An 88973-nucleotide genomic window follows, 5' to 3' on the forward strand; every position below is an offset into this window, starting at 1 on the left:
TATATTTTTGTAACAGCCTTATTTTTTTATGATATTTCTTAGACCTTCTCCTACTATTGGAATTACTGAAATATTGAAAGGATGATCAATGTTAGAAAAAGAATTTTTTAAAAAAGATACTATAAGTCTTGCCAAAGATTTACTTGGAAAAATTATAGTTAGAAAAATCGATAAGGGAGTGATGAAGGCAAAAATTGTTGAAACAGAGGCATATCTTGGAATCAGTGATAGGGCTTGTCATACCTTTAATAACAATAAAACTGAAAGAAACAAAATTTTATATATGGATTGTGGGACTTTGTATGTTTATCAAACATATGGGATTCATTTTTTATTAAATATTTCTAGTGTTGGGGAAAATGTTCCTGAGGGAGTTTTGATAAGAGCGGTTGAGCCGATTACAGATTTAGATATTTTTAGTATTAATAGGTTTGATAAACCTTACAAAAATTTGTCAACATATCAAAAAAACAACCTAACAAATGGACCTGCAAAACTAACCAAGGCTTTACAAATTGACAAGTCCTTTAACGGGAAAAATATTTTTGGTAAAAATCTTTATATTGAAGATTCAAATTATAATTTTGAAATAAATATCGACAGGAGAGTAGGAATCGATTATGCTAAAGAAGCAAGAGACTTCCCCTATAGATTTTTTATAAAAAACAATCCATTTGTTTCAAAAAATATCCAAGAATAAAATTAATCATATAATTGACTAAATTTGGTATCATTAAGGATTTTTGATACGAACTTTAAAATAATAATATATTCAATAGGTTTTGTTTATGATTATTAAATTATAAAAGGCATAACCACCGAAATGCCCGTGACTTTTTTTTCATGACTTTTTGGGAGATTACTTTATGATTTTACTTATGAAAGTAAAAGGGGGCCTTATGTTAGAAAATAACTTTAAAAATAATAAGGGAGTATTAGAAATAGGAGGAGTGAGTGTAGAAAAACTTGCTCAAAAATACAAAACCCCACTTTATATTTATGATCAAAAACTTATAAAAGATAGGGCAAAATGTTTTGTAGAAAATTTTAAGTCGGAAAAATTTGAAACAGAAATAATTTATGCAACCAAGGCCTTTTCAAATCTTTATGTTTTGGGACTTTTAAATGAATATAAAATTTCTTCTTTTGATTGTGTATCAAAAGAAATTTTTGTGGCATTAGAAGCTGGAGTCAAATCAAAAAAGATCCACTTTCACGGGAATAATAAAACAAAAGAAGAATTGATTTATGCAATTGACAAGAATATAAGTCTAATAATTATAGACTCTGAAGATGAATATTTTTTATTAAGAGAAATTTTGCAAGAAAAAAACAAAAAAATAGATTGTTTAATAAGAATTAATCCAGATGTAAAAGCCGAAACCCATAAATATATCCAGACCTCAAATGCTGATTCAAAATTTGGCTTAAATATTAGAGATGGGAATACTGAAAAAATCATTGGAAAAATTGTTGAAGATGAAAATATCAATTTTGTAGGCTTTCACGCCCATATTGGAAGTCAGGTAAAAAATTTGGAATTTTTCAAGGAAGAGGCAAAAATCATGACAGCTTTTACAAAAAATATCCAAGAAAAGTTCAAGGTAAACTTTTCTCATCTAAATTTTGGAGGAGGATTTGGCTGCAAAGAAAATTTCGATGACCAAGACCTTGATTTGGTAAATTTCCTCAAAGATTTGATTATTTTTATGGAAAATTTGTTTGAAAAAAATAAACTAGAGGTTAAAAATCTTTCAATAGAACCAGGAAGATCTTTGATTTCAAAAGAAGGCTCAATTCTTTATAGGATTGGGTCACAGAAAAAAACTTTGGAAAGCTATCCTTTAATTTTTGTTGATGGAGGAATGACAGATAATATAAGACCAGGTCTATATGGGGCAAAATATTCTGCCATTCTTGCAAATAAACTTGATTGTGAAAAAAATCAAACCTATAGGGTAGGTGGAAAACTTTGCGAGTCTGGAGATATTTTGACAGAAAAAGTAAAGCTTCCCAATGCAGATAGAGATGATTTATTATTAGTTCCTTATTCTGGTGCATATACATTTTCCATGAGTTCAAATTATAATAAATTGCCCTAACCAGCCGTTGTTTTTGTTGGAGGCGGAAAAGACTATTGTGCAGTAAAAAGACAATGTCTAGAAGATTTGATACAAAGAGATTTAAAATATAGAAAATGAGAAAAATCCCTCTTTACAAATAAATTTAAAGAGGGATTTTTACTTCATAAAAATATAAGGTTGTAATATTTTATTAATAATTGAAAAATGAATATTGTTAAAAAAAACAGTCAAAACCTATGATTTAAATTTTATTATGGTATAATGTGATAAAATGCGAAAAGAATTAAAAATAAAATAAAGAGAGGAAAAAATGAACAAAAAAAAGGATATTATAGCTTTAGCCTTATCTGTTTCATTTGTAATTGGAGGCGCAAGTCTTTCCCACGCTGATGAAATAAATCCAGATACTACAAGCTATATAAGTGAAAAACAACCTACAGAAAATGAAAATAAATCTTCAAATCAAATTGAAGACAAAGAAAATGAAGATGTCACAGAAGTAGTAAATAATTCTAACACAGATGAAATTCAAAATCTTGAATTATCCGAAGAAAAAACACCAGAATCTCAAAAAGCACCTCAAGAAGTAACTGATCCAAACTATGCAGAAGATGAAAAGAATGTAGGTAACTACAAAGAAACCCAATTGGAGAGAGGGAACGGCCCAGCTGCCACATATACTCCACCTACCGAAATGGATAGGTTTATAGATGGATTTCGCTATAAGACTCTTGAACCATCTGCAGCCAGTCCTGACAAAACTCTCTGGGGTTTTGAGATAGAATTTGACAGAGACCAAGGTCAAAGAACCTATACTGACTTTAGCTTTACGAACACTGGTAACTTAGGAACGGTGCTTAATACTGGTACTATTTCTTCAAAAGATTTAGGAGAAAAAATTGATGACAGCTTTAAGGAAGTAAATTATAAATCTAAATCTGAAATTGATATTACTGCATCTGGTCGTGCTCTAAGGAATTTAAATCTTTATGCTGATAAAAAAGACTTTGAGCATATCAATAATGTAGATAACAAGAATACAGTCATGGCATGGGAAGGTCATTATAAAAAAGGTAATCCTAATGGACTCAAGGCTACTGAGGGAGGTTCTGCTGCATTTAATTTCACAGTCAACCCATGGCCAAATGAAAATGATCAACTTGATTTAATATATTTAAATGGAGATTATGACAAAAAAGAATTTGTCAAAGGCCAAACTATTAATACCGGCATAAAGGTAGAAAACCTTGATGACAATGCTAGAGAAAGACTAGTAGGCCAAGTCTACCATCCGGTTTCAGGTGATGTTGTTCCGGGAGCTGAAGCCTATATCGATGAAAATGATATGGTTGTAGTTAAAATGCCAGAAGGAGCCCTAAAGAAAGATGACAATGGCAAGACTGTAATCAATGAAGATTCTATCTTTAGCAAAGCCGGATATAAAAACATCCAAAGCCTGGATGTAAAATTCTTTGCTCGTCCAAGAACAGAAGAGGAATTTAGAAAAATTGCTGTTGCGGCACAGTATGAAGGTTTAGATTATTACACACCAACAGGTGCTGGTACTGAAACCATCAACCACAAGGGAAATAATGTCACAATCGACAAGCAAGGTATTGCCCGATATGACCACTACAACAAAGTCGGTGAATTTAAGATTAACCTTGATGACACCATGTACTATGACCAAAGGTTTGAAGATGGAAACGATGATGATACTACAAAGGTAACTTCATCAGCTGTAAAACCAGAAGAGCCTTTTGAAGTTAAAATTGTTCCACCAGCTAACCCTGGTGAAACTGACAAGTCAGCTGCAGATATGAATGGTGCAGAAAGCAGGGGAGAAGCTGCTGGAGAGTTAATACTAGATTTTATTGAAAAAGAAAACAAGGGTAAGGCAGAGAAAGATAAGTGGAAAGTAGATATTAAAGACAATGATATTTCTAAATTTACTATAACTCCCCCAGCATCAGCCAAGGCAGGGGACTTTGTAGCTGTAGCTATAAAATATACCTATACAAACGGATCTACAGATACTCATTGGTTCCACTTTGTTGTCCAAGAGTCAACCTACATCAAACCAGAATATGAAACCCAAGTTAACTACCCAACTAGACAACAAACTTCACCTGCCACAGTTAAAGATGATCATAAGAGGATAAAACCAGACCACTATACTCTTCCAGACAACTTAGAAACTGATGGAGAAGGAAACAAACTTATAAAAGACGATATTGGTCATGAATGGACTGTATCCATTGATGGAAAAACAGGAGAGGTCACTGCAAAACCTGTAAAACCTGAAGACTTTGTTGGTGGAGAAAAGCTAACAGTACCAGTTATCGCCCACTATGTCGATAAACAAAAACCAGGCGAAGATATTACTGAAAATGTAGATGCTTACTTTGTTATCAAAGAAAAAGCTAACATGACTGCTCGTTATAATGCAAAAGCAGGTAAGTCTGGCGATGAGTTATCTTCTGATGTTATCTTAAATACAGAAGATACCTATAACAGAAGACCAACTAAGTTTACCCTAGATTCTGATACCTTTACAGATGACAAGGGCAATACTTGGAATGTCACAATCGACGAAAAAACAGGTAAAGTAACTGCTACAGTACCAAATGCACAAGAAGGTCAGTCAATTGATGGCGCCCTTCTAAACGTTCCTGTAACAGCTCACTACTTCGAAATGGAAGATGGAAAAGAAGTTTCAATGGGCACTAGACAAACAGAAGTCCAATTTGTAGCGTCAGGTACAGAAGAAAAAGTTGAAAAAATACTAGATGTTCCTTTTGAAACCAAGGTAGAAAAAGACCCTGAGCTTAAAAAAGGTGAAATCAAGGTAGTTCAAGAAGGTGAAGTAGGATCTAAGAAAGTAACTTATACTATAAAAGATTCAAAAATCACAGATACACAAGAAGAGGAATTAAAAGAAGCAAAACCTCGCATTATCCACGTTGGTGAAGGAACTGAAGATGGGAATCATGAAATCAAAGAAACAGTTGAAGTTCCATTTGAAGTTGAAATCCAGTTTGACGACACTCTAAAACCTGGTGAACAAAAAGTAACTCAAGAAGGTATTCCTGGAGAAAAGACTAGAACAACAACTATCACAATCCAAGATGGTAATGTTACAAATACTCAAGTAGGAGAATTTACCGAAACCAAAGCACCACAAAAGAAAATTATTAAAGTAGGCGCAAACACTGAAGGTAAGGTAGAGCACAAAGAAGAAATACCATTTGGCTATAAAGTAGAATTTGATCCAAAATTCCACGAAAATTACCCAGATGCAACAGACAACTACAAGGTAGTAACTGAAGGTGTAGCTGGAGAAAAAACAACTACTTGGACTATCAAGAATTCTCAAATTGTAGAAGGACCAGATCAAACTGTAACAAAAAAACCAGTTGATGCAGTAATCAAGGTTGGTCAAAAGAACTACACAGGTACAATCACTCACACAGAAAAAATTGAAACACCATTTAAAGTGGAATACAGATATAATCCTGACCTTGAAGCAGGACAAACAAAGAAGGTTCAAGAAGGTAAGGACGGATCATATACCTTAAACTTCTCACAAAACATTAAAAATGGTCAAGCTGATGGAGCCCCTACTACAAGCAAAACTGACGAAGTAGCAGCTCAAAATGAAATCATAGAAATTGGTACAAAACCAGTAACAAAAGTTGTAGAAAAACCATTTAACACAGAATATATATTTGATGAAAACCTTGAAGCTGGTAAGACTGAAGAAGCAACTCCAGGTAAAAATGGCAAGGTTACTATCACAACAACTTATGACAAGGACCAAAAGAAGGTCGTAACTTCTGAAAAAGAAGAAGGCGGTCAAAACAGAGTTGTAAAAATCGGTGGTAAAACTAACGGAACTGAAAAAGTTAAGGAAGAAATTCCATTTGAAGTAGAAGTTAGAAAAGACCCATCACTTAAGAAGGGCGAATGGAAATACGCCAAAGATGATGAAGGCAATGAATTAAAGGGAGAAAAGGGAGAGCAAGAAAGAACCCTTACTATAGAAAACTCTAAGGTAACAAAGACTTCTGAGCCAACAGTAACTAAGAAAGCTAAAAATGCGGTAATCTTAGTTGGAGAAGGTACAAATGACGGTACTCACAAAATAGTTGAAAAGAAAGAACTTCCTTTCGAAACTAGATACGAATACGATGACTCATTAGAACCAGGCGAGGAAAAGATAGTGACTCCAGGTTCTCCAGGAAAGCAAGAAAGAACAAACACTCTTGTAATTAAAGATGGAAAAGTTGTAGAAACTAAAGAAGGCGAATTTAAGACAACTAAAGAGCCTCAAGAAAGATTAATCAAGATTGGTAGAAAGCCAAGTGAAGGTGAAACTACTGAAACTCATAGAAATAAAATACCTTTTGATACTAAGGTTATCTATGATGAAAATCTAGAGGCAGGATCTCAAATAATTGAAAAAGAGGGTAGAGTTGGAGAAGAGGAAGTCACAACTACTCAAAAGATTAAGGATTCTAAACCTATTGGAGATCCAGAAATTTCTAAGAAAACTATCACAGAAAAAGAAGATAGGATAGTTAGAATTGGTGTGAAACCAGTTGTTAAGGAAACTGAACTTGGTAACAACACTGAGTATAGACACAACCCAGAGCTAAAGGCTGGTGAAGAAAAAGTTATCGAAGAAGGTTCTAAGGGTTCTGTAAAATATACAACTACTTTCAATAAGGAAACAGGTAAGCTTGAAGTAAAAGAAGAAAGAACTGAACCAACAAACAAAGTTGTAGAGTATGGTTCTAAGACTGATGGTGAGTTTACTTATGAAAGTGAAAAAGCTTACGATATTATCATAAGAGAAAACCCAGACCTTGAAGCTGGAAAAACTAATGTAATTCAAGAAGGTAAGCCAGGCAAGACTGAAACTACTGTTAAGATAGAAAACAGCAAGGAAGTTTCTAGGGATACTAAGACAATCACAGAAAAACAAGATAAGATTATAGAAATCGGAACAAAGAATGTCTGCGAAATCCCACCTGTAAACCCAGGTGAAGAAGATCCAAAAGATCCAGAAAAACCAGGTGAAGAGAATCCAAAAGATCCAGAAAAACCAGGTGAAGAAGATCCAAAAGATCCAAATAAACCAGGTGAAGAAGATCCAGAAGATCCAGAAAAACCAGGTGAAAAGGACCCAGAAGATCCAAACAAACCAGGTAAAGAAGATCCGAAAGATCCATCAAACCCAGGTGAAGAAGATCCAAAAAATCCAGAAAAACCAGGCGAAGAAAAACCAAATGAACCGGGTACACCAGGCGAACCAGGTAAGCCAAATAAACCAGGAAAACCAGGCGAAGACGATCCAAAAGATCCAGAAACCCCAGGTGAAGAAAAACCAAACGATTCAGGAAAACCTGATGAAAAAGATCCAACTAAACCAGGACAAACATCTGAAACTCCTCAAAAACCTAAAGATAAAAAAGATAAGAAAATAAACCCATCAAGAAAATTGGAGAAAACAAAGATAGTAAGTAATAAAGAAAATGCTAATAAAAATCCAAGCACAGGGGTTTCAAGTTTATCCACAGTTTTATCAAGTCTAGGACTTTCATTGGGAGCTTTAGGCTTTTCAAAGAAAAAAAGAAAAAATAAATAAGACCAATAAAAAAATGTTAGACTAAAAATCTAACATTTTTTTATTTTCTATCAAAATAAGTCCGGGTGAGGGAATTTTCTAAAATTTCAAAATGTATTTCCTTGCTTTTGAAAATTTCCCCATCAATATTTGCTAAAATATTTTCTTTTGATTTTATTTTTCCTTTTTTCACTTTGATTTCATCTAAATATTTTGAATTTTCTAACAAACCAAATTTGTACCTTATAATTAATGAGGGTAATAATAGACTTGGTAATTTTTTTGCGTAAACTAAATTTAGAATTCCATCATCTATTTTTGCACTTGGGGCTGGATTAAATCCTGAACCGTAAAATCCACCATTACAAATAGCAGCCAATAAAAATTTATCTTCAAATTTTATCTTTTTATTATCTTTATCTAAAATTTCAAAGGATAAATCCTTGTATGATAAATATTTCATCGCCTTAAAAACTCCAAGTATATAGGCTTTTTTTCCTAAATTTGGTTTTTTATTCAAATATTCGTAGGCTTTTTCTAAAACGACAGTATCAAATCCAAGGGACAAGACATTTATTCCCACCTTATCATTGACTTTGATTAGGTCTATTTTTTCATCTCTTAAATTTAATAAAGATTCGACTTTAAAGTTTTTATAAGAGAAGTTTTTTGAAAAATCGTTGCCTGTTCCCATTGGTATTAGGCCTAGACTTGTATTTTTAAGATCTTTTTGGTAGATAACATTACAGATTTCATTTAATGAACCATCTCCACCTCCGACTATTATTGTCTTTTTTAAATCTTTATATTTTTCAATAAAATTATTTGCCGCGTCTATTGCGTGATTTTTGTAGGATGTTTTTATTATTTTTATATTTTCTTCTAAATCTTTTTTCTTATATATTTTTTCTATATCTTTTTTGCTAATATCGAACTCGGTTTTTCCTGCCTTGGACGATAATATAAATAACATTTTTCTCATAATTTTTTCCTTGTAAATTATTATAACACGATTAAAGTATTTATTGAAAAAATGTTATAATTACTTTATAAATAGAAAGGATTTTTTATGAATTTTGTTGATTATTTGGAAATTGAATATATAGAAGATGATGATGGGGAAATCATTTCAAGAATTCCTATTAGGGAGTATTGTTTAAATATTAATAAAATTATTCACGGCGGGGTAACAATGACTTTGATTGATACTGCTTGTGGCAAGAAGGCTTCGGAATTTTTTGATGGGGAATTTGTTACAAGTGATGGATATGTAAATTTTGTGAGAGCGGGCAAGGACACTAAATTTTTGTATGCAAAATGTAATGCAAAAAAAGTTGGTAGAAAAGTTATTAATATTGATTGTGATGTGTTTGATGATAGGAAAAAATTGATTGCAATTGGAAGATTTACTTTTATGAAATTATGATTTATTTTTATATTTAAATTCTTTTAAAAATTTGTTTTACAAATATTAGATTTATGATATAATGAAACAAGTTCAATAGGACACCAACACCTTGGTGTGCTAAAGTAAAAAGGAGTTAAATATGGACAAAGAAAAAAAATTTTCATCGAGGTTAGGTTTTATCCTGACTGCTGTTGGTAGTGCTGTAGGCATGGCGAATGTGTGGGGATTTCCTTACAAATTCCAAGATGGTGGAATGTTTTTCTTATTATTTTATTTAGTTTTTGTAGCTCTTTTTGCTTATGTAGGTTTATCAAGTGAATTTGCAATAGGTAGAAGAGCTGAAACTGGAACTTTGGGCTCTTATGAATATGCCTTGAATTCAAAAAATAATAAAAAAACTCATTCGTTTTTTACTAAAAATATAGGGGTTTTACCTTTGGTTGGATCTTTATTTATTGCTATTGGCTATGCTGTTATAGTTTCTTATGTTTTAAAAGCCTTAGTTGATTCTATTACGGGAGAGCTTATGGTTGTAAATACTAAAGATTGGTTTGAATCTTTTGCTAATAAGGATTATTCAGTAGTTTTTTACCATTTTATAATTATTTTGGCTACTCTTTTAACTTGTTTAAATGGAGCAAATACTATTGAAAAATCTAATAAAATTATGATGCCAGCATTTTTTATTTTATTTTTAATTATTGCAATTTTTATTTTAACCTTACCAAATGCTCTTGAAGGTTATAAATTTATGTTTAGATTTGATTTTGATAAATTATCATTAAATACTATTGTTAATGCAATGGGCCAAGCTTTCTTTTCTCTTTCTGTAACGGGAAGTGGTATGATTGTTTGTGGATCATATCTTGACAAGAAGGAAGATATTTTATCAGCAGCAAAATCTACTGCTTTTTTTGATACCTTGGCTGCCCTTTTATCATCTTGTGTAATTGTTCCATCTATTTTAGTTTTTGGACTTTCTCAAGCTGGTGGACCTGGACTTTTATTTGAAGTTTTGCCAACAATTCTTCAAAATATTAAGGGAGGTAGGATTTTTGCTATAATTCTTTATACTGCCGTTGTTTTTGCAGGAATATCTTCTTTACAAAATATGTTTGAGGTAATTGTAGAATCAATAATTCACAGATATAAAAAAATTAAAAGGGCACACGCTTTGATAATTATTGGTCTTATTACATTTTTAGTTGGTATGAACATGGAATCAATTGGAAAGTGGGGTCCATGGATGGATCTTGTTTCTATATATATTATTCCAATAGGAGCGTCAATCGGTGCTATAACTTGGTTTTATTTTTGGAAAAAAGAAGAACAATTGGAAGAAGTTAATAGGGGAGCAAAGAAAAAAGTTGGAGAAAGATGGCACAGGCTTGGAAAATATGTATATGTTCCAATTGCCATTGTCTTATCAATTTTAGCCTTAGTATTTAAGGTGACATTTTAATTTGATTGGAGAAAATAATGGAAAACAATTCGAAATTTACTAACAAATGGGGATTTATTATGGCTTGCGTTGGAAGTGCGGTTGGACTTGCCAACGTTTGGGCTTTTCCCTATAAAATAGGAATGAACGGGGGACTATCTTTCTTAATTCCTTATTTGTTCTTTGTATTTTTATTTGGACGAGTAGGACTTTCTGCTGAAAGTGCAGTTGGAAGAAAATATAAATCGGGTCCTATGGGAGTTTTTAGGGAAGTATGGAAATCAAGAAACAAAGAAGGAGTTGGAAGAGTTTTAAGATGGATTCCTCTAGTTGGAGTAGTTTTGCTTGCTATTGGATATACGGTTGTAATAACTTATGTACTTAAAGCCCTACTTGATTCAATAACAGGAACTTTGTTGACACAAGACCCAAATCTTTGGTTTGAATCAATTTCTACAAATGATTTTGCCCTTGCAAAAGAACATTTTTTATTAATTATAATTGTATTTTTGACTCTTGCTTATGGAACAAAGGGGATTGAAAAAACAAATTCATTTATGATGCCCTTATTTTTTGTTTTATTTATAATCCTTGCGATAAGAATTGCCTTTTTGGACAAGGCTTTTGAAGGTTATAAATTTATTTTTAGTCTTGATCCTGAAAAATTAATGGATATAAGATTATGGATTGCTGCCATGGGTCAAGCATTTTTCTCATTATCAATTGTTTCAACAGTTATGGTTGTATATGGTTCATACCTTCCAGAAAGTGAAGATATAGTTCACTCATCAACAATAACTTCTGGCCTTGATACTGTTGCAGCTATGCTATCAACTTTTGTAATGCTTCCAGCGACTTTTGCCTTTGGATTTTCTCAGTCAGAAGGACCAAAACTAATATTTGTTGTATTACCAAAAGTTTTACAAGAAATTTCTGGTGGAAGAGTTTTTGCAATTATTTTATACATTGCAATTGTATTTGCAGGAGTTTTGTCAGTTCAATCTATGATTGAAACAGTTGTAGAAGCAATAACATCAAAATTTGAAAATTTAAAGAGAATCCATGTTTTGATGGCTTTAATGGCAATAGTATTTATTTGTGGATTGTTTTTACATCCAATAGCAAAATGGGGAGTTTGGATGAACTTTGTAACAATCTATATCCTACCAATTTCTGCAATTATGGGAGCAATCTCATGGTTTTGGGTTATGAAAAAAGAAGATTTGCTTGATGAAATAAATAAAAGTGCAAAAAAGAAACACGGAGATGGCTGGTACAATTTGGGAAGATATTTATATGTTCCACTTGCAGTAATTCTTTGTATAATTGCAATAAGATATCAAATTTCATTCTAATGTGACTTTATTTATAAAAAATATATAATTAAAATATATAATTTTATAAGGAGTAGGAATGAAAAGATTTAAAAAAATATTATCAGTTGTTTTAATTTTTATTTTATCAGTAAGCTTAACTTCATGTATAGATTTTAAAAATAATTCTGATAATAAAATTTTTTCAAATGAAATTAGTCAAAATGTTTCAAGTGAAGAAAAATCAGAAAAATTAGCTGATGAAAATATAATTGCAATTGATAAGAAAAGACCTAAAAAATTCGATAAAAAAACAAAAGATGAGATAATTAATATTAAGGCTTTTGGGGATTTGATGGCCCATATGGACCAAAACGATTATGCCAAAAATTATGGAAATGGTGAGTATGATTATTCAAACCAATTTGAATATATAAAAGACTTTGTCAAAGACTCAGATCTAAGTATTGGAAATTTTGAAACTAGTGTTAGTAAAACTCGTGCGCCTTCAGGATATCCTCAATTTACAACACCAAAAGAATATATTAGGGATATAAAAAACGCAGGTTTTGATGTTTTGTCAACTGCAAATAACCATTCAGTAGATTCTTTTGAAGAAGGTATTTTTGATACAATTGAGGCCATGGATGAATACGGGATGGCACACGCTGGAACACATAAGGCTGGAGAAGATAGGTTTATTTATCTAGATGTTAAGGGATTAAAAGTTGCTTTTATGTCCTACACTTATGGGGTAAATGGGCTTGATGGATTGATTGAAAAAAATAAGCCTGAAGAGATAATAAATTATTTGGATTCTGAAAAAATAAAAGCAGATATTGAAGAGGCAAAGAAAAACGATGCTGATTTAATAATTGTGTATCCTCATTGGGGAGTTGAATACCAATCTTATCCTACTGATGAACATATTAAACTTGGAAGAGATATGATTGATTGGGGAGCGGATTTAGTAATTGGAAATCACCCTCACGTAAGTCAACCTGCTGAAAGATATAAAGCGAAAGACGGTAGAGAGGGATATATTGCTTATTCTTGTGGAAATTTTGTTTCGTGTCAATCTTATGAAGTTTTGGGAGATATTAGAACTGAACAATCAGTTGCTTTTGATATTGATATTTTAAAAGATAAAAAAACTGGAAAGGCAAGACTCGGTCAGGTAGATTTTTATCCAATTTGGAATGGTCATTGGAATGATGAATATGGATATTTGGCAAAAGTTTTTAGAACAAAAGATTTTCTTAAAGGTGGAAAATATTATAACAAGGTAGATGAAAGTCAAAGAGAAAGAATAAAAACTTGTGATGATATGATTACAAAAACTATAAATACTAAAGTAGAATAAGGCTGCTATGAGCAGTCCAGAGCGTAGATAAAGTATTAATTTAGATAATATTTTATTTAGAAATAAAAATTAAGCTAAGTACCATCTCGACTAGATAAATATGCCTTGATTTGGCATATTTAAAGTGCGAAAGCACGAGAAAGTATGCGAAGCAAACGTGTTTTAGAGTGAGTGAAACGAACGCATGGAGAGATCTCATGAGATTTCTCCGCTCGTTGCACACGATAAATCGGGATAAACAACAGAAACCTGTGGTGACCCCATAAAGTTGTACCTAATACCAGAACTAGTAAACTACCTGTTCTGGTATTATTTTATTACTTTCCACCCCTAGGGGTGGAATTTTTATGCTGCATTTAACTTTCTATATTCTATTGGACTTAAATATCCTAATTTTTCTTTTATCCTATCTTTATTGTAATATTTGATATATTCTTCTATTGTTTCTTTTAATTGTTCATATGAATAAAATTTTTTGTCATAGTACATTTCTTGTTTTAGTATCCCGAAGAAGTTCTCCATTGGGGAGTTATCTAGGCAATTGCCCTTTCTTGACATTGATTGGCTTATCCCTTCTTTTTCTAGTCTTGATGTATATTGTTTTATTTGATAAGCCCATCCTTGGTCTGAATGAAATATCCTATTATCATTGTTTGTGCTTGTTATTTCTATTGCTTTGTCTAAGGCTTTTAGTATTGGTTCTAGCCTTGGTTGTTTTGATATTTCATAACTTATGATTTCACTGTTATACATGTCTAGATATGAGTTTAGATAAAGCTTTTTTACTTGGTAGTTTCCTGATTTATCTCTTTCTAGATACTTAAATTCTGTTGTATCTGTTGTTATATATGTGTAGGGTTTATCTACTTTAAATTTTCTATTTATTTTGTTATCTACTACTTTTCCTATTGTCCTTTGTATGATGAGTATTTTCTTGTTTTTCTTGAGAAACTTGTTACTTGAAGTTTTAGTTTTTGTACTAGTCTTTGAACTTTCTTTTTGTTTATCAATAGTCCTTGTTGTCTTAGCGTTGCTGTTATTCTTCTATATCCATAGTTTGGATTGTCTTTTCTAGTTTCTAGTATCTTTTTCTCTACTTGCTCATCTGTGTTTGGTCTGTCTAAACGTTGTTGCCAATACATGTATGTTGATTTTGCTAGATTGAAATATTCCAACAAGTCCTTCAGTTTGAATTTATCTCTTAGTAATCTAATGACTTCAGATATCTGTCTATTTCTTCCTATGTCATTTGAGAGAATTGAATCTTTTTTTTAGAATTTCTACTTCCATTTGAAGATAGTAGTTTTCTTTTCTTAGTTTTTCTATTTCACTTATTTCTTTTTTTGTTTTATTACTTTTGTTTTTTAGATCTTTATTTTTATCTGTATTTGACATAATTGAAGGCATACCTTTCTTTTTTGATTTTAGTCCTTCAATTCCTTCTTTCCTAAATTCTTTTACCCATCTAGCTATCATGGATGGATTGTTGATTTTAAATTCATTTGCTAGGCTTTGATAGGACATTTCTCCTGTTAAATACAAGTCTACTACATTTAGTTTCAAATCTAAAGAGTAACTATTACTCTTTCTTGATAATTTTAATCCTTCATAACCTCTAGATTCATAAGCATTAACCCAAGTTCTAACAGTCGAATGATCTGGGATAGAGTATTTTTTTGCTAATCCTTTGTAGCCTATATTTCCTTCTAGATATTCTTTTACTACTTTAATCTTAAATTCTGTTTTGTATTTTGTCATTAAAAAACTGACCTCCTTAAGTTGGTTTTTAAGTCCAACTTTTGGGGGTCAGTTCAACCGACGGTTGTTTATCTGCTCGAAATGGATGAAAATATAGTTTGTCAACAGTCTGGGCTGCAATGTGCAGTCTTTTTTATTTTTCTCCTATATGGTATTATAATCCTAAGAAAAAGGAGAAAGTATGAATTTTATTACAAAGATAGATATTGCAATTTTAAATCTAATACAAAATTTGAAAAGTCCTCTTATGGATAAAACCATGACTACTATAACTGCTCTTGGGAATATGGGGATATTTTGGATTTTATTGATTTTGATTTTTTTGACAAGTAAGGAATACAAAAAATTAGGAAAACTAATGCTTATTTGTCTTTTGGTAAATACTATAATTGTAAATTTAATTTTAAAACCTGCTGTTGGAAGAGATAGGCCTTTTGAAATTGTTGATGGAATAAAATTATTAGTTTTAAAACCACAAGATCCATCCTTTCCTTCTGGTCATTCTGCAATTTCTTTTTGTATGCTTACAGTTATTTTGTTATTTTCGAAATCTAATCCTTTAAAAATAATTACAAGTGTACTTGCTGTTTTAATTGCATTTTCAAGGCTATATTTATACGTACATTTTCCATCGGATGTTTTTTGTGGAATAATTATTGGAGTTCTTACTTCGATTTTTACTTTAAAATTTTATTTTTCAAAAACAGGATTTAAATTTAGAGAAAATCTAGAAAAATTAAATTTTGATTTCAAAGATTTAAGAAAAATGTAAAAAAATTTGCATATGATGATTAATGGTGTTATAATATGAAGGTAATGTTAATGCTGGTGTGTCGGAATTGGCAGACGAGACAGACTCAAACTCTGTTGTTCTCCGGAACGTGTGGGTTCAAGTCCCACCACCAGCACCATTAATTTTTTTATTTTTTTCATATTTGAGCTATACCAAGGGGTATGGCTTTTTTTAATGTTTTTTTGTGGGTAAGCATAAATTTAAAATAAAATTTTAAAATATTTTTTAAGTAAGTAGATTTTTCTACTTATTTTTTTGTGCAAAATAAAATATGTTATACTAATAGAAAGGAGATTTATATGAGTAAAAAAGTAATGCTAATTGATGGATCTAGTTTGATTTTTAGAGCTTTTTTTGCCCTTCCTAATCTTACTAACGCTGATGGGGTTATGACCAATGGCGTTTATGGATTTTTGATCATGTATTTTAGGGCTGTTGAAGAGTATAAGCCTGATTACATTTTGGTTGCCTTTGATAAAAAAACAAAAACTTTTAGGCATAAGGAATTTGAAGATTATAAGGCAAATAGGGACAAGGCTCCAAACGAATTAAATTATCAATTTGGAATTTTAAAAGATATTTTAGATTCATTAAATGTAAAATATTTGGATATAGATGGTTATGAGGCTGACGATATTGTTGGTACTTTTTCAAAAATTGCAAAAGATGAGGGACTTGAAACTGTAATTATTACAGGAGATAAGGATTATTTTCAACTTGTAAATGATGATGTAATTGTTTATCTTACAAGAAAGGGAATTTCTCAAATGGAAGAAATAACCGAGGAAAAAATTAAAGAAGATTATGGCCTTAGTCCAAAGCAATTAATTGATGTTAAAGGTCTGATGGGAGATAAGTCTGATAATATTCCTGGAGTAGATGGAATTGGTGAGAAAACTGCCATTAAATTTATAAAACAATATGGATCTATGGAAGATTTGTATGACAATTTAGATGATATAAGAGGTAAAAAAACCAAGGAAAACCTAGAAAATTCAAGACAAATTGCCTTTTTGTCCAAAAAAATAGGAACTATTGTAACAAATGCTCCTGTTGGTATAAAAATTTCAGATTTAAAGGTTAAAGAGCCAGACTTGGAATCTTTGAGAGAAAAATTCTCAAAATATAATTTCAATAAATTTATGGAAAAGTTTGAAGATACAAGTGAAGAAAAAAAAGATGATTTAGATTTTTCATTTGTCTATGATGATTTTTCTTTAACCAGTGATATAGAAAAAGAGAAAATATTTTATTTTAAAAGTCTTTATGAAGGAGAAAATTATATCCATTCAAAAGCTTTTAAAATTGGAATAAAAACCCCTTCATCAAGAACCCATATTTATGATGCAAATGATGAATTTGTTGAAAATTTCAAAAAATATTTTGAAGATGAAAAGATTAAAAAAGTTTCTTTTGATATAAAAGAAGATATTGTTTTATTTGATAAGCTTGGGATAAATTTATCCCTTCCTTATGATGATACCATGCTTATGCACTATCTTATAGATCCTTCCAGGTCGTCCTATGATTTGAAAACCTTTAGTCAGGCTTTTTTGAAATATGAAGTTTCAAATGAAGAAGATTTGCTTGGTAAGGGAAAAAGTAAAAAATCATACAAGGATTTAGAAACGGAAAATCTTGGAAAATATTTGGCTTCAATTGTAAATGCTATTGAGGATAGTTTGGATATATTAATCCAAAAATTAAAAGATCTTTCTATGTATGATCTTTACAAGGATTGTGAAATAAAATTATCCAAAGTTTTGGCAGATATGGAAATAACAGGATTTGTCTGTGATAAAAATGAGCTTGAAAAAATTAAAGATGAAGTTTCTCTTGAACTTGAAGATTTGGAAAATATAATCTATGAGCTTGCTGGTAGTGAGTTTAATATAAATTCACCAAAACAGCTTTCAAAAATTTTGTTTGAAGATTTAGAACTTCCAGTTATAAAAAAGACAAAAACTGGATATTCTACAAACGCCCAAGTTTTGGAAAAGCTTAGGGACAAACACCCAATAATCAAAAAAATCGAAAGATACAGGGAGATGTATAAATTAAAATCTACCTATCTTGAAAGTTTGGAAGAATGTATTGATGAAGATGGAAGAATAAGGTCAACTTTTAAGCAAAATGTTACATCAACAGGCAGACTTTCATCAACCGAACCAAACCTACAAAACCTACCAATTAGAACCGAAGAAGGCAGAAAAATCAGAAAAGCCTTCAAGGCAGATGAAGGAAGAGTTTTAATTGATGCAGATTATTCACAAATCGAATTAAGAGTCCTAGCCCATCTTGCAAATGACAAAAAAATGCAAGAAGCATTTTCAAATAGTATTGATATTCACACAAAAACAGCCTCAGAAGTCTTTGATACCCCAATAGATGATGTCACAAAATTACAAAGAAGTGAAGCCAAGGCTGTAAATTTTGGGATAATTTATGGAATAAGCGATTATGGCCTAAGCCAAAATTTAAATATTTCAAGAAAGAGAGCTAAGGAATATATAGACAATTATCTTAATACCTATCCTGAAATTAAAAAATATATGAAAGATATAGTAAAAAAGGCCAAAGAAGATGGATATGTAAACACCATATTTAATAGAAGAAGATATGTTCCAGAAATAAATTCTAAAAACTTTAATGTAAGAAGTTTTGGAGAAAGAGTTGCTTTAAATACTCCAATCCAAGGATCAGCAGCAGATATAATCAAATTTGCCATGATAAATTCATACGAAAATCTAAAAAAATCAAAGATTGATGCAAAAATAGTCTTGCAAATCCACGATGAAATAATCATTGAAGCAAGCAAAAAAGATTTAGAAAAAGCAAAGGAAATTTTAAAATCATCCATGCAAGAAGCAGTAAAACTAAGAGTACCACTCTTGGTTGACATAGATAGCGGAGATAGCATGTATGAATCAAAATAAAATCGTAATAACTGGAACTATAGCAAGTGGAAAATCTTCCCTTTCGGAAATTTTGAGAAAAAAAGGATACAAGGTAATAGATAGTGACCAAATAAATAGGAAATTATTAGAAAAAGATCAAGTAAATTACAAGGAAATTCTATCATCAAAGGCCTTTGACGAGGCTTTTGATGGGGATAAACTTGATAAGAAAAAACTTGCAAAGATTATTTTTAATGATCCTAAAAAAAGAGAATTAATAAATAAAATTACCCACAAAAATATAATATCCTATATAAATTCTTTAATAGAAAAAAGCAAGGATAAAAATATTTTTGTAGAAATTCCCTTATATTTTCAGATGAAAGAAAAATTTCCTTGCGACTATGTGCGGCTAGTTTGTGCAAAAAGAGAAGTGCAAATTCAAAGACTTATGAAAAGAGATAAAATTGATATAGAATTTGCAATAAAAAAAATAGAAAGTCAAGATTATTTGTCAATGAAAGAAAAATCAGATCTTATTTTCGATAATAGCACAAGTTTAGAAGATTTAGAAAAAAAAGTAGAAATAGCTTTAAAAAATTTGGAGAAAAAATGAAAGCTTTAAAAAATATTTTTAAAATAATAGGAATAATAGTTTTGGCAATGGTAATGGTTGTAATAATAAGTTTTTCAATCGTAGCCTACCAAACATCAAGGCAAAAAATTGCCTACCAAGATGAAATAAAAAAATATTCAGAAAAATACAATGTTGATCCGCTTTTAGTTGCATCAATAATAAAAGTAGAAAGTGATTATGATAACGAAGCACATTCAAATCAAAATGCAAAGGGTCTAATGCAACTTTTAGATTCATCAGCAAAACACAGTGCAGAAATAATTGGAGAAGAATATTATCCTGATAAATTAAAAGATGTTGATTATAATTTAAATTTGGGAGTAGGCTATTTTAATTATTTGAATAAATATTATAACAATACTGATTTGGCCCTTGCAGCCTATAATGGTGGGATAGGAAATGTAGATAAGTGGTTGGCTGATAAAAAAATAGACAGGCACAATCCAGATCCTACAAAAATTCCAACAGAAGAAACAAGACAATATGTAATAAAAATAAATTCAAATTATGATTTAATGAAAGTTTTTTATGATGAAGGCCTTCCAAGTAAAAATGATTTAAAGGATAGAAAAAAACTTGCTATAAAAAATTATAAGAAATTTGTTAAAAAAATATTATTTGATGTCCTCTAAACATTGAATAATATTTTCAAATAATTTATAATGCTTATATACGTATTAAATGAAAGGAGAGATTATGGCTCTAGAAAATTTGTCATTTGACAATGGAGTTAAAATTCCAGAGTATAAGGAATTAAGTGAAAATAAAGACTTAATTGTTGCAAAAATTCCAAAAACTGTAACAATTCCTCTTACTCAACATATTGGAGCTCCAAGCAAATGTTTAGTTAAGAAAAACGATGAAGTAAAAATAGGAGAGCTTATCGGTGAAGCCGTAGGTAATTTTTCTGCTAATATTCACTCATCAGTTAACGGTAAAGTCACAAGTGTAATCGATATCCAAACAGCATCTGGAAAAAACAGTAAGGCTGTTGTAATCGATACTGAAGGCTATGACCAAGAAATTAACTACGAAAGAAAAGATGTTACAAACCTTACTAAAGAAAAAATAGTTGAGGTAATTAAAGAAAACGGTCTTGTAGGTATGGGAGGGGCAGCTTTTCCTGCACATATTAAATATTCACCAAATAAACCAGTTGATACAGTTATTATAAACGGTGCAGAGTGTGAACCTTATGTTACTTGCGATGATTTACTTTTAAAAACAAAAGCAGAGGTTATTGTTGATGCTTTAGAACTTCTTGTAAAAGCAGTAGATGCTAAAAAAGGAATTATAGCAATCGAAGATAATAAAGCAGAAGCAATCGAAAAAGTTAAAAAAGCAGTGGCAAAGAAAAATTCATCAAAACTTGAAGTAGCAACTATGGTTACCAAATATCCTCAAGGAGATGAAAAAAGAATTATTAATGCTGTATTACATAGAGAAGTACCATCAGGTGGACTTCCAATGGATGTTGGAGTAATAGTATCAAACGTTTCAAGTGCTAACGCAGTTTATGAAGCAGTATATTATGGAAAACCATTAATAGAAAGATATATGACAGTAACAGGTCATGGTGTCAAAAATCCATCTAATTTTCTTGTAAGAATTGGAACAAGCTTTGAACATATGATAGAAGAAGCTGGTGGACTAACAGAAGATGCTGGAAAAGTTATAAATGGTGGACCAATGATGGGAATTGCCCAACCAAATATAAACCAACCAGTAGAGAAAGCTAGCAACTGTATATTAGTTTTAAACCAAGAAGAATCAAAAGCACCAATTACAAATCCTTGTATAAGATGTGCTAAGTGTGTAAATGTTTGTCCAGTTGGACTTATGCCTTTGTTAATACATAAATTTTCATTAAAAGAAAAATTTGATAAGGCTCAAGATCTTCATATACTTGATTGTATAGAATGTGGATCATGTTCATATATTTGTCCATCAAAAAGACCTTTAGTTGAAGCTATTAGGTTTGGAAAAAGACAAATTCGTCAAGCAGGAAAGTAGAGGAGAAATAAATGGAAGCAAAAAAATTATTAGTATCATCCTCTCCTCATATGAGAAGCGAGAGAACTGTTACTAAAGAAATGTTAGATGTAATTATTGCCCTCATTCCAACAGGTCTTGTAGGAATCTATTTCTTTGGAATGAAAGCTTTAATCTTGATGATAGCATCAGTTTTAAGTTGTGTGATAGCAGAATTTATATCTAACAAAGTAATGAAAAGACAATCATCAATAAGTGATTTATCAGCTGTAGTTACAGGTTTACTTTTAGCCTACAATATTCCAGTTACAATGCCAATTTGGCAAACAGTAATAGGTGCAGTTTTTGCTATAGTTATTTGTAAGCAATTTTTTGGTGGAATAGGACAAAATATTGTAAACCCAGCTTTGGGAGCAAGAGCATTTTTACTTGCATCTTGGTCAAAAAATATGTCAAATTATGTAGCACCTGGAAAAGTCTCAGCAGTTTCTGCTGCAACAGTTTTATCAGGAGGAGAAAAACCTGCTTTACTAGATATGTTTATAGGAAATATGGGAGGTTGTATTGGAGAAGTTTCAACAATCGCCATATTAATTGGAGCAGCATACCTAGTATTTAGAAAAGTTATCTCATTAAGAATACCTGCAGTATACATATTAACAACAGCCATCTTATTGATGGTATTTAATAAATCTGTAGATGGAATACTTGAACAATTATTGTCAGGTGGTCTAATGCTTGGAGCATTTTTCATGGCAACAGATTATACAACAAGTCCAGTTACCAAAAAAGGTGAAATAATCTTTGCATTTGGTTGTGGTCTTATCACCTCACTTATAAGAGTTTTTGGTGGATATCCAGAAGGTGTTTCTTATTCAATTTTACTAATGAACTTGTTAGTTCCTCTCATAGATAGTAAGACAATGCCTAAGGTATTTGGTGTAGCTAATAAAGGGGCAAAAGATGAATAAAGCATTAAAATTAGGAATAAAATTATTAATAATTACAGCTGTATCAGCTTTGGTATTGGCCTTTACAAATTCAGTTACAGAACCAATTATTAAAAAAGCTGAACAAGAAAAATTAAATGAATCATTAAAGATTGCCTATCCAGATGGAAAAGACTTTGAAGAAGTAAAAGGAAAATTTCCTGAATCTGTAAAAGGAGTCTACAAAGCTGACGGAGGTAAAGGATATGTGTTTGATGTAAACTCTAAAGGTGGATACGGTGGTGACATCGAATTTATAGTTGGAGTTGACAGTGAAAATAAATTAACAGGTTTCAGCCCTCTAAAACATTCTGAATCAGCAGGATTTGGTCTTCAAATGGAAGAAGATTGGTTTAAAGAAGGAGTTAAGGGTGTAAGCATGGACAAAAAAGTTGGTGCATCTGAAGCTGGATCTGAAAATGAAATTGTAGGAATTTCAGGAGCTACATATTCAACCAATGCTATCCTTAATGGTATAAATACTGCTCGTGAAGTATTGAAAGATATTAAGTAGGGGGATAAATATGGAAAGACAAACCGGAAAACCTATAGATGTTCAACAAGAAAAAGAAAAAAGAAAGAAAAAATCTGTAAACTTGGGAAAAGTTTTTAAAGATGGAATATTTTCAAATAACCCTGTATTCGTACAAATGGTTGGAATGTGTTCTGTACTTGCTATTTCTTCATCACTTTCAAACGCAATTGGAATGGGAGCTGCAGTAATTTTTGTACTTACACTTTCAAACTTAGTAATTTCTTTACTAAGAAATTTCATACCAGATGAAGTAAGAATTCCAGCTTTTATAGTTGTAATTGCAAGTTTCGTAACTATGGTTCAAATGATTATCAAGGCATATTTGCCAGCACTTGACCAATCACTTGGAATTTTTATCCCACTTATAGTTGTAAACTGTATAATTCTTGCAAGAGCAGAAGGATTTGCTTCTCAACAAGGTCCTATAGCATCAATTGTTGATGGTATAGGTCAAGGGTTAGGTTATACTATTGCTATTTCAATTCTAGCAGCTATAAGAGAATTATTTGGAAATGGTACTTTACTAGATAATAGAATAATTCCTGAAGATTATACAATTGGATTTTTAATTCAACCAGCATCTTCATTTATTATCCTAGGAATCATGTTTGCAGTAGCAGCAGCTATTTCAAACAAGAAGAAAAATAATAAGTAGGAGGAATTATGTCAGAATTATTTTCAATTATTATTGCATCAATTTTTGTAAATAACTATGTATTGGGACAATTTTTAGGAATTTGTCCTACACTTGGTGTAACAAGTAAGGTAGAAACAGCAAAGGGAATGGGAGCTGCAGTAATTTTTGTAGTTACCTTATCTTCTATAATTACTTGGATAATCCAATACTACATACTTGATCCATTAAATATTGGATATTTACAAACTGTTGTATTTATTTTGGTAATAGCATCTCTTGTACAAACAGTAGAAATGATTATGAAAAAATCAATGCCAAATCTTTATGAAGCTCTTGGTGTTTATTTACCACTAATTACAACAAACTGTATAGTACTTGGTGTTGCAATCAAAAATATAAATGAAAGCTATAATTTATTAGAAACAACTGTAAACTCAGCAGCAGCTGCAGTAGGTTTTCTAATTGCATTAGTAATACTTGCTTCTATAAGAGAAAAAATCGAAGATAACGACTTGCCAGAAGCTTTCAAGGGTGGACCTATAACATTAATTACTCTAGGTCTAATGTCAATTGCCTTTATGGGCTTTGCAGGATTAGCATAGAGGAGAAATTTCATGAATAATATTTTAATACCAACACTTGTTTTAGCTGTTCTAGGATTTATTCTAGCTGGCTTATTAGGTGTTATTAGTAAAAAATTTGAAGTAGAAACAGACCCAATTGTAGAAAGAGTAAGAGACGCTCTTCCTGGAGCAAACTGTGGTGCTTGTGGATATCCTGGTTGTGATGGATGTGCAAATGCAATAGCAAAAGGTGAAGCACCAGTTTCAGCTTGCGTTATTGGTGGACAATCTGTTACAGATGCAGTTGCAAGTGCTATGGGAGTAGAATCTAGTGGAGCTGGAGAAAAAAATGTTGCTGTAGTTAAATGTAATGGAACTTGCGAAAATGCAAAAGATTTATATGATTATGCAGGACTTGAAGATTGTAGAGCACAAATTGCTTTATTTGGAGGAAAAAAAGCATGTAACTATGGTTGTTTAGGTTGTGGTTCATGTGTAAAGGCTTGTGAATTTGATGCTATACATATGGCCAATGGAGTAAGCGTGGTTGACAAGGAAAAATGCGTAGCATGTGGTGCTTGTGTTAAAACTTGTCCTAAAAATATAATTGAGCTTGTTCCTTATTCACAAAAAGCAATTGTAAAATGTTCTTCACACGATAAAGGAAAAGATGTTAGAGGAAATTGTAAAGTTGGATGTATTGGTTGTTCAATTTGTGCAAGAACTTATCCTGAAGGATTTACAATGGATAATTTCTTATCAAAAGAAACAATTTCTGATAATTTAGATCTAAATCTTTTAAAAGAAGCAGCTGAAAAATGTCCAGCAAAATGTATTGATGTTGAATAAAAAATAAGATAAATATATGACCATCGAAATAATCGGTGGTCATTTTTTATCGGATTTTTTAAATTGACATCAATCTATTTTAAATGATAAACTCTTATAAGAGGTAGATATGAAATTAAAAAAAAGAGATATATTGGTTGTTATATTACTTTTATTTTTAAGTATTGGCATGGCTTTTTTTGTGCAAAAAATTAAGTCAAATGAAAATGGAAATTATTTGAGAGTTGAACTTAATGGAAAAGAATATGGCACATACCCTTTAAATAAAGATAAAACTTTTAAAATTAAGATAGACGAAGATGAGTATAATATTGTTGAGATAAAAAATGGAAAGGTAAAGATGAGAGAGGCAAATTGTAGGGATTTGATTTGCACTCATATGCCAAGTATTGAAAAGATTGGTGAAACTATAGTTTGTCTACCACACAGGCTGATTTTGGAAATTATTTCAAGTGATGATGGGAAAGATGATCAAGAAATTGATAAGGTGGTTGGATGAAAAATAATAGATTAAAAGTTTATATAAATTTAGCACTTTTACTTGCCTTATCTTTGGCGATTTCTTTGATTGAATCTGCTATTCCTATGCCTGTACCAATTCCAGGTGCAAGGCTTGGATTTTCTAATATAATTATTTTAGTAAGTATTTATTTGTATGATTTTAAAAAAGCTCTTTGTGTAAGTATATTGAAATCTTTTTTATTGGTTTTAATAACTGGATCTGTGATGAGTTTTTTTTATTCTTTTGTAGGTGCTATTTTTTCTACAACTGCCATGTATTTTTCGCTTAAAAAGATTAATGATGATTTTTCACTAATTGGTGTAAGTGAAATTGGAGCTTTTTTTCATAATCTTGGTCAAATTCTTGTGGCTATATTTTTTATGCAAAATATTAAAATGTTTTATTATTTTCCAGTTTTAGTTTTTATAGGAATTTTTACTGGATTTTTTGTTGGTTTAAGTTCAAATTTTATTGTTGAACATTTAAAGAAAATTGGTGTTTTGAATGAATAAAAAGATTAAAGATTTAGATATTAGTCAAAGACCTAGGGAAAAATTAAAATATTATGGTTATGAAACCTTAAGTGATGAGGATCTACTTGCTATATTAATTGAAACAGGCTCTAAAAAGAAAAATGCAATAGAAATTTCTAGAGAAATTTTAAATAAATTTTCTGCTGAAGAACTTTTGTCTATTAGTATTGAGGAATTATGTGAAATAGATGGTATTAAACTTGCAAAGGCAAGTAAAATTATTGCAGCTATACAACTTGGTAAAAGACTTAGTGAAAAAATTATAAACAAAGAAATCAAGTGCATTAATTCTTGTGATGATGTTTTTCATTTGGTGAAAAATATGTTTTTAGACACAAAAAAAGAACATTTCTATGCTATATTATTAAATACTAAAAATGTAATTATTAGTAAGGAATTAATTTCTACGGGAGACCTTAATTCTTCTATTGTTAATCCTAGGGAATGTTTTACAAGGGCGGTTAGAAAAAGTGCAAATTCTGTGATTTTTGTTCACAATCACCCAAGCGGAAATCCTAAACCTTCAAGTAATGATAAAATAATTACTGAAAGGCTAGTTAAAGCTGGTGAAATTTTGAATATAAGTGTTTTGGATCATATTATTATTGGAAATAATGAATATTTTAGTTTTAGAAAAGAAAATTTTATATAGGAGATAAAGATGAATTTTAGGATTATGGCAGAAGACCTGGCAATTGACTTAGGTACTAGCGATATTAAAGTTTTTAAGAAAAACGAGGGAGTGGCAATATCAGAGCCATCAGTTTTGGTCCTTGATCACCAAAGTAAATCTATTAAGGCGATTGGTCATGAGGCAAAAGAGATGGTTGGTAAAACTCCTGATGAAATTATAGTACAAAGACCTATTGAAAATGGAGTTATATCGGATTTTAATTTGACTGAGGCAATGTTGAATTATTTTTTCCAAAAAATAAATCCTGGTTTTTCAGTTATTCAACCAAGGGTTGTTGTTTGTGTTCCAAGTGGAATTACTGATATTGAACAAAGGGCAGTTGAAGATGCTTCTTTACATGCTGGAAGTAGGGATGTAATTATGGTTGACGAATCTCTTGCAGCATGCTTTGGTGTTGGGCTTAGTCCTGAAGATCCAAGGGGGATTTTGGTTTTAAATCTTGGAGCAGGTACCAGTGAGGTTTGTGTAATTAGCCTTAATGGGATTGTTTCTAGCAAAACTTTAAAAATGGGTGGAGATGATATTGATAAAAATATCCAAGCATTTTTAAGAGAAAATAAAAAAATTGAAATTGGTCTTAATAGTGCAGAGATAATAAAAAAAGAATTATTGTCTCTTAGATTAAAGGATAAAGAAATTGCTATGGAAATTGAGGGAAAAGATTTAAAAGATGGTCAACCTAAAAGTATCAAGATAAAAAGTGAAGAAATAGCTACATGTATCAGTGAATATGCTGATTTGCTTGTTGATATGATTTATTTGGTTTTGGAAAAGACTCCACCAGAATTGTCTAGTGATATAAAAAATGATGGATTCTTAATGACAGGTGGAATGGCAAATGTCAAAGGGCTTCGAGAATATATTGAAAAAATAACAAATTTGAAGGCAAAAGTTTCTGAAAAACCAGAATTTGATGCCATCAAGGGTGCAGGTTTAATAATGGAAAATCCTGAAAGATTTTTGAAATTTCAAAGTAGGTAAATATGGCTTATAGAAGAAAGAAAAAAAATAATAAATATTTTTTTATAACAGTTTTTTTGTTGGTCTTATTGATATTTATTTCAAGTTTAACTGATGGTTTGGCTGAGGCTGGAAATAATATTACGAATACAGTTTTTAGGCCTATAAATAAAATATCATATTCTGTATCATCTGAAGTTATCAAGGCTATTGAAGATACAGTTGGGTCAAAACAAACAAGATCTGAAGTAGAAAAATTGAAAATTGAAAATAAAAATCTTTTGAAGGAAAATGCTAATTTAATGGAAATTATTAATAGGAAAGATTTCTTGAAAGCTGAAAATGATGCTTTGAAAGATGAAAAGTACCAATATTTGAAAGCTCAAGTTATAAATTCAGATGTAAAAAGCATGCAAGAATCATTTTTTATCGACAAGGGGAAAAAAGATGGAATCAAAGTTAATGATGTAGTATTGCAAGCAATTGGAAATAGCGAATATTCATCTGCAGTTATTGGTAAAGTTGTTAAAGTAAACAAAAATACAAGTAAGATTGAAACTATAAAAAATTCATCAAATGACGTATCATTTATAAACTCAAGAAGCGGGGACTATGGCGTTATTGATGATTATAAAAACAAAACTATAAGTGGGTACATGCTTGAAGTTTCAAGTGATGTTAAAAACTCTGATATTCTTATTACAAGTGGTATTGGAGGAGTCTATCCAAAAGGATTATATTTGGGAGAAATTTCAAATGTTAATATGAGTAAGGACTCATTGAGAAAGAATGTTACAGTAGATTCCCCAGCAGATTTCACCCACTTATACAGGGTTTTAATTCTTAGAAAGTAAGGTGGATATATGAATAAATTTAAAACTTTTATAATAGCTTTTATATCTTTTATTCTACAAATTAGTGTATTTTCTAAAATAGATATATTTGGAGCTAATATAAATATTATAATCGCCTTTATCATCTGTTTATCACTTACACTTGGGTCAAAAAGTGGGGCATATGCTGGGCTTGTAATCGGACTTTTCGAAGACTTGATGTTTTCAAATATTATAGGCGTTAGAGCCTTATCATATTTTTTAATTGGACATTTTGTTGGAGATAAAAAGTTTAGATTTAACAACGATAAAAATACAGGTTTTATTTTAACTTTTGTATGTACAATAATAAATTTTGCTTTTGTAAGTTTGATAACATATATTTTTAAAACAGACCTCGTTGTAATAAAAAATTACTTATTTATACCACTTTTAGTAGAGGCTTTATTAAACACATTAATTTATTTTATTTATCATTTTATAATTAAAAAAATTATGTATATTCCAACATATAGGATATAGGGGTGTAAGATTTGAGAAAACAAAAAGAAAATAGATTAACTATCTTGCAAATAATCTTTGGCATAATGTTTCTTGCGATTTTTATTAAATTATTTATTCTTATGATAAATCAAGGGGAGCATTATAGGGACCTATCTGATAATAGAAAAGTTCAAGAGGTTGATGAAATTGCAAGCAGGGGTGATATTTTAGATAGAAATGGAAATGTCCTAGCTACAACCGTTCCATCTTTTGCTGTTCAATTATACAAAGATCAACTTACAAGTTTGGAGGATGAAGATAGGATAAAGGCTGTAAATTCTTTAGTTAATATTTTGGAAGAGGCTGGAGTGAATTATCAAAATGATTTTGACATTAGGTTAAACTCTTTCCAATATAAAAGAACAAAAGATTATTTTAAGGAAGAAAAATCTCCAGAAGATAAAATTATAGACATAATAGTTGAAAATGATTTGTTGGGTGAAATTGTAAAAACTACTAGCAATAAGGATGGGATTAAGTATGAAACTTTAAAGACCGCCCTTCTTGCCTTGAAAAAAAGAGGAATTGATATTCCTGTTCTAGTTAGTCAAAAAGACAATAACCTTAATGTTGTTTACAAAGACAATGCTAAAGACAAGCTAAAATCAATAGGCCATAATACAAATGAAGATCCTATTGATGTAGTTGTTAGTTCTGTAAATGAAGATAAGTCTGTTATTAAAAATATATTAGAAAACAATCAAGCAAGGCTTTTAACATACAAGGTAATTAAAGAAAAAAATCTAGAATCCAATATAATTTTAAAAGATTATAGCTTGACTGCTGATGAGAAATTTATTCAAAAAAAAGCTAGTTTAAATAATGGATATCCAGAAATAAAGTTAGAAACAAAAGCAAGCGATGACTTTTATCAAATAGTAAAAAAATCTTCAATAAAGGAATTTTTGAAATCAGCAAATTTAAACGAAGATGATGGATCATATTTAATTCCTGCTGATATTTTGATAGAAAAATTAGAAAATAAAGGGATTTATGCAAATTTTACAACTGAAGTAAAAACTGAAAGTAAAAATAAAAAAAATATTTATTCAGTAAATGTTAATTTTAAAAATCCTCAAGCAGGGGATCCAGCTGAAGAACTGGCTAATCTTGCTGATAAACATAATCTATTAAAGGGTGTAATTTTAGATAAAAAATTAAAATATTTGGCACAAAACGCTAATGTTACAAATAATGTATATCCTTCAATAGATATTTCTGAAGATAAGCCTAGTAAATGGGATTATACTTTTAATGTAGGCAAAAAGGACTTTTTTGAATATTATGCAAGCAGGGATAGAAGTCAAAATAGGGATAAAATTGTTAAGAATTTAAAAAAGAAAAATGCTAAAGAAATTCTTGATTATATTAAATCAATTTCAAATATCAAAAATAATAATGATTACGAAGCTTGTGGGATTTTAACGATTGATAATTTAATCAATAGACAAGGATCTTTTGGATTTAGACCTATTAATTTGGTTTATAATTTGGACGAGGCAACGGTTTTAAGAATTGAAGAAAATATAGAAAAATCTAAGGGAATAAGTGTAGCAACAATTCCTATTAGATCATATCCAAATAGAAACCTAGCAAGTCATGTCTTAGGATATATGGGTCCAATTGCAACAGATGAAGAAGTAGAAAAGTATGTAAATAAGGATTCTTATTTAAGAGATGAAATTGTTGGAAAAACTGGTATCGAAGAATCTTATCAAGATACGCTCAGGGGAAAAAATGGAAAGAGTATAGTTACAGTTGATTCATCAGGAAATAGAATTGAAACCTTATCAAAAACTCCTTCTGAGCCTGGTAATGATGTACATTTGACAATTGACGCTAATTTACAAAAAGAAGCAGAGAGATCTTTAGTAGCTATGCTTGAAGCTATTAGAACTGGAACAGTTCATGAATCTAAATATGGAAACTATTATCCTCCTATTGCATGCAAATATGCCGCTAGTGGAGCTGTTGTAGTAAGTAATGTTAAAACTGGTGAAGTGCTAGCATCAGCTTCATATCCAAATTATGATCCCAATTTATTTTCAACTGGAATTTCTGAAACTGACTGGGATAGTTTACAAGCTGATGACAAAGCTAGTGTATTAACCCCTAGACCAATGCTAAACATGGCAAGTCAAACAGCCGTTATGCCAGGATCTACTTTTAAGTTGGTATCATCATTGGCAGCGTTGGAAAAAGGATTAGATCCTCAAAGATTAAATTATTGTAATGGTTTTATGGATATAGGAAATAGAAGATTTTCATGTCTGGCTTGGACTGAATATGGAATAAAACACGGTGAAGAAACTTTATATGATGCATTGAAAGTTTCATGTAACTACTATTTCTTTACTCTTGCTTTGGGTGAAAATCCATCTAACGGAAAGAGTATCGGAGTTAAATTAGAGCTTAATGATATAAGAAAAACAGCTGAATTATTAGGCCTTGACAAAACTACAGGAATTGAAATTAATATTCCAAGTGAGTCTAGTGGAAATATTCCATCTACTGAGAAAAAATTAGAAGTTACAAAAGCTTTATTAAAAAAATATCTTGAAGAAAATTTGGATAAGTATTTAAAAGATAAAACAAAAAAGTCAAAAACAGATTTTAATAAGGATATAGAACAAATTGTTAAATTAGCAGATAGGCCTAAATCCATTGATAGAAAAGATCTTACTAAAATATTGGATAAAATGGGCTATAAGCCTGAAGAAATTCTTGAAGGAGAAAGAGCTGGTCTTTCTGACAATATAAAATATACATTTTTAAATCAAGCAGAATGGGATATTACAGATATGTTAAATATCGTAATTGGTCAAGGACAAAACTCCTATACACCACTTCAAATGAATAGGGTTATTTCTACGCTTTCAAATGGAGGATATTTAAATAAATACACTTTAATTGATAAGGTGACAAATCATAATTCAAAAGATGTTTTATTTAAAAATCAAGTTCAAAGGTCAAAAATAAATGTAAAAGATCCAAAAAATTTTGAAGATATTAAATATGGAGCTTTACAAGCAGCCCAAGCCTTTAAATTTTTTAAAGATTTACCAATAGAAGTAGGTGAAAAAACAGGTACTGCTGAGGTTGAAGGAAAAAATCCTGATGGTTCAGATTTTGATTCATACGCTTGGATGCTTGGATTTGCACCGTATGATGATCCAGAAATTGCAGTAACAGTTTTTATGGTACAAGCTGGAACATCTATAAATTGTGGTCCCGTAGTTAGAGATATAATATGTAAATATTTTGATATAAAAATAAACCCAGAAAATCAAAGCTTAGTTACTGGTACAAATACAGAAAATAATAATCAAGAAAATACAGGGGGAGAGTAAAATGGAAGTATTTTTAATAAATTCAAATAATAATCTAGGTTTTATAGATGAATTTTCAAAAAAATTATCAGAAAATAAATCTGTCTTACTCTTATCTTTTACTAGGGATAAAAATGAAAATATAGAAGATTTATATGAAAGGGGAGGAATGATTACATATGATATATGTGATTATTTCCTTGACCTTATTGACCTTGATAAAATTATTGTAAAAGCTTGTGAAAATATAGATTTTATAATTCCACCCCTTCTTAATTCAAAATATCAAATAAAAAAAGAAGATATTTCTAGATTATTAGAAAAAATAAATACTTACGATTATTTAATCATTAATGGACTAGATGAATCTTTAATTGATGAGAAAAAAGAAATTCAAATTATTAGTGAAAATCAAATAAAAGAAGAGATAAAATCTGACTATTTTTTCATTAATTCTTATGATAAATATTTTGATATTAGAGAATATAGGGATGAAATTTTGGGAAAATCTTCTAAATTTTTAGGTTTAAAAGAAAAAGATTCTTCTTATGATAAAATAATATCAAATATTTTAGAAGATAAGAATGAAGATATTCAAAAAATCGGTTTTTTTGAAAAAATAAAGAAGAAATTAGCCCAATGAAATCATTTATATTTGTAGATAAGAAAGAAAAAGCCTTTGGAAAAATTATCGACGATAAGCTTTTTGAATTGAAATTTTATTCACCCTACTTGTTCAATATTTATAGGGCAAAAGTTGTTGGAAAAATTGATTCAATTAATGCATATTTTTTATTGTACGATGATGATAAGAAGGCTTTTTTAAAAACTAATAAAAAATTTAAAATTGGGGATAGTATAATTTGTCAAATAATAAAAGAAGAATTTGATGATAAATTGGCTAGTGCCAGTGCGAATTTTAGGATAGAAAATGAAGATTATTATCTTTTTAGGTTTAAAAATAAGGGTTTTCCAAAATTAAAAAAGGGAAGAAAAAAGAATAGGGAAAATTATGATAAATTGATTAAACTTAAAAATTCATTGATCAATGAAGAAAATTTTACCCCATCACCTAAATTACTCAAATCGTATAATCAATTAGACTTATATCTTGAAGAAAATAGTGGATTAGAAGTTAAGGAACTTGACATTAGAAATAATAAAATAATTTCAGATGCTTTTAAATCAATTAGTGAGAATAAAATTTATAAGGATGATTTATCAATTATTATTAATGATCTGGAAACTTTATGCCTTGTAGATGTGAATTCATCAAAGAAAAAATCAACTATGGATAAGGATGATTTTTATTATAAGGTTAATAAAGATCTGATTGACTTTATATTTTATAATTTGAATTAAAGAAATATTGGCGGCATGGTAATTATTGATTTTTTAAAATCTACGAAAAATGAAAAATTATTAGAAGAAATTGACCTTAGTTTAAAAAAATATTTTAAAACTTATACGATTTATGGTTTTACAAAAATGGGCCTATTTGAACTTTCGATTAAAAGAAGGGGAGAAAGTCTCAGAAAAAAACTAAAAGAAAAAGAGCTTATCAATTGATAAGCTCTAATTTTTTTCTATCAAAATTACTTACTATATTTTCTTTGTACTTTTTCTTTAATTTTTTTATTCTATATTCAATTTGCATTGCTCTTTTTTTACTTGAAACTTGGATAAAAAAAACTATATTGCATGGTCTTCTTGATCTTGTGTATTTTGCTCCAAGTCCCTTGTTATGTTTTTCTAGTCTGTTTTTTAAATTATTTGTCCAACCAGTGTAAAGAGTGCCATCAGAACATCTTAATATATAAACAAAGGCTTTTTTCATTTGAACAAATCACCCAAAACATCTCTTATAATATCGTAAGAAAATCCTCTGGAAGCCAAAAATCTGTATACCTTGTTTTTATCATCAACACTTTCTTTTTTATGAAGACCTGCTTCATAGGCTTTTTCATATTCCTCTTCGTCTGAAATTTCATTTAAATAAGTTTCAATTAAACTGTCATCAATGTGTTTAGCTTTTAATTTATACCTAATCTTACCCTTGGACCAATTATTAATTTTCGATTTATCATTAACAAAAGATTTTACATAAAGCTCATCATCAATTAAGTTATAATCTTCTAAAAATTGGATTACCTTATCAATAGTATCTTGGTCATATTTTTTTTCTTTTAATTTATTTTTTAAATCAAAAGAAGTATGAGCTCTATAAGATATTTGCTTTAAGGCTTCGTTTTTACACCTATTAAAGTCATTTTCCTTTAAAATTTTTTTGTAAGATTCAAAATCCAAATCCTCATCACAAGATAAGTTCAAATCAACAAAAAAATCGTAAGAAATATAAAAAATTTCCCTTGATATAGTTAATTTTACTAAATTATATTTGTCAGAATATTCTATTTTTTCAACAATCATAAGGACTCAACAGCATTCATAATTATAGGAATAATCATTGAAAGAGCTACAACAACAGCAAAAACTTTTAAAATTATTTTGCTTTTTGATTTCTTTTTCATTAAATCACCTCTAAATCTATCTTTCTTACCTGTATTTTACTATAAGAAGAAATTTTTGTAAAACTAAGCGAATTTAAAAAAATATTTGCAAAAAAATAATATTCGTGGTAATATATTTAAGTCGAAAGTAGTAGGCCACTATAAATGTAAAAATTATTTTGAATAATTTAAAGTTTATTTGACAAGTGATTCGATTGGATGTATACTTATATAGTAAGTTATTTATTCGGTGGGTATGGTCCAGTTGGTTAAGACACCTGGTTGTGGCCCAGGAGATCGAGAGTTCGAATCTCTCTACTCACCCCATATGCGGGATTGGCGGAATTGGCAGACGCGCTAGACTTAGGATCTAGTGAGATTTTCTCGTGAAGGTTCAACTCCTTTATCCCGCACCAAATATTTTAGACGTTGGAAACAACGTCTTTTTTTGTGCTCAATTTTACAAATTCTTTACTTTTCTATAATATTTTTCTTACTTAATCTATGCTAGAATTAGTAAAAGGAGAAGATTATGGTTGATAAAGTTATTGAAGTTAGGTCTTTGGTTAAAAGATATAAAAATTTTCTTGCTGTTGATAATTTAGATTTAGATTTGTATGAGGGAGAAATTTTGGGGCTTTTGGGTCCTAATGGATCTGGAAAATCTACTACAATTTCTTGTATTCTTTCTTTGCTTAATAATAATGGGGGCTCTATTAAAATTTTTGGTGAGGAAATGACTCCAGATTCTTTTAAAATTAAAGAAAAAATTGGCGTAGTTTTTCAAGATGTTGGTGTTTATGATGAGCTTAATGTTTATGAAAATATTGATTATTTTTGCGCTTTGTACATAAAAGATAAAAATAAAAGAAAAAGTCTCGTAAAAAAAACAATAGATCTTGTTGGTCTTAGTGATTTTGTTAAATTTAAGCCCAAACAACTTTCAGGAGGTTTATTAAGAAGGCTAAATATAGCTTGTGGAATTTCTCATAAGCCTGATTTGATTATTTTTGATGAGCCTACTGTTGCAGTTGATCCCCAATCTAGAAATAATATTTTGGAAGGAATAAAAAAATTAAACAAAGAAGGAGCAAGCATCATCTACACCTCTCATTATATGGATGAGGTTGAAAGTCTTTGTGATTATATTGTTATTCTTGATAAGGGAAAAATAATTGCTAAAGGCGATGCCGAAAGTTTAAAAGATACCATTAATTTAAAGGAAAAAATTTCTTTTGAATCTGATGAATTGTCAAATGTTTTAATAGAAAAAATAAAAGCTATGGACTCTTTGATTGATTTTTCTATAAAGGGAAGAAATTGCAAATTAAGTTTTTCAAAAGATTCAAATATCCTAGATCTTGTCGATATCTTAAATTCATCTGAAACAAAATACGACCACCTAAGCTCTAGTAGGCCTAGTTTAAATGATGTATTTCTCGAACTAACAGGAAAAGAATTGAGGGATTAGTATGTTTTTACACAGTTTTAAAAATACTTTTAAAGTTTTAATTAGAGATAGGACTCTTATTTTTTGGTCTTTAATCTTTCCTCTTATCTTGGGATTTTTCTTTAATATTGCTCTTGGAAATATAAAAAATTCAATGAAATTTGAGCCTATTAATGTTAGTGTAAAAGATGATTTGAGAGATGATAAATATTTTGATGATTTTTTAAAAACACTGGAAAAAGAAAAAATATTTAAGACATTTGATGAAAATAAGATGGAAGATGAAAATATCATTGCTTACATAAAAGATTATGATAAAGTAGAGTTTAAAAAATCCGGTCTATATGAATCAATTGTGGAAAGCATAATGAATGCTTATTTAAGAAAAGGGATGATGGCAGAAAAAATTTTTAGAAAAAATCCTACTTTTAATTCAAAGATTTTGACTGAAAGTTCAAACCATATAAAAGATAATTCAAAGAAAAACCTTAATATTGTTAATACATTTTTCTACGCTCTTATAGGTATGCAGGCTTTGTATGGTTTTAGTTTTGGGCTTTTAATTATTTATAGGTATGAAGCAAACCTGTCAACTCTTGCAAAAAGAAATGCAATATCTCCTATAAAAAAATCTATAAGCCTTTCAGCTTCAATCTTAGCAGGTTTTATTATAAATTTTTCTATAGTTTTATTCACAATTTTATTTTTCAATAAAATTTATAAAATAGATTTTTCCAATAAGCTTGTTTCATTAATTTTTCTTATTGGACTTGCTAGTTTGTTTGGAGTTTTATTTGGAAGTTTAATTGCCTTATCAAATAAATCAAGCATAGAAGTAAAAAATGGCATAGGGATAGCTATAAGCATGGTATTTTCATATTTTGCTGGAATGATGAATTCTGATATAAAGATAATGATTCAAGAAAATTATCCTATAATAAACAAATTAAATCCAGCAAGTTTAATTAATGATGGGATTTACAGCCTTTATTATTATGATACTTTGGACAGGTATTGGGAAAATATTAAATATTTATTATTTTTAACTTTGCTATTTGGATTGATTTCATATTTGTTAACAAGGGGTAGGCAATATGACAGTATTTAAAAATTATTTCAAAATAATAAGAGGTCATACTAAGGCTATAGCCTTATATACTATAATCTTTATGTCATTACTTATTTTTTCAAATTCTACTAATAGCAACACTAATGTTTATAAAAAAGAAAAAGCAAAAATTTATATAGAAGACTTATCTCAAAGTGATTTATCAAAATCCTTTATTACATATATGGGAAAAGAAAATAAGATTGTTGATCTTAAAGGAAAAAATATTGACGATAATTTATTTTATGAAATAGTAACAGCTTATATAAAAATTCCAAAAAATTTTGATAAAAAAAGAAAAGTTGAAATTAAAAAGAGTCAAAATTCTAAATATTATCAATATGTAAAAGAATCCATAAATTTATACTTAGATCAAATTTCAGTATATGAAAAATCAGGTTTTGATACAAAAGATGCAATAAAGAATACGAAAAAAGATTTTCAAAAGAAAGCAAAAATTTCCTTAAGAAAAAATAAGGGACCAGTATTAGAAGAAAGGATTTTATTTTTCTTTAATTTTTTATCCTATGTGTTTTTAAGTCAAATAATTTTGGTGGTTTCTTTAGTAAGCCTAACATATAAAAATAAGAATATTAAACAAAGAAATTTAATTTCTCCTATGAGCAAAACGAAAATAAATTTTCAAATATTTTTGGCAAATATTTCTTTTGCATTTTTCTCATGGCTACTTTATATGCTAGTTTTTTTCATTTTAAATAGAAAAATAGACTTATCAAATAGAATCATTTATTTAATGATAAATTCTTTAGTCTTTTCCTTATCTACAGTTAGTCTTGCTCTTTTTATATCTAAATTAATAAATAATAGCAATATTATGATGGCTGTGATGAATATTTTTTCTCTTGGCTCATCATTTTTAACAGGAGTTTTTGTGCCTCAAGATATATTAAGTAAAAATGCTCTTTTATTAGGACGAATATTTCCAAGTTTTTATTACGTATTAAATAACAATATGATAGCAAATAATTTCACAAAAGAAATATTTTTCAAAAATATTTTTGTACTTTTAGGATTTGCTGTGATTTTTTTGTTGATAAGTTTTATATTAGATAAATTTTTATTTTTCGATAAATCAACTAAAAATTAAGAAAATGTAATTTTTAAATAGGATATATTTGCCTAGATTTGGGTATCTATATTTATAGTAAACTATTTAACAAATTTTAATTAGCTATAACTTTATCAATACTAAAAAATAGTATATAATTTTACTAATAGGAGGAAAAGTTTTGCGAGATATAAAAAGAGTAGTTTTAAAATTAAGTGGAGAAGCACTTGCAAAAGATAAGGGATTTGGTTTTGATGATGATACCATTGATCTTATTTGCGAAAATATAAAAAAAGCAAGAGATAAGGGACTTGAAATTGCCATAGTTGTTGGTGGTGGAAATTTCTGGAGAGGCAGAAGCGGTCAACATATTGAACGAGCAACAAGTGATACAATTGGAATGCTTGGAACTGTTATGAATGGTCTTAGAGTTCAAGATACTCTTGAAAAAATGGGACTTGAAACAAGGCTAATGACTGCAATTAATATGCAAGAAGTTGCAGAACCTTATATTAGAAGAAGGGCTGTAAGACATCTTGAAAAAGGAAGGATTGTAATTTTTGCAGCAGGAACTGGTCTTCCATATTTCTCAACTGACACAACAGCATCTCTTAGGGCTTTAGAAATTGATGCGGACATGATTTTGTTAGGTAAAAAAGGAACTGATGGAATTTATGACAAAGATCCTAACCAATTTGATGATGCCGTAAAATATGAAAAATTAACCTATAGTGAAATTTTACAAAAAAGATTAAAGATTATGGATTCTACTGCAACAAGTTTGTGTATGGATAATGATATGCCAATACTTGCTTTTGGAATAGATAATCCTGAAAATTTAGTTAAAATAGTTGAAGGAAAAGAAATAGGAACAATTGTAAAGGAGAATTTTGATGTACGATAATATTATTAAAGATACAGAAGCTTTGATGAAAAAGGCTTGTGAATCATTTGAAATTAGAATTTCTAAAATAAGAGCAGGAAGAGCAAATGATTCAATATTAGATGGACTTACATTTTCATATTATGGAAGTCAAACACCAATTAACCAAGCTGCAACCATATCTACACCAGAACCAAGACTTTTGGTAATAAAACCTTGGGATAAATCAAATATAAAAGAAATCGAAAAAGCAATAAATAAATCAGATATTGGAATTAATCCACAAAATGATGGCGAAGTTATAAGACTTCCTTTCCCGGCATTGACAGAAGAAAGAAGAAAACAATTAACAAAACAAGTTTCTGAATATTCTGAAGATAGCAAAATTCAAATTAGAAATATAAGAAGAGAAGCCTTGGATAAGGCAAAAAAAGCTGAAAAAGCAGCAGATTTAACAGAAGACGATTTATTTTCAATTGAAGATGATATTCAAAAAATCACAAAAAAATATATAGATCAAATTGAAAAAACTGTTGAAAATAAAAATAAAGAATTACTTGAAGTTTAATTGAATAAAATAAAATTTGATAAGCTAAAAGCTATTTTAAATAAGGATATAGGAAAAGTTAGGATAAATTCAAATATTTTATCCTTGTTTTTAAAGCAACTAAGCTTACTTACCGACTCATCTGTATCCTTATATGATAGTTTAAAAATTATAATTGACCAAAGACTTGATAAAAAACTAAACAAGGCTTTGGTCAATGTATCTTTGAGCTTAAAAAATGGGGATGAGGCTTACGAGGCTTTTTATAAAGAAGAGAAATCTTTTGGGCCGATAATAACATCTTTTATTAAAAGTGGAGATGTAAGTGGAAATCTTTCTAAAATACTAGATGAGTTGTCAACATATATGACCGAAGAAAGCAAAAATAAAAATAAAATTACAGAAGCCTTGATTTATCCAATAATTTTACTATTTGTGACTATTGGAGTTGTAATAACTATTTTAACCAAAGTCATGCCAACTTTTATAGAAGTTTTTGAAGATAGTTCTAAGAATTTACCCCTATCAACCAAAATTCTATTAACTTTAGGAAATTTTTTCAATAAAAATGGAATAAATATTTTGCTCGGTTTTTTATTTGCAATTATTATTTTTTACATATTAAGACAAAAAGAAGAGTACAAGTATAAAATTGATAAATTTTTCTTCAAAAGTTTTGTTTTCAGAAAATTTAGGGTATTAAATATAGAATATCAAATAAGCTCACTTTTATATATCCTAAGAATTGGTGATGTTGATATTGTTGAAAGTATTAATATCATAAAAAAATCATTTAAAAATTTATATTTAAGAGAGATTTTATCGAATGTTGAAAATAGCTTAAAACTCGGAAATAATTTGTCAGATTCCATGGGAAAGGAAAATGTTTTTTCGAAACTTTTTATTGCTATGATTAAAGTTGGAGAAGATAGTGGAGATATGGCAAAATCTTTAGAAAAAACTTCAACTTATTATGCAAACGAATATATTTATAGGTTAAAAAGAATTTCAAGTCTTTTTGAGCCATTTTTGATTATTTTTATGGCTTTTGTTGTAGGATTTGTAGTTTTCTCAGTAGCTATACCTATGTTTGATACGGTTAACACCATTAATTTTTAAGGAGGATTTATGTTAAAAAGAAATAAAAAAAATGGATTTACCTTAATAGAATTAATAATTGTAATTGCCATTATCGCCATGCTTGCGGCTATTGCAATACCAAAATATAAACAGACAAAAAGACAAGCAGCAATTACTGCTCATAATGCCAATGTATCTATGTTAAAAACTGCTGCGAGTGTAAAATTAAATGAATTAAATTCAAATGATCCAGCTGTAACTTGGACAGGTAATAAAAATAATGAAAAAGATGATTCACTTAAATATGTAGAAAAATGGCCTGAAGTTCCAAAAGGTGTAGATGAATTAAAAGGAAAATCTTACAAAGTTACAATTGATCCCCAAAATTCAATAATTACAGTAGATCCAGATGAAAAAGCATTGAAATGATTTTAGTATTATATTTTTTCTTAGGTTCAATATTTGGATCATTTGCACACTTGTTGTGTGAAAGAAGCCTTAGGGGTGAAAATATTGCATTTCCTCCAAGTCATTGTACAAATTGTCAGAGAAAAATTTTAAAAAGAGACCTTATACCGATTATTTCTTATATAAATTTAAAAGGAAGTTGCAGGTTTTGTCATGAAAAGATCCCACCTTCATATATTTTTTATGAAATAATAGGGGGTCTTTTATTTATATTTGCAATGAAAGATAGGAATCTCATTGAAGGAATGTTTATATTTTTATCCTTATTAATTTCATTTGTTATAGCAATGATAGACCTTAAAACTATGAATATTTACATGATTTATATTTATATACTTGGCTTTATAGGTCTTATCTATAGGATTATATTTCTAAAAATAGAAATAGAATTTATAAAGATAATAGCAATTTTTACCTTAATCTATATATTCATTTACTACATATCAAGAAAAAATATAGGAGATGGGGATTATTTTTTCTATTTGGCCTTATTTTTGTTTTTAAAAAATGAAAAAATCATATATTTAATTTTAGGATCAATTTGGATTGGAGGAGCTTTCGCTATTATTTTTGCCATTAAAAATAGGTCAACAAAAATTAAAATTCCATTTTGCATTTATATTTTCTTAGCTTATATTATAGCTTTATTTTGAGGTGATTATGAAAAAGAGAGCCTTTACCTTAATTGAATTAATAATAAGTCTTGCTATAATTTCTTTGATTTCTAGCATAATTTTATTAAAATCAGGCGTAATTCCAAAACTTCAAGAAAGAAAAGAGATAGAAAATTTACAGGCTGATATAAATTATTGCAGAGAAAAATCCCTAGTTACAGGTTTTTCTTATGAAATAGAAATTTCAAAAGATTCTTATCATATAAGAAGAGAAGACGATGATAAATTTGTTAAAGGAGTTTATTTTAAACATGTAAGAGCAAATGTAGATAATATTTTTGTATTTAGACCTACAGGAAGTGTAAAGGGAGCAAGTAAAATATATTTTACTTCTAAAAATAATGAATATTCAATAATTGTAGCACCAATAGCCGGAAGGATTAGAAATGAATAAAAACAAAGGATTTACCCTAATTGAAACAATAATAGGTCTTTTTTTAATAAGTTTAATTGCTATTTTCCTACTTCCATCACTTTTTTCAATTTATAAAAATTCTGTAAAAATAAAAAACAATTCAAAAATTCTTTTTGATATGCAAGAAGTTTTAGAAAAATCTAAAAAAAGAGAAATTGGAGATTATAAAGATACTGAAGATGGATTTGAAATACATACAAAAATTGAGTCTTATAATGAAAATTTAAAATATATAGAAGTTAAATCTAGTAATTATGTCTTAGATGTGGTGGTAAAAAAATGAAAAAAAGAGGATTCACTTTAATAGAATTACTTTGTGCCCTTGCAATTTCATCTCTTCTAGTTCTTTTGATAAACAATATAGTGAAGACAAATTTTCTAATAAGTAAAGAAACCTATAATGAAGAAATTGATTATAAAAATTCTACAAATTGTATTTTATATATAGAAAATGTAATCAGAAAGGCAGACGAAATCATAGATTATAAAAATGAAAATGATTTTAAAGTTTTGATAAAAGATGGGAAAAATAAATCTACTTATAGGTTTGAGCAAATAGGAAAGAATTTATACGTCTACATAAATAATATAAATTCTATAAGTGAAAAAGAGACAAAAATCCCCATTGGATATTGCAAAAGTTCAAATATTTCTTATGATAAAGCTGAGGATTCATTTTATATAAATGTAGATTTTTATGAAAACGAAGGAAATTCAAAATATAAAACCTATATTAGGAGGCTTGAATGAAAAAAAGAGGATTTTTATCGATTTATGTTTTAATAATACTAACTCTTTTGTCTATAAGCCTCTCTTTTATTTATGAACAAGGCAAAAATAATAATGATTTAAACAAAAACCTATATGATAGAAAAAAGGCCATTTATTATTTAGAATCTGTTTATAATGTAGTTTTTAATGATGAGAACGGGTTAATTCAAAGATCTGAGGAAATAAACAAAATAGATGATGATTTAGCACATGATTATTATTTTGATTTTTTTGAAAGGGAAGAATCTGTAAAAATTATAAAAATTGGTGATAATTCATTTTCTATGAATAAAATAAAAATAATAGGAGATTCAAAAGCTAAGCTTGATATCTCATTTGATTTAAAAGAAAGATATAATCTAAAAAATGAATCAAAAATAATTTTTAAAAATGATTTTGAAGATTTTTTTGAAAATTTAAAATTTAAAGAAAAAAGATTAGAAGAATATAAAAATTTTGAAATAGATAAAGATTATGACAATATTTTTATAAAGACTTATGAAAATTTAATTATAAAAAAATCTGAAGACAAAAATTATTCTAATGATATTTCAAACAAAGAAAAGTCAAGCAATTTTTCAAAATATGAGGAAAATTTTTCAAATAAAACTAAGACAGCAAGAAGAATTAGTGGTATAGTAGTAATTGGAAAAGATTTGATTTTAGAAAATGACTTGGTTTTGGATGGCCTACTTATTATAAGAGGTGACATTATTTCGAAAAATGATAGCAAGCTTACAATAAATGGGCAAATGATATCAAAAAATGATTATGATAAAAAAGTGAAATATTTTTACAAAAAAGAAAGGTCATTTGATTATATTAATGATATAGAAAATCCAAAATATATTGAAATTAAATCGAAAAAAGTATTTTAATGGAGGAATAAATGAAAATATTAGTTATCAACTGTGGATCTTCATCTTTAAAATATCAATTATTTGATATGGACAATGAAGAAGTTTTAGTAAAGGGTCTTGTAGAAAGAATAGGAATTGACGGATCAAGACTTAAACAAGAAAAAGGCGACGACGAATATATAATTGAAGAGGATATGAAAGACCATACTGAAGCAGTTAAACATGTATTTGAAGCAATAACTGACAAAGAAAATGGAGTTATTTCAGATCTTTCAGAAATTGATGCAGTTGGCCACAGATTTGTTCACGGTGGAGAAAAAATAACAAAATCAGTTGTAATAGATGAAGAAGTTAAAAAAGCAGTTAAGGAATATTCAAAATTCGCACCATTACACAACCCAGCAAACATGATGGGACTTGAAGCTTGTGAAAAACTTCTACCAAATGTAAAAAACGTAGCAGTTTTCGATACAGCTTTCCATCAATCAATGCCAAAAGAAACTTTCCTTTATGGAATAGATTATAAATATTACGAAGAACAAGCTATAAGAAAATATGGATTCCACGGAACAAGCCATGATTTCATTACACAAAAAACTGCAAAAGTTTTAGAAAAAGATCAAAATGAATTAAATATGATTTCATGCCATTTAGGAAATGGATCATCAATTTGTGCAATTAAAGAAGGAAAATCATTTGATACAACAATGGGACTTACACCACTTGAAGGACTTGTAATGGGAACAAGGAGTGGAGACTTAGATCCAACAGTTGTTACATTCTTGATGAATGAATATGGTTACGATACAAAAAAAATGGACAATGTATTAAATAAAGAATCAGGAGTTTTTGGAGTTTCTGGAGTATCATCAGACTTTAGAGATCTTGAAAATGCTGCTAACGATGGAAATGAAAGAGCAGATATTGCTCTTAAAATGTTTGCAAATAGAGCCAAAAGATATATAGCAGGATACATGGCAGAAATCGGAAAAGCTGATGCAATTGTATTTACTGGTGGAATCGGAGAAAATTCTGCAACAATGAGAGCTGATATAATGAAAGGCTTCGAGCAATTTGGAATTAAATTAGATCCTGAAAAAAATAATGTTCGTGGTGGTTGTCATTTGATTTCAACTGATGATTCAAAAGTAAAAGTTTTTGTAATTGCAACAAACGAAGAATTAATGATTGCAAGAGACACTAAAAAACTAGTATAGCTTGACAATTTTAACATTTACTTATATAATGTTTAAGATTGCTAAAACTCATAACTAGGAGGTGTTAGAATGGCAGTACCTAAGAGAAGAACATCAAAAACAAGAAAAAATAAAAGAAGAGCTTCAGCTTACAGATTAAATAAATCAAATTATGTAGAGTGTCCAAATTGTCATGAACCAATGTTACCACATAGAGTTTGTCCAAGCTGTGGTTATCATAAAGGCAAAGAAGTTCTTGAGTTAAATTAAGATAGTGGTAACACTATCTTTTTTTTAATATCCAAAATAAGGGGAAATTATGAAGATAATAATAGATACTTATGGAGCAGATGATGGAATAAAAGTCCCAATAGAAGGGACAATTGAAGCTTTAAAAGAAAAAGATTTTCTTCCAGTTTTTTCTGGAGATAAAGAAAAAATTGAAAAAATTATCGATGGAAGAATAAAATCTTACGAAATAATTGATGGCAAAGAAAAAATTGAAAATAATGAAGATCCAGTAAAGGCTATAAGAAGAAAAAAAGATTCAAGTCTAGTAAAAGCTTTTAATAAGCTTAATGAAGATGGCTATGATGGTTTAGTTTCATCAGGATCTACAGGGGCAATTCTTGCAAGTGGACTTTTTATTTCTGGAAGAATTAAAGGAATAAAGAGAGCATGTATTGCAACAAGCCTTCCAACATATGAAAATCAAACTTTATTATTAGATACAGGCGCAAACATGGATTGTAAGGCAGAATTTTTAAAAGAGTTTGCAATTATGGGAAGTGTCTTTGCAAAAAATGTACTTCATATAGAAAATCCTACAGTTTCACTTTTAAATGTTGGAACTGAAGAGCACAAGGGAAATAAATTAGCAAAAGAAACTTACCAACTATTAAAAGAATCTTCAATAAATTTTGTGGGAAATATTGAAGCTAGAGATTTATTTACTGGAAAAACTAATATAATAATAGCAGATGGCTTTGATGGAAATATTGCTATAAAAACTGCAGAAGGTGTAATTAGTCTTTTTAGTAAGGAAATTAAAGATTCCATATACAAATCTTTTTCCACAAAAATAGGTGGAGCTTTATTAAAAAAATCTTTGAAAAATAATCTATCAAAATATAATTCAGATACAATTGGCGGAGCACCACTTTTGGGAGTAAATCAATATGTATATAAGGCACATGGAAATTCAAACTCCAAGGCCTTTAGCTCAGCAATTTTAGGCTTAATAGATTATATAAATACAAATACAATAGAAAAAATAAAAGGAGAATTAGAATGATTAGAGATGAGTTAATTGAATTAGTAAAAGAAAATTTAGATATCAATGTTGATGAGATTGATTTTGAAAAAGAAATTTCAGAATATGATATAGATTCAATAGATATGCTTGATTTTATTATGGCAATTGAAGACAAATATGATATTGAATTTTCTGATGATGAATTAGATGAAATTGAAAAATTTTCTGATGTTGTATCTTTAATAGAAAGCAAAAACTAATGAATTTATCTAAAGAAAGATTAGAAGAAATTCAAAAATTAGAAGAAAGTATTGGCTACAGTTTTAAAAATAAAAACTTATTAGATGTAGCCCTTACTCATTCTTCTTATATAAATGAAAGCAAGGACAAAAAAAGAACATCAAACGAAAGATTGGAATTTTTGGGAGATAGTATTTTAGATTTAGTAGTTAGCGAAGAGCTTTATAAAAATCATAAAACTTATCCAGAAGGAAAACTTACAAAAATAAGATCAAGAATAGTTTGTACTTCATCATTTTCAAAGGCTAGCGAAAAATTTAATCTATCATCATATTTATTATTTGGAAAAGGTGAGATTAGCCATAATGGAAGAGAGAAAAAATCTGTAAAAGCTGATACTTTTGAAGCTTTTTGTGCAGCAATTTATCTTGATGCAGGTTATGATTTTCTAAAAGATTTTTTGATGAAAAATTATTACGAAACTGTAAAAAATCTTCTTGAAAATGACCTACTTTTTATTGATTATAAGACAAAATTACAAGAATATTTTAATAAAACAAATAGAACAATATTAAAATATAAACTTTTAAAAGAAGAAGGTCCAGAGCATAATAAAACATTTTATATGGAAGTTTTTGCCAAAAATAAAAAACTAAGCACAGGCAAAGGAAAAAATAAAAAAGATGCGGAACAAATGGCAGCAAAAATTGCCTATAAGAAGTTAACAAATGAGTAAAAAAGAATATATAATACCTATCTTTATACCGTTTTTAGGTTGTCCTCATGATTGTGCTTTTTGCAACCAAGTGAAGATTACAAACTATAAAGATACTATTAATAAAGAAAATACAATAAAACAAATTAATCAATACTTGTCTTATTTTCCAAAAAATGGTAATCCTAAAGAAATCGCGTTTTTTGGTGGATCATTTACAGGTCTTGATACAAAAGTAATGATTTCTTATCTTGAAATAGCTTTGTCCTATAAAAAGAAGGGAATTATTGATAGAATCAGATTATCTACAAGACCTGATTATATAAATAATTCTATTCTTGATAAATTAAAAGAATATGAGGTTGATGTAATTGAGCTTGGTATCCAATCTTTAGATGATAAAGTTCTAGAGGCTAATGAAAGAGGGCATAGCAAAAAAGATTCGCTTATTGCTAGTAAATTAATTAAAGACTATGGTTTTAAATTAGGTCATCAAATTATGCCTGGTCTCTACAAAGATTCTTTCGAAAAATCAATCCAAACAGGGCTTGAGTCAATAAAAATGAAACCTGACATGGTAAGAATTTACCCAACTTTGGTGATAAAAGATACAAAGCTTGAGAAATTATATAAAAATAATTTATATAAGCCGCTTACATTGGATGAGGCAATAGATTTATCTTCTAAGCTTTATATGACTTATACCTACAAAAATATTCCAGTAATTAGGATTGGACTACAACCAACTGAAAATATTAACGATAAAGAAGATGTTGTTGCAGGTCCTTTTCATCCTTCAATTAGGCAATTAGTAGAATCAAATATTCACAAAACTTATATAGAAGATTTGATAAAAAAACATGATTTAAAAGAAAAGATAAAAATTCATGTTCCAAATAGGCTTATTTCAATAATTTCTGGAAACAAAAAGGCAAACAAAAAATATTTTTATGAAAATTATGGACTTATTATAAATTTTCAAAGTGATGAAGAAAAATTTATAGAATATGATAATAAAAAAATATCTTACGATATTTATGAATTTATCAAAAATTTTGTAGAAAAAACATACGGTGGTGATTTATATTAGGTTAGAAAGTGTTGAACTCAAAGGATTTAAGTCCTTTGCAAATAAAACAAAAATAAAATTTGATAATCAAATAACTGCTGTAGTTGGTCCGAATGGGTCTGGTAAGTCAAATATTGCTGATGCTATAAAGTGGGTTTTGGGAGAGCAATCTGTAAAATCTTTGAGAGGTAAAAAGATGGATGACGTTATCTTTCAAGGCGCCGACGATAAAAAACCTATGAATATGGCAGAGGTAAATCTTTCATTTGACAATAAGGATAGGTCCTTATCTAGTGATTATGACCTTGTAAAAATTTCTAGAAGAATTTTTAGAAACGGTGACAACGAATATAGGTTAAATGGAAAAAGAGTAAGACTAAAAGATATAAAAGAATTATTTTTGGATACAGGTATTGGTAAAGAAGGATATTCAGTAATAGGCCAAGGAAGAATTGATGAAATTTTAAATTCTTCAAACCAAGAGCGTAGAAATATTTTTGAAGAAGCAAGTGGAATTGCAACTCATAAATATAGAAGAGAAGAATCTCAGAAAAAATTAAATAAAGTTGATGAAGATTTAGAAATAATTCAAAGAGAGTGGGAATATAAGAATAAAGATAAAAATAGGCTGGAAATTGAAGCGAAAAATTTTGATAAGTATCAGCAAATTGAAAATTCATTAGATGAAAAAGCCTATTTATATTATTTTAATAAATCAAAATCCTTAAATGAAAAAAATAAGGATTTATTAGAAAAAATTAAAGTTTTAAAATCAAGTCAAGAAGAGAAAACAAGAGAATTTGACAAGGTTAATGAATCTTTGCTCCTATAGCTGAAAATATAAGAGAACTTGAAAAAGAATATGATAATCTTGGCGAAAATATAATAAAAAATGAAAAAAATATTGATAAAAATATTAATAAAATTAATTTAGACAAACAAAAGCTCCTTTACAACCAAAAGGATTTAGAAAGAAACGAGAAAGATTTTAAAACTTATGATGAAAAGATAAAAACCTATGAACTTTCTCTAAAAGATCAAAAAATAGGCTTGATCAAACAAAAAAGATAATTAAAAATTTAGAAGAAAAAAATATAGAGCTTGAAAATAATAAAGAAGATAAAAATAATTTATTAAAAGATATAGAAAAAGAAATTGAAAATCTTCAAAATGAAGATAAGAAATTAAATAAGATTATCTATGATTATGATATTGACCAAAAAACAAGAATGGTTCTTGAAAAACATAGGTCTGAAAATAACAGGATAATAAATGAAAAAATTTTAAGTTTAAAAGATGAACTTTCAAACTTAAATGAAGATTTATCAAAAATTCAAGATGAAAAAAATAAATTAAAAACAATTATTGATGAAAAAAACCAAACCTTATCTGAAACAAAAAATGAAATTGATAATTTGATAAGTCAAAAAGAAAAATTGGAAAAATCTATTAGTCAAAACAATATTTCATGCAAGGAAGAAATTTCAAACTATAAAATCCAAAAATCATTAATGGAAAGAAATGATGGATATTTTTATTCTGTTTCTGATTTTTTGAAAAAAACAAAAAATACTGAAATTGAAAATTTATATATAGACACCCTTGCAAATCTTATTACTGTAAAATCAGGATATGAAGAAATAATAGAAAATCTTATTGGTCAAGGACTCCAAAATATTGTAACTTGGTCAAAAAAAGATACCAGGGAAATTATTAATTTTGTAAATAAAAACAAACTTGGAAGAATAACTTTTCTTCCTTTGGATTCAATAAGGCAAAATAAAAAGCCAGTAGTTAATGAAAAAGAAGTTATAGCTATGGCTTATGATTTGGTAAGTTTTGATCCAAAACTTGAAAATATAATAAATCACTTTCTTTCTAACACAATTGTTGTAAAAAACATTGATGATGCAGTTTCTTTGTCTAATAAAATTAGAGGATATAGGATTATTTCTTTAAATCTTGATTTAATAAATACTTGGGGCTCAATGGTCGCAGGAGTTAATAAATCAAGAAAATCAAATATTAATATATTAAATAGAAATAAAAAAGTAAATGAAATAAAAATAAGAATCAATAAGCTTAGAAATGAAAGAAATGACTTATTAGATTCTTATAATAATTTAAATGAAAGCTTAAAAGATAAAAAGATACAAAAAGAAAGTGAAGAAGATACTTTAAATAAAACAAAAGAAAAATTATTGGATTCAAGTAAGGTTTATGATAGGAAAAATTACCAAAAACAAAGTCTTATTCAAAGAATTGATGAATTAAATCAATCATTAAAAGAATCCAAAGAAGAAGAAAGTTTTAATGATATAGAAAAGATAAAGATAAAATTTTCAAATGTTAGAAATGAGAAAAATATTCTAACTAATAAGGCTGATGAAAATAAGAATTTAGTAAATGAAATTTCAAATGAAATATTTAAAAATAAAAACAATATTGAAATAAATAGAAGAGATTTAAATATTTTGGAAAATAGAATCGGTGAAGATAAAAACAGCCTTTTAAATTTAAAGGAAAATATTAAATTTAACCAAAAGATGAAAAAATCTCTTGATAATAGTATAGAGAATTTAGGAAAAGAGATAAGTCTTTGTGAAAAAAATCTAGAAGATTTAAAAAATCAATTTAAAATTGATGAAGACAAAAAAATAGAAATTTCACAATTAATTGAGGAAAAGAAGAAATCTAACCATGAACTTTTGTCAAAATCCAAAAACATTGAAAATGACCTAAATGAATATTCTATGAAAATAGTTAAGTTTAATTATAAGCTTGAAGCTATGAGTAAGGATTTGAAAAATTTGGAAGATGAAATAAGACCCTTTATTTCAAAACCTTTAGATAAACTTAAAGAAAATAACTATGAAGATTTAGACCAAAATATTAAAAAAGAAGACTTATTTTCTTTGCAAAAAAAATTAAGTCAGGTAGGATTTTTTGATGAAAATTCCAAAGAAAATTTTGAAAAAGTTTTTAAAGAATTTGAATTTTTAGATAAGCAAAAAATTGACCTTGAAGAGGCAAAAAAAGATATTGAAAAAATGATAAAAAAACTTGAAGATGAAATGAAAGATGAATTTATCAAAAATTTCAATATAATTGATAGTAAATTCCAAAGAATATTCAAGGAATTATTTATGGGAGGAAAAGCAAAGTTAAGTTTAGATTCTAATGATTTATTAGATGCCGGAATAGAAATTTCAGCTTGCCCTCCTGGAAAAAGCACAAAAAATTTAAGCCTACTTTCTGGTGGAGAAAAATCATTAACAGCGGTGGCTTTGCTCTTTGCAATATTTGAAACAAATCCTGCTCCATTTTCATTATTGGATGAAATTGATGCAGCCATGGATGAATCAAACATAAAAAGGTATATAGATTATTTAAAATCTTTGTCGGATAAAACTCAATTTATAATGATAACTCACAGGCAAACAACCATGCAATTGGCTGAAAAAATTCATGGTGTTACTATTGGAGATGGTGGAATATCAAAAATCTATTCGATAGATTTTGAAGAAAATAATTAGAAGGAGAAATAATGGCAATTAGAAATATAAGACAAGTTGGAGATCCAATTTTAAGAAAAACTTCAAAAGAAGTAAAAGAAGTAAATGATAGAATCAAAATTTTATTAGATGATATGGCAGAGACTATGTATAAGGCTGATGGAGTTGGCCTTGCAGCACCACAAGTGGGACTTTTAAAAAGAGTTATAGTTGTAGATATTAGAGACGAAGATGGTCTAATAAAACTTGTAAATCCTGAAATTATTGAAAAAGATGGAGAACAAATTGGAGTTGAGGGGTGCCTTTCAGTTCCAAATTTTAATGCAAATGTTAAAAGACCAGCTCATGTTGTTGTAAAATATTTGGATGAAAATGGAGATGAAAAAGAAATTGAGGCAGAAGGTTTAAAGGCTGTTGCTCTTTGTCATGAAATTGATCATCTAAATGGAGTATTGTTTATAGATAATTACGAAGAGGAAGTTAAATTTGACTAAAAAAATAAATATATGTTTTATGGGAAGTCCAAAGTTTTCATTAGAAACTTTGGATATTCTTAATAAAAATGAAAATATAAACTTAAGTTTAGTTGTTAGTGGAAAAGATAAGAAAAGAAATAGAAATAAATTTAGACCAACTGTCGTAAAACAATATGCAATAGATAATAATATAGAAGTCCTTACTCCAGATAGTGTAAATACAGATGAATTTTTGTCTATTCTAAGAGAAAAAAATATAGATTTTATTGTTGTTGTAGCTTTTGGTCAATTGATAAAAGAAAATTTACTTAAAGCTTATGAAAATAAAATAATAAACCTTCATCCTTCATCATTGCCAAAATATAGGGGACCTAGTCCTGTTCAATATACTTTATTAAATGGAGATAAAAAAACTCACGCATCAGCAATGTTGATTGAAAAAGGTATGGATTCTGGAGATATTTTAAGCCAAAAAGAAATAGAAATAAATGAGGATGATGATTTTACATCTTTGAGTGAAAAATTATCAAATCTTGGCGGTCAAACCATTCTTGAATCTATTTTAAATTATGAAGATTTGATGGAAAAAAGAGTTAAACAAGATGATAATAAAGCTACTTTTACAAAAAAAATCACAAAAGAGATGGGAAAAATTGATTTTAATCAAACAAAAGAAGAAATCATAAATAAAATTAGAGCTTTTGTAGAATTTCCTAAGGCTTATTTTTCCTATAAAGATCAAAATGTTAAAATTTTAAAGGCAAGCCCAGTAGAAATTGAAAATCCAAAAATATCCTTTGTCTATAAGGCAAACAAGAATGATAAAATTATTATTGGATGTAAAAACGGTGGTATAAGAATAGAAAAAATCCAATTTCCAGGTAAAAAAGCTATGGACACCAAATCATTTTTACTTGGTAATGATTTTGAAGAGGGAATTTATTTAGATTAAGATGGAAGATTTTAAATTAATACTAGATGGACTCTACAAAATTTTATATAAAAACGAAAAATCTACAGATATTATTAATGAAATTAGTAAAAATGTTGAGGATATTTCTTATATAACAAAAAATATTTATGGAGTTTTGGAAAATAAGCTTTATCTTGAATATATTTTGAAAAAATTATCAAAAATAAAATTAAATAAATTAGATAAAAATGTAAAAATTATTTTATTGATAGGTCTTTATAATATACATTTTTTAGATAGGAAAAATTATGCTATTTTAAATGAGTTAGTAAACCTAACAAAAAAAGTATCTTTTAGGTCAAAATCTTTTGTAAATGCAATTTTAAGATCATTTATTAGAGATGAAGAAAATTTAGCAAAAATAAATATTAAAAATGATGATGAATACAGGTCGATAAAATATTCCATGCCTTTGTGGATAATAAAATATTTGAACGACTCTTATGGAAAGGCTTATACAGACAAATTTTTAAAATCCTTGAATAAAGAAAGAAATTTATCTATTAGAATCAACAAGACAAAAACTGATAAGGAAAATTTGAAAAAACTTTTAAAAGATTGTGGATATATTTTAGAAGATTCTAAGATTTCTGATTCAAGTTTAATAATCAAAAACCCAAAAGGTTTGGCAAAGACAGAGGAATTTGAAAATGGACTTTTCACAATCCAATCAGAAGGATCTATCAAAGTTTGTGAGATTTTAAATCCTGGGAAAAATTCAAATATTTTGGATATGTGCGCTGCTCCAGGAACAAAAACTTCGTTTTTGGCAGAGCTTTGTGAAAATTCATCAAAAATTATTGCAAATGATATATCTTTTAATAAGCTTTCAAAAATAAATGAAAATATTGATAGACTTGGTTTAAAAAATATTGAAATTACAAATTTTGATGCAAGTATTTTAAAAGAAGAATATAAGGAAAAATTTGACTATATTTTGTGTGATTTGCCATGTTCAGGTCTTGGTGTTATAGATAGAAAACCTGAGATAAGATATAATAGGACTATGGAAGATGTGAAAAATCTTTCAAAACTACAAAAAAATATTTTGGATAGGGCATTTTTATATTTAAAGCCAGGTGGAAGGTTAGTATTTTCAACATGTACTATTGGAAATATTGAAAATAAAGATAATTTCACCTATCTTTCCAAGAAAAAAAGACTTAAAAATATTAAAATAAATGAGAAGGAATATATTGAGTATAACAGTTTTGATGATGAAACTGATGGATTTTTCATTACAAAATTTGAGAAGATATAATTATGAAAGAAACAATAAATGATAAAACAATTGAAGAATTAGAAAAAATATTTTTAGATTTAGGTTTTCAAAAATTTAGGGCCAAGCAAGTTTTTAGGCAAATTCATGTAAATAAAATTAATGATTTTTCTAAAATGACAGATTTGTCAAAGGATATGAGAGAAAAATTAAATCAGTTATTTTCTTTTCCAAAAATTAAAATTTTAAAAGAATTTAAATCCAAAGTAGATAAAACAAAAAAATATCTTTTAGAGCTTGATGATGGAAATATTATTGAAGCTGTTTTTATGGAATATGATAATAGAAATACTATTTGTATTTCATCTCAAGTTGGGTGCAAAATGGGATGTAAATTTTGTGCATCAACTAAAAATGGCCTTGAAAGATCCTTAACTTCTGCTGAGATAATTGAAGAAATATATCTTTTGGAAAGAGAAAATTCTGATATTAGTAATATTGTTGTGATGGGAATTGGAGAGCCTTTAGATAATTTTTCAAATATTGAAAGATTTATTAAAATAATTACAGATTCTAAGGGAAGAAATTTATCTCATAGAGCAATAACTATTTCAACTGTAGGTTTAGTTGATAAAATTTATGAGCTTGCAGATTTAGGCTACGATATAAATTTGGCTGTTTCTCTACATTATGCTTTTGATAAAAAAAGAATAATTTATATGCCAAGCGCAAAAAAATATAAGATTAATGAGATTGTAAAAGCATGTGACTATTATTTGGGAAAAACCAAAAGAAGAGTTTCATATGAATATGTTGTAATAGATGGGGTAAATAATTTAGAAGAGGATGTTGACCAATTAGTTAAACTTTTTAAAGGTAAAAACATTCATATAAATTTGATTCCTTTAAATCCGATTGAAGAATTTAAACATTCAAAAACTAAGGCAAATATTATTGAAAAATTTCAAAAAAAATTAACAAATAATGGATTGAATGCAACAAGTAGAAGGTCAATGGGATCTGATATTGATGCATCATGTGGTCAATTAAGAAATAACTATGCGAGGTAGAAATGAAATTTAGTACTATTTCAAATATCGGCAAGGTAAGAAGCGAAAATCAGGACTATTATGGAAATTTAGAATTAGATAAGTATAGCTTTTTTATTGTAGCCGATGGTATGGGTGGATATAATGGCGGCGAACTTGCCTCAAAGCTTGCAGCAAAATATTATCTTGAATATATTGATAATTCAAAAATAGAAGATTATTCTTCTATTATTGATTTGCAAGAAGAAGCTTTGCAAAGTGCAAATGATAAAATTTATTCTTTATCAAAATCATACGAAGAATATGCTAATATGGGCACAACTGCAGTTTGTGTTTGTATAGATTATAATAAAAAATCTTACCATATAACTCACATTGGTGATTCTCGTGCTTACATATATTCAGAAAATAAATTACAACGTATAACAAGAGATCACTCTTTGGTAAATGATCTTTTAGATTCAGGTTCACTTACAGAAGATGAGGCAGAAAATTTTGCTAATAAATCAACAATTACAAGAGCTGTTGGTGTTAAAAGTAAAATAAAACCAGAATCTAGGTCATTAGATATGAAAGAAAGAGATATTTTGTTGATTGTTACTGATGGACTTACAAACGAGGTAAGTGATGTAGAAATTGAAGCTATAATTGCAAATAATTCTACAGCTGATAAAATTTCTTCAAGCCTAGTTGATTTGGCTATAAGAAATGGTGGGCATGACAATATTACAGTAACTACAATTTTGATTTGAGGTAAATATGGACAATATTATTTTAGGTAATAGATATAAATTAAAAGATCTAATTGGAGTAGGAGGAATGGCCAAAGTTTATAAGGCCACCGATAGATTACTTCAAAGAGATGTTGCTATAAAAATTTTAAAAGATCAATATGCAGAAGATGATGAATTTGTAAAGAAATTTTCAAATGAGGCTATGTCTGCTGCAAGACTTACTCATGTAAATATAGTAAGTGTTTATGATATAGGCGAAGATTTAATTGAAGGCAAAAAAATTCATTACATTGTAATGGAATATGTCGATGGTGAAACTTTAAAAGATAAAATTGATAGGGAAAAAATTTTATCAAACCACGATATAGTTGATTATTCAATTCAAATCGCCCAAGCTTTAAATCAAGCTCATTCATCAAATATTATTCACAGGGATATTAAGCCTCAAAATATTTTGATGGATAAGTATGGACTTTTAAAAGTTACAGATTTTGGTATAGCAAGAGTTTCTACTAATGCTACTATAACTTATACTTCATCAATTTTGGGAACTGTTCATTATATTTCACCAGAACAAGCCAAGGGAAAATTTGTTGATGAAAAATCAGATTTATATTCTCTTGGAGTTGTAATGTATGAAATGGCTACAGGCAAAGTTCCGTTTGATGCAGATAATTCTGTAGGAATTGCAGTAATGCATATTCAAGATGAGCCAGAAAGTCCTATTAAATTAAATGAAAATTTATCACCAAGACTAAATGATATTATAATGAAACTTCTTCAAAAAGATCCCCAAGAAAGATTTAAAAATGCTAATGAATTAATTAGGGCTTTGGAAGATGATTCCTATAATATTGGATATTTTAATAAAGATGACACAGCTAAAATTCAAAAAGTTGATGATGAAATAGAAGAAACAACTTTTATACCTGTAGTTGAAGAAAAAAAGAAAAATCCAAAAAAAGAAAAACCAGTTGAACAAGAAGCGGTTTATGTTACACCGACTGATGATTCAGATAAAAATACAAAGAAAAAAAAGAAAAAAAGAAAAATTTGGCCTTTCGCTTTATTATTTATAGCAGTACTTGCTGGATCGTTTTACTTTTTCAAATCCAACGATTCAAACATGGTTCAAGTTCCTACTGTTTTGAATTTATCAGAAGATGAAGCTGTAAAAATATTAGAAGAAAAACATTTAAAAGCAAATGTTTCTCGCTACGCCCAAAGCAATAACTATGAAGATGGCAAGGTAATGGAGCAAGATCCAAGTCCAAAGACAAAAGTCAAAAAAAATTCAACAGTTAATTTAGTAATAAGTCAAGGAAGAGAAGTCAAAGTTCCAGATCTTTCAGGAATGACTTTAGAGCAAGCAGAAGAAAAATTAAAAGAACTAGATTTAGCTTTAGGAAAAACTAATACTGAATACAGCGACAGCGTAGCAAAAGATAAAATTATTGATCAAGATCCTAGAGAAAAAGAAAAAGTTCAAGCTGGAAGCGAAGTTGATGTAACTGTAAGTTTGGGCAAAGAAGAACCAGAAACTAAAAATGTAACTATACCTAATTTTGTAGGACGTTACGAAGAAGATGCAATAAGCACTGCAAGAGAAAATAATTTAGTTGTAAATAAAATTGATTATGAATATTCAGATGATTATGAAAAAGGAATTGTTATAAGTCAATCTATTCCTAAAGGAACGCAAGTAGCCGAACAAACAAGTATTGATTTTGTTGTTTCGAATGGTAAAGATCCAAATAAAGAGGATAGTGAAGATGATGGCAAAGAAAATAGACCTAAACAAGTCAATGTTAAATTTTCTGTAAAAGGACCAAGTGATAAGAATTCATTTAATGTAAAAGTTTATAAATTAGACGATAATAACCAAAAAACAGATCTTTTATATAATGAAAATCACACAAAAGATGAATTGGATGCAAGTGGAAATTTAAATCTAGATTTTAAATCTGTAGTTGGAACAAGGGTAAATATTTTAATAGATGATAAGTCACAAGGAGTATTTGAAGTAAATAGATGATAGGCAAAATAATAAAATCACAAAAAGAAATATATTATGTATTAAGTGAAAATCATACTTTTATGTGCAAGGCTAGGGGAGTTTTTAGAAAAAAAAATATAAAACCCCTAGTAGGGGATAATGTAGAATTTGATGAAACAGAAAATTCTAAAGGTTATATTACAAAAATTTTAGATAGAAAAAATGAAATTAAAAGACCAAATATAGCAAACATTGATCAGATTTTATATTTTATAACTATAAAAAATCCTAGCTTAAATCTTTTTAATATTGATAAATACCTAGCTATGTGTGAACACATTAATATTGATGTCGTGATAATTGTTTCAAAAAAAGACTTAGCCAGTCAAAAAGATTTAGAATTTATAAAAATGTATGAAAAAATCGGCTATAAGTTGATTTTTATTGATAATTATAAGGATTTTCCAGAAAGTGAAATATTAAAAATTCTTGAAGGTAAAACTTCAGCTGTTTCAGGTTCATCAGGAGTCGGAAAATCTACATTTTTATCAAATCTTGTTGAGCATGATATAGAAATTGGATCTATTTCAGAAAAATCTAAAAGAGGAAAAAATACAACTAGGCACATAGAAATATTTAATCTTGGAAAAAGTACAAACATTTTTGATACACCAGGTTTTGATAGTTTTGATATTGATTTTATTGATGATGAAAAAGATTTAAAATATTGCTTTAAGGAATTTGATAATAATTCATGTAAATTTAATAATTGTAATCATATAAATGAACCAAAGTGTAAGGTCAAAGATGACCTTACAAAGGGGATTATTGAAAAAACAAGGTATGAAAATTATTTGCAACTATTTGAAGAAATAAAAAAAAGGAGACAAACATGGTAGAAATTTCACCATCACTTTTATCAGCAAATTTTGCTAATTTACAAAAGGATTTGGACGAATTGAAAAAATCTAAAATAAAATATATTCATCTTGATATTATGGATGGGAAATTTGTTCCAAATATTTCTTTTGGTTTTCCTATAATTAAAAAAATTAGAAAAGATAATGATTTTATCTTTGATACTCACTTGATGATTGATGAGCCAATTAGGTATATTGATGAATTTAAAGAAAGTGGATCTGATATAATTACGGTTCACTATGAAGCTTGTAAAAATTTGGATGAAACTATTGAAAAAATTAAAGAAAGTGGCTTAAAAGTTGGCCTTAGTTTTAAACCTAAAACTGACATTAATAAAATTATTCCATATCTTGAAAAAATTGATTTGTGCCTTGTTATGAGTGTTGAACCGGGTTTTGGTGGTCAATCTTTTATGGAAGATTCTCTTGAAAAAATTAAAACTATTAGAAAATATATAGACGAGAACAATTTATCTTGTCTTATTGAAGTTGATGGTGGAATCAAAGATTATAATTTGAAAAAAGTTATTGATGCAGGTTGTGATCTTGTTGTGAGTGGATCTGATATTTTTTCAAATAAAGAAAATTCAATTTTTGACCAAGTTAAAAAATATAAAAAAATAATAAATGAATAAAAAATAAAAAATCTCTTTTGAAATTATTATTTTATAATTTCAAAAGAGATTTTTTTAATGAAAAAATAGTGCTATTAGCACTATAAAATTCTTCTTAAGCTTTTTCTACTTTACCGCTTTTTATACATTTAGTACAAACGTTAATTGTTTTTACGCTTCCATTAACTTTAGCTCTTAATTTATGAACGTTTGGTTTAAAGTTTCTATTAAGTCTTCTATGTGAGAAAGTAACTTTGTTACCAAATTTTGTACCTTTTCCACAGATATCACATTCTCTTGCCATACTTTACACCTCCAATGTCTTAGAAATATCTTAGTTATTATATCAAATTTATTTTAAATTTACAAATATAATCGCTACTAGCTATTATATAGAAAAACAGACAAAAAATCAAATAAGAGTATAATAAAAATAGATTTTGAGTAAATAAGTTAGACAAGGAGGCTTTATGAATTATAGAGCATTGTATGAAAATAAAGATTTTGGAATTATTAAATTTGATGAAAAATTAAAAAATTATACAAATTTTGGCATTGGTGGATGTGCTGATGTTTTGATTGAGGTAGAAGAAGAATATCAACTTATAAATCTTTTGAAATTTAATAAAGAAAATGGTATTGAGAGCACAATTCTTGGAAATGGGACAAATATTTTGGTAACAGACAAGGGAATTAGGGGTTGTGTTATAATAATTTCTAAAAATTACGATAGAATTTCTATTAATGGGAATTTAATTAAGGTTAGTGCAGGATCCTTATTGTCATCTGCTAGTAAATTTTCCTTTAAAAACTCTTTAACAGGAATGGAAGAAGTTTCTGGAATTCCTGGAAGCGTTGGTGGAGCTGTAGCTATGAATGCTGGAGCTTATGGAACTGAGATGAAAGATATTATTAAAAGTGTTAGGCTAATTTCAAAAGACGGTGAGATTATTGAATATGATAATAAGGATATGGATTTTTCTTATAGGCATTCTAGGGTTTTTGATGAGGATCTGATTGTATCTGAGGCTATTTTTGATTTGAAAAAAGATGATCAAGAAAAAATTTATGAAAGATTTGATGATTTTACTAATAGAAGAGTAAGTAAGCAACCACTTGAAAAAAAATCTGCTGGGTCTACTTTTAAAAGACCTGTTGGTTCTTTCGCATCAAAATTAATTGATGAGTGTGGTCTTAGGGGATATAGGAGAGGCGATTGCCAAGTTAGTGAAAAACATTGTGGATTTTTAATTAATAATGGCAATGCAAGCTATGAGGAAATGATTAATTTTATTGAAGAAGTAGCAAGCATAGTTTTTGAAAAAACTGGTTTTAAACTTGAAAGGGAAGTTAAGATAATAGGAGAAAAATAATGAAGGTAAAGATAATAACAGGCCTTAGTGGATCTGGTAAAACTACAGCTTTAAGAATATTTGAAGATCTTGATTATTATGCTATGGATAATGTTCCTTCAACACTTTTAGAAAGTTTTATAAAATTAAATAAGGACCAAGATAAACCGATTGAAAAGCTTGCTTGTGTTGTGGATTTTAGGTCTATGGAAGTTGATAAAAACTTGGTTAAAAATCTAGAAAATCTCAAAAAAATTAACCAAGATACAAAAATAATTTACTTAACAAGTCAAGATGAGACAATAATAAAAAGATATAATGAATTAAGACGTCCTCATCCCTTGGGATCTTTTGGAGATGTAAAAGATGGTCTTATTAAAGAAAAAAGAGAATTAAAAAAAATCAAGGAAATGGCAGATGTTATAATTGACACAAGCTCTTATAATAACAAGGATTTGAAAAAAGTTCTCTTAAATATTTCAGAAAATAAGGAAAATTTCATTATAAATTTGTTTTCTTTTGGTTATAAAAATGGTCTAAGTCTTGATGTTGATGTAGTTTTTGATTTGAGATTTTTGCCTAATCCTTTTTATATAAAAGAATTAAAACACTTAAATGGAACAGATCCAAAACTTCAAGAATACCTTGATAATTTTGAAATAGCTAGAGATTTTCAAAATTTAATTTACCATAATCTTTTAAAACTAATTCCTTATTTTATTAAAGAAGGCAAAAATTCTATATCAATTGGTTTTGGTTGTACTGGGGGCCAACACAGGTCAGTTTATATGTGCGAAAAAATTTATGAAAGATTAAAGGAAAGTGACTATATAGTAGTAAGAAAGCACAGGGACAGGGAAAAATGGAAAAAATAAAATATTTAAAAATTTTACCCTTTGAAAATATTAAAAATGCTAGGAACTTGGGAGGATATCCAACTCTTGATGGTAAAATCACTTCTTGGGATTTTTTTATAAGAAGTGCAAACCTTGATGATTCTACTGAAAATGATCTGAAATTATTGGATGATTTAAATGTATCCACAATAATTGACTTGAGGCGAGATGATGAACTTATTTATCATAGGGAAAAAATTAAAATTTTAAGAGATAGATTTTCATATTATCAAATTTCTCTTTCCCCAAGACCTTTGAGATATGAAGAAATTCAAAGATTGATTGAGAAAAAAGATACTATTGGCAAGTCTTACATTTCTATAATTGATAATTTCCCTGCTATTAAAAAAGTTTTTGAAACTATGGCTGATGCTAAAGGTACAGTTCTTTTCCATTGCCAAGAAGGAAAGGATAGGACTGGGATAATTTCTATGATTTTACTTGGTCTTGCAGGATCTTTTAGGACAGATATTATGGCTGATTATGAAATTTCATCGGCAAATCTGGGTTATGTTGATAGGTATGATCAAAATGAATCTGAAGCAATTTTTAGGATAACCAGTCCTTACAATATTAAAGAAGCTATGGAATATATAGAAAAAAAATATAAAACTTTTGAACAATATTTGCAATGTGCTGGAGTCGATGAGAAAACAATTGAGAAATTAAAAGAAAAAATGATTGAATAGAGAGTGATTTGATGTCTTTTTCAAAAAGATGTAAAAAAGAAATATTAAAAAAAGAGCCTGATTATAAAGAGCTAGATATGGAATTATTAGCCTACCTATATTTTCAAGGCTCTATTAGGATAGTAAAAAATTCCTACCAAATTTTATTTAAGGCAAGCGAAAATATAGAGGCTAGGTATATTTATAAGATTATTAGGGAAAAATATAAATATTCTCCAGCCATGGAAATTCAAAATAAGAGAAAATTTTCAAAAGATAGGTCTTTTGTAGTTTTGGTTGAAGATGCCGGAGTTTCAGATAAAATTTTAAAACTTGCAGATAATTTTAATCTTTATGAAACGGATAAATTTTATGAGAATTTAAAAAGTAGAGAGCAAAAAAAGATTATTTTAAAGTTAGCCTTTTTGCTAAAAGGTTCTATAAATGACCCATATAGGGGTTATAATCTTGAAATAAATCTTCAAGAAAAAGAAGAAGCTCTTTTGATTGGGAAAATTATGGAAGATTTTTCCATAAATCCAAAATTAAATTTAAGAAATGACTTATATTGTGTTTATATAAAAGATTCGGATAAAATTTCAGATTTTTTGGCAATTATTGGAGCGACCAAGTCTCTTTTTGACCTTGAAAACGTAAGGGCAATGAAATCAATTAGAAATGATATAAATAGGCAAACAAATTTTGACAAGGCGAATATAGATAGGACAGTTAAGGCTTCTTTGAGGCAAGTTGATGCAATAAATAAATTAAAAGAGAAAAATATACTTGATAACTTACCAGAAGACTTACAAAAAATTGCAGAAATTAGGCTCGCCTATCCATATATTTCCCTAGAAGAATTGGGGAAAATGATAGTACCAGCTCTTTCAAAAGCAAAGGTAAATTATAGACTTCAAAAACTTATAAAACTTGCAGAAAGTGAGGAAGAATGACAAGTAATTTTACCCACCTTCACCTGCATACAGAATATTCCCTTTTGGATGGATTTACGAAAATCGATAAATTAATGGGGAAATTAAAAGAATTGGGCATGAATTCTTGTGCCATTACAGATCATGGGAATATGTATGGGGTTATAGAATTTTATAATAAATGTGTTAAAAATGGAATAAAACCAATTATAGGTTGTGAAATTTATCTTGCAGAAAATGACCATAAAATAAAAACTCCCCAAAATAAAAGGTATTACCATTTAATTCTTTTGGCAAAAAATAATAATGGTTACAAAAACCTTGTGAAAATTGTTTCGAAGGCCTACATAGAAGGATATTATTATAAGCCAAGAATAGATTTTGAAACATTAAAAAAATATAAGGATGATATAATTGCTCTTTCAGCCTGCTTAAATGGAGAAATTAGCCAAAGAATTTTGGAAAATGAAAATGAAAAAGCTTATGAAGCAGCCAAAAAATATTTAGATGTTTTTGGCAAAGAAAATTTTTATTTAGAAGTTCAAAATCACGGACTAAAAGAGCAAAAAAAAGTAAATCAAGCCTTATTACAAATTCACAAGGATTTGGATATAGAGCTTGTTTGCACAAATGATGTTCATTATGTAGAAAAAAATGATGCCTTTTACCAAGATGTTTTATCATGTATCCAAACTGGTTCTTTGCTTGAAGATGAAAATAGGATGAAAATGCCAGGGGATGAGTTTTACCTTAAAGATCCTCAAACTATGGAAGAAATTTTTAAAGAATTTCCAAGAGCTTACGAAAATACCAAAAAAATTGCAGATATGTGTAATGTGAAATTAGAATTTCATAAGCCACACCTACCATATTTTACAAAAGTTCCAAAAAACATGACTAATTTAGAATATTTAAAACAATTAGTTAATGAAGGTCTTATAAAAAAATATAAAAATCTTGATGAAAAAATTAAAAAAAGAGCTGAAAAAGAAATCTCTGTAATAAATAATATGGGCTATGTTGATTATTTTTTAATTGTTTGGGATTTTGTAAGATATGCAAAAGATCACGACATTGCAGTAGGACCGGGAAGAGGCTCTGCTGCAGGATCTATAATTTCTTATGCTCTAGATATTACACAAATTGATCCAATAAAATATAATTTACTTTTTGAAAGATTTTTAAACCCAGAAAGAGTCTCAATGCCAGATATTGATATAGATTTTTGCTATGAAAACAGGGATAAGGTTGTTGAGTATGTTTATGATTTGTACGGCAAAGATCATGTTTCACAAATTGTAACTTTTGGTAGGATGAAAGCGAGAAATGCCATAAGAGATGTGGGAAGAGTTATGGATATTTCTTTTAAAAAAGTAGATAAAATCGCCAAACTAATCCCTCAAGCAATTGGAATGACAATTGATAAGGCACTAGAATCAACAGAAAAATTAGCCTACGAATACCAAAATGATGTAGAAACAAAAAGAATGATTGATACGGCAAGAAATATAGAAAATATGCCAAGACATACATCAATCCATGCAGCAGGAGTTGTTATAAGTAAGGAAATTTTAACCGACATTGTACCTCTTGCTCTTTCAAATGACCAAATAGTAACCCAATTTAATATGATAGAAATTGAAGAGTTGGGTCTTTTGAAAATGGATTTTTTGGGTCTTAGAAACCTTACAGTAATCCAAGATACCATAAGAGATGTAAAAAATAATAAGAATATTGAAATAAATTTGGAAGAAATTGATGAAAATGATCCAAAAGTAATAAGTCAATTTACCAAGGCTGAAACAGTTGGGATTTTTCAATTTGAATCTGCGGGTATGAGAAATTTTCTTAAAAACTTAAAACCTACAAGATTCGATGATTTGGTTGCAGCAAACTCACTTTTTAGACCAGGACCAATGGATCAAATTCCAAATTATATAAAAAATAAAACAAATCCGGAAAATATTACATACATTGATGAGGCCTTAAAACCAATTCTTGAAGTAACATATGGGATAATAGTCTATCAAGAGCAGGTTATGCAAATAGTCCAACAATTAGCAGGATTTTCCCTTGGAGAAGCTGATAATTTAAGACGAGCTATGAGCAAAAAGAAAATGAGTGTAATGGAAGAAAACAGGGAAATATTTGTTCAAGGTAAAAAGGATGAAAAGGGAAATTATGAAGTCTTGGGCTGTGTAAATAATGGGATTTCAGAAAAAAATGCCAACAAAATCTATGATGAAATGATTTCTTTTGCAAAATACGCTTTTAATAAATCCCACTCAGCAGCCTATTCTCTGGTTGCAATCCAAACTGGATTTTTAAAATATTATTTTAAAGAAGAATATATGGCAAATCTTTTGACATCAATTATGGGAGATTCTTCAAAAGTTTACCTTTATATTTCGGAGGCGAAAAGACTAGGAATAGAAATTCTCCCACCAGATATAAATAAATCTGAAAGAAGATTTTTAGCAGAAAAAAATAAAATTATTTTTGGACTTTCTGCTATAAAAAATGTTGGAGATAACTTAATTGATTTGATAGTAAATTTAAGAAAAGAAAAAGAATTTAAAACTTTCAAAGATTTTCTCCAAAGAATTGAAGAAAATAACCCAACAGCTTTAAATAAAAAAGCTTTAGAATCACTAATAAAAGCTGGAGTTTTTGACTCTATGGGCTACAAAAGATCAGAGCTTATTGCAGTTCATGAAACAGCCCTACAGGCAATCCACGACAACGAAAAAGTAAATCTTAAGGGTCAAATGAATTTGCTTGATTTTGAACAAAAAGACGAAGATAGTTTAGATGATATAAAATTTCCTCCAGTAAATGAATACAAAAATAAGCAGAAATTAAAACTTGAAAAAGAAGTTTTGGGTTTTTATATTTCTGATCATCCTCTTAATTCTCTAGGAAGTAATTTGAAAAATCATGTAAATTTTTCTACAGAAATTTTAAGCGAGTTAAGACCAATTGATTTTGATAGGTATGATAATAAAAAAGTTATAATGGCGGGAGTTATTACAAATAAATCTGAAACTATGACCAAAAAAAATACTCTAATGGCTTTTTGTTCATTGGAAGATATGTCAGGATCAATAGAAATGATAATTTTTCCAAATATTTACAAGGATTTTAGAAATATTTTGGAAAATGATACACTTGTTATGGTTAGTGGAAATCTACAGTCTAGTGACGACGAATTGAAATTGATTGTATCAAATATAAAAGAAATTGATGAAAATTCTTTTAAAAATTTATATATAAAAATGGATTATATAAGGTATAATGAAATACGAAAAGATTTATTAGAAAATCATGGTAGCACACCAGTGGTGATTTATTTTTCTGACAAAAAAAAGACAGTCAAACTTGATAAAAGCTTGTGGATTGACCAAAATTCAGATATAATAAATTATCTAAAGTTGAAGCTTGGAAAAGATAATGTTAAATTAAATTAAAGGAGTGGCAATGAAAACAATAGGTATACTTACTAGTGGTGGAGATGCACCTGGAATGAATTCGGCGATTAGAGCTGCAGTAAGAACAGCCCTAAATAGCGGAATGAGAGTAAAAGGAATAAGGAATGGATATGATGGCTTGATGAAAGGTGATATTTATGAAATGAATGTTTCATCTGTTGCTGATATTATCCACAAGGGTGGTACAATTCTTGGTACTGCAAGATCTACTGAATTTAAAAATGCAGAAGGTCAAAAAAGAGGAGCTCAAATTCTTAAAGATTATGGAATTGAAGGCCTTATAGTTATTGGTGGAGATGGATCATACAAGGGGGCAAAGGCTCTTAGTGATTTGGGAATTAAAACTATAGGAATTCCAGGAACAATAGATAATGATATGGGCTATACTGATTTTACAATTGGATTTTTTACTGCAATTGAAACAGTTACAGATGCAATTGGAAAATTAAGAGATACTTCATCATCTCACGGAAGAGCTGTTGTAATTGAGGTTATGGGCCGTAACTGTGGAGATTTGGCTTTATATTCAGGAATTGCTGGTGGAGCAGAATCAATCATAGTACCAGAACATAAGTTTTCAATTGATGAAATTGTAGAAAAAGTAAATCATGGAAGAAAAAGAGGAAAGTTACACCACCTTATAGTTTTGGCTGAAGGTGTTGGAAATCCATATACAGTTGCAAAAGAAGTTGAAGAAAGAAGTGGAGTTGAAACAAAAGTTACAGTCTTAGGCCACGTTCAAAGAGGTGGATCACCATCTGCAGTTGATAGATTACTAGGATCAATTATGGGAGCCAAAGCTACAGAATTATTAAATGAAGAAAAAACAAATATAGCCTTGGGTTATGTAGACGGAAAAATTACTCAAGTTAGTATTGACGAAGCAGTTTCAACAAAAGGCGATTTTAATGAAAGTCTTTATGAACTAGCTAATAAATTGTCTAAATAAGAAAGGTAAGGATAAGTTATGAAACCAGATATTTTAAAGAAAACTAAAATCATATGTACAATAGGACCAGCTTCTGAATCACCAGAAGTTTTGGAACAATTAATAAAAAATGGAATGAATGTTGCAAGATTAAATTTCTCTCATGGATCTCATGAAGAACATCTTGAAAAAATCAAAACAATCAAAAGATTAAGAAGAAAATTAAATGTTCCTTTGGGACTAATGCTTGATACAAAAGGACCAGAAATAAGAATTGGTACATTTGAAGAAAAAGAATATTTCTTAAAACCAGATGATATTTTTACAATAACTACAAGAGATGTTGTTGGAAATAAAGATATAGTTTCTGTTTCTTATCCAGGTTTACCAAATGATGTAGAAAAAGGATCAATTATTTCTGTTGATGATGGTTTAATTCAACTTGAAGTTGTAGAAATAAAAGATGGAACAGATATTGTTTGTAGAGTACAAAACAATGGTGTAATCTCAGACCATAAGGGAGTAAACCTCCCTGGAAGAGTTACAAATCTTCCAGCAATCACTCCAAAAGATGTTGATGATATAAAATTTGGTATAGAAAATGGCATCGATATGATTGCTGCATCATTTATTAGAAAAAAAGAAGATATATATGATATAAGAAAAGTTCTTGAAGATCACGGTGGAGAAGATATTTTGATTTTATCAAAAATTGAATCTCAAGAAGGTGTAGATAATCTTGATGAAATAATTGAAGCAAGTGATGGAATTATGGTTGCCAGAGGAGATTTGGGAGTTGAAATTAGAACTGAGCTTATTCCTCTTGTACAAAAAGAAGTAATAAGAAAATGTAATAAGGCTGCAAAACCAGTAATTACTGCTACACAAATGCTTGATTCAATGCAAAGAAATCCAAGACCTACAAGGGCAGAAACAACTGACGTTGCAAATGCAATTATAGATGGAACAGACTGTGTAATGCTTTCAGGAGAAACAGCAGCAGGAAAATATCCAATAGAAGCCGTAAAAACTATGAGAGATATTTGTATAACAACAGAGCTTTCTGACGACTTTGAAGAAAATATTTATAAAACAGAAATTGATAGAGAAATTACAACAACAAATGCTATTTCAAAATCAACATGTACAATTGCAAGCCAATTAAAAGCAAAAGCAATAATAACATGTACAGCTTCAGGAAATACAGCAAAAGCAGTTTCAAAATTTAGACCAAGAACAAATATAATTGCTTGTACAATTGATGAAAAAGTTGCAAGAAGATTATCAGTATCTTGGGGAGTTTATCCAATAATAGTAGAAAAAGCTCATGAAACAGATGAATTAATCGAAAGAGCTATAGTTGGATCATTAAAAGAAAATTACGTTCAAGAAGGAGACCTTACAGTTTTAACTGCAGGAATTCCACTAGGAGTTTCAGGTACATCAAACTTAATAAAAGTTCATGTAATTGGAGATATAATTGCAAACGGAACCGGAGTTGGTAACAAATCCGTTTCAGGAAAAGTAGTTGTAGGATCAACAAAAGAAGAACTTGAAGGAAAATTTGAAGATGGAGATATAATAGTTTCAAAATATACCGACAAGGATATTAACGAATTTATGGAAAGATCTTCAGGAGTGATTGCAGAAAACGGAGGACTAACAAGTCATACAGCAGTTGTAGCAATTCATTTTGGAATACCAGCAATACTAGGTGTAAAAAATATTACAAACCTATTGGAAGATGGAGATATAATAACAATTGATCCACTTGGAGGAATAATCTACAAGGGAGAAGCAAAGGTATTATAATGGAAATAAAAGATATCAAAATAATTGATATCCTACAAGACGGTAGGGGAGTTGCAAGAACAGAAAGTAAAACTGCTTTTGTAGAAAAAGCAGTCTACGGAGAAATTTGTAATATAAAAGTAAATAAAGAAAAAAAGAATTTCTTTGAAGCAGAAAAAATAAAAACTTTAAAGAAATCTCCCTACTACAGAAAACCACCATGTCCATATTTTTATGAATGTGGTGGTTGTTCTATTATGGATATAAATTATAAAAGTCAAATAGAATTAAAGAAAAATTTAATAAAAAATGCTCTGCTTAAATCAGCAAAAATAAATATAGAAGAATTAGAAATTATTGAAAGCAAAGAATTTTCATATAGAAACAAAATAAGACTACAAATAACAAAAGAAGGAAAACTTGCCTATAACAAAAAATATTCCAATGACCTCGTAGAAATAAAAGATTGTCTTTTGGCAAAAGATTTAATTAGAGAAAATTTAGGGAAAATTGAAAATATAACAAAAGAAATTTCAAAAAAATATCCAAATAGTCTTGAAGAAATAACAATAAGAGCAAACGATAAAGAAATTCTTTTAAATATAAAAATAAAAGACGAAAAAATAATCCCTTACATAAAAAATCAATACAAAAATTCATATTTTAATATTAATCTAATAAATAAAAAAGAAAAAACAAACATTTCAGGCAAAAATTACCTCATATACAATCTTTTAGGAAAAAAATTTAAAATCACCATGAACGATTTTTACCAAGTAAACGATAATATGACAGAAAAATTATACAAAACAGCCAAAGATTTCCTAGGAGAAAATCAAAAAGTATTGGATTTATTTTGTGGATCAGCAACAAGCTCCATTGCTATAAATGGTGACAATGTTGTAGGAATAGAAATAAATAAAAATGCCATAAAAGATGCAAAAGGAAATGCAAAAGAAAATGGCCTAAAAGATTATAAATTTATAGCCAAAAACGCAAACTACATAGACCATAAATTTATAAAAAAAGAAAAAATAGACGCCATAGTTCTAGATCCACCAAGAGCTGGTCTTGATAAAGAAATAATAAAAACCATAGCAAAAACAAAAATAAAAAATATAGTCTACATATCCTGCAACCCACAAACACTCGCAAGAGATATAAATAGATTTCAAAATAAGGGTTATAAATTAGATAAAATAAAAGCTTGCGATATGTTTTCTGAGACTATGCACGCGGAAGTTATAGCGTTGATACAAAAGATGTAAATTTAGAAATCCTGCATTTTAAACAGTTTTATAAGCATTTTGTCTTCGATAAAGATGAAGAAGGATATGTAAAAAAGACTCAAAAAAACTACATGGACGTAAGAGTAGTTTTGAGACTAGTATGAGGAAACACAAAAAATATATTTAACTCATTTTGTACTTTCTACAAGAGTAGCTTAAAAGGCTGCTCTTTTTTTCTAAAAAGTTGGTACATATAAATTTTAAATATTACGAATAATATAAAATCTAATTTCCGAAAAGCAGAAGTCCAGATTTCCGAAAATCGGAATTCAAGAACTCCGAATATCGGAGAGTAACTATAATAATATTAGTAATATTGAGTTAAGAAAGAATAATTTTAGAAAGGGAGTAAGGATTCGTTACATCCTTTTCAAAATATGAAACATTCACAAGCCGACTTTACATATTCGCTTTTATAACATATAATAAAAGCGTAAACGAGAGGAGGCGGACTATGAATACACTTAAAGAATATATCCAAGAAAATTTAGTAATCACCAACAAAGAAGCAGAAGAACTTGGATATACTAGGCATAATCTATCAGAATTAACAAAAATCGGACAATTAGAAAGATTAAGACCAGGTCTATATCAATTAAAAGGAAAAGTAATAGACGATTTTGTTTTAATATCATCAAATAGTAATCGAATTATATTTTCACATCAAACAGCCCTCTATCTCCACGACCTATCAGATAGAACTCCAAATGTATTTCATATATCTGTGCCCCAAGGCTATAATGCAAGCCATATCAAAAAAAGATATGAGGATCTACAAGTTCACTATGTAAAAAAAGACTTATACGAACTAGGAAAGACAGAAATAAAATCACCACAAGGCAACCTTATTCCAGTTTACGATATAGATCGAACAATTTGCGATATCATAATAGACAGAGAAAAAATAGATAAGCAAATTTTTACAGAAGCCATAAAAAGATACTTTAAATCACAAAATAAAAATCTAAGACGACTCATAAAATACAGTAGATTATTTAAAATAGAAAATGAAATTAGAAAATACATGGAGGTATTATCGTGATTAATATCGAGAGTATAAAGGGCAAGATAAGAAGTCTGGCAGAGAAGAAAAATAGTATAAACATGTGATGCTATAATATTTGTATTAGCATTATCGGGTATAATTTAATAAATCCTTGTACAATTTAAATGAAAGGTGGTAGAAATATGGATATAATGAAATCTTTTAACTTAGCAATAGACTATATTGAAGATAACTTAACTGATGAACTTGATGAAAAAGAAATAACACGGATAACAGGATATTCATTTCCAATGTTTTCAAGAATATTTTCAATCATATCAGGATATTCATTATCTGAATATATAAGATTAAGAAAGATGACAAATGCTGCAATTGATTTAAAAAATTCAGATAAAAGAATTATAGATATTGCAATAAAATATGGCTATAATTCTCAGGATTCTTTTGCTTTAGCTTTTAAAAGTTTTCATAAGCTAACTCCAGGTCAAGTAAAAAAAGGAGAAAAGTATCAATATTTCCCAAGAATCTACTTTTCAATTTCAGTTCAAGGAGGAAATCAAATGGATATTAAGATTGAGAAAAAGAAAGCGTTTAAAGTAGCTGGTATTAAATCAGATGTAACTAAAAGTTCAAATTTCCCAAAAGTTTGGGATAGACTGGTTGAAAAAGTACCAAGAGAAAAATTTGAAGAGTTTGGTAATGGTCAAATCTTTGGCGTAGGATATGACTATATAATGGATGAAGAAGATTCATTTATATACTTAGCTGGTTTTGATTTAACGGATGAAGTAAAAGCTGAGGAGTTAGGGTTAGACATACTCAGCATTCCTGAAAAAGAGTATGCTATTGTAAGCTTAGAAGGTCCTATACCAAAGTGCATTCACGAAGGATGGAAGTATATTATTTCATATTTCTTCCCTAAAGAAGGATATAGACATGATGAAAGTCCTGATTTTGAAGTATATGGAGATGGAGACCCTAATTCAGAAGATTATCAAATGGAATTATGGGTTCCTATAGCAAAAGAGTAATTTAAATTTGTTTAACGGCATCTATCAAATGGTAGGTGCTTTTTTGATTGCTATTAGTAAAAATAGGAATGAGTAAAAATTCCTATGAAACTTGACCTAACAACGGGAGAAGTAACAATACCAAGGGAAATAGAATATACCTATCCCTGTATCTTTAGCAAAGAAAATATAAAAATAATGTTATACCTATTAGAAACAATTTTAGCTGAAAAATACGAAACCATAAGTCAGAAGAAATATAACAACAACACGAATGAGAGACTTTTATGACCTATACACTCTCTACAAGCTGAAAAAAGATGAGATAGATTATGAAATTTTAAAAGAAGCAATAGAGAGAACCTCAAAAAAAGAGGAAGTCAGGAGATAATGAAAGACTATGAGGAAATAATCGAGGACATAAAAGAAGATTCATACCTAAGATCCTTGTGGGAAGTATATCTGAGTGAAAATAAGTATATTGGAGATCTGAGCTTTGATAAGGTTGTTGATGTGGTAACAACTTTATCAAATAGGATTAATGAGATGTAATTTAACAGACACTGTCTGGCATATCATAGATAAAAAATATTAAGTATTAGAGAAGTGAAATGATTTTATTTTTTTAAGCATAAATTTTACATCAAGGAGAACGTTTTTTTTTGACGTATATTTAATGGTATAATAGAATAAATAAAAGATTTAAGTAGGATGTAGTGATATCATTTAATTATAAAATGTTATTACAAAAATAAAAGAATTAGGTATGATAAATAGTGAATTTATGGAAAAGCAAAATTAGGAAAATTACATTTTATAAATTAAGACAGACAAAATTTAATTACAGATGTTCTGTTTTTGATATTTTTGAATTAGAAGGCATACAGAAGATTATAGAGTGATTTTTGAAAAAACTAATTAAATATTATAAAGGTTACATTATAAATGCATGACGACATAAAAGTGAGGTGATTATATTGGAATATTCGAACTATTATATGAATTTACCATTAGATTTAGCAGGTAGTAGAACGAAAAATAGATTTAGAGTTGAATTGTTGTGGGGAGTTGGTAAATTAATTGATGCATATAAGCTGTACGATGACTATACAATTGTGTTTGATTTCAAATGTGATATTGAATTGCATCGTGATAATGGTCTTGATTTTTACCAGGTGAAAACAATAAATAGAGGTAATCATAGTTCTAAAACACTAACTAAGAGAAAAGGAAATAGTAGATCTATTTTGGGAACATTGTATGCTCTTTACAACCCAAATCATAATATAAAGCTGGCTGTAGTTTGTAATAAGCATTTGAAAATTGATAGTAAAGAAGATTTAAGGCAAGAAGTTTGTTTAGGTGAGTTGGACAAAACAGTAATAGATTTTATTGAAGATAAATTGCAAGAAGAACTAAAGTTATCAGAAGTCATTCTTGATAATGTTTTTTATGTATGTGAAAGTATGGACTTAACAAATCCTCATTATGCTTTGCTTGGAAAGTTAATTGAAGCTTTCCAAGAAATAAAAAATGAAGAACCTAATAATCCTAATGCTTTATTTCGATTAGTATCTGATACAGCTCAGAAAAAAGCTTCTTATGAGATGGCAATCACTAATTATAATGATGTACTAGAATTAAAAGGAATTTCTAAAAATGAGTTTAATAAAATGCTTGAATCTCATAGGAAAAAATCTATAACAGGCATTGAGCAGGTTAAAGATTATATTAAAACTTTATTCCCATCAGAAAGAAGATTATATAATCAAGCTTTAACTAATTTACTGGAAATTGATCAAAGCCATGAGTTGAATGTATTAAAGATATCAATTTTTGAGTATATTGAAGGGAATATAGATAAGATAAAAAACGAAAATGACCTTTTTAATATTTTAAATAATGTATTTGATAGTGAATTCCCTATAGAATACACAAAATACATGAAAAAAGTATTTTATTTAATGGTATTTTATTTATACACAGAGGGAGGTGATATTTAATGGATGTTATTTTCAATAAAATATATATTTTTGATATTTTAACTAAAGAGGCTTTTGTTACATGTTTTGAAAAAGGTTTAAATATTGTTACTTCTAGTAACATTGATGGAACAGATAGAGGGAAGTCAGTCTTGTTACGTAGTTTATATCATACTTTGGGTGCTGATGCCCACTTCGATAAAAAATGGAAAAATGAAGATAAAGTATATATTTTAGAGTTTTCGGTTAACGATAATATATATTTTATATATCGCCATAAAAAGTTATTCAAAGTATTTAATGATGTTTTTAAGATATTATTTCAAACATCAACTATAATTGAGTTATCATATTTTTTAAGCAATATTTGGGATTTTGAAATATTTTTACCGAATAGAAGGACTGAGAAGCTGGAGATTGCTCCACCAGCATATACATATGTAATGAATTTTATTGACCAAGATTATTATGATGGAACATACTTTAGTTCCTTTAAGAGATTAGGACAATATCAAAATTTTAAACCTGATGTAATATATGCACAATTTGGAATATATGATAAGAATTATTTTGAACATGTTGAAAGTAAACAAAATTTATTGGAACGTATAAATGATTCAGAAGACGCATACAGAGAAACTAGTAGAATGAAAGAAAAAGTATCTAAACTATTAGGTAATATTGTTGTGCCTGAAAATTTAAAAGAGCTTGAAAGGGAGCTTTCTATTAGAACAAAGGAATATGATTATATTCTGAATTCTATTAATAAATTTAGGTATGAGCTTACAAATTTACGAAATGAAAAGTATGAGCTTGAAATTGCATTGAACCAAATTGAAAGGTTTAAGAATAAAAAGGAAAAAGAAATAAAGTATATTTTAAATACAGATATATGTCCTGAATGCCATTCAGTTTTGAAAGATACAACTGATCTTAGAAGTAAAAGATACAATTCAATTGAGGATTCGTTATATATAAAGGACAGCATATATGAGGATATAGAAAAGATTTCAAAATCAATTTTACAAATAGAGGGTAGTTATAAAGAGTTTTTAGATAAGTTGGAATCATACAAGAAAAACATTGGTATAGCTAAGACAGAAATAAAAAATTATAGCAGCTATATGGGGCTAAATGAACTATATAATAGTTTAAATTTAGAGTTATTTAATGAGTTTAATTTGCAAGGAGAACTTAAAGAGAAACTAGAAAATATTGAGGAAGACTTGAAGGAAGTATCTAAAATTAAATCGGATATCAATAAAAAATATTATGATATGATTGATAGGGAAGTCTTAAAGTTTGGATTGAATGAGTTAGAGGAAGCACAATATAAAGCAATTAATCGAGTTTTTTGTGCAAGTGGAAGTAATAAACCAATTTCAACAGTTATATGGTATTTTATACTTAATGATATTAAAAAAATTTTTAATAATAAATGCTTGAATTTACCTATGGTATTAGATAGCCCTAAGAATGCGGAGATGGATTATGATAAGGCACAATCCTTAATTGAATATATATTAGATAATTCATCAAATTATACCCAATTGATTTTTTCATCAATTGGGTTTGAAAGAAGGAATTTTGAATTTGAAAGCGAAATAAATATTATAGAGCTAAAGAATGACAAATATCAGTTGCTTGATTCTGAAACTTTCTCAAAATATAAATATGTTTTAGAAAATGCTTTAAGTGCCCAATTGATTAAATAGTAAGATAAAATCACCTATATATCTACATCCTAGTCTACATGAATAAATAATTTTTTTCTTATTTTATAAAGTTTAACGATATTGTATTTTTATTAAGAATACTCTTGCAAAAGGGTATTCTTTTTTTATTGCTTACTTTAGTGAATTGAGCGAACGAAAGAATTCATGTGGAGGAAATTAGCTTTAGCTTCAAGCACCAAGAAAACATCCTTAAAGTATAATTTTGATAATAGCATGGAAGCTGGATATGCAAAGATTATATAGTATTTGCACAAAAAAATAAGCTGAAATTAATTTCAGCTTAAGCTTGACTTTTGTTAGCAGGTTTTTGTTTCAAAAAATGCTATAGAATATGATCTTTCGTGTTTTCATAAACTGAATATGGGCAGTAGATGGATGACATTTAAATGAAGAAACCAAGACTTTTTCATCAGTTTTTTCACTCTTGGTTATATAATCTATTGCCAAATTTAGAGTTGATTTTATAGGATGTATTTTTGTAATTGCCATACTAATCACCAGAACTTTCTTTTGATTTATTAAGAAGTAGGGAATGGATCTGCCATATTTCCCTTGATAATTTTTCTATCTGATTATTCATAGATTCAATTTCATATTTGTAAATAACACCAGTTGTATTAGTAGCTTTTGCAATCTGATTTATATTATTTGTTGCATTTGAAAGTAACCATTGTAGGTTTCTAAATGGTTCTAAATCTACAACGTAGATCTCTTTTTCTAATACGCATTTTCTAAGAAAGTGGGACATAGTTTTGCAGTTTGCAAGTCTCATTTTCTTTTCAAAAACTTCCTTTTCTTCATCTGTTAAATATATTTTTAGTTGATTATTTCTTTTTCTATTATCCATAGTATATCTCCTTATCATAAAATATTGGGGTCTTAGGGCTCTCCCTAACAAGGTAAAATTGATAAAAAAAGAAGCAGTCCATAAAGGTTCTGCTTCATCAATTTTTCGTAAGTGGGTACTCACTTACTGTGCTTGCTATTAAAGTTATAAGCGTTAAGCGTTTATTCAATTTTATTGATTATACCGCATTTAAAGAAATTAATAAAGAAGTATAAGCGAAGCTATTGACAATGATTATCAGTGTTGATATAATAATACCGACAATAGTGTCGGTTTGGAGGTTATTTATGAAATGAAAATGGAAGCTGAAGAAAGAAAAAAGCAGATTATACAAGCAGCTATGAAAGTCTTTTTGGATAAGGGATTTAGAAATACAGTTATGAATGACATTATGGAAGCTACTGGGCTTTCTAGAGGTGGGTTGTATCATCATTATGGTTCTACCTATGAAATTTTATACGACATTATGTTAGAAGGAAATAAATACAGAGAGAAGATAATCTATGATGAGATGAATAATACAAGTCAGGATTTTAGCGAAGTTTTATCTGAGATTATTTTAGAAAAAATGCTATATCAGAGTGACTATGTTTCAATTTATGCAATGTTTTTGCAGGAATTAAATCATGACGATAAGTTAAAAGACTTATATAAGAAACTAAAAAAATCATCATCTGATAGTATTCTAATGTTATTTGATGAAGATGTAAGAGGTGAATTAAGTGAAGCTATCGAATTAATAACTGATTTGATTAACACATTTATTCTAGGTTGTGAAGTTCTAAATGCAAGAGAAAATTTTGTGAAGAATAAATTTGCATTAAAAAAAATGATAGGAATTATCTTAGATAATAATGCTAAGTAAATCTTAGGGTTTACTCAGAAAGAAAAAATATATCTTAAATTGGAGGTTTATATGAAATTAAAAGATATCGTACAAGTTACAATTTTTACAGTAGTGGCGTTTATATTAAACATGGCTGTATCAACAGCCACAGGAATGTTAGGAACTTTATCCTTATATATAGCTGCAGGATTTTCTTCCTTTGTAGTAGCTCCGCCATTTATAATTATGGCTAAAAAATTACAAAAAAGAGGAATAGCTTTTATATTTTTCATGTTGCTGGGTGTATTTTATGCATTAAGTGGATATTGGCCAATGCTTATAGTAAATGCCATCGCAGCTATTGTAGCAGAATTAATTATAGGTAACTATAAAAATGATAATAGAGTTGCCTTAGCAGTATCTGCTGGAATGTTTGTTATTTCAATGCATGCAATGACATTTGTAAGACTACTTGGACCAGAAAAAATTGTTGAAGTTTTTAGCGTATTTACTAAAGAACAGGCTGCCTTTATGGATGCCTTTTTTACACCAAAGGCAATGCTAATCTCAATAGGCATTAATATTGTCTTGGTATTAATAGCAGGAAGATTTGGATTATATATAAATAATAAGTTTTTTAAAAAGAGTAAAAAATCAGGAATATTGTAATGGAAAAAATAAGGAGAGATGACAACTGTCTTGTAAATCCTATAATCTTATTTGTTTTAATTTTAGCGTTTTCGATTATATTATTTATAACAGATGATATTGGCTACTATATTATGGTAGGAATATCAATGTTTCTAACTTTAACTTTTTCCTTAAAACAATTTATTAAACAACTAGCAACAGTTCTTATCTTGTTAATTGTTGGCAAAACATTAACTATTACAGACTTAGGAATAGGTGGAAATGCAATTTTAGGTCTTGTAGAAATCGTATTAAAACTCTTTCCGATATTTATTATTGGCGGTATTCTTGTGAATACATCACCGCTTAAAATGATGAGTTCACTTAAGTTTTTACACATTCCAAATGTGTTTGCTCTAAGCATAGTGATAGGAATGAAGTTTATATCAGAGATGGGGTTAAGGATTAAAGAAATAAAGAATGGCATGAAGGTAAGGGGGCTAAGATTAAGTCCCCTCCATCCTGTTAGGTCTTTTGAACTTTACTTCATCCCTCTTATCTATAAATGTTTGCAAGTGAGTGAAACTTTGACTTCATCTATTATATCTAAAGGAGCAGAATATAGAGGGGAAAGGACTAATTATCATAAAATAACTTTTAAATTTTTTGATATCGTATTCTTACTTTTAGCTATTTTCTTATTGTGGAGGTCAATATGAATGTAATAGAAGCAGATATTAAAAAATTCTCTTATGACGGAAATGATAAGGTAATTTTAAAAGATATAGAGCTAAATATTAAAGAAGGGGAACTTGTTGTTATAAGTGGTTTATCTGGTTGTGGAAAAACTACGCTAACAAGAATATTAAATGGCTTAATTCCGAATCATTATCAAGGACAATTATATGGACAAGTATCTATTTTAGGAAAAAATATTTCGCAATATAACAATGGAGAATTGGCAAAGTATATAGGAAATGTTTTTCAAAATCCAACAGATCAGTTTTTCGCAAATATTGTTGAGGATGAGCTTGCCTTTGTTGGAGAAAATTTAGGAATGGAGCTTTCAGAATTAAAGAAAAGAGTTGATGACTCTTTGAGTGTGATGGGAATTGAAAATTTAAAATATAGAAATATCAATTCTTTATCAGGTGGACAAAAGCAAAAAGTTGCTATCTCATCTACTCTTGTTTATGATACTAAAATAATTTTCTTTGATGAACCATCATCAAATTTAGACTATAGGGGAATAGTCGAACTTAAGAATATTCTTGAAAAATTAAAATCATTAGGAAAAACGATAATAATATCTGAGCATAGATTGTTCTATTTAAATGATTTATATGATCGTTTTTTGTATATGAAAGATGGTAAAATCGAAAAAGTTTTTAAAAAAGGTGAATTAACAGAAAAGGATTGTAAAAATTACTCTTTAAGAACAATTAACTATAATTTTTTGCTATCTGAAAATATTGATAATTGCAAAAATGTAGTTGAGGATATAAGAGGAGCTGGTATTTCTATTGGTAAAAAAGAATTAATAAAAAATTTAAATATAAGCTTATATGAAAATGAGATAATGGCGATTATAGGTAAAAATGGAGTAGGTAAAACGACTCTTGCAAGATCTTTAGCTGGTTTATTAAACTTTAAAGGCAAGACAAGCTTTGGGAGAAATAAAAAAGAAAGATTAAGAAACTCTTATTATATGATGCAAGATGTAGAATACCAAATATTTTTTGATACGGTGGAAAATGAGCTTTTACAAAAAGATAGAATTAATGACGTTGGATATTTAAATAGACTTAGAAACGAATTAAAACATATTGACCTTTGGGAAAATAGGTATGACCATCCACAAAATCTATCTGGTGGACAAAAACAAAGACTTGCACTATTAACTGCTTGTTTAAGTGGTAGAAAACTAATAATTCTTGATGAACCTACGTCAGGTTTAGATTACAAGAGAATGAATGATATTTCTGAAATAATAAAAAGATATTCAAAAATATATCCTTTTGCCATAATAACTCATGATATAGAACTTATTTTTAAAGTTTGTAATTCTGTGTTAATGCTTGAAGAAGATGGATATAAGAAAGTATATGTTCAGGGACATGAAAAAGAAATTTTGAAATTTATTAAAGATGGACTGATTGTGTAAGGAGTTGATTTTTTGAAACAAGATATGAAAGAACAATTATTAAGCAAAAGACCTATAGACCTACTTTTTCAATTATCTATCCCTGCTGTAATAGGAATGATAGTAATAGGTCTTTATCCACTAATGGATGGAATTTTTGCAGGAAATATTATAGGACAAACTGCAATGACAGCTTGTGGTGTAGCTATGCCACTTACCTTTTTTAATAGTGGAGTATCTACACTCATAGGTGTAGGTTCAGCATCAGTTTTATCAAGAGCTATAGGAAAGGGTGACCAAAAAACAGTTGATAAAATTATGGGGAATTTAATCTTTTGGGTTATTCTATTCTCATCAATTATTACAATAGGCGGAATTTTACTTGCACCACATTTTTTAGATATGGTTGGAGCAAGTGGAGAAATTAAAGAATATGGTATCAGATATTTACGAGTAATTTTCATTGGTTCTTTATTTGTAAACTTTACTCAATCAGCAAACATGGTTATGCGTGGAGAAGGATTAATGAAAAAAGCAATGCTCATTATGGGGCTAGGGGCTTTTTTAAACATAATTCTTGATCCAATTCTAATGAAATTAATGGGAAGATACGCAATAGAAGGGGCTGCACTTGCAACTATTACAGCACAATTTGTTCAAGCGATAATAACACTCCATTACTTCAAATATAAAAGTAAAGCAGTAAAAATAAATAAAATCAAACCTGATCAGGAAATAAAAAAAGAAATGTTTGGCGTAGGGTCATCTGCTATGATGATGCAAATTTTATTTATGATTCAACAAACAATGCTATATAAAATGTCATTTAAATATGGAGGAGATACAAATGCTATCTTAATGGCAGCAACTTTAAGAATATATGCCTTTTCCTTTATTCCACTTTGGGGAATGAGTCAAGGCTTGCAACCTGTTGTTGGTACAAACTTTGGAGCAAAAAGATATGACAGGGTAAAGGAGGCAATGAAGGTATTCTCCATTGGAGGACTTGTTCTTGCAGCCATATTTTGGCTACCAGTCTTATTATTTTCAAAAAACATCCTTTCCCTATTTGGAGTAGAAGAAAGTATTATAACTCAGGGAGTAGGAAACTTTAGACTATTTTATTCTATATTTATCTTATATGGAGTAATGGTTATGTCTATAACATTCTTCCAAGCAATAGGAAATGCTAAAAAGGCAGGCATAATCGTCATGCTAAGACAATTATTTTTATTCGTTCCTGCCATGATTATTCTACCAATGACATTTGGAGTTAAGGCAGTATGGTTTGCTGAACCTCTTGTAGATTTAATTATGATTTTAGCTGGAATAGCAATGATGATTGGAGAGCTTAATAGAATGCCCTCTGAAATAAAAAAAATATAATAAACTATTTAAAAATATTACTAAAGGAGGTTTTAAAGTGAATTTAGTAAAAGAATATGTAAATAAAAGAAAAGGCTCATATTTTATGTCAATCTTACTGGCAATAATTGGAGTAGTGGCTGGGCTTTTTTCTTATATATACATGGCGAAAATTATTGTGAATTTGATTAATGGCATAAGGGATATTAGCTTATATACTCCCCTATGCATAAATATTTTAATAACATTTGTTATTAAAGAAGTGGCAGCAGGAATATCAACAAGTATTTCCCATACCGCAACTTTTAACTCATTAGGAGAAATCAGAAATGATATTTCTAAGAAACTTTTCAAGATGCCATTGGGAGATGTTCTTTCAAGATCATCTGGAGAATTAAAAAATATTATAGTTGAGCAAGTTGATTCTATGGAAACTTCACTTGCCCACCTAGTGCCAGAATTTACGGCAAATTTAGTAGGACCTATTCTATTATTTATTTATATGTTTACCTTAGATTGGCGATTGACCTTGCTATCACTAATTCCATTTGTGGTAGGAATGTCTATTATGATGTCTGTTATGAACGCTCATTATAAAGAAATGTTTGGAAAGTCAGTTGCTATTGGTCAACATATGAATAATTCCATTGTTGAGTATATAAATGGGATAGAAGTAATAAAGACCTTTAATCAAAGCGAATCATCTTATAAAAAATATGCTGATGCAGTTTATGATAATGCAAGCTTTTATTATAACTGGATGGGTGAATCTATGAATAGGGTTGCCATAGGTAGATTACTTTCTCCTATGGGAATTATTACAATCATACCCTTTGGGATTTTATTTTATATAAATGGAAGTATTGATTTAGGAAATTTAATTACCTTAATCGTCTTATCCTTTGCTACGGTTTCTAGCATTTTAAAAATCATGAACTATATGGATGATATGTCAAGAATATCAACTATAACTTCTGAAATAGGAAAAATTTTAGATTCAAGAGAGTTAGAAAATATTGACAAGGGAGAAAAAATAGAATCCTATAATATAGAACTTCAAGATGTAGACTTTTCTTACGATGGAAAAAAGAAAGTCATTGATAATCTTTCTATGGAAATAAAAGAATCTAATGTTTCAGCCCTCGTTGGTCCTTCTGGGTCAGGCAAGTCCACAATAGCAAAACTTATTGCTGGATTTTGGAATGTAGATAAGGGATCTATTAAAATTGGCGGAGTAGAAACAAAAGATGTGTCGCTCGAAAACTTGTCTTCACTTATTTCTTTTGTATCCCAAGACAATTTCCTCTTTGATATGACTATAAAGGAAAATATTAGGCTTGGAAATAAGAATGCCTCTGACGAAGAAATTATAGATGTATGTAAAAAATCTGCCTGCCATGATTTTATTATGAATCTATCTAACGGTTATGATACAAGAGTTGGCGAAGGTGGAGGTCATCTATCTGGAGGAGAAAGACAAAGGATATCTATTGCTCGTGCCATGCTAAAAAATGCACCAATTGTAATTTTAGATGAAGCAACTTCTTATATAGATCCTGAAAATGAAGCTCTCATACAAAACGCCTTGGCAAATCTAGTTAAGGGTAAAACTTTAATCATAATCGCTCATAGGCTAAAGACAATTGTTGATGCAGATAGGATATTTGTTATTAAAGATGGCAAATTAAATTCTTATGGTACTCATGAAGAACTATTAAAGTCATCAGAACTTTATAAGGAAATGTATGCTGCAAATTTAAGGGGTGATGAAAATGCTTAATGTGTTTAAAAAGATATGGAATTTTTCAAAAGAAGAACAGGTAAATATTAAGAAATCCATTCTCGCTGGATTTTTGCACGCAGTATTTAATGCCCTTGAGTTTGGTGCAATTTACTATATGCTAGTAAATATATTCTCTAAAACTTTAGACTATAAGGCAATCTTTATTTGCCTTGGAATCTTAATAGTTTCCCTTGTTGGAAAAATCATGACACAAAAATCATCTCAAATGGCACAAACTCACGCGGGATATTTTATGGCTGCCCATAAGAGAATAGAAATAGGCGAGAAGATAAAAAGAGTTCCCATGGGTTTCTTTTCAGACTTTTCACTGGGAAGACTTACAAGTATTGCCACATCTAATCTTTCCCAAGCAGAGCAATGGGTGCCTATGCTACTGGTTCTTGTACTTGGTGGAGTTTTAAATACTTTAGTCTTTCTCCTTGGAACTTTAATATTTAATGTAAAGGTAGGGTTTGTTGCAGTAGCAGGTGTGGTAGTATTTTTCATCGTTACATCAATGATGGAGAAAAAATCATCAGCTAATGCAGACAAAATGACAGAAACGCAGACAAGACTTACAAAAGAAGTATTAGCAACTTTACAAGGAATGCAGGTTATAAAATCTTATAATCTTGGTGGAGAAAATAACAGGGCTTTGAGAAAGTCTATAAAAGATACATCAAGAATACTCTTAGACCTGGAGAAATCTGTAGCACCATACACAGTTATTCAAAGAATTGTAATGGGAATAACAACAGTAGCTATGGTCTATGTATCTTTAAAATTAAATTTATCTGGTGAACTTCCACTTGCTGAAACAATTCTTATGATTATGGCATCCTTTATTATCTTTGAAGGCTTAATCGGGGCAGGATCAAACATGGCAATCCTAAGAGCTTGCGAAAATGCCATAGATTCTGTAGGTTTTATCGACTCTATGCCTGATATGAGAGAAGGAAGTATTACAGAGCCTATAAAAAATCATGATATAGTCTTTAAAAATGTCAGCTTTTCTTATGATGACAGACCAATTTTAAAAAATGTATCAGCAGAGATAAAAGAAAATACCATGACTGCCATAGTTGGTCCATCTGGATCTGGTAAGACCACATTTTGTAATCTCATAGCAAGATTTTGGGATGTAAACTCTGGCGAAATTTTAATAGGTGGAAAGAATATTAAAGATTATAAGATAGAAAACCTTATGGATTCAATTTCCATGGTATTTCAAGATGTATATCTATTTGAAGATACAATTGAAAATAATATAAAATTTGGAAAACAAAATGCAAGCCATGAAGAAGTTGTAGAAGCTGCAAAAAAAGCAAGATGTCATGAATTTATAGAAGCTTTACCAGAAGGATATGACACTATCATTGGGGAAGGTGGAGCAAGCCTATCTGGTGGAGAAAAACAAAGAATTTCTATTGCAAGAGCTATGCTAAAAGATGCAGACATAATTATATTTGATGAAGCAACAGCAAATATAGACCCAGAAAATGAAGATAAACTTAAAGAAGCAATTGAATCATTAACAAAAAACAAAACAGTAATTATGATTGCCCACAGACTAAAAACCATAAGAAATGCAGATCAAATTTTAGTTTTAAAAGATGGGGAAATAGTAGAACGTGGAAATCATGAAGAACTGATTAAAAATAATGGACTTTATTCTGACCTTATAAATGCAAAAGCTAAGGCGGAATCATGGAAATTAAATAATTGATAGGAAGAAATATTAAAGTCTTTAAACAGTAAAATTTAGAAAATAGGATTTATGCCTAATAGCATAAGTCCTCTTTTTATGTTCAAATTAATCATTGAAACTCAAAAATACTATAAAAAAATAAAAATTCTGGTTACCAAAGAGGGCAAATTTCACTTTATAAAGTGAGGGGTATTTGTCATCTTTCTATAAGAATCAAAATACTTTGAAGTGTGAAGATTCTTGAAATTGATTATGTGAGATTAGTATATTTTAAATTTAATCCACTTAACAAGGTAAAAAAATTAACTTACATAGGAGGTTAAAATGCAAGCAATAAAGATTTATAGTATGAGAGTTGCTATTTTATGTAGACTTTATGATCTTAAATTAATTAATGATAAGGAATATACAAAAATTAAGAACAGGCTAGAAAATGATTATAAGAAGAGAGATAGAAAGTAGTCAATCTTGTGATATAATAACACTGTAGAAAGATACAAAATGGGAAGGAGGTAAAATGAATACTAAAGTAAAATTAATAAAAGCTTCAAATACAGGAGCTAGAAATAGAAATGCACTACATTTAGATTTAAAACGAGTTGCAGCATATTGTCGAGTTAGCACTGATAGTAAAGATCAACTTGAATCATATAAATCGCAAGTTAATTATTACACAAATCTAATAAAAAATAATAAGAACTGGACTCTGGCTGGTATATATGCAGATGAAGCAACAACAGGAACAACTGCTACTAAAAGAGCAGATTTCATGAGGCTAATAAGTGATTGCCAAAATGGAGATATAGACATGATAATTACTAAATCTATATCAAGATTTGCTAGAAATACATTAGATACCCTAAAGTATGTAAGACTATTAAAGGAAAACAATGTTGGAGTAGTATTTGAAGAAGAAAATATAGATACTGTGACAATGGATGGAGAGTTACTATTAACAATATTAAGTTCAGTAGCTCAACAAGAAGTAGAAAATACCTCAGCCCATGTAAAAAAAGGACTGAAAATGAAAATGGAAAAAGGGGAGCTTATTGGTTTTCAAGGTTGCCTTGGATATGATTATGACCCTATAACAAAAAGCATCTCTATAAATGAAGAAGAAGCCAAAATTGTTAGATATATCTTTAAAAGATATTTAGAAGGCAATGGCGGCTCAGTCATTGGTAGAGAACTAGAAGAGCAAGGATATCTCACCCCGAGAGGTAAAACAAAATGGTCTGATACTACAGTGTTAGGAATAATTAAAAATGAAAAGTATATTGGCGATATACTAATGGGAAAGACCTTCACAGTTGATCCCATAACAAAAAGAAGACTAGCAAACTTTGGTGAATCTGATAAATATCACATTGAAAATCATCACGAGCCAATTATATCAAGAGAAGATTTTGAAAAGGCACAGGAGATTAGACTTAGGAGAGCACAAAACAGAAACACCATAGCTAACAAGGATAGAAAAAGAGAAAAACTATCAAGACAATATGCTTTTTCAAGTATGCTTGAATGTGGATTTTGTGGAGAAATACTTTCAAGAAGAACTTGGCATACAAGTTCAATTTACAAAAAAATAAACTGGCAATGTGTAAGGTCAACTAAAAAAGGTAAAAAATATTGCCCTCATTCAAAAGGAATACAAGAAGCAGCAATAGAAAAAGCATTTGTTGAAAGCTATAGGCAATTATGCCATGCAGATTCAACAGTAATAGATGACTTTTTAAAAATTGTTGAAGAAGAAATAAATGATAATACTTTAGTCAAAGATTTGAAAAAGATAGAAAATGAATTAAACAGAATCATTAGTCAAGAAAGAAAGTTAGTTGATCTTCATTTAGAAGATAGTATAGACGAAGAAGTTTATGCTAAAAAGTATAAAAAACTTACAAAACAAAAAGAAGAATTACTTGATGAAAAGAAAACACTAGAGCTAACTATCAAAGATGAAAACTCTATTAAAGAAAGACTAAAGCAATTTAAAAAGGTCTTAGAAAACAAAGAAATTATAGAGGAATTTAATAGAACAGTATTTGAAAGCATAGTTGATAAAGTCGTGGTGGGTAGAATTGACAAAGACGGAACAGTTCATCCTTATGACTTAACATTCTATTTCAAAACAGGAGTTAAAGATAGTCAAGATTCTAATAATTTCAAAGATAAAAGAAAAAATGCCAAAGACAATGACATTAATAAATTGTGCTCCTACAAGAATGACGAGGATAAAAAATTATGTTCCCAAGCAAAAGACAACGCACGTGGAGACTGTAGTATTGATGTCAAGAAAATAAGAATATAAAATTATATGTTATTTATATTTATCTAGGAATTAGGAGAAAATAATGATAAGGAAATTAGGAAATGTTAACTTATCAAGTTATATTTTGGGGGAAAGTTTTATTGAACATCAAATAAAAATAGGATTAGACAGATTTAGTGGATAGTTTTAGTGTGATGGGTATGTCAAATCTATATGAATAATTCCTATACTAACGG

At 28.8% G+C, this 88973-nt stretch carries 84 protein-coding genes, 3 tRNA genes and 2 pseudogenes; 80 read left to right on the plus strand and 9 right to left on the minus strand.

Annotation, left to right across the window (positions count from 1 at the left end):
• The first annotated feature begins 88 nt into the window (after nt 1-88).
• The 3 genes from L6653_RS01570 to L6653_RS01580 all read left to right on the plus strand — a co-directional run bounded on the left by L6653_RS01570 (nt 89) and on the right by L6653_RS01580 (nt 7734).
• Entirely contained in the window at nt 89-700 is a 612-nt protein-coding gene (locus L6653_RS01570) for a DNA-3-methyladenine glycosylase (RefSeq protein ID WP_236785190.1), read from the plus strand.
• A gap of 199 nt (nt 701-899) precedes the next feature.
• A complete protein-coding gene (gene lysA / locus L6653_RS01575; protein ID WP_236785192.1) occupies nt 900-2102 on the plus strand; it encodes a diaminopimelate decarboxylase in 1203 nt (400 codons plus the stop codon).
• Between the two features lie 292 nt (nt 2103-2394).
• The gene (locus L6653_RS01580; RefSeq protein ID WP_236785194.1) at nt 2395-7734 is read left to right on the plus strand and encodes a G5 domain-containing protein; all 5340 of its coding nucleotides are present in this window, start codon (nt 2395-2397) and stop codon (nt 7732-7734) included.
• Between the two features lie 40 nt (nt 7735-7774).
• Here the strand turns inward: L6653_RS01580 and L6653_RS01585 are convergent, their stop codons facing one another.
• Nucleotides 7775-8695, minus strand: coding sequence for a diacylglycerol/lipid kinase family protein (locus L6653_RS01585; RefSeq protein ID WP_236785195.1), 921 nt, complete (start codon nt 8693-8695; stop codon nt 7775-7777).
• Between the two features lie 87 nt (nt 8696-8782).
• On the opposite strand from L6653_RS01585, the gene L6653_RS01590 reads away from it, so the two are divergent.
• The 4 genes from L6653_RS01590 to L6653_RS01605 all read left to right on the plus strand — a co-directional run bounded on the left by L6653_RS01590 (nt 8783) and on the right by L6653_RS01605 (nt 13238).
• Entirely contained in the window at nt 8783-9139 is a 357-nt protein-coding gene (locus L6653_RS01590) for a PaaI family thioesterase (protein ID WP_236785197.1), read from the plus strand.
• Nucleotides 9140-9260: 121 nt separating this feature from the next.
• Entirely contained in the window at nt 9261-10583 is a 1323-nt protein-coding gene (locus L6653_RS01595) for a sodium-dependent transporter (protein ID WP_236785199.1), read from the plus strand.
• Between the two features lie 17 nt (nt 10584-10600).
• The gene (locus L6653_RS01600; protein WP_236785201.1) at nt 10601-11917 is read left to right on the plus strand and encodes a sodium-dependent transporter; all 1317 of its coding nucleotides are present in this window, start codon (nt 10601-10603) and stop codon (nt 11915-11917) included.
• 58 nt (nt 11918-11975) lie between these two features.
• Nucleotides 11976-13238, plus strand: coding sequence for a CapA family protein (locus L6653_RS01605; protein WP_236785203.1), 1263 nt, complete (start codon nt 11976-11978; stop codon nt 13236-13238).
• A gap of 345 nt (nt 13239-13583) precedes the next feature.
• Here the strand turns inward: L6653_RS01605 and L6653_RS01610 are convergent, their stop codons facing one another.
• The 3 genes from L6653_RS01610 to L6653_RS01620 form a co-directional block, all read right to left on the minus strand.
• Nucleotides 13584-14249: an IS3 family transposase gene (locus tag L6653_RS01610; protein WP_369806163.1), complete on the minus strand. Its 666-nt coding sequence runs from the start codon at nt 14247-14249 to the stop codon at nt 13584-13586.
• On the minus strand, nt 14144-14380 hold the full coding sequence (locus tag L6653_RS01615; RefSeq protein ID WP_236785205.1) for an IS3 family transposase: 237 nt from the start codon (nt 14378-14380) through the stop codon (nt 14144-14146). Before L6653_RS01615 ends, L6653_RS01610 begins: the two co-directional genes overlap by 106 nt.
• Before the next feature lie 103 nt (nt 14381-14483).
• Nucleotides 14484-14996, minus strand: coding sequence for a helix-turn-helix domain-containing protein (locus L6653_RS01620; RefSeq protein ID WP_236785207.1), 513 nt, complete (start codon nt 14994-14996; stop codon nt 14484-14486).
• 181 nt (nt 14997-15177) lie between these two features.
• On the opposite strand from L6653_RS01620, the gene L6653_RS01625 reads away from it, so the two are divergent.
• From L6653_RS01625 to L6653_RS01725, 21 genes are all read left to right on the plus strand, one after another.
• Nucleotides 15178-15768, plus strand: a complete 591-nt coding sequence (locus L6653_RS01625; protein ID WP_236785209.1) for a phosphatase PAP2 family protein — start codon at nt 15178-15180, stop codon at nt 15766-15768.
• Between the two features lie 52 nt (nt 15769-15820).
• Nucleotides 15821-15907: transfer RNA gene (locus L6653_RS01630), tRNA-Leu, on the plus strand.
• Nucleotides 15908-16088: 181 nt separating this feature from the next.
• Entirely contained in the window at nt 16089-18725 is a 2637-nt protein-coding gene (gene polA / locus L6653_RS01635) for a DNA polymerase I (protein WP_236785211.1), read from the plus strand.
• On the plus strand, nt 18712-19302 hold the full coding sequence (gene coaE / locus L6653_RS01640) for a dephospho-CoA kinase (protein WP_236785213.1): 591 nt from the start codon (nt 18712-18714) through the stop codon (nt 19300-19302). The genes polA and coaE overlap by 14 nt, the downstream gene beginning before the upstream one ends.
• Nucleotides 19299-19955, plus strand: a complete 657-nt coding sequence (locus L6653_RS01645) for a lytic transglycosylase domain-containing protein (protein ID WP_236785215.1) — start codon at nt 19299-19301, stop codon at nt 19953-19955. The genes coaE and L6653_RS01645 overlap by 4 nt, the downstream gene beginning before the upstream one ends.
• Before the next feature lie 64 nt (nt 19956-20019).
• Nucleotides 20020-21336: an electron transport complex subunit RsxC gene (gene rsxC / locus L6653_RS01650; protein ID WP_236785217.1), complete on the plus strand. Its 1317-nt coding sequence runs from the start codon at nt 20020-20022 to the stop codon at nt 21334-21336.
• Between the two features lie 11 nt (nt 21337-21347).
• Nucleotides 21348-22286, plus strand: coding sequence for an RnfABCDGE type electron transport complex subunit D (locus tag L6653_RS01655; protein ID WP_236785218.1), 939 nt, complete (start codon nt 21348-21350; stop codon nt 22284-22286).
• Nucleotides 22279-22818 carry an RnfABCDGE type electron transport complex subunit G gene (locus L6653_RS01660; protein ID WP_236785220.1) on the plus strand — a complete coding sequence of 180 codons (540 nt, stop codon included), beginning with the start codon at nt 22279-22281 and terminating at the stop codon, nt 22816-22818. Before L6653_RS01655 ends, L6653_RS01660 begins: the two co-directional genes overlap by 8 nt.
• Nucleotides 22819-22828: 10 nt before the next feature.
• Nucleotides 22829-23494, plus strand: a complete 666-nt coding sequence (gene rsxE / locus L6653_RS01665) for an electron transport complex subunit RsxE (protein ID WP_236785222.1) — start codon at nt 22829-22831, stop codon at nt 23492-23494.
• Nucleotides 23495-23502: 8 nt separating this feature from the next.
• Nucleotides 23503-24078 (plus strand): electron transport complex subunit RsxA, encoded by a 576-nt coding sequence (gene rsxA / locus L6653_RS01670; RefSeq protein WP_049691212.1) that lies wholly within the window; start codon nt 23503-23505, stop codon nt 24076-24078.
• A 12-nt stretch (nt 24079-24090) separates the two neighbouring features.
• Nucleotides 24091-24888, plus strand: a complete 798-nt coding sequence (locus L6653_RS01675) for an RnfABCDGE type electron transport complex subunit B (protein WP_236785224.1) — start codon at nt 24091-24093, stop codon at nt 24886-24888.
• 109 nt (nt 24889-24997) lie between these two features.
• The gene (locus L6653_RS01680; RefSeq protein WP_236785225.1) at nt 24998-25387 is read left to right on the plus strand and encodes a NusG domain II-containing protein; all 390 of its coding nucleotides are present in this window, start codon (nt 24998-25000) and stop codon (nt 25385-25387) included.
• Nucleotides 25384-25902 carry a Gx transporter family protein gene (locus L6653_RS01685; protein WP_236785227.1) on the plus strand — a complete coding sequence of 173 codons (519 nt, stop codon included), beginning with the start codon at nt 25384-25386 and terminating at the stop codon, nt 25900-25902. Before L6653_RS01680 ends, L6653_RS01685 begins: the two co-directional genes overlap by 4 nt.
• The gene (radC, locus tag L6653_RS01690) at nt 25895-26575 is read left to right on the plus strand and encodes a RadC family protein (RefSeq protein WP_236785229.1); all 681 of its coding nucleotides are present in this window, start codon (nt 25895-25897) and stop codon (nt 26573-26575) included. The genes L6653_RS01685 and radC overlap by 8 nt, the downstream gene beginning before the upstream one ends.
• 9 nt (nt 26576-26584) lie before the next feature.
• Nucleotides 26585-27598, plus strand: coding sequence for a rod shape-determining protein (locus tag L6653_RS01695; RefSeq protein WP_236785231.1), 1014 nt, complete (start codon nt 26585-26587; stop codon nt 27596-27598).
• 2 nt (nt 27599-27600) lie between these two features.
• Entirely contained in the window at nt 27601-28431 is an 831-nt protein-coding gene (gene mreC, locus L6653_RS01700) for a rod shape-determining protein MreC (RefSeq protein ID WP_236785233.1), read from the plus strand.
• Between the two features lie 9 nt (nt 28432-28440).
• Nucleotides 28441-28932, plus strand: coding sequence for a rod shape-determining protein MreD (mreD, locus tag L6653_RS01705; RefSeq protein WP_236785235.1), 492 nt, complete (start codon nt 28441-28443; stop codon nt 28930-28932).
• An 11-nt stretch (nt 28933-28943) separates the two neighbouring features.
• On the plus strand, nt 28944-32303 hold the full coding sequence (locus L6653_RS01710; protein ID WP_236785237.1) for a penicillin-binding transpeptidase domain-containing protein: 3360 nt from the start codon (nt 28944-28946) through the stop codon (nt 32301-32303).
• Between the two features lies 1 nt (nt 32304).
• Nucleotides 32305-32925, plus strand: a complete 621-nt coding sequence (locus L6653_RS01715) for a hypothetical protein (RefSeq protein WP_236785238.1) — start codon at nt 32305-32307, stop codon at nt 32923-32925.
• Nucleotides 32922-33644, plus strand: a complete 723-nt coding sequence (locus L6653_RS01720; protein ID WP_236785239.1) for a S1 domain-containing protein — start codon at nt 32922-32924, stop codon at nt 33642-33644. The genes L6653_RS01715 and L6653_RS01720 overlap by 4 nt, the downstream gene beginning before the upstream one ends.
• A gap of 6 nt (nt 33645-33650) precedes the next feature.
• The gene (locus L6653_RS01725) at nt 33651-33851 is read left to right on the plus strand and encodes a ribonuclease E/G (RefSeq protein WP_305854535.1); all 201 of its coding nucleotides are present in this window, start codon (nt 33651-33653) and stop codon (nt 33849-33851) included.
• Here L6653_RS01725 and L6653_RS01730 read toward each other — a convergent pair.
• Both L6653_RS01730 and L6653_RS01735 read right to left on the minus strand, forming a co-directional pair.
• Entirely contained in the window at nt 33844-34119 is a 276-nt protein-coding gene (locus L6653_RS01730; RefSeq protein WP_236785241.1) for a GIY-YIG nuclease family protein, read from the minus strand. The genes L6653_RS01725 and L6653_RS01730 overlap by 8 nt on opposite strands.
• Nucleotides 34116-34712: a regulatory protein RecX gene (locus L6653_RS01735; protein ID WP_236785242.1), complete on the minus strand. Its 597-nt coding sequence runs from the start codon at nt 34710-34712 to the stop codon at nt 34116-34118. Before L6653_RS01735 ends, L6653_RS01730 begins: the two co-directional genes overlap by 4 nt.
• A 330-nt stretch (nt 34713-35042) precedes the next feature.
• On the opposite strand from L6653_RS01735, the gene L6653_RS01740 reads away from it, so the two are divergent.
• The 30 genes from L6653_RS01740 to rpe all read left to right on the plus strand — a co-directional run bounded on the left by L6653_RS01740 (nt 35043) and on the right by rpe (nt 60109).
• Nucleotides 35043-35119, plus strand: a tRNA-His gene (locus L6653_RS01740).
• Between the two features lie 3 nt (nt 35120-35122).
• Nucleotides 35123-35208: transfer RNA gene (locus tag L6653_RS01745), tRNA-Leu, on the plus strand.
• A 116-nt stretch (nt 35209-35324) separates the two neighbouring features.
• Nucleotides 35325-36263, plus strand: a complete 939-nt coding sequence (locus L6653_RS01750) for an ABC transporter ATP-binding protein (protein ID WP_236785243.1) — start codon at nt 35325-35327, stop codon at nt 36261-36263.
• Between the two features lies 1 nt (nt 36264).
• Nucleotides 36265-37350 carry an ABC transporter permease gene (locus L6653_RS01755; RefSeq protein ID WP_236785244.1) on the plus strand — a complete coding sequence of 362 codons (1086 nt, stop codon included), beginning with the start codon at nt 36265-36267 and terminating at the stop codon, nt 37348-37350.
• Nucleotides 37337-38458: an ABC transporter permease gene (locus tag L6653_RS01760; RefSeq protein ID WP_236785245.1), complete on the plus strand. Its 1122-nt coding sequence runs from the start codon at nt 37337-37339 to the stop codon at nt 38456-38458. Before L6653_RS01755 ends, L6653_RS01760 begins: the two co-directional genes overlap by 14 nt.
• 142 nt (nt 38459-38600) lie before the next feature.
• Nucleotides 38601-39323 (plus strand): UMP kinase, encoded by a 723-nt coding sequence (pyrH, locus tag L6653_RS01765; RefSeq protein WP_049691196.1) that lies wholly within the window; start codon nt 38601-38603, stop codon nt 39321-39323.
• Entirely contained in the window at nt 39313-39870 is a 558-nt protein-coding gene (gene frr / locus L6653_RS01770; protein WP_236785246.1) for a ribosome recycling factor, read from the plus strand. Before pyrH ends, frr begins: the two co-directional genes overlap by 11 nt.
• Complete coding sequence (locus tag L6653_RS01775; RefSeq protein WP_236785247.1) at nt 39871-40968, plus strand: type II secretion system F family protein; 1098 nt, start codon at nt 39871-39873, stop codon at nt 40966-40968.
• Nucleotides 40969-40977: 9 nt separating this feature from the next.
• The gene (locus L6653_RS01780; protein WP_236785248.1) at nt 40978-41358 is read left to right on the plus strand and encodes a prepilin-type N-terminal cleavage/methylation domain-containing protein; all 381 of its coding nucleotides are present in this window, start codon (nt 40978-40980) and stop codon (nt 41356-41358) included.
• The gene (locus tag L6653_RS01785; RefSeq protein WP_236785249.1) at nt 41355-42050 is read left to right on the plus strand and encodes a prepilin peptidase; all 696 of its coding nucleotides are present in this window, start codon (nt 41355-41357) and stop codon (nt 42048-42050) included. Before L6653_RS01780 ends, L6653_RS01785 begins: the two co-directional genes overlap by 4 nt.
• 7 nt (nt 42051-42057) lie before the next feature.
• Nucleotides 42058-42465, plus strand: coding sequence for a prepilin-type N-terminal cleavage/methylation domain-containing protein (locus L6653_RS01790; protein ID WP_236785250.1), 408 nt, complete (start codon nt 42058-42060; stop codon nt 42463-42465).
• The gene (comGE, locus tag L6653_RS01795) at nt 42458-42769 is read left to right on the plus strand and encodes a competence type IV pilus minor pilin ComGE (protein ID WP_236785251.1); all 312 of its coding nucleotides are present in this window, start codon (nt 42458-42460) and stop codon (nt 42767-42769) included. Before L6653_RS01790 ends, comGE begins: the two co-directional genes overlap by 8 nt.
• Complete coding sequence (locus tag L6653_RS01800) at nt 42766-43236, plus strand: prepilin-type N-terminal cleavage/methylation domain-containing protein (protein ID WP_236785252.1); 471 nt, start codon at nt 42766-42768, stop codon at nt 43234-43236. The genes comGE and L6653_RS01800 overlap by 4 nt, the downstream gene beginning before the upstream one ends.
• A complete protein-coding gene (locus tag L6653_RS01805) occupies nt 43233-44135 on the plus strand; it encodes a hypothetical protein (RefSeq protein ID WP_236785253.1) in 903 nt (300 codons plus the stop codon). Before L6653_RS01800 ends, L6653_RS01805 begins: the two co-directional genes overlap by 4 nt.
• An 11-nt stretch (nt 44136-44146) precedes the next feature.
• Complete coding sequence (locus L6653_RS01810) at nt 44147-45334, plus strand: acetate/propionate family kinase (protein ID WP_236785254.1); 1188 nt, start codon at nt 44147-44149, stop codon at nt 45332-45334.
• A 69-nt stretch (nt 45335-45403) separates the two neighbouring features.
• Complete coding sequence (gene rpmF / locus L6653_RS01815; RefSeq protein WP_049691186.1) at nt 45404-45583, plus strand: 50S ribosomal protein L32; 180 nt, start codon at nt 45404-45406, stop codon at nt 45581-45583.
• Nucleotides 45584-45632: 49 nt separating this feature from the next.
• Complete coding sequence (gene plsX, locus L6653_RS01820) at nt 45633-46607, plus strand: phosphate acyltransferase PlsX (protein WP_236785255.1); 975 nt, start codon at nt 45633-45635, stop codon at nt 46605-46607.
• On the plus strand, nt 46604-46828 hold the full coding sequence (locus L6653_RS01825; protein ID WP_236785256.1) for an acyl carrier protein: 225 nt from the start codon (nt 46604-46606) through the stop codon (nt 46826-46828). The genes plsX and L6653_RS01825 overlap by 4 nt, the downstream gene beginning before the upstream one ends.
• The gene (gene rnc / locus L6653_RS01830) at nt 46828-47544 is read left to right on the plus strand and encodes a ribonuclease III (protein ID WP_236785257.1); all 717 of its coding nucleotides are present in this window, start codon (nt 46828-46830) and stop codon (nt 47542-47544) included. Before L6653_RS01825 ends, rnc begins: the two co-directional genes overlap by 1 nt.
• Nucleotides 47537-48613, plus strand: a complete 1077-nt coding sequence (locus tag L6653_RS01835) for an elongator complex protein 3 (RefSeq protein WP_236785258.1) — start codon at nt 47537-47539, stop codon at nt 48611-48613. Before rnc ends, L6653_RS01835 begins: the two co-directional genes overlap by 8 nt.
• Nucleotides 48600-49424, plus strand: coding sequence for an AAA family ATPase (locus L6653_RS01840; protein ID WP_236785259.1), 825 nt, complete (start codon nt 48600-48602; stop codon nt 49422-49424). The genes L6653_RS01835 and L6653_RS01840 overlap by 14 nt, the downstream gene beginning before the upstream one ends.
• Before the next feature lie 397 nt (nt 49425-49821).
• Nucleotides 49822-52128: an SMC hinge domain-related protein gene (locus tag L6653_RS01845; protein ID WP_236785260.1), complete on the plus strand. Its 2307-nt coding sequence runs from the start codon at nt 49822-49824 to the stop codon at nt 52126-52128.
• Between the two features lie 11 nt (nt 52129-52139).
• On the plus strand, nt 52140-52601 hold the full coding sequence (gene def, locus L6653_RS01850; RefSeq protein WP_236785261.1) for a peptide deformylase: 462 nt from the start codon (nt 52140-52142) through the stop codon (nt 52599-52601).
• Nucleotides 52602-52620: 19 nt separating this feature from the next.
• The gene (gene fmt, locus L6653_RS01855; RefSeq protein ID WP_236785832.1) at nt 52621-53535 is read left to right on the plus strand and encodes a methionyl-tRNA formyltransferase; all 915 of its coding nucleotides are present in this window, start codon (nt 52621-52623) and stop codon (nt 53533-53535) included.
• A gap of 1 nt (nt 53536) precedes the next feature.
• Nucleotides 53537-54817, plus strand: coding sequence for a 16S rRNA (cytosine(967)-C(5))-methyltransferase RsmB (rsmB, locus tag L6653_RS01860; protein WP_236785262.1), 1281 nt, complete (start codon nt 53537-53539; stop codon nt 54815-54817).
• A 2-nt stretch (nt 54818-54819) separates the two neighbouring features.
• Nucleotides 54820-55845 (plus strand): dual-specificity RNA methyltransferase RlmN, encoded by a 1026-nt coding sequence (gene rlmN / locus L6653_RS01865; RefSeq protein WP_236785263.1) that lies wholly within the window; start codon nt 54820-54822, stop codon nt 55843-55845.
• 2 nt (nt 55846-55847) lie between these two features.
• On the plus strand, nt 55848-56576 hold the full coding sequence (locus tag L6653_RS01870) for a Stp1/IreP family PP2C-type Ser/Thr phosphatase (protein ID WP_236785264.1): 729 nt from the start codon (nt 55848-55850) through the stop codon (nt 56574-56576).
• Between the two features lie 7 nt (nt 56577-56583).
• On the plus strand, nt 56584-58593 hold the full coding sequence (gene pknB / locus L6653_RS01875; RefSeq protein WP_236785265.1) for a Stk1 family PASTA domain-containing Ser/Thr kinase: 2010 nt from the start codon (nt 56584-56586) through the stop codon (nt 58591-58593).
• Nucleotides 58590-59453, plus strand: coding sequence for a ribosome small subunit-dependent GTPase A (gene rsgA / locus L6653_RS01880; protein WP_236785266.1), 864 nt, complete (start codon nt 58590-58592; stop codon nt 59451-59453). The genes pknB and rsgA overlap by 4 nt, the downstream gene beginning before the upstream one ends.
• Entirely contained in the window at nt 59447-60109 is a 663-nt protein-coding gene (gene rpe / locus L6653_RS01885) for a ribulose-phosphate 3-epimerase (protein WP_236785267.1), read from the plus strand. Before rsgA ends, rpe begins: the two co-directional genes overlap by 7 nt.
• A 94-nt stretch (nt 60110-60203) precedes the next feature.
• On the opposite strand, the gene rpmB is transcribed toward rpe, so the two are convergent.
• Nucleotides 60204-60392, minus strand: coding sequence for a 50S ribosomal protein L28 (gene rpmB / locus L6653_RS01890; protein WP_004838566.1), 189 nt, complete (start codon nt 60390-60392; stop codon nt 60204-60206).
• Between the two features lie 166 nt (nt 60393-60558).
• On the opposite strand from rpmB, the gene murB reads away from it, so the two are divergent.
• The 13 genes and pseudogenes from murB (at nt 60559) to L6653_RS01955 (ending at nt 77145) form a co-directional block, all read left to right on the plus strand.
• Nucleotides 60559-61461, plus strand: a complete 903-nt coding sequence (gene murB, locus L6653_RS01895) for a UDP-N-acetylmuramate dehydrogenase (protein ID WP_236785268.1) — start codon at nt 60559-60561, stop codon at nt 61459-61461.
• Nucleotides 61461-62315 (plus strand): RNase adapter RapZ, encoded by an 855-nt coding sequence (rapZ, locus tag L6653_RS01900; protein ID WP_236785269.1) that lies wholly within the window; start codon nt 61461-61463, stop codon nt 62313-62315. The genes murB and rapZ overlap by 1 nt, the downstream gene beginning before the upstream one ends.
• Nucleotides 62303-63025 (plus strand): tyrosine-protein phosphatase, encoded by a 723-nt coding sequence (locus L6653_RS01905; protein ID WP_236785270.1) that lies wholly within the window; start codon nt 62303-62305, stop codon nt 63023-63025. The genes rapZ and L6653_RS01905 overlap by 13 nt, the downstream gene beginning before the upstream one ends.
• Nucleotides 63026-63036: 11 nt before the next feature.
• Nucleotides 63037-63957, plus strand: a complete 921-nt coding sequence (gene whiA, locus L6653_RS01910; protein ID WP_236785271.1) for a DNA-binding protein WhiA — start codon at nt 63037-63039, stop codon at nt 63955-63957.
• Nucleotides 63954-67403: a DNA polymerase III subunit alpha gene (locus tag L6653_RS01915; RefSeq protein ID WP_236785272.1), complete on the plus strand. Its 3450-nt coding sequence runs from the start codon at nt 63954-63956 to the stop codon at nt 67401-67403. The genes whiA and L6653_RS01915 overlap by 4 nt, the downstream gene beginning before the upstream one ends.
• 10 nt (nt 67404-67413) lie before the next feature.
• Nucleotides 67414-68373: a 6-phosphofructokinase gene (gene pfkA, locus L6653_RS01920; RefSeq protein WP_058990556.1), complete on the plus strand. Its 960-nt coding sequence runs from the start codon at nt 67414-67416 to the stop codon at nt 68371-68373.
• An 18-nt stretch (nt 68374-68391) separates the two neighbouring features.
• Nucleotides 68392-70164, plus strand: coding sequence for a pyruvate kinase (gene pyk / locus L6653_RS01925; protein WP_236785273.1), 1773 nt, complete (start codon nt 68392-68394; stop codon nt 70162-70164).
• Entirely contained in the window at nt 70164-71411 is a 1248-nt protein-coding gene (gene rlmD, locus L6653_RS01930) for a 23S rRNA (uracil(1939)-C(5))-methyltransferase RlmD (RefSeq protein ID WP_236785274.1), read from the plus strand. Before pyk ends, rlmD begins: the two co-directional genes overlap by 1 nt.
• Nucleotides 71412-71886: 475 nt before the next feature.
• On the plus strand, nt 71887-72474 hold the full coding sequence (locus L6653_RS01935; RefSeq protein WP_023054946.1) for a type IV toxin-antitoxin system AbiEi family antitoxin domain-containing protein: 588 nt from the start codon (nt 71887-71889) through the stop codon (nt 72472-72474).
• Between the two features lie 146 nt (nt 72475-72620).
• Entirely contained in the window at nt 72621-73469 is an 849-nt protein-coding gene (locus L6653_RS01940) for an AraC family transcriptional regulator (protein ID WP_236785275.1), read from the plus strand.
• Nucleotides 73470-73534: 65 nt separating this feature from the next.
• A pseudogene (locus L6653_RS01945) lies at nt 73535-74000 on the plus strand (nucleotidyl transferase AbiEii/AbiGii toxin family protein); the annotation flags it as partial.
• A gap of 416 nt (nt 74001-74416) precedes the next feature.
• Entirely contained in the window at nt 74417-75451 is a 1035-nt protein-coding gene (locus tag L6653_RS01950; protein ID WP_236785276.1) for a DUF4297 domain-containing protein, read from the plus strand.
• The gene (locus L6653_RS01955; protein ID WP_004838629.1) at nt 75451-77145 is read left to right on the plus strand and encodes a hypothetical protein; all 1695 of its coding nucleotides are present in this window, start codon (nt 75451-75453) and stop codon (nt 77143-77145) included. The genes L6653_RS01950 and L6653_RS01955 overlap by 1 nt, the downstream gene beginning before the upstream one ends.
• A 357-nt stretch (nt 77146-77502) precedes the next feature.
• On the opposite strand, the pseudogene L6653_RS01960 reads toward L6653_RS01955, so the two are convergent.
• Both L6653_RS01960 and L6653_RS01965 read right to left on the minus strand, forming a co-directional pair.
• A pseudogene (locus L6653_RS01960) lies at nt 77503-77655 on the minus strand (relaxase); the annotation flags it as partial.
• A 1-nt stretch (nt 77656) separates the two neighbouring features.
• Nucleotides 77657-78013: a plasmid mobilization protein gene (locus tag L6653_RS01965; protein ID WP_110058796.1), complete on the minus strand. Its 357-nt coding sequence runs from the start codon at nt 78011-78013 to the stop codon at nt 77657-77659.
• Nucleotides 78014-78305: 292 nt separating this feature from the next.
• Between L6653_RS01965 and L6653_RS01970 the strand changes: the two genes are divergently transcribed.
• The 9 genes from L6653_RS01970 (at nt 78306) to L6653_RS02010 (ending at nt 88776) form a co-directional block, all read left to right on the plus strand.
• Complete coding sequence (locus tag L6653_RS01970) at nt 78306-78878, plus strand: TetR/AcrR family transcriptional regulator (RefSeq protein ID WP_236785277.1); 573 nt, start codon at nt 78306-78308, stop codon at nt 78876-78878.
• A 51-nt stretch (nt 78879-78929) separates the two neighbouring features.
• Entirely contained in the window at nt 78930-79508 is a 579-nt protein-coding gene (locus tag L6653_RS01975; protein ID WP_002838928.1) for an MptD family putative ECF transporter S component, read from the plus strand.
• Entirely contained in the window at nt 79508-80188 is a 681-nt protein-coding gene (locus tag L6653_RS01980) for an energy-coupling factor transporter transmembrane component T family protein (RefSeq protein WP_101749677.1), read from the plus strand. The genes L6653_RS01975 and L6653_RS01980 overlap by 1 nt, the downstream gene beginning before the upstream one ends.
• A complete protein-coding gene (locus L6653_RS01985; RefSeq protein ID WP_023060232.1) occupies nt 80185-81633 on the plus strand; it encodes an ABC transporter ATP-binding protein in 1449 nt (482 codons plus the stop codon). The genes L6653_RS01980 and L6653_RS01985 overlap by 4 nt, the downstream gene beginning before the upstream one ends.
• A gap of 12 nt (nt 81634-81645) precedes the next feature.
• The gene (locus L6653_RS01990; protein WP_236785278.1) at nt 81646-82998 is read left to right on the plus strand and encodes an MATE family efflux transporter; all 1353 of its coding nucleotides are present in this window, start codon (nt 81646-81648) and stop codon (nt 82996-82998) included.
• A gap of 37 nt (nt 82999-83035) precedes the next feature.
• Nucleotides 83036-84757 (plus strand): ABC transporter ATP-binding protein, encoded by a 1722-nt coding sequence (locus tag L6653_RS01995; RefSeq protein WP_236785279.1) that lies wholly within the window; start codon nt 83036-83038, stop codon nt 84755-84757.
• A complete protein-coding gene (locus L6653_RS02000; protein WP_236785280.1) occupies nt 84750-86486 on the plus strand; it encodes an ABC transporter ATP-binding protein in 1737 nt (578 codons plus the stop codon). Before L6653_RS01995 ends, L6653_RS02000 begins: the two co-directional genes overlap by 8 nt.
• A 306-nt stretch (nt 86487-86792) precedes the next feature.
• Entirely contained in the window at nt 86793-86930 is a 138-nt protein-coding gene (locus L6653_RS02005) for a hypothetical protein (RefSeq protein ID WP_236785281.1), read from the plus strand.
• A 55-nt stretch (nt 86931-86985) separates the two neighbouring features.
• Nucleotides 86986-88776, plus strand: coding sequence for a recombinase family protein (locus tag L6653_RS02010; RefSeq protein ID WP_236785282.1), 1791 nt, complete (start codon nt 86986-86988; stop codon nt 88774-88776).
• The last annotated feature ends 197 nt before the right edge of the window (nt 88777-88973 follow it).

The sequence above is a fragment of the Anaerococcus ihuae genome (assembly GCF_928368155.1).
Classification (GTDB): domain Bacteria; phylum Bacillota; class Clostridia; order Tissierellales; family Peptoniphilaceae; genus Anaerococcus; species Anaerococcus ihuae.

Coding starts and splice junctions, on each gene's coding strand:
- L6653_RS01935 (WP_023054946.1), top strand. CDS start 71,887: ATGAATACACTTAAAGAATATATCCAAGAAAATTTAGTAATCACCAAC.
- rsxA (WP_049691212.1), top strand. CDS start 23,503: ATGTCAGAATTATTTTCAATTATTATTGCATCAATTTTTGTAAATAAC.
- L6653_RS01915 (WP_236785272.1), top strand. CDS start 63,954: ATGACAAGTAATTTTACCCACCTTCACCTGCATACAGAATATTCCCTT.
- murB (WP_236785268.1), top strand. CDS start 60,559: ATGAATTATAGAGCATTGTATGAAAATAAAGATTTTGGAATTATTAAA.
- coaE (WP_236785213.1), top strand. CDS start 18,712: ATGAATCAAAATAAAATCGTAATAACTGGAACTATAGCAAGTGGAAAA.
- def (WP_236785261.1), top strand. CDS start 52,140: ATGGCAATTAGAAATATAAGACAAGTTGGAGATCCAATTTTAAGAAAA.
- pfkA (WP_058990556.1), top strand. CDS start 67,414: ATGAAAACAATAGGTATACTTACTAGTGGTGGAGATGCACCTGGAATG.
- L6653_RS01625 (WP_236785209.1), top strand. CDS start 15,178: ATGAATTTTATTACAAAGATAGATATTGCAATTTTAAATCTAATACAA.
- L6653_RS01645 (WP_236785215.1), top strand. CDS start 19,299: ATGAAAGCTTTAAAAAATATTTTTAAAATAATAGGAATAATAGTTTTG.
- L6653_RS01845 (WP_236785260.1), top strand. CDS start 49,822: ATGGTTCTTGAAAAACATAGGTCTGAAAATAACAGGATAATAAATGAA.
- L6653_RS01760 (WP_236785245.1), top strand. CDS start 37,337: ATGACAGTATTTAAAAATTATTTCAAAATAATAAGAGGTCATACTAAG.
- L6653_RS01750 (WP_236785243.1), top strand. CDS start 35,325: ATGGTTGATAAAGTTATTGAAGTTAGGTCTTTGGTTAAAAGATATAAA.
- L6653_RS01600 (WP_236785201.1), top strand. CDS start 10,601: ATGGAAAACAATTCGAAATTTACTAACAAATGGGGATTTATTATGGCT.
- mreD (WP_236785235.1), top strand. CDS start 28,441: ATGAATAAATTTAAAACTTTTATAATAGCTTTTATATCTTTTATTCTA.
- plsX (WP_236785255.1), top strand. CDS start 45,633: ATGAAGATAATAATAGATACTTATGGAGCAGATGATGGAATAAAAGTC.
- L6653_RS01955 (WP_004838629.1), top strand. CDS start 75,451: ATGGATGTTATTTTCAATAAAATATATATTTTTGATATTTTAACTAAA.
- L6653_RS01905 (WP_236785270.1), top strand. CDS start 62,303: ATGGAAAAAATAAAATATTTAAAAATTTTACCCTTTGAAAATATTAAA.
- L6653_RS01595 (WP_236785199.1), top strand. CDS start 9,261: ATGGACAAAGAAAAAAAATTTTCATCGAGGTTAGGTTTTATCCTGACT.
- L6653_RS02010 (WP_236785282.1), top strand. CDS start 86,986: ATGAATACTAAAGTAAAATTAATAAAAGCTTCAAATACAGGAGCTAGA.
- L6653_RS01800 (WP_236785252.1), top strand. CDS start 42,766: ATGAAAAAAAGAGGATTCACTTTAATAGAATTACTTTGTGCCCTTGCA.
- L6653_RS01680 (WP_236785225.1), top strand. CDS start 24,998: ATGAAATTAAAAAAAAGAGATATATTGGTTGTTATATTACTTTTATTT.
- polA (WP_236785211.1), top strand. CDS start 16,089: ATGAGTAAAAAAGTAATGCTAATTGATGGATCTAGTTTGATTTTTAGA.
- lysA (WP_236785192.1), top strand. CDS start 900: ATGTTAGAAAATAACTTTAAAAATAATAAGGGAGTATTAGAAATAGGA.
- L6653_RS01730 (WP_236785241.1), bottom strand. CDS start 34,119: ATGAAAAAAGCCTTTGTTTATATATTAAGATGTTCTGATGGCACTCTT.
- L6653_RS01785 (WP_236785249.1), top strand. CDS start 41,355: ATGATTTTAGTATTATATTTTTTCTTAGGTTCAATATTTGGATCATTT.
- L6653_RS01580 (WP_236785194.1), top strand. CDS start 2,395: ATGAACAAAAAAAAGGATATTATAGCTTTAGCCTTATCTGTTTCATTT.
- L6653_RS01825 (WP_236785256.1), top strand. CDS start 46,604: ATGATTAGAGATGAGTTAATTGAATTAGTAAAAGAAAATTTAGATATC.
- L6653_RS01870 (WP_236785264.1), top strand. CDS start 55,848: ATGAAATTTAGTACTATTTCAAATATCGGCAAGGTAAGAAGCGAAAAT.
- rsmB (WP_236785262.1), top strand. CDS start 53,537: ATGGAAGATTTTAAATTAATACTAGATGGACTCTACAAAATTTTATAT.
- L6653_RS01810 (WP_236785254.1), top strand. CDS start 44,147: ATGAAAATATTAGTTATCAACTGTGGATCTTCATCTTTAAAATATCAA.
- L6653_RS01590 (WP_236785197.1), top strand. CDS start 8,783: ATGAATTTTGTTGATTATTTGGAAATTGAATATATAGAAGATGATGAT.
- L6653_RS01965 (WP_110058796.1), bottom strand. CDS start 78,013: ATGGATAATAGAAAAAGAAATAATCAACTAAAAATATATTTAACAGAT.
- L6653_RS01835 (WP_236785258.1), top strand. CDS start 47,537: ATGAGTAAAAAAGAATATATAATACCTATCTTTATACCGTTTTTAGGT.
- L6653_RS01975 (WP_002838928.1), top strand. CDS start 78,930: ATGAAATTAAAAGATATCGTACAAGTTACAATTTTTACAGTAGTGGCG.
- L6653_RS01570 (WP_236785190.1), top strand. CDS start 89: ATGTTAGAAAAAGAATTTTTTAAAAAAGATACTATAAGTCTTGCCAAA.
- L6653_RS01675 (WP_236785224.1), top strand. CDS start 24,091: ATGAATAATATTTTAATACCAACACTTGTTTTAGCTGTTCTAGGATTT.
- rsgA (WP_236785266.1), top strand. CDS start 58,590: ATGATAGGCAAAATAATAAAATCACAAAAAGAAATATATTATGTATTA.
- L6653_RS01755 (WP_236785244.1), top strand. CDS start 36,265: ATGTTTTTACACAGTTTTAAAAATACTTTTAAAGTTTTAATTAGAGAT.
- L6653_RS01980 (WP_101749677.1), top strand. CDS start 79,508: ATGGAAAAAATAAGGAGAGATGACAACTGTCTTGTAAATCCTATAATC.
- L6653_RS01615 (WP_236785205.1), bottom strand. CDS start 14,380: ATGTATTGGCAACAACGTTTAGACAGACCAAACACAGATGAGCAAGTA.
- L6653_RS01655 (WP_236785218.1), top strand. CDS start 21,348: ATGGAAGCAAAAAAATTATTAGTATCATCCTCTCCTCATATGAGAAGC.
- L6653_RS02005 (WP_236785281.1), top strand. CDS start 86,793: ATGCAAGCAATAAAGATTTATAGTATGAGAGTTGCTATTTTATGTAGA.
- rapZ (WP_236785269.1), top strand. CDS start 61,461: ATGAAGGTAAAGATAATAACAGGCCTTAGTGGATCTGGTAAAACTACA.
- L6653_RS01695 (WP_236785231.1), top strand. CDS start 26,585: ATGAATTTTAGGATTATGGCAGAAGACCTGGCAATTGACTTAGGTACT.
- L6653_RS01805 (WP_236785253.1), top strand. CDS start 43,233: ATGAAAAAAAGAGGATTTTTATCGATTTATGTTTTAATAATACTAACT.
- rsxE (WP_236785222.1), top strand. CDS start 22,829: ATGGAAAGACAAACCGGAAAACCTATAGATGTTCAACAAGAAAAAGAA.
- L6653_RS02000 (WP_236785280.1), top strand. CDS start 84,750: ATGCTTAATGTGTTTAAAAAGATATGGAATTTTTCAAAAGAAGAACAG.
- L6653_RS01660 (WP_236785220.1), top strand. CDS start 22,279: ATGAATAAAGCATTAAAATTAGGAATAAAATTATTAATAATTACAGCT.
- mreC (WP_236785233.1), top strand. CDS start 27,601: ATGGCTTATAGAAGAAAGAAAAAAAATAATAAATATTTTTTTATAACA.
- comGE (WP_236785251.1), top strand. CDS start 42,458: ATGAATAAAAACAAAGGATTTACCCTAATTGAAACAATAATAGGTCTT.
- L6653_RS01585 (WP_236785195.1), bottom strand. CDS start 8,695: ATGAGAAAAATGTTATTTATATTATCGTCCAAGGCAGGAAAAACCGAG.
- frr (WP_236785246.1), top strand. CDS start 39,313: ATGTACGATAATATTATTAAAGATACAGAAGCTTTGATGAAAAAGGCT.
- L6653_RS01605 (WP_236785203.1), top strand. CDS start 11,976: ATGAAAAGATTTAAAAAAATATTATCAGTTGTTTTAATTTTTATTTTA.
- whiA (WP_236785271.1), top strand. CDS start 63,037: ATGTCTTTTTCAAAAAGATGTAAAAAAGAAATATTAAAAAAAGAGCCT.
- L6653_RS01715 (WP_236785238.1), top strand. CDS start 32,305: ATGGAAGTATTTTTAATAAATTCAAATAATAATCTAGGTTTTATAGAT.
- rlmD (WP_236785274.1), top strand. CDS start 70,164: ATGGAAATAAAAGATATCAAAATAATTGATATCCTACAAGACGGTAGG.
- pyk (WP_236785273.1), top strand. CDS start 68,392: ATGAAACCAGATATTTTAAAGAAAACTAAAATCATATGTACAATAGGA.
- pknB (WP_236785265.1), top strand. CDS start 56,584: ATGGACAATATTATTTTAGGTAATAGATATAAATTAAAAGATCTAATT.
- L6653_RS01620 (WP_236785207.1), bottom strand. CDS start 14,996: ATGACAAAATACAAAACAGAATTTAAGATTAAAGTAGTAAAAGAATAT.
- rpmF (WP_049691186.1), top strand. CDS start 45,404: ATGGCAGTACCTAAGAGAAGAACATCAAAAACAAGAAAAAATAAAAGA.
- rnc (WP_236785257.1), top strand. CDS start 46,828: ATGAATTTATCTAAAGAAAGATTAGAAGAAATTCAAAAATTAGAAGAA.
- L6653_RS01780 (WP_236785248.1), top strand. CDS start 40,978: ATGTTAAAAAGAAATAAAAAAAATGGATTTACCTTAATAGAATTAATA.
- L6653_RS01685 (WP_236785227.1), top strand. CDS start 25,384: ATGAAAAATAATAGATTAAAAGTTTATATAAATTTAGCACTTTTACTT.
- L6653_RS01985 (WP_023060232.1), top strand. CDS start 80,185: ATGAATGTAATAGAAGCAGATATTAAAAAATTCTCTTATGACGGAAAT.
- L6653_RS01940 (WP_236785275.1), top strand. CDS start 72,621: ATGGATATAATGAAATCTTTTAACTTAGCAATAGACTATATTGAAGAT.
- L6653_RS01720 (WP_236785239.1), top strand. CDS start 32,922: ATGAAATCATTTATATTTGTAGATAAGAAAGAAAAAGCCTTTGGAAAA.
- rsxC (WP_236785217.1), top strand. CDS start 20,020: ATGGCTCTAGAAAATTTGTCATTTGACAATGGAGTTAAAATTCCAGAG.
- L6653_RS01735 (WP_236785242.1), bottom strand. CDS start 34,712: ATGATTGTTGAAAAAATAGAATATTCTGACAAATATAATTTAGTAAAA.
- rpmB (WP_004838566.1), bottom strand. CDS start 60,392: ATGGCAAGAGAATGTGATATCTGTGGAAAAGGTACAAAATTTGGTAAC.
- rlmN (WP_236785263.1), top strand. CDS start 54,820: ATGAAAGAAACAATAAATGATAAAACAATTGAAGAATTAGAAAAAATA.
- L6653_RS01790 (WP_236785250.1), top strand. CDS start 42,058: ATGAAAAAGAGAGCCTTTACCTTAATTGAATTAATAATAAGTCTTGCT.
- radC (WP_236785229.1), top strand. CDS start 25,895: ATGAATAAAAAGATTAAAGATTTAGATATTAGTCAAAGACCTAGGGAA.
- fmt (WP_236785832.1), top strand. CDS start 52,621: ATGGGAAGTCCAAAGTTTTCATTAGAAACTTTGGATATTCTTAATAAA.
- rpe (WP_236785267.1), top strand. CDS start 59,447: ATGGTAGAAATTTCACCATCACTTTTATCAGCAAATTTTGCTAATTTA.
- L6653_RS01970 (WP_236785277.1), top strand. CDS start 78,306: ATGAAAATGGAAGCTGAAGAAAGAAAAAAGCAGATTATACAAGCAGCT.